The following is a 113,283-nucleotide window of genomic DNA, read 5'->3' as shown; positions in this document are numbered from 1 at the left end:
CGATGCAGGGCTGTCGCCAATTGCTGGAGAGTCCCGCGCCGAGCGTCGCACTGAAGAACTCCAACAGCGCCGGCGCCGAATATGAAATCAGCGGGTTCGTCGCCTCGATGAGTGAAAAGCGCGTGGTGCGCAATCAGCTGTTCGACCTGGCGTACCGGCACCTGCAAGCGTCCGGGGTCACTCTGCTGTCGAGCGATGAGCCTGGCGTGCCGAGCAATCTCTCGCGCCCTCGGGCGTTGCTCGACAGCTCGCCGATTTTCTCCACCCTGCGTCAGGAAGAGAAAGAAACCTTCAGCCAGAACATGACCCTGCAAACCTTCCGCGCCGGCGAGACGATCCTCGCGGGCGGCGAGGTCAGCGATCACCTGTTCATCATCGAATCCGGCGTGGTCTCGGTGACGCTCAAGCGCCATGGCACGCCGTTCGAGTCTGGACGGATGGGGCCGGGTGAGGTGATCGGCGAGGCGGGGATTCTGTCCGATACGTCGTTGCCGGCCGACTTCTCCGCCAAGACCTTCTGCGCGCTGTACCGCATCGAGAAGTCTTATCTCAAGCCGTGCCTGGACGCTCGTCACGACATCAACGACGCGATGCAGGCGCTGCTCGATTTCCGCCTGCACAAGGCGCAATCCCTGACGGAAGAAACGCCGGTGCTGGCGCCGAAAAAAGGGTTCCTGCAATGGCTGCGCAATCGCGTCTGAGCCTTCAGCGCAGGCCGTAATCCGCCAGTTTGCGTTCCAGGTTCAGGCGCACCTGCGGCCATTCGTCATCGATGATGCTGAAGCGCACCGAGTTGCGCTTGCGGCCGTCCGGCATGATGCGTTCGTGGCGGACGATGCCTTCCTGTTGCGCGCCGAGCCGCAGGATCGCGTTGCGCGATTTCTGGTTGTTTTCGTCAGTGGTGAACTGCACCCGCACGCAGTCGAGCACCTCGAACGCGTGGCGCAGCATCAGGTACTTGGCCTCGGTGTTGACGAAGGTCTTCTGAAAACGTGCCGAAATCCAACTGCTGCCGATCTCCAGCTTGCGGTTGAACGGGTCGATTTTCCAGAACCGGGTCGAGCCGATCACTTCGCCGGTTTCCTTCAACACGATGACAAACGGCATGACCGTGCCTGCCTCACGGCCGTCGAGGGCCTTTTTCAGGTAAGCGTCGACGGTGGTCGCCGACGGCACCACGGTGACCGTGAGGTTCCACAGTTCACCGTCGGCGGCAGCGCGGAGCAGGGCATCGGCGTCGGCGTATTGAAGCGGGCGCAGGATGATTCCCTGGCCTTGCAGCGTGGTTTGCATGAGCGGGTTCTCGGCGAATCGGGCGAGGGCCCATTACGCCGCACGGGAAGGATCCGACGCAACCGTCGCAGTGGGCGGATGTCAGAGTTTTTATCGGTCAATGGCAGGAACCCCGACGATGAAAAAAATGCGCATTGCCACGTTCAACGTCAACGGCCTGCGGGCCCGACTGCCAAACCTGCTGGAATGGCTCAGGCGCGAGCAGCCGGACATCGCCTGTTTGCAGGAGCTGAAACTGGTGGACAGCGCGTTTCCCGCCGCCGATCTGGAGGCCGCCGGCTACGGCGCCATCTGGCACGGTCAGGCTTCATGGAACGGCGTGGCGATTCTTGCCCGCGATGCGCAACCGCTGGAGAGCCGGCGCGGTTTGCCCGGCGATCCCGACGATAAACACAGCCGCTACCTCGAAGCGGCGGTGCACGGGGTGTTGGTGGGATGCCTGTACCTGCCCAATGGCAATCCGCAACCGGGGCCGAAGTTCGACTACAAACTGGCCTGGTTCGAGCGCCTGATCAAATACGCCAAGGATCTGCAAAGCAGCGATCACCCGGTGGTGCTGGCCGGCGATTACAACGTGGTGCCCACCGATCTGGATATCTACAACACCCGTTCCTGGCTCAAGGATGCGTTGTTGCAACCGGAGAGCCGCGAGTGCTATCAGCGTCTGCTGGATCAGGGCTGGACGGACTCTTTGCGGCATCTGTATCCCGAAGATCGGCTGTACACCTTCTGGGACTATTTCCGCCAGCACTGGCAGAAGAACTCCGGGCTGCGGATCGACCATCTGCTGCTCAATCCAAAGCTGAGCCCTTATCTGCACGAGGCCGGTGTGGATGCCTGGGTGCGCAACGAACCGCATGCCAGTGATCACGCACCGACGTGGATTCGCATCGATTCGCGTAAAAGACGCTAGCCGGTGATTGGTTAATTCAATTGTCGATTCGAGGCCCGGATCCCGTATACATGGCGACCATCGGCGGAACGATCCGCGCCCCATGCAAAAGGACCCAGCCATGAGCGAGCCACGCCTGACGAATCTGAAACAGTATCTGCAACGCCTGGGATTCGATACGCCCCCGACACCGACCCTCGAAACCCTGCGCCTGTTGCAACTGCGCCATACCGGCGCCTTTGCTTTCGAAAACTTGTCGACGCTGAGTGGCGAACCTGTGCTGATCGATCTGCCCTCCATTGAGCGCAAGGTCCTGAACGACGCCCGTGGCGGTTACTGCTACGAGCTGAACAACCTGTTTCTGGCCTTGTTGCTGGAGCTGGGGTTCGATGCGCGGGGCATCAGCGGGCGAGTGGTCATGAATCAGCCCGAGGGCAGCTGGACGGCGCGCACCCACCGCTTGAGCCTGGTGACCATTGACGACGTGCGCTACATCACCGACGTCGGCTTCGGCGGCATGGTGCCGACCGCGCCGCTGGTGCTGGATACCGACGCCGAGCAATCCACGCCTCACGAACCGTATCGCATCGAAGTGCAGGCCGATGGCTACATGCTACGGGCCAAAGTCGCCGGCGAATGGCGGCCGATGTACCTGTTCGACCTGCAACGCCAGGAAGACATCGATTACACCCTCGGCAACTGGTACGTGTCGACCCACCCGGACTCACCATTCGCCCAGCGCCTGATGGTGGCGCGTACCGGCGACGGCTGGCGGCGTACGCTGAATAACGGCAGTTTCGCCATTCACCGCATCGGCGCCGAGAGCGAGCGGCGCGAAGTGACAGATGTCGATGAACTGATCGAATTGCTGGAACGGGAATTTGGCCTGCACTTGCCGCACCAGCCCGGTGCACGAGAGGCTCTGGCGCGCTTGATTCAGCCAGTTTGAACGCTACGGTTTGACGTCCGGTTCCAGCACCCGCCGGATCTCGTTCACGGCCGCCGACAGTTTTTTCTCAAGGCTCTTGAGGTCGGTGGCGGTGATGCCTTGCTTGAATTGCCCGCTGGAATGTTCGAGTTCATCGGTTGCGTCTCGGCTGTTAAGCAATGCGTGGCGCAGGGTGTTGTTGATTACCGTCTGATAGCCAAACCCTTCCTCTTCGGCGACCGCACGTGCCGCTTCGATGACCGCATCATCAAGCATGATGGTGATGCGCGTTTTGCCCTTGGTGGGCGCCAATGCGCCGCGTTTGCCCTGAGAGAAGTCGTACTCGTCTTTCATCGGTCAGCCTCCAGAAAATATTCGCGACGTTCACTCGGTGTAGCGACACGTGCGGAAATGATTCGAACGAAATTCGGTTCGCGGTAACTGTACGCAACAACCAACAAACGTCCTTTGCCGTCGTTGCCGAGTGTGATCCAGCGTTGCTCGTCATGGTCGTTGTCTTCAATGGTCAGTGCTCGGTCGTCGTAGAAGACCGGTTCGGCCTCGGCGAGGCTGATCCCTCTGTGCTTGAGTTTGTTGGCAGCATTCTTGCTTTTGTCGAACTGAATCTTGAATGACTTCATTATGCATACTTTATATGTATAAAAAAGAGTGCGGCCGCGCCGTCGGTCGCCGTGAACACTTCAGCCTAGGCGGATAAAGCGTGGACTCGATTGGGGATGTGTTGCCGAATTTGTGGGATGAAAGCAGCGGGATAGAAGGTTGGGTGGCTAGCTAACCATTATGTGACTGACAAGTTGTATACAAGTCTATGGACATTTGTCCTGACTCTTGCATACAGTGTGTGCATAACAAAAACCAGGGAACTCCCCCACCATGAAAACGCCCCATGTTTCACACCAACGGCCCGAGGACGAGAATCTCGGGGTCGGCGCGAATATGGCTTACGGCCTGCAACACGTTCTGACCATGTATGGCGGTATCGTCGCGGTGCCACTGATCATCGGTCAGGCCGCCGGGCTTTCGCCGGCGGACATCGGTCTGTTGATTGCTGCTTCATTGTTTGCGGGGGGACTGGCCACGTTGCTGCAAACCCTGGGTTTACCGTTTTTCGGCTGTCAGTTGCCGCTGGTGCAGGGCGTGTCGTTCTCTGGCGTTGCCACCATGGTGGCGATTGTCAGCAGTGGCGGGGAGGGCGGCTTCCAGTCGGTGCTCGGCGCGGTGATAGCCGCGTCGTTGATCGGTTTGCTGATCACGCCGGTGTTCTCGCGAATCACCAAGTTCTTCCCGCCGCTGGTAACCGGCATTGTGATCACCACCATCGGCCTGACGCTGATGCCAGTGGCCGCACGTTGGGCCATGGGCGGCAACAGTCACGCCCCTGATTTCGGCAGCATGCAGAACATCGGTCTGGCGGCGGTCACGCTGGTGCTGGTGTTGCTGCTGAGCAAGGTCGGCAGCTCGACCATCTCGCGTCTGTCGATCCTGTTGGCCATGGTGATCGGCACGGTGCTGGCGGTGTTCCTCGGCATGGCGGACTTCTCCAGCGTCACCCAGGGCCCGATGTTCGGCTTCCCGACGCCGTTCCATTTCGGCATGCCGACCTTCCACTTCGCTGCGATCCTGTCGATGTGCATCGTGGTCATGGTGACTCTGGTGGAAACCTCGGCGGACATCCTGGCGGTCGGTGAAATCATCGGCACCAAGGTCGACTCCAAGCGTCTGGGCAACGGCCTGCGGGCGGACATGCTATCGAGCATGTTTGCACCGATCTTCGGCTCGTTCACCCAAAGCGCCTTCGCCCAGAACGTCGGGCTGGTGGCGGTGACCGGGATCAAGAGCCGCTATGTGGTGGCGACCGGCGGTATCTTCCTGGTGGTCCTCGGCCTGCTGCCGTTCATGGGCCGGGTCATCGCAGCCGTGCCGACCTCGGTACTCGGCGGCGCCGGTATCGTGCTGTTCGGCACCGTGGCGGCGAGTGGCATCCGCACGCTGTCCAAGGTCGATTACCGCAACAACGTCAACCTGATCATCGTCGCCACCTCGATCGGTTTCGGCATGATCCCGATTGCCGCACCGAACTTCTATGATCACTTCCCGAGTTGGTTCGCGACCATTTTCCATTCGGGCATCAGCTCGTCGGCGATCATGGCGATCCTGCTGAACCTGGCGTTCAACCACTTCACAGCGGGTAACTCGGATCAGCAGTCGGTGTTTGCGGCGGCAGAAGAGCGGACCCTGCGTTATCGCGATCTGGCAGCGCTGCGTGAAGGCGACTACTTCAGCGACGGCAAGCTGCATGACTGCGACGGCAATGAAGTGCCGGTGATCGATCCGGATGCGGATCACGGTCATGGCGTACCGAAGGCACATGCCAAGAGCAGCGAGCACGTCTGACCGTTGTAGTTGAATGAAAAGGGCCGATCAGCTGGAAAACTGATCGGCCCTTTTTCTATGTCGCCGTTTTTTTCAGCGCCCACTAAAAAGCCCCTGAATCTTTCGATTCAGGGGCTCTGTATTTGGCTCCACAACCTGGACTCGAACCAGGGACCCAGTGATTAACAGTCACTTGCTCTACCAACTGAGCTATTGCGGAATTGGTGCGTATGTTACTGATTTAAAAAGACTAGTCAAGCGCGAGATGTAAATTTGTTGGAAAGGTCAGGACGGGCGGCGGTTTATCGGCGATTGGCGGTTACCAGAACTCCACCAGAGGTCTACCATGGCCGCCCGGAAGTGGTCACACGCGCTGCCGGCCATTCGCCGAAAAGGTACGCGCCATGAATAGTCCCATCCTCACCCATTGTCCTGTCGAGGTGTTCGCATGAGCACCGCGCAAATCAGCCTGCCCAAAGGCGTTGGCCCACATGCCGAAAAGCTTTACGACGCGATCACTCAGGCCGGTACGGCTGAAGAGCTGAACCGCGCAGGCGGCAAGGCCGAAGGTTTTGTCCTCGGCCTGGAAAGCACCAAGGCCATCAAGAGCCAGATCGCCGAATCGCTCTACGTCGTTTATGACGATGCGGCGACTCAGCGTGCAGCGGAACTGGCTTAACCGCCGAACGTGAAGGTGCCGAGCATCAGTTTGGCGTACAGCATCGTCGCACCCAGTTGCACCAGCCACAGCGCCAGCCCGCCGAGAAACACCCCGGCCGCGACTTGCAGCACCAGGTTGTTGCCGCGTTTGGCCGGGGCGCGGGGGATGAAGTCATCCAGATCGTCGCGGTCAGCGCGCAGGTCATCGTTTTTCATGTCGTCTCTCTGAAATATCGTTTGGGTGCAGTCTAGAGGGTGTAGCGGCTTTTCTTCAGACAAATAAAAAACGGGAAGCGCGAAGGCTTCCCGTTTTCAGTGCGGCGCCGGATCAGATGACCTGAACGATGGCGTCCGTCACGGCTTCGATGTTGCTCTGGTTCAGCGCAGCGACGCAGATGCGGCCGGTGTCCAGGGCGTAGATGCCGAACTCGTTGCGCAGGCGATGAACCTGTTCGGTGGTCAGGCCGGAGTAAGAGAACATGCCGCGCTGACGACCGACGAAGCTGAAGTCACGCTGCGGGGCTTTCTTGGCCAGCAGAGCAACCATCTGCTCGCGCATGCCGCGAATGCGCAGGCGCATTTCAGCCAGTTCGGCTTCCCACTGAGCGCGCAGTTCCGGGCTGTTCAGCACCGCGGCAACGATGCTTGCGCCATGGGTCGGCGGGTTGGAGTAGTTGGTGCGGATCACGCGTTTGACTTGCGACAGGACGCGGGCGCTTTCTTCTTTCGATTCGCTGATGATCGACAGCGCACCGACGCGCTCGCCGTACAGCGAGAACGACTTGGAGAACGAGCTCGATACGAAGAAGGTCAGGCCGGATTCGGCAAACAGACGCACGGCAGCGGCGTCTTCGGCGATGCCGTCACCGAAACCCTGGTAAGCCATGTCGAGGAACGGCACGTGACCTTTGGCCTTGACCGCTTCCAGCACGTTGTTCCAGTCCGTCGGGCTCAGGTCGACGCCGGTCGGGTTGTGGCAGCAGGCGTGCAGCACGACGATCGAGCCATTCGGCAGGGCGTTGAGGTCTTCGAGCAGGCCGGCACGGTTCACGTCGTGGGTGGCGGCGTCGTAGTAGCGGTAGTTCTGCACCGGGAAACCAGCGGTTTCGAACAGCGCGCGGTGGTTTTCCCAGCTCGGGTCGCTGATGGCCACAACGGCATTTGGCAGCAGTTGCTTGAGGAAGTCGGCACCGATTTTCAGTGCACCGGTCCCGCCGACGGCCTGGGTGGTGACAACGCGGCCAGCCGCCAGCAGTGGCGAATCATTGCCGAACAGCAGCTTTTGCACGGCCTGGTCGTAGGCCGCGATGCCGTCGATCGGCAGGTAGCCGCGCGAGGCGTGCTGAGCGGCGCGAAGGGTTTCGGCTTCGATGACGGCGCGCAGGAGTGGAATTCGCCCCTCTTCGTTGCAGTACACACCCACCCCGAGGTTGACCTTATTGGTCCGGGTATCGGCGTTGAATGCTTCGTTGAGGCCCAGGATTGGATCGCGGGGTGCCATTTCGACAGCGGAGAACAGGCTCATTTTTACGGCAGCTCTAATGGAGAGTGGAGGGACGTGTGGCGCTCCAGCCGAATGCACTAGAGCGGTGCACAAACGGGGAGCTAGTATAGAGGCCATCATCGATCAATGGCGACAGGCGAATCGGCTTTTAAGGTAAGTTTTTCCGATTATTTCTCGACCGTTAGTCGAATGGATCTGTCGGAGACTTTACCGGATGTAGGACGTTTGCCTTGAAAGGCGAGGCAATCGGCTCCACATTCAGCACAATCTTCGTTTTTTCTTGCGCGACATCGGTCGTTTGCGGTCATTCTCGTGGTGCTGCGGTTTGCCAGCAGCGTCGCGATTCCAGAGGTGTTTATGTCTGAATTCCAGCTCGTCACCCGTTTCGACCCCGCCGGCGATCAACCCGAAGCCATTCGCCTGATGGTCGAAGGCATCGAAGCCGGGCTGTCGCACCAGACGCTGCTCGGGGTGACCGGGTCGGGCAAGACCTTCAGCATCGCCAACGTCATCGCCCAGGTGCAGCGCCCGACCCTGGTGCTGGCGCCGAACAAGACGCTGGCCGCGCAGTTGTACGGCGAGTTCAAGTCATTCTTCCCGAACAACGCCGTCGAGTACTTCGTTTCCTACTACGACTACTACCAGCCCGAAGCCTATGTTCCGTCGTCCGACACCTTCATCGAGAAGGATGCGTCGATCAACGACCACATCGAGCAGATGCGCCTGTCAGCGACCAAGGCGTTGCTGGAGCGCAAGGACGCGATCATCGTCACCACGGTCTCGTGCATCTACGGTCTGGGCAGTCCGGAAACCTATTTGAAAATGGTCTTGCACGTCGATCGCGGCGACAAGCTCGACCAGCGTGCGCTGGTGCGGCGGCTGGCCGACCTGCAATACACCCGCAACGACATGGATTTCGCCCGGGCGACTTTCCGGGTGCGCGGCGATGTGATCGACATCTACCCGGCGGAATCCGACCTCGAAGCGATCCGCATCGAGTTGTTCGATGACGAAGTGGAGAGCATTTCCGCGTTCGACCCGCTGACCGGCGAGGTCATCCGCAAGCTGCCGCGCTTCACCTTCTATCCGAAAAGCCACTACGTGACGCCTCGGGAAACCCTGCTCGACGCCATCGAGGGGATCAAGGTCGAGTTGCAGGAGCGCCTGGAGTATCTGCGCAACAACAACAAACTGGTGGAAGCCCAGCGCCTGGAACAGCGCACCCGATTCGACCTGGAGATGATCCTCGAACTCGGTTATTGCAACGGCATCGAAAACTACTCGCGCTATCTGTCGGGGCGTCCGGCCGGTGCGGCGCCGCCGACGCTCTACGATTACCTGCCGGCCGACGCCTTGCTGGTGATCGACGAATCCCACGTCAGCGTGCCGCAGGTCGGCGCGATGTATAAGGGCGACCGCTCGCGTAAAGAGACCCTGGTGGAATACGGCTTCCGCCTGCCATCGGCGCTGGACAACCGGCCGATGCGCTTCGACGAGTGGGAAGGGGTCAGCCCGCAGACGATTTTCGTCTCGGCCACGCCCGGCAACTACGAAGCCGAACACGCCGGCCGGGTGATCGAACAGGTTGTGCGCCCGACCGGTCTGGTCGACCCGCAGGTTGAAGTGCGCCCGGCGCTGACACAGGTCGACGATCTGCTCTCGGAAATCACCAAGCGCGTCGCGGTAGAGGAGCGAGTGCTGGTCACCACGCTGACCAAGCGCATGGCCGAAGATCTGACCGATTACCTGGCCGATCACGGTGTGCGTGTGCGTTATCTGCACTCGGACATCGACACCGTCGAGCGGGTGGAAATCATCCGCGACCTGCGTCTGGGTACTTTTGATGTGCTGGTGGGGATCAACCTGCTGCGTGAAGGTCTGGACATGCCGGAAGTGTCGCTGGTGGCGATTCTCGACGCGGACAAGGAAGGTTTCCTGCGTTCCGAGCGGTCGCTGATCCAGACCATCGGCCGGGCGGCGCGTAACCTCAATGGCCGGGCGATTCTCTACGCGGATCGCATCACCGGTTCGATGGAGCGGGCCATCGGCGAAACCGAGCGCCGTCGCGACAAGCAGATTGCCTTCAACCTGGCCAACGGCATCACGCCGAAGGGCGTGTTCAAGGACGTCGCCGACATCATGGAAGGCGCCACCGTGCCCGGTTCGCGCAGCAAGAAGCGCAAAGGCATGGCCAAGGCCGCCGAAGAAAACGCCAAGTACGAAGCCGAACTGCGCTCACCGAGCGAGATCACCAAGCGCATCCGTCAACTGGAAGAGAAGATGTATCAGCTGGCCCGCGACCTGGAATTCGAAGCCGCGGCGCAGATGCGCGACGAAATCGCCAAGCTGCGTGAGCGGCTGTTGGCCGTTTAACGGATCGTTCCCACGCTCTGCGTGGGAATGCAGCCCTGGACGCTCTGCGTCCGCTCAAGGTTAATGTGCCTCGCCGGCCTTCAGTCCGGCAGGCAGTTTCTTGGTCAGCAAAATCGCCAACATGCTGATCCCCAGCGCAATCCCGACAAAATGAAACGCATCGTTGTAGGCCATGATCAGCGCCTGCTGATGCACGATCTCGCTCAACTTGCCCAGCGCCGCCGTGTCACTGCCGAACCGATCAGTCATCGACGCCAGGCGTTCGGCCACCTGCGGATTGGTCGGCACCACCGCTTCACGCAGGTAATCGAAGTAGGTCTTGGTGCGCGCATCCAGCAGGGTGGCGAGCAGAGCGATGCCGATGGCGCCGCCGAGGTTGCGCAAAATGTTGAACAGGCTCGATGCCGAGCCCGCGTCCTGCGGCAGGATGTACGCCGTGGCGATCAGCGAAATGGTCACCATGATCAGCGGCTGGCCCAGTGCGCGGATGATCTGGATCTGGTTGAACTGCGGCCCGGCGAAATCCGGGTTGAGCACGCCGGAGGAAAAACTCGCCAGCCCGAACAGGCCGAATCCGATCGTGCACAGCCATTTCGGCGAGACGAATTTCATCAGTTTCGGCACCAGCGGAATCAGAAACAGCTGCGGCACGCCCATCCACATGATCACTTCGCCGATCTGCAGGGCGTTGTAGTTCTGGATCTGCGCCAAATAGAGCGGCAGCAGATAGATCGAACCGTACAGCCCAACGCCCATGCCGAGGCTGGAAATACTCGACAGCCCGAAATTGCGGTTGCGCAGGATACCCAGGTTGATCAGCGGATTGGGCTTGGAAATCTGCACGATCACAAAGGTGATCAGGCTCAGCAGGGCGATGCTGCCCAACGTCACGATCAGGCTCGACTCGAGCCAGTCCTTGCGATGGCCTTCCTCAAGAAAAACCTGCAGGCAACCGAGGCCGATACCCAGGGTGAGAATGCCGGTGTAATCGGTGCTTTTCAGCAGCTCCCAGTGCGCTTCTTTCTTCTCCAGCCCGTACATCAGCCCGGCGATCATGATCAGCCCCGGCGGGATGTTGATATAGAAGATGTATTCCCAGCCCCAGTTCTCCGTGAGCCAGCCGCCGAGGGTCGGTCCGATGGACGGGGCGAAGGTAGCGGTCATGGCAAACATCGCCATGCCTTTGGCGCGGTGATGTTCGGGGAGTTTGATCAGGGTCAGGGTGAATGCCAGCGGGATCAGCGCGCCGCCGGTGAAGCCCTGCATGGCGCGAAACACGATCATGCTCTCCAGGCTCCAGGCCATTGAGCACAGCAGCGACGAAATCAGAAACCCCAGCGACACCCACACCGCCAGCCGCCGTGCCGACAGCAACTGCACCAGCCAGGCGGTCAGCGGGATCATGATGATTTCCGCCACCAGATAAGACGTCGAAATCCACGAGCCTTCTTCCAGCGTCGCCGACAGGGCGCCCTGAATATCCTTGAGCGAGGAGTTGGTGATCTGGATGTCGAGCACCGCCATGAAGGCGCCGAGCATTACGCTCATCACCGCGATCCAGTCCCGCCGGGTCGGTTCGCCGACCGGGCGGATCAGTGAATCACCGGCCATTGTCCGGGGCGTCTTTGATGTTCACGGTGGCGGTGACGGACATGCCCGGACGGATCTTGCCGTGCAGCGGGTTATCGGCCTTGAAGGTCAGCTTGACCGGAATCCGCTGCACGACCTTGGTGAAGTTGCCGGTGGCGTTGTCCGGCGGCAACAGGCTGAACTGCGCGCCGGAGGCGGCGAACAGGCTGTCGACCCGGGCCTCGATCGGCGTATCGCCGTAGGCATCGAAAAGCAGCTCGGCTTTCTGGCCCGGCTGCATGTGACCGATCTGGGTTTCCTTGAAATTGGCCTGCACCCAGATGTCTTCGTCCGGAACGATTGAAAGCAGATAGGCGCCGGCCTGCACCACCTGACCATTGCGCGCGGCACGCTGGCCGATCAGGCCGCTGATCGGTGCGTGGATTTCGCTGCGGGTCAGGTTCAGTTCGGCTTGGGCGAGGTCGGCGCGGGCGTTGGCAATCTGCGCATCGAGGCGTTTGATCTCGGCGGTCAGCGCGTTGACCTGCTGGCGCTGGCTCTGGGCATCGGCCTGGGCCTTGGCCACTTGCGAACGGGCGATGTGGGCGTCGGCGGAGAGGGTGGTGACCCGCTCCTCGGAGACGTAGCCGGGTTTACGCAGGGTTTCTGCCCGCGACAAATCCATCTGCGAGCGCCCGAGGGTGGCTTGTGTGGTTGCCACTTGTGCATCGCTGGCGGCGATCAGGCTCGATTGCTGAGTTAATTTGCTCTGGGCCTGCAGGCGTTCGGCTTCGCGGGTGGCGAGGGCGGCATTGGCGCGATCGACGGCGAGGCGGAAATCATTCGGTTCGAGACGAATCAGCAACTGGCCTTTTTCCACATGCTGGTTGTCCTGCACCAGCACTTCCTCGATGCGTGCGCTCAACTGGCTCGACACGCGGGTGATTTCACCCTGGACATAGGCGTTGTCGGTGCTTTCATAAAAGCGTCCCTTGAAAAACCAATGGGCCAAAAAGCCCCCGGCAATCAGCAGGACCAGCAACAGGAAAATGAACAGACGACGCTTGAGTTGGGCAGGCATGGGCAAACTGTAGTCGAGGAATTGTAAGGAAAGTTATCAGCAGGCGAATCTGGCACACAGCCGATGAGCGGTAAATGCCGTCTGTTGATATTCGGCCATTCACCACGGCCAACGGGCGTTCCAGACGCAACCTTGGCTTAAATGCCCTGCCCGCTGGAGCGGGGCGGGTGTCGCCTGTTACCATTCGCCGCTTGATCGTTCTTTGCTTTTCATTCTTTTCGAGACATGCCATGACCACCGTCCGCACTCGCATCGCGCCATCGCCTACCGGGGATCCCCACGTAGGTACCGCTTACATCGCACTGTTCAACTACTGCTTTGCCAAGCAGCACGGCGGTGAGTTCATCCTGCGGATCGAAGACACCGATCAGTTGCGTTCGACCCGCGAGTCCGAACAGCAGATCTTCGACGCCCTGCGCTGGCTGGGTATCGACTGGAGCGAAGGCCCGGACGTCGGCGGTCCGCACGGTCCTTACCGTCAGAGCGAGCGCGGCGATATCTACCAGAAGTACTGCCAGCAGCTGGTCGACATGGGCCACGCCTTCCCGTGCTTCTGCACCGCTGAAGAACTGGACCAGATGCGCGCCGAGCAAATGGCTCGCGGCGAAACCCCGCGTTACGACGGCCGCGCGCTGCTGCTGTCCAAGGAAGAAGTCGCCCGTCGCCTGGCTGCCGGCGAGCCGCACGTGATCCGCATGAAGGTGCCGAGTGAAGGCGTCTGCGTGGTGCCGGACATGCTGCGTGGCGATGTCGAGATCCCGTGGGATCGCATGGACATGCAAGTGCTGATGAAGACCGACGGCCTGCCGACGTACTTCCTGGCCAACGTAGTCGACGATCACCTGATGGGCATCACCCACGTGCTGCGCGGCGAAGAATGGCTGCCGTCGGCGCCGAAACTGATCCTGCTTTACGAATACTTCGGCTGGGAACAGCCGGAGCTGTGCTACATGCCGCTGCTGCGTAACCCGGACAAGAGCAAGTTGTCCAAGCGCAAGAACCCGACTTCGGTGACATTCTACGAGCGCATGGGTTTCATGCCTGAGGCGATGCTCAACTACCTGGGCCGCATGGGCTGGTCGATGCCGGACGAGCGCGAGAAGTTCTCGCTGCAGGAAATGGTCGACAACTTCGACCTCAAGCGCGTGTCGCTGGGCGGGCCGATTTTCGACATCGAGAAACTGTCGTGGCTCAACGGCCAGTGGCTGCGTGATCTGCCGGTGGAAGAGTTCGCCGCTCGCGTACAGAAGTGGGCGTTCAATTCCGAATACATGATGAAGATCGCGCCGCACGTTCAGGGCCGTGTCGAAACCTTCAGCCAGGTTGCACCGCTGGCCGGATTCTTCTTCGCCGGTGGCGTGAACCCGGATGCCAAGCTGTTCGAATCGAAAAAGCTGTCGGGCGATCAGGTTCGTCAGTTGATGCAGTTGATCCTGTGGAAGCTGGAAAGCCTGCGTCAGTGGGAGAAGGACAGCATCACCGCGACGATTCAGGCGGTGGTCGAATCCCTCGAGCTCAAGCTGCGTGATGCGATGCCGCTGATGTTTGCTGCGATCACAGGGCAGGCGAGTTCGGTGTCGGTGCTCGATGCGATGGAAATCCTCGGGCCGGACCTGACCCGTTTCCGTCTGCGCCAGGCGATTGACCTGCTGGGCGGCGTGTCGAAGAAAGAAAACAAAGAGTGGGAAAAGCTGTTGGGCGCCATCGCCTGATTGCGTTTGACTCTGCAGGACGCGCCGAAGGTCAGGATCTTTTGATCCTGTCCTTCGGTGTTTTCCCCCGAATTTACGGGGGGAGGGCGGTAAGTGATTGTAATGCCGACAAAAAATTTTGAATTTTTTCAAAAATAAGTTTGACAGCCTTTCGATACGCCCTTAAGATTCGCCCCGTCCTCAGCGATGACATCAACGATGAGGGGCTATAGCTCAGCTGGGAGAGCGCTTGCATGGCATGCAAGAGGTCGACGGTTCGATCCCGTCTAGCTCCACCAATTTACACTTCGAAGCCTGGCCACACCGGCTTCGAAGCGATCAACACTCAGCGTTGATCAGTTGTATAGAAGGGTTTGCGTCCCCTTCGTCTAGTGGCCTAGGACACCGCCCTTTCACGGCGGTAACAGGGGTTCGAGTCCCCTAGGGGACGCCAGTTTTACAGAAGCGATGTTGCAAGATGTCGCTCCGCCGAGAGGCGAAAAATCCGGGGCTATAGCTCAGCTGGGAGAGCGCCTGCATGGCATGCAGGAGGTCAGCGGTTCGATCCCGCTTAGCTCCACCAATTTACAGTTCAAGGTCTGGCCACACCGGCCTTGAATCGATCAGTACTCAGCGCTGATCAGTTGTATAGAAGGTTTGTGTCCCCTTCGTCTAGTGGCCTAGGACACCGCCCTTTCACGGCGGTAACAGGGGTTCGAGTCCCCTAGGGGACGCCACGATTACCCGCTCTGCGGGATTTTATAAGGGTCATTCAATTATTGAATGGCCCTTTTGTTTGTCTGGCGTTTGGCCAAATCCTCTTTTTCCTTAACACTGTGCTTCAGACCAGCGGTCACGCGTGTGACTTGCGGAATATTATTATGAGAATAATATTGCTATCGTAATATTCGGAGGCGACGATGAACGACAAGAAAGCTCAAACCCGCGAACGCATTCTCAAGGCCGCCAGTGCTGCACTGATCCAGCGCGGTCCGGCTGAACCGAGCGTGGGCGAAGTGATGGGTGCGGCCGGCCTGACCGTCGGCGGCTTCTATGCCCACTTCGAAAGCAAGGACGCCATGATGCTTGAGGCGTTCAAGCAATTGCTCGGTCGCCGTCGCGACCTGATTGCCGACATGGATAGCGAGCTGACCGGTGAAGAGCGCCGCGCTCTGGTAGCCGCGTTCTATCTGTCGCGCAAGCATCGCGATTCCAGCGATTCGGCCTGCCCGATTCCGGCCTCCATTGGTGAGCTGGGCCGTCTGCCGGAGGCCTTTCGGATCGCGTTGAACGAACACTTGGAATTGATGATTGCGCAGTTGGCCGCAGCGCCGGAAGACACCGACAAAGCGTTAGCCGACGTGGCCTTGATGGTGGGTGGCCTGGCGCTCGCGAGGGCGTTGGGTCCTGGGGATTTATCCGATCGATTGCTGCGCGCCGCCAAGTCGGCGGTGCGTTGACCTGAAGGCTACAAGCCCGGGGAGAGAGCGATGAGCACGTTGAAGTGGGTTCGCGGCGTTAATGGCACCTTGGGCTGGTTCGCACCGAAACTGGTGGCGAGCAAAATGCGGTTGGCGTTCATGACGCCGCGCGTGAATAAACCGAGGGACTGGGAATTGCCGCTGCTGGCGAAATCCGAACGCATCACCTTGCGCTTCGGTCTTTCGGCCCTGCGCTGGGGGCAAGGCCCGACTGTTTTGCTGATGCACGGCTGGGAAGGGCGGCCCACCCAGTTTGCCGCGTTGATCACCGCGCTGGTTGAAGCGGGTTACACCGTTGTCGCGCTTGATGGCCCGGCTCACGGTCGCTCGCCGGGGCGTGAAGCCAACGTGGTCCTGTTCGCTCGAGCGATGCTTGAAGCCGCTGCCGAATTGCCTCCGTTGCAGGCTGTCATCGGTCACTCCATGGGCGGCGCCAGCGCCATGCTGGCGGTGCAATTAGGATTGCGCACCGAAACCCTCGTGAGCATTGCCGCTCCGGCGCGGATTCTCGGGGTGTTGCGCGGGTTTGCCCGTTATGTCGGCATGCCGCCCAGGGCTCGCTCGGCGTTCATTCGTCAGGTCGAACAGGACGTCGGCATGCGCGCCGCCACCCTTGATGTCGCGCACTATCAACTGGATATGCCAGGCCTGATCGTGCATGCCGAGGACGACACCTTCGTCTCGGTCAAGGAATCCCAATTGATCCACGAATCCTGGTTCGACAGTCGCCTGCTGCGCCTGGAAGCCGGCGGCCATCAGCGCGTGCTGGCCGACCCCCGAGTGATTGATGGCGTGTTATCACTGCTGGCCGGGCGCAGCCTTCAGGCGCGGCAATCGGCGTAGTCATCCGTTACACTGCCCCGGTTGAATCATCTGACCGGGAGTAGGGCATGGGCTGGGATCGGGCAACGCCATTTACCATTGATCTGCAAGTGGGCGCCGAGGACATCGACGGGCTGGGCCACGCCAACAACGCGGTCTACGTGACCTGGCTCGAGCGTTGTGCCTGGCGCCACTCGCAGCGCCTGGGCCTGGATCTGGTCGAGTACCGGCGTCTGGATCGGGCGATGGCCGTGGTGCGACATGAAATCGATTACCTGGCCGCTGCCTACGAAGGCGATGAACTGCAACTGGCGACCTGGATCGTCGATTGGGATCAGCGCCTGAAAATGACCCGTCACTTCCAGCTGATCCGCCCCAGCGACAACGCCACGCTGCTGCGCGCCCAGACCACCTTCGTCTGCATCGAGCTGTCCACCGGCAGGCCCAAGCGCATGCCTGCCGAGTTCATCGAAGGCTACGGCCCGGCCATACAGACGGCGGACATGGGTTTAACCCGCGAAACCCAGTAAACTGCCGCACGTTTTTCCTTGAGTGTGTGTTTCCCATGCAAATTGCTCTGGCGCCGATGGAAGGGTTGGTCGATGACATCCTGCGCGATGTCCTGACCCGTGTCGGCGGTATTGACTGGTGCGTGACCGAGTTCATTCGGGTCAACGACCAGTTGCTGACCCCGGCCTATTTCCACAAGTTCGGCCCTGAACTGCTCAACGGTGCCCGCACCGCTTCCGGCGTGCCACTGCGCGTGCAGCTGCTGGGTTCCGATCCGGTGTGCCTGGCGGAAAACGCGGCGCTGGCCTGTGAGTTGGGTTCTGAGGTGATCGACCTGAACTTCGGCTGCCCGGCCAAGACCGTCAACAAATCGCGCGGCGGTGCGGTGCTGCTCAAGGAGCCGGAGCTGCTCAACCGGATCGTCGAGCACGTCCGTCGCGCCGTGCCCGCACACATTCCCGTCACCGCCAAGATGCGCCTGGGGTTCGACAGCACGGACGGCGCGCTGGTGTGCGCCACGGCGTTGGCCGAAGGTGGCGCCGAGCACATCGTGGTTCACGCCCGCACCAAGGTCGACGGCTACAAGCCGCCGGCGCATTGGGAGTGGATCCCGCGCGTGCAGGACGTGGTCAAGGTGCCGGTGTTCGCCAACGGCGATATCTGGAGCGTCGAAGACTGGCGCCGCTGCCGGGAAATCAGCGGCGTCGAAGACATCATGCTCGGTCGTGGTCTGGTGTCGCGCCCGGATCTGGCCCGTCAGATCGCCGCCGCCCGTGCTGGCGAGGAAGTCGTCGAGATGACCTGGACCGAACTGATGCCACTGATCCAGGACTTCTGGCTGCAAGCCAAAGCGCAAATGACCGCGCGCCAGTCGCCGGGCCGTTTGAAGCAGTGGCTGGCCATGCTGACCCGCAATTACCCTGAGGCCGTCGAGCTGTTTACCGTGCTTCGGCGTGAAACCGAGCCGGATCAAGTCTCGCGTTTACTGGGTTTGCCGGTCGCTGAAGCGGCCTGAAAAAAATCTGCAAATACGCTCTTGAAAACAAAACGCAGGTCCCTATCTAAGGGTTACGCGATGCCGAATTCGGGTCGCGGAGACAAAAAAACTTGCTGATTGTTTTCAGGAGATTTGAACCATGAGTACTGCATTTTCCCTCGCTCCACTGTTCCGTTCCTCGGTGGGTTTCGACCGTTTCAACGACCTGTTCGAAACCGCCCTGCGCAACGAGCCAGGCAGCACCTATCCGCCTTACAACGTGGAAAAACACGGTGACGATCAATACCGCATTGTCGTAGCGGCGGCCGGTTTCCAGGAAGAAGACCTGGAACTGCAAGTCGAAAAAGGCGTGCTGACCATCAGTGGCGGCAAGCGTGATGCCAACGAAGGCGTCACGTTCCTGCACCAGGGCATTGCCCAGCGTGCATTCAAGCTGTCCTTCCGCCTGGCCGATCACATCGAGATCAAGGCTGCCGGTCTGAGCAACGGTCTGTTGAGCATCGACCTGTTGCGCGTGATCCCGGAAGAGGCGAAAGCCAAGCGCATCCCGATCAACGGGGCGCAGAAGCCGGCTCTGCAACACTGAGTCACTTGCAGAAACAAAATCGTCTGAACGGACGATAAGCCGCTGAATGAAGGCCCCGATACGTCGGGGCCTTTTTTTGTGGGCGCAGGAAAATCGTCGCGGGGTTTGCCGCTGGTTTCCCGGCTCTTTACAATCCGCGCCGACAAGGCCGGCACTTCCTATCTTCCACCGGCCCCGGAGCCTTTCTTCATGGACGAAATAGAACAGCGCTGGTTGTATGCGCTTTCTGCGCCTTTGGTCGCCCTGAATCCCGATGCCGATTACACCGCGCCCACCTATTGCTTCGACCTCAAGCACGTCGATGTCGAAGGCGGGTGGGGCATTACCACGCGCCCGCAACTGTTGGACATGTTGCGCACGGCTGACAACGGGCACGCCACACAGTTGAACGAAGCCTATCGTCAATGGGAACGCTGCCTGCCTTCCGAGTGGCAAGCGCTGATCGAAACACTCGACAGCCGGCAACGGGCTTTTTACGAATTGGCCAGCCGTACGTTCGGAGAGTGCGGCTCCGGCGGCATTCGCGCCTGGGATATCGGGCGTATGGGGTTTCTGCTGCGCTCCGCAGTGCTGCACGGCTGGATCGACCTGACCGAAAGCCTCTGGTTGCACGGTCGCATGGCGGCGCGTGCGCGGTATTACTACGACAGTTGGACCAGTTATCTGAACGGTTTTGTCATCGGCAAAGCCTTTTGGCATTGCCTCGGCAACAAGGATGAGGAACTGGCTCACGAGTACGACCGGCAGGGTGATTACATCGGCACGACGGTGGTGATCAGGAAGCTGGATCGCGACGCTCGCGATTTTTTTGCACAATTGCCTTGGGACATGCCCCTGCATCTGCCGGAACGCCCTGAGTCTCTAGGGGAGTTCGACTGGTCATGAGCTGCTGGATTCGCTTGGGTATCGAGCCCACCAAAGACAATGAAGCCATTCGTGGCGCCTATCGCGCGCGTTTGCCACAGCACCATCCGGAAACGGACCCTGAAGGTTTCCAGGCATTGCGCGAGGCCTATGAAATCGCCTTGCGCTTTGCCCGAGAAGATGAGCCCGAGGCAGATGCACCGGCTGCCGCCGAGCTGACTGCCGGCGATCAGCTGTTGAGCGGCTTTGATGCGTTGCTCAATGATTCTGCGCGCCGATTCGCTCCTGCGGCGTGGCAGGTCTTCATTTTTGAGCTGGATCAAGTGCCGCTTGAGGTTTTGGATGAGGTTTGCTGGCCTTTGCTGCGCGAGTTGCTCGATGCAGGGCCTATTTCCCACGTCTGCGCACGCTTGCTCGCCCAACGCATGGGCTGGGCGAGTCGGATGCTCGATCTGGATTTCGAAAATGCCCGGCATGTCGACGAATTTTTGCAGCGTATCGAGGCGGCGGATCCTTTCGATACATCGTTGATGAGCGAATGGCCAGTCGTCGCGCAACTGGAAACGCTATGGTTTTTGCGTACGCTGAATCATCTGCACCGTAATGCGTCACTGGATGATTACCGTCATTTCGCCAACCTTCACACCTGCGTACCGCTACCGCCGGACGACGGTTTGCTGCAGCGTCTGGCCATCCAGTTCAGTCAGGCCGGCATTGCCAGCAAAGGCTTTCTCGAAATCATCAACGAGCAGCATCGGCTTGCGCCGATGGATGTTGACTGGCTCTATCTGCTGGCGTGCCAGCGCAGCGCCTTGGGCATGGAAGAATTGGCGCTGCAGGCTTGGGTGCGTCTCTGGCGAGAGCATCAGCACCCGAAAGCCGCAGACTGGCTCCTGGCCCTGTGCGCGCGTCATCAACCCCAGCGTTTGCCGTTGTTGATTCAGGCCTTTGATCGCCTCGAGAATTTCCGCGACTGGTCCGATGACCTGGGTGATGTCACCCAGGAATACGGCAGCCCTTCGCAGCGTCCGGAAACACTGGGTCGCTGGTTTCGCGCCCGACAGCTTGAGCTGCATGACATTGCCGATGCCTTCGTCGAATGGCGCATCAGTGGTGATGAATTACCGTTACTGGCATCTCTGATCGTCGCCAGCGATGACCCGCGACTGCAGACGCTGTACCAGTACGCCTGGGCGCTGCACCGGGGTGACGTTCCATTGCTGCAACAAATCATGGAGGCGCCGCAGGCTTCGGACATTCTTGAGCAACTGGTGTTGGAAGGCTTCAAGTATCAGGCCGACCAGCAAATCTGCTGGTTGACCCAGGCACCGATTCCGCTGGCACTGAAAGCATTTCTGGCGAGCAATTCAGCGCAACCGGTACTTGAGCCGGTGTTGCAGAAGGGCGAACCGCTGGCGCTTTGTCTGCTGTGGATGCGTCGCCTGCGAGCCTACGACGCTCGTTCGTTGGCCCGACTGGATGAGGCATTCGGCCTCGGCAAGCAAGGCGCGCTGCTCGACGGACTGAAGTTGCAGGCACAACTCGCCGGGCAGGGCATGTTGCTTCCCGCTATCGATGGTCGTTGCGATGTGTGGGAATGGCATCGTCAGGCCCTGTATCTGCTGGCGACGCTCGACCAGCCGGTGCGCTGGCTGGGCGCGCAGTCGGCGCATTGCGTCGACTCGATGAATATAGAGCGGGAGCATCCTCTGGCCCGTTTGCAACCGTTGCTCTGCCGGTTGAATCGCGAACAGGGCAGTGCCAGCGGTCTGCTCGGGTGGTTGCAAGCGGCAGATCCGGTGCATGCCATGCTTGCCCGTCAGCTGTTGAGCGCTCAAGAGGCGCTCGACAGTGCGCGGTTGCTGAGCAACGACCGCTTGTTCGAGTGCATGCGCAGCGATATCAAGGCGTTCGATGACGATTTGCTCGGGCGCATGCTGCTGGGGGGCGTGCTGTATCACGATCCTCTGCTGGATGCCCAACAGCGAAAATACCTGCTCGACAGGATTACCGAGGTCGTCAATCCACAGGACTGGTTCGATGGTTTCCGCCACGGTTTGATCAAGGGTGAGCCGCCGCATCCACCTTCAGCGCTTCTGGAGGAAGAAGGGATCAACAGTGATGCTTTCGGCCTGGCCGTGGATGTGCTCAAGGGATTGGTGCGTTACGGCAGTGCCGGTGTGCCGCGGCAGAAAATGCTGCTGCGCATGCAACGAGCCAAGGACAATCCCGAGAATGGCCTCGGTCTGCGTTTTGCCTTCAGCGCACTGTTGTCGTGGAGTGAGCGTTTGTTGCAGGCCAAAAGCGACACCCGCCCGACGCCGGCTTCAGCGTTCTGGCGTTTGGGCTCGCGGTTGGGGCGAGGCGCATTCATCTGGCAGGTCATTGGCGCTGTGTTGATCACACCTTTGGCGGCGTTGCTCAGCGGTACGCCGCTGGCCGGAATCATCGTGATGTTGTTGGGCGCAACGTTCCTGCTCGGCGCGATTTTGCGTCGTCTGCATGATATGGGGCGAGGGATTCCCACCTTGCTGATCATCGCAGTGTTGTCGCCGGTACTGCCTTTCTTGCCGCTGATATTGTTCGGATTTCCCGGTGACACTTTGCCCAATCGGTACGGCGTGCCACCGGACAGCGTCGGTGAAGACACACTGCCCGGCGGTTTGCAGGCCACGCTGCGACGGCTGAACGGTTAGAGGCGAAGTTGATCCAGAGCCTTGTTGAGTTGTGACCGGTGGCTGGCAATCTCTTCCGATTGCTGGCTGCCGAGCACGGTGGTGAACGTGTCCAGCCAGTCGGCAATGCGTTCGCGTTCGTCCCCCAGGCTTTGCGTCCACGCACGCTCCAGCCGGGCCAGTAGCGTCCGGTTTGGAAGGGCGTCTCGGGGGTGGATTTTCAGGGTGGCGAGTCGCTCGTGACTGTTTTGTCGCGATTGTTCGTCGAGCCCGGTCGGGCTTCGATCAATGCTGTGGCTGTGACGTTCACCGCTGTCCAGCAAGTTGACGTCAACCTCGAGCAATCCGTTGATGTCGTAGCTGAAACGCACATCCAGAGCCTGGATCTGTTCGCTCGCCGTTACCGGTACGTCGAAAGCATCAATGAAAATGTTATCGCGCACCCAAGGGCGTTCGCCCTGGTAGACCGCGATGCGAATGGTCTCCTGCTGTGGATGCGTGGTGTAAAAGCGTTGCACCCTGGATGTTGGAATAATGGTATTACGCTCGATGATCGGTGAAAAAGCGCCGCTGATACCTTCACCACGGTTGGTCGAAATTCCCAGTGTGTAAGGGCAGACATCGGTCAGGATCAGTTCTTCAACCGCACCGTCCCGCGCCTTGCACGCCGCTTGCGTCGCCGCACCCAGTGCGACAATCGTGTCCGGATCGAGGTGTCGATAAGGCAGGCGTCCGAACAGCGTGGCCACCATTTGCTGCACCGCTGGCATCCGGGTGGCACCGCCTACCAACACCAGGCTGTCGAGATCTCGGGGTTTGAGGCGGGCATCACGCAGGGCTTGCTCGATCGGTGCGCGCAAACGGGCCAGAAGTGGTTCCCAGATCTTTACGGCGCCGCTTTCGTCCAGCGACCATTCATACGAACTGTCCCCATTGCGCCAGTTCAGGCTTTGAGTACCTTCGGAGAGCTTGCACTTGAGCTGTTCAAGGTTGTCGCAAAGGCTGGCGAGATTCTGGGCTTCAATGTGCGCCGGGGTGAGCTGCCACGCCTTGAGGCATGCCTGCAGCAAGGCCTCGGTAAAGTCCTCCCCACCCAAAAAGTTGTCGCCGGTGGACGCATGCACTTCAATCAGCGGCAACGCATATTCCAGCACAGTGACATCGAACGTCCCGCCGCCCAGATCGAATATCAGCGTGCGTTCGAATTTCTGCTCGTGCAGCCCATACGCCATCGCGGCGGCGGTTGGCTCGTTGATCAGTCGGGAAACCTTCAGGCCTGCCAGTTCGGCGGCAAACAGGGTGCGTTTGCGTTGTTCGTCACTGAAATACGCCGGCACGGAAATCACCGCTTCAGCCACCGGGTGGCCGAGAAAGGCTTCGGCGTCCTGCTTGAGTGAGCCCAGCACCAGTGCCGATAACTCTTCGGGGCTGAAGGTTTTGGTGCCGAGTTCGATCTGCCGGTCGCTGCCCATGAATCGCTTGAACGCGGCGGCTGTTCGTTCCGGGTGGGTCGTCAGGCGTGCACGTGCGGCTTTGCCGACCAAAATGGTCTCATCTTCATCGAGGCTGACCACCGAAGGGGTCAGTACCTCGCCGAGGGCGTTGGGGATCAATCGGGCCTGACCGTCCTGCCAGACGGCGATCAAACTGTTGGTGGTGCCAAGGTCAATGCCCAGCAGGGCCGGGCGGAGGAGGGTTGCATCCTGCATGATCGATCTCGAAACAGCGCGAAAAAACGCGACCCTACAGGTTGCCGCCAACCCTGGCAATTACCGGCCTGGCGACAATGCCTGTGGTAAGCGACTGCAGGTGTCTGGTCATTCCAGCAATCCTTTTAACCCTTCCAGCGGCAACGGCCGACTGTGCAAATATCCTTGATACAAATGGCAGCCTAACCCTTGCAGGAACGCCAGCTGTTCCGGGGTTTCCACACCTTCGGCGATCACTTCCAGTTCCAGGCTGCGGGCCATGGCGACGATGGCGCGGATGATTTCGGCGTCGTTGGGGTCGGTGGTGGCGTCGCGGATGAACGACTGATCGATCTTCAGCGTGTCCACCGGCAATCGTTTCAGGTACGTCAGCGATGAATAGCCGGTGCCGAAATCGTCCATGGCAAAACTCACGCCGAGTTTTTTCAGGCGGCGCATTTTGCTGATGGTGTCTTCCAGGTTCTGGATGACGATGCCTTCGGTGATTTCCAGTTTCAACAGCGAGCAAGGCAGGCCGTGGCTGCTCATGCTGTGTTCGATGCGCTCGACGAAGTCGTTCTGGCGGAACTGCCGGGGGCTGATGTTCACACACAGGCTGAAGGCCAGAGGATCGATCAGCTTTTCGGCGATCAATTGCTTGAAGGCTTCGCACGCCTCGTCGAGGATCCAGGTGCCGACCTCCAGAATCAGCCCGCTGTCCTCCAGCACCTTGATGAATTCGGTGGGTGATTGCGCGCCGAGTTCCGGGTGATTCCAGCGTACCAGGGCTTCGGCGCCGATGATGCGGTTGTCCTGGGCGTCGATCTGCGGTTGGTAATGCACGTCGAATTCCCCCCGGGCCAGCGCCAGACGCAGGTCGGTCTCCATGCGCAGCCGTTCGCTGGCCGCTTTCTGCATGGTGTTGTGATACATCTGCGTGGTGTTGCGCCCCGAATCCTTGGCGCGGTACAGCGCAATGTCGGCGCGCTTGAGCAGGTCGGTCGGGGTCGAGCCGTGATCGGGAATCAGCGCCACGCCGATGCTCGGCGTCACTTGCAGACGCTGGCCGTCGAGGAACATCGGCTCCGACAGCAACTCGCGAATGGTGTCGGCCAGCTCGCGCACCTGAACGCTGACGTCATTGCGCGTGCCCTCCAGGCCACTGAGCAGCACTACGAATTCATCGCCACCGAGCCGCGCCACGGTGTCTTCCATGCGCACACTGGCCTCAAGCCGCGCAGTGATGATTTTCAGCACCGTGTCGCCGACCGGGTGACCCAGCGAGTCGTTGATGTGCTTGAAGTGATCCAGGTCGAGAAACAGCAGCGCCCCGCGCAGGTTGTGGCGCTTGAGCAGGGCGATCTGCTGGCTGAGGCGATCCATCAGCAGTGCGCGGTTAGGCAGGTTGGTCAGCGGATCGTGATACGCCAGATGGCGGATCTGCGCTTCGGCGTTCTTCAGCAGGCTGACGTCCCGTGCGGTCAACAGCAGACAGGCGGTTTCGTTGAGAGTGATCGGTTCGACCGAGACTTCCACCGTCAGGATCTCGCCGCGCTTGTTGCGCCCGAGCATTTCCTGATGGTGCACACGGCCCTTGATCTGTAGCTCGGCCAGCAGTGCCGAACGCTGTTTTTCCTCGGCCCAGATACCGACCTGATACACGGTTTTGCCCACCACTTCGTCGGCGCGATAGCCGGTGAGGCGGCAGAAGCCGTCGTTGACCTCCAGATAGCGCCCGGTGTCGCGTTCGGTGATGGTGATCGCGTCGGGACTGGAGTGAAACGCCTTGGCGAATTTCTCTTCGCTGGCTTTGAGCGCCGCTTCCGAGCGCTGTTGCTGGGTAATGTCGCGCAGCGTGGTGACGATGCACGGCTGGTTGCCGACGCTGATCTGGCGGCTGGAAATCACGCAGGTCAGCGACTGGCCGTCCTTGTGCTGGACGATGATCGCGACGTTGCTCAGGCCCTGTTCGCGGATCACCCGTTCGATGCGTTGCAGGCTTTTCGCCGAGGCGTCCCACAGGCCGATTTCTTCGGCGGTGTGGCCGATCACATCGCTGGCACTCCAGCCGAAGGTCTGGGAAAAGCTGGAGTTGATCTCGATGAATTCCCCGGTTTCCTGGCGCGTGACGCAGATCGGGTCGGGGCTGACCTGGAACAGCGTGGCGAATTTCTCTTCCGAAGCCACCAACCGTTGTTCGCGCTCGACCTGATCGGTGATGTCCAGCAGGGTGCCGGCCATCCGCAGCGGTACGCCGTTGTCGTCGCGATAGAGGCGGGCGCGGCTTTCCAGATAACGCGAGCTGCCGTCCGGCAGTTGCACGCGGTAAGTCAGCTGATAATTTCCCGCCGGGCCTTCGCGCAGGCTGCGATAGGCATCGCGCATGCTGTCGCGCTCTTCGCCGGGGACGCCTTCGAAGAATTCTTCGAAGGATTCATGGAACGGTTTCGGCTCCAGGCCGTGCAATTGCGCCGCCCGGGCCGAGCCGTAGAGCATGCCGCTGGGAATGTGCCAGTCCCAGGTGCCGAGTTGCGCCGAATCCAGCGCCAGGTCGAGGCGTTCCTGGCTGTCTTTCAGGGCATGTTCGGCGGCTTTTCGTTCGGTAGTGTCGAGAAAAGTGCTGAGCAGGTAAGGCTGGCCTTCGAGTTCGACCTTTTGCGCGCTGAGGATGCCGTCGTGGATCTGGCCATTGCTGGCGCGGAACTGCACCTCCATGCTGACCAGTTCGCCCTTGGCCTTGGTCTTCTTGACCAGCTCCGCCCGCTGCTCGGGATGCACCCACAGGCCCAGTTCCAGGGTGGTACGGCCGATGGCGCTCTGCACCGGCCAGCCGAACAGGCTTTCGAAATACTGGTTGGCCTCGCTGATCAGGCCGTCTTCCTGGCGGGTCAGCAGCACCATGTTCGGGCACAGATGAAACAGTGTGGCAAAACGTTTCTCCGAACTGCTGAGCGCCTGTTCCCGTTGCCGCTGGTGGGTGATTTCGCGGATCACCCCGATCATTCGGGGTCGACCGTGTTTGTCCGGCAATAGGCTGCCGTTGATCTCCAGCCAGTGCAGGCTGCCGTCGGGCCAGCGGATGCGGTGGTGCATCGCCTGTTCCAGCGGTGCGCCGGCAATCACCGCGTGGAAGGCGCGGATGGTTTTCGCCCGGTCTTCCGGCGGCAGCAGATCGAGGTATTCCAAGTCTTCGGGCAGCGGTTGCCGCGGGTCGAAGCCGAACAAGGCCTGGGTGCCCCGCGACCAACTGATCTGCCCGCGCTCGATGTCCCAGTACCAGGCGCCGAGCCGGGCACCGTTGAGCGCCGCGAGCAATTGCGGCGCGCTCTCCCAGCTCTGCTCGGATCGCCGTGGATCAATGGCCTGGATACGCGGCATCGGCGGAATACGGTCAACAGATTTCGGCATTGTTAAGGGGCCTTGAGCTGATTTGGGCGTTTGGCACAGGGGCGGCAGCTCTATAGGAGTAGCACAAGTTAGCCGAGAGTCCCTGGCAGATCGATTTGAGCGTCCAGCAGGGCCATAAACGCCCGTGCAGCATTCGACAGCGTCCTTTCAGTGTGCAGGATATAGCCTAGCTGGCGACTGAGCTGTATGCCCGGTAAAGGTATGCGCGCCACCTGTTCATCGAGCATCGTGCGCGGCAAAACGCTCCAGGCCAGGCCGATCGACACCATCATCTTGATGGTTTCCAGGTAGTTGGTGCTCATGGCGATGTTCGGCGTCAGCCCCTGAGCCTCGAACAGCCGTTGGACAATATGGTGGGTAAAGGTGTTGCCGCCGGGGAAAACCGCCGGATGGCCGGCAATGTCCGCCAATGTGACGGCGCCGTTGCTGATCAATGAATGCTCCGGGGCGACCACGAAATCCAGCGGGTCATCCCAGACTGGCGTGGCCTTGACCAGCGTGTGCGGCTCCGGCGCCAGGGTGATGACCGCCAGCTCTGCGCGACCGTGGAGGATTTCCTCGTAGGCCACTTCCGAATCGAGGAACTGAATATCCAGCGCCACCTGTGGGTAGCGGCGGGTGTATTCCCTCAATAAGGGCGGCAGACGGTGCAGGCCGATGTGGTGACTGGTGGCCAGGGTCAGGCGGCCGGTGACTTCGCCGGTCAGGTTGGTCAGGGCGCGGCGCGTGTCGTCGAGCACGTTGAGAATCTGATAGGCCCGTGGCAGCAAGGCCCGGCCGGCCTCGGTCAGGCCCACTTCACGACCGAGGCGGTCGAACAGCCGCACATTCAATTGCTGCTCCAATCCGGCGATGCGTTTGCTGATCGCCGGTTGTGTCAGGTGCAGCCGTTCGCCGGCACCGGAGAAGCTTCCGGTCTCGGCAATCGCGATAAAAGCATTGAGGTTGGCCAAGTCCATGTTCGCATTCCAGTTGGTTATCCAAAGCATAAAAAATATGAATTTGAGTTATTTAATCTAACCCCATAGGATCGGCCTCACAAGCCAAAGGGTTATTGATAAGCCCAGGGCATAGAAACAAGCTGATGAGGAACCGTCTGATGGCCGGCAAAACGCTCTACGACAAGCTCTGGGATTCGCATTTGGTCAAACAGCGCGACGATGGCTCGGCGCTGATCTATATCGATCGTCACATCATCCACGAAGTGACCTCGCCGCAAGCCTTCGAAGGCCTGCGTCTGGCCGGGCGCAAGCCGTGGCGCATCGATGCCAACATTGCCACCCCGGACCACAACGTACCGACCACCCCGGAGCGCAAGGGCGGCATCGAAGCCATTGCCGACCAGGTCTCGCGTTTGCAGGTTCAGACCCTCGACGACAACTGCGATGAATACGGCATCGTGGAATTCAAGATGAACGACGTGCGCCAGGGCATCGTTCACGTGATCAGCCCGGAGCAGGGCGCGACCTTGCCGGGCATGACCGTGGTCTGCGGCGACTCGCATACCTCGACCCACGGCGCGTTCGGCGCTTTGGCTCACGGGATCGGCACTTCCGAGGTCGAGCACGTGCTCGCCACCCAGTGCCTGGTCGCCAAGAAAATGAAGAACATGCTGGTGCGCGTCGAAGGCCAGTTGCCATTCGGCGTGACCGCCAAGGACATCGTCCTCGCGGTGATCGGCAAGATCGGCACCGCCGGCGGTAACGGCCATGCCATCGAATTCGCCGGCAGCGCGATTCGCGACCTGTCCATCGAAGGCCGCATGACCATCTGCAACATGTCCATCGAAGCCGGAGCCCGTGTGGGTCTGGTGGCGGCGGACCAGAAGACCGTGGATTACGTCAAGGGTCGTCCGTTCGCACCGAAAGGCGCCGAGTGGGATCTGGCGGTCGAGTCCTGGAAAGACCTGGTGTCCGACGCCGACGCGCATTTCGACACCGTGGTCGAACTCGACGCCACACAGATCAAGCCGCAAGTCAGCTGGGGCACATCGCCGGAAATGGTGCTGGCCGTTGATCAGAACGTGCCGGACCCGGCTGAAGAGATGGATCTGGTCAAACGCGACTCGATCGTCCGTGCCTTGAAATACATGGGTTTGACCGCCAATCAGGCGATCACTGACATTCAGCTCGACCGCGTATTCATCGGGTCCTGCACCAACTCGCGGATCGAAGACTTGCGCGCTGCGGCGGTGATCGCCAAGGGCCGCAAGGTTGCGTCGACCATCAAGCAGGCCATCGTGGTGCCGGGCTCGGGTCTGGTGAAGGCGCAGGCCGAGGCCGAAGGTCTGGACAAGATCTTCCTCGAAGCCGGTTTCGAATGGCGTGAGCCGGGTTGCTCGATGTGCCTGGCGATGAACCCGGACCGTCTGGAGTCCGGCGAGCATTGCGCCTCGACCTCCAACCGTAACTTCGAAGGCCGTCAAGGCGCTGGTGGCCGTACCCACCTCGTCAGTCCGGCCATGGCCGCTGCGGCGGCGGTGAACGGTCGTTTCATCGACGTTCGTGAATTGATCTAAAGGAGCGCAGCATGAAAGCTTTTACCCAGCACACTGGTCTCGTCGCGCCTCTGGATCGTGCCAACGTCGACACCGATCAGATCATTCCGAAGCAGTTTCTGAAGTCGATCAAACGCACCGGTTTCGGCCCGAACCTGTTCGACGAGTGGCGTTACCTCGATGTGGGTCAGCCGTATCAGGACAACTCCAAGCGTCCGCTGAACAAGGAGTTCGTGCTCAACGCGGAGCGCTATCAAGGCGCCAGCGTGTTGCTGGCCCGCGAAAACTTCGGTTGCGGTTCCAGCCGTGAACACGCGCCGTGGGCGCTGGAAGAGTACGGTTTCCGCAGCATCATCGCACCGAGCTATGCCGACATCTTCTTCAACAACAGCTTCAAGAACGGCTTGCTGCCGATCATCCTGAGCGACGCCGAAGTCGACGAGCTGTTCAAGCAGGTCGAAGCCGCGCCGGGCTATCAGTTGCAGATCGATCTGCACGAGCAGACCGTGACCAGCCCGAACGGCAAGGTCTACCGCTTCGAGATCGACGCCTTCCGCAAACACTGCCTGCTCAATGGCCTGGACGACATCGGCCTGACCTTGCAGGACGGCGATGCGATTGCTGCGTTTGAAGCCAAGCATCGCGCGAGCCAGCCATGGTTGTTCCGCGACGCGTGAATCTGAAAGGTTGAAACCCAGAAAAGGACGTACCCATGACCAGCACCGCCCACAGTCAGGTTGTACAGAAGCAATTCGGTGAACAGGCCGCCGCCTACCTGAGTAGCGCCGTTCACGCTCAAGGCACTGAATTTGCGCTGCTGCAGGCTGAGCTGGCGGGGCAGGGCGAGGCGCGGGTGCTGGACCTGGGTTGCGGCGCCGGGCACGTGAGTTTTCACGTCGCCCCGTTGGTGAAGGAAGTGGTGGCCTACGACCTGTCGCAGCAGATGCTCGACGTGGTCGCCGCCGCTGCGGTTGATCGCGGCTTGAGCAATGTGTCCACGGTCAACGGCGCCGCCGAGCGCCTGCCGTTCGCCGATGGCGAGTTCGACTTCGTGTTCAGCCGTTATTCGGCGCACCATTGGAGCGATCTCGGCGTGGCCTTGCGCGAAGTGCGCCGGGTGCTGAAACCGAGCGGCGTGGCGGCGTTCATCGATGTGCTGTCGCCGGGCAGCCCGCTGTTCGACACCTATTTGCAGAGCGTCGAAGTGCTGCGCGACACCAGCCATGTGCGCGATTATTCGGCCGGTGAGTGGTTGCGCCAGGTCAGCGAGGCCGGTCTGCACACCCGCAGCACTACGCGCCAGCGCCTGCGTCTGGAGTACAACAGCTGGGTCGAGCGTATGCGCACACCCGAAGTGATGCGCGCCGCGATCCGCCAGTTGCAGCAGTCGATGGGCAACGAAGTGCGCGAATATTTTGAGATTGAGGCCGATGGTTCGTTCAGTACAGATGTACTGGTGCTCTGGGCTGAAAAGTAAGTTTCGAACGACAAGCATTTTTCCCGGCGCGCCCGTCGACGGTGCACCGACTGAAGACACGAGGAAAGCATGAGCAAGCAGATTCTGATTCTCCCAGGCGACGGTATTGGTCCGGAAATCATGGCCGAAGCGGTCAAGGTGCTGGAGCTGGCCAACGACAAGTACAGCCTGGGCTTCGAGCTGAGCCATGACGTGATCGGTGGCGCCGCCATCGACAAGCACGGCGTGCCGCTGGCCGATGAAACCCTCGATCGCGCCCGTGCCGCCGACGCCGTGCTGCTGGGCGCCGTCGGCGGCCCGAAATGGGACACCATCGAGCGTGACATCCGCCCTGAGCGCGGTCTGCTGAAAATCCGTGCGCAACTGGGCCTGTTCGGCAACCTGCGCCCGGCGATCCTGTACCCGCAACTGGCCGAGGCTTCGAGCCTGAAGCCGGAAATCGTTGCCGGCCTGGACATCCTGATCGTCCGTGAGCTGACCGGCGGCATCTACTTCGGCGCACCACGTGGCACCCGTACTCTGGAAAACGGCGAGCGCCAGTCCTACGACACCCTGCCGTACAGCGAAAGCGAAATCCGCCGCATCGCCCGCGTCGGTTTCGACATGGCCCGCGTGCGTGGCAAGAAGCTGTGCTCGGTGGACAAGGCCAACGTGCTGGCGTCCAGCCAACTGTGGCGTGAAGTGGTCGAGCAGGTGGCCAAGGATTACCCGGACGTTGAACTGAGCCACATGTACGTCGACAACGCCGCCATGCAACTGGTGCGTGCACCGAAGCAGTTCGACGTGATCGTCACCGACAACATGTTCGGCGACATCCTGTCCGATGAAGCGTCGATGCTCACCGGCTCCATCGGCATGCTGCCGTCGGCCTCGCTGGACGCCAACAACAAGGGCATGTACGAGCCTTGCCACGGCTCGGCACCGGACATCGCCGGCAAAGGCATTGCCAACCCGCTGGCGACCATCCTGTCGGTGTCGATGATGCTGCGTTACAGCTTCAATCTGCACGAAGCCGCCGACGCCATCGAGAAAGCGGTCAGCGTGGTGCTGGATCAAGGTCTGCGCACCGGCGACATCTTTTCGACCGGTTGCACTAAAGTCGGTACGCAGGAAATGGGTGACGCAGTAGTCGCCGCGCTGCGGAATCTGTAATCTCTCGGGCCCGCTGCGAAATTCAATACAAAGCAGCGGCCCACTTTTCAAGAAGGTGTAGTTGCGATGAAACGTGTAGGTCTGATCGGTTGGCGCGGCATGGTCGGTTCCGTGCTCATGCAGCGGATGCTGGAAGAGCAGGATTTCGATCTTATCGAGCCGGTGTTTTTCACCACTTCCAATGTCGGTGGCCAAGGCCCGTCCGTGGGCAAGGACATTGCTCCGCTCAAGGACGCTTACAGCATTGAAGAGCTGAAAACCCTCGACGTGATCCTGACCTGCCAGGGCGGCGACTACACCAGCGAAGTATTCCCGAAGCTGCGCGAAGCCGGCTGGCAGGGTTACTGGATCGACGCGGCCTCGAGCCTGCGGATGAACGACGACGCCGTTATCATCCTCGATCCGGTCAACCGCAAGGTCATCGACCAGCAGCTCGACGCAGGCACCAAGAACTACATCGGCGGCAACTGCACCGTCAGCCTGATGCTGATGGGCCTGGGTGGTCTGTTCGAGGCCGGTCTGGTCGAGTGGATGAGCGCCATGACCTATCAGGCGGCGTCTGGTGCCGGTGCACAGAACATGCGTGAACTGATCAAGCAGATGGGCGCGACCCACGCCGCTGTCGCCGATCAACTGGCCGATCCTGCCAGCGCGATCCTCGACATCGACCGCCGTGTGGCCGAAGCCATGCGCAGCGACGCATACCCGACCGAAAACTTCGGCGTACCGCTGGCCGGCAGCCTGATCCCGTGGATCGACAAGGAACTGCCGAACGGCCAGAGCCGCGAAGAGTGGAAGGCCCAGGCCGAGACCAACAAGATCCTCGGTCGCTTCAAGAGCCCGATCCCGGTCGACGGCATCTGCGTGCGCATCGGCGCCATGCGTTGCCACAGCCAGGCGCTGACCATCAAGCTGAACAAGGACGTGCCGATCGCCGATATCGAAGGACTGATCAGCCAGCACAACCCTTGGGTCAAACTGGTGCCGAACAACCGTGAAATCAGCATGCAGGAGCTGAGCCCGACGAAAGTCACCGGCACCCTGAACGTACCGGTCGGTCGTCTGCGCAAGCTGAACATGGGTTCGCAGTTCGTCGGTGCCTTCACCGTCGGCGACCAACTGCTGTGGGGCGCGGCCGAACCGCTGCGTCGCATGCTGCGGATTTTGCTTGAGCGTTGATCGCTTGATGCAATGAAAGAACCCGCGCCTTGCAAGAGGCGCGGGTTTTTTTGTACCTGTTGATCGTTCCCATGCTCTGCGTGGGAATGCAGCCATGGACGCTCCGCGTCCGCTCTTCGCGGCGGGCGCGAATTGCCTGCGTGCGACTCACCCGGTAAAGTGCCGCTCCCCCCGTTTCGCCAGAGGTAGCAACATGACCCAGACCCTTGATATTGCCGTGATCGGCGCCACCGGTACTGTCGGCGAAACCCTTGTGCAGATCCTCGAAGAACGCGACTTCCCGGTCGGCACGCTGCACCTGTTGGCCAGCAGCGAATCCGCCGGCAGCTCGGTGCTGTTTCGCAACAAGAACGTGCGCGTGCGTGAAGTCGACGAGTTCGATTTCAGCAAGGTCAAACTGGCGTTCTTCGCCGCCGGCCCGGCCATCACCCTGAGTTACGCCACCCGCGCTCACGCGGCGGGTTGCTCGCTGGTCGATCTGTCCGGCGCCTTGCCGGCGGATCAGGCGCCGCAAGTGGTGCCGGAAGCCAATGCCGATGTGCTGGCCGGTTTGAAAGTGCCGTTCCAGGTCAGCAGTCCAAGCCCGTCGGCCACTACTTTGGCCGTGGTGTTGGCGCCGCTGCTCGATCTGATCGAACTGCAATACGTGCATGTCACCGCCAATCTGGCGGTTTCCGCCCAGGGCCGCGAAGCCGTGACCGAGCTGGCGCGCCAGACCGCCGAGCTGCTGAACATGCGTCCGCTGGAGCCGACATTCTTCGACCGGCAGATGGCTTTCAACCTGCTGGCCCAGGTCGGCACACCGGATGCGCAAGGTCATACGCTGCTGGAAAAGCGCCTGGTGCGCGAGCTGCGTCAGGTGCTGACCAAGCCTTTATTAAAGATTTCCGCAACTTGTGTTCAAGCCCCGGTGTTTTTTGGCGATAGCTTTAGCGTGACCTTGCAGTCAGCGAGCGCGGTCGACCTGGAAAAGGTCAACGCCGCGCTTGAAGAGGCCGAGGGCATCGAGCTGGTCGAAGCCGGTGATTATCCGACCGCCGTCGGTGACGCGGTGGGGCAGGACGTGGTCTACGTCGGGCGGGTACGTGCCGGTGTCGACGAACCGTCGGAACTTAATCTGTGGCTGACGTCAGATAACGTACGCAAAGGTGCGGCCCTCAACGCCGTGCAGGTCGCCGAGTTGTTGATAAAAGACCTGCTGTAAAAGATACTTGGCAACAATTTGTCGACTGATTCTAGCCGGGCGCTATGCTTGGCCGGAGCAGTTGGCAACGTGTCACCCTCCGGGACTTTCCGGGGCATCAAAGAAATGATCGCGCGCGGCATGCTGTCGTCGTCGCGCGCAATGCCTTACGGCAGCGACTATCAACATCTTCTCGCTGGCCGAGGAACGTTCAAACAAAGGAAGAGGCTATGGTTCAAGTTCGCAAACTGGTGTTAGCAATAGCGGCCGCCTCGGCGCTGTCCTCCGGTATGGCGCATGCCCTCGGGCTCGGGGAGCTGACCCTGAAGTCGACCCTGAACCAGCCGCTGGTAGCGGAAATCGAGCTGCTCGATGTCAAGGATCTGACCGCTGCCGAAGTGGTGCCGAGCCTGGCCTCGCCGGAAGATTTCGCCAAGGCCGGGGTCGATCGCCAGGCCTTCCTCAATGATCTGACGTTCACCCCGGTGCTTAACGCCAGCGGCAAAAGTGTGCTGCGCGTTACCTCGAGCAAACCGCTGTCGGAACCGATGGTGAAATTCCTCGTGCAGGTAATGTGGCCGAACGGCCGCCTGCTGCGTGACTACAGCGTGCTGCTGGATCCGTCGAAGTTTTCGCCGCAGACCGCCGATGCCGCCGCTCAACCCGCGCCAGCGCAAACCATTACCGCACCGACCACCGGCGCCACCCATTCGACCCACACCACCACGCCGCGCGACACCCTATGGGAAATCGCCGCGAAGGCGCGCACCGGCGGTTCGGTGCAGCAGACCATGCTGGCGATCCAGGCCTTGAACCCGGACGCGTTCATCGGTGGCAACATCAACCGCCTGAAAACCGGTCAGGTGCTGCGTCTGCCGGACCAAGTGCAAAGCACCGCACTGCCGCAGTCCAAAGCGATTGCCGAAGTGGCCGCGCAGAACGAAGCCTGGCGTCAGGGCCGTCGTTATGTGGCCAAGCCGGGCACCGGTCAGCAGCAACTCGATGCGACCAATCGTGGCCGCGCCAATACCGGCGCTGCGCAAAACGCCAAGGACAACCTGAGCCTGGTGTCCGCCGAAAGCGCCAAGGCGCGTGGCAAGGGCCCCGCGGGCGATGCCAAGGCCCTGAGCAACAAACTGGCGGTCACTCAGGAAAGTCTCGACACCACCCGTCGTGACAACGAAGAACTGAAAAGCCGCATGGCCGATCTGCAAAGTCAGCTGGACAAGCTGCAACGCTTGATCGAACTGAAAAACAATCAACTGGCGAAGATGCAGGCCGAAGGTTCGGGTGCTGCTCCCGCGACCGCCGCCACTGCGCCAGTGGTGCCGGCGATCACCGCGGAACTGGCGGCCACGCCGCCGGCCACTCCGGCAGAGGCTGCTCCGGGCGCACCTGCGCCTGAAGCCGCCGCTCCGGCACCAGTCGAGCCTGTTGTCGAGCCTGTGGTTGAAACCACGCCCGCCGCCAATGACGAGAAAACCTTCAACGAACTGCTGACCAATCCGATCCTGCTGGGTCTGGTCGGTGGCGGTGCGGTGGTTCTGCTGCTCCTGCTGTTGCTGCTGGCCCGCCGCCGCAAGGCGCAGCAGGAAGCCGAAAAACACCTGCGCATGGCCCGTGCCCTGGAGGAGCAATCCTTCTCCCAGGATCTCGATCTGCCTGAAAGCAGCTTCGAAGGTCTGGAAGTACCAGCCGCCAGCGTCAAGCTGAACCCAGCCCCAGCCCCAGCCCCAGCCCCAGCCGCTGCTGCTGTAGTGGCGCCAGTCGTGATGGCCGAGCCGATCGCCGCGCCGTTGGTGGCGCCGGCCGCCGAGCGTTCCGACGACGTGCTGGACAAGGCGCAGTCGCACATCGACGGCGGTCGTCTGAATCAAGCCGCCGCGTTGCTGGAGGAGGGCGTGAGCCTGGAGCCGCAGCGCAGCGATCTGCGTCTGAAACTGATGGAAGTCTACGGTCGTCAGGGTGATCGCGATGCGTTCGTCGGTCAGGAGCGCCAACTGGTCGCCAATGGCGACAACTTCGCCAAGGTCGAAGAGCTGAAAAGCCGCTTCCCGGCCATGGCGGTCGTTGCGGCCAGCGGTCTGGCGGCTGCGGCCATGGCTGCCGAGCTGGACGCGGAATACGTCAAGGAGCTGCTGCTCGACGAGCCTGAAGCGCCTGCCGCGGCAGATGCTGAACTGGACAGCGCTTTCGACCTGAGCCTCGACGATCTGGATAACATCACGCCAGTAGAGCCTCTGGCGACTGTCGAGCCGGAAGCGCCAGTCGAGCTGGATGCGTTCCCGACTGACGACGACCTGAGCTTCGAGTCCGTGCTGCAACAGCAGACCGACATCAAGGAAAACCTCGACGACCTGTCGGATTTCGACCTGGATATGGATCTCGGTGCCGACCCTGCGCCTACGCCGGTCGAGCTGGCAGACGATGATTTCCTGCTGGATCTGGACGAAGGCGTGAAGGATCTGCCGCTGGTCGAAACTCCAACCGTGGCCGACGTGCCGCAGGACGATCTGGAGCTGCCAGCCGATTTCGACCTGTCCCTGGCTGACGAAATGGACGCGGCGCCAGCCGAGCCGGATGCGTTCGCCGCCGAACTGGACGACGTCAACGCCGAGCTGGATCGCTTGTCGGGCAGCATCAACGAGCCAAGCTTCACCGAAGCCGATGCGGCGCTGGGTGATGATCTGGGGGAGGATGACTTCGACTTCCTGTCCGGTACTGACGAAGCCGCGACCAAGCTCGATCTGGCTCAGGCCTATATCGACATGGGCGACAACGACGGTGCGCGCGACATCCTCAATGAGGTCATCAGTGAGGGCAACGACAAGCAGAAAAGCGAAGCGAGCGAAATGCTGTCGCATCTGGCCTGAGTCGGCATTCAGCGGTAAACAAAACGGCAGCCCATGAGGCTGCCGTTTTTGTTTGGGTCTGGTTTCCCCGTCCCGCCGCCTTATAATGCCCGCCTTTGTAGATCAGCAGGCTGTACCGACTTGGCAAACATAGATAACCCGGCCGCCGAAATGGCACCCGAAGGCTTTTTCCGCGTCGCGCTGGGCGTTGAATACAAGGGCTCGCGCTACAGCGGCTGGCAGCGCCAGTCCACCGGTGTGCTCACCGTGCAGGAAACCCTGGAAAAAGCCCTGTCGAAGGTCGCCGACTCGCCGATCTCGCTGCAATGTGCCGGGCGCACCGACGCCGGTGTGCATGCCTGCGGGCAAGTGGTGCATTTCGACACCCAGGTCGACCGTTCGCTGAAAGCCTGGGTCATGGGCGCCAACATCAATCTGCCCCACGACATCAGCGTCAGTTGGGCGAAGGTCATGCCGGCGCATTTCCATGCGCGATTCAAGGCGATTGCCCGGCGCTATCGCTACGTGATCTACAACGATCAGATCCGCCCGGCGCATCTCAACGAAGAAATCACCTGGAATCACCGTCCTCTGGACGTCGAGCGCATGGCCGAAGCCGCGCAGTACCTGATCGGTACCCATGATTTCAGTGCGTTCCGTGCCGGCCAGTGCCAGGCCAAGTCGCCGATCAAGAAGATGCATCACCTGCGCGTGACCCGTCACGGCAAAATGATCGTTCTGGACATCCGCGCCAACGCGTTCCTGCATCACATGGTGCGCAACATCGCCGGCGTGCTGATGACCATCGGTGCCGGCGAGCGGCCGGTAGAGTGGATGAAAGAAGTGCTGGAGAGCCGCGAGCGGCGTTCCGGCGGGGTCACGGCGCATCCGTTCGGCCTGTATCTGGTGCAGGTCGAGTACCACGACGAGTTTCCGTTGCCCGAGCGTTTCATCGGGCCACATTTCCTTACGGGTTTCGCGGAACTTGACGGCTGACGCCCTCGAACGCATTTGTTACCATCCGGGACTTTCTCGGATTTGCCTTGGGGTTTTTATCGACATGTCAGCCGTTCGCAGCAAGATTTGCGGGATTACCCGCATAGAAGATGCGTTGGCAGCCGTCGAGGCCGGGGCCGACGCCATCGGTTTTGTGTTCTACGCTAAAAGTCCCCGGGCCGTGACCGTGCAGCAGGCGCGGGCGATCATCGCTGCATTGCCGCCGTTCGTGACCACGGTCGGGTTGTTCGTCAATGCCAGCCGCTGCGAGCTCGGGGAAATCCTCGATGCCGTGCCGCTGGATCTGTTGCAGTTCCATGGCGACGAGACCGCCGCCGAGTGTGAAGGCTGGCACCGGCCGTACATCAAGGCCTTGCGGGTCAAGGCGGGCGATGACATTGCCGCTGCCTGCGATGCCTACCCGAGCGCCAGCGGCGTGCTGCTCGACACTTATGTCGAAGGCGTGCCCGGCGGAACCGGCGAGGCGTTCGACTGGTCATTGATTCCGCAAGGCTTGAGCAAGCCGTTGATTCTGGCCGGCGGCCTGACGCCGGAGAACGTCGCCGATGCGGTCGCCCGGGTGCGGCCGTATGCCGTGGATGTCAGCGGCGGGGTAGAGGCGAGCAAGGGCATCAAGGATCACGCAAAGATTCGTGCATTCATCAACGCCGTACGCTGATGTGACGGCTGGCAGACTGCCGCCGTCCACAGCTCTGTAGAAAAGAGGCTGAGGGTCTTTTCGGGGTGTACGCAGGTCAGTTCCGCTGACCCGGCAGCCCGGACGATCATCGCCACACATGAATTTAGCTGAAGGGCATACGCGGGGCCGCGAACCAGAGCGTTCGGGCCGCCGGTACTGGAGAAAGAAAGCATGAGCAACTGGTTGGTAGACAAGCTGATCCCTTCGATCATGCGTTCCGAGGTCAAGAAGAGCTCGGTCCCTGAGGGTCTGTGGCACAAATGCCCGTCCTGCGAGGCTGTGCTGTATCGTCCGGAGCTGGAAAAGACCCTGGACGTTTGCCCTAAATGCAACCACCACATGCGCATCGGCGCACGTGCGCGCATCGACATCTTCCTGGACGCCGAAGGCCGTGCCGAACTGGGCGCCGACCTGGAGCCGGTTGACCGTCTGAAATTCCGTGACGGCAAGAAGTACAAGGACCGTCTGGTCGCTGCCCAGAAGCAGACCGGCGAGAAGGACGCACTGGTTTCCATGAGCGGCACCCTGCTGGGCATGCCTGTCGTGGTTTCGGCGTTCGAGTTCAGCTTCATGGGCGGTTCCATGGGCGCCATCGTCGGTGAGCGCTTCGTGCGCGCCGCCAACTATGCACTGGAAAACCGTTGCCCGATGGTCTGCTTCTCCGCCTCCGGTGGTGCGCGGATGCAGGAAGCCCTGATCTCTCTGATGCAGATGGCCAAGACTTCGGCCGTGCTGGCGCGCCTGCGCGAAGAAGGCATTCCGTTCATCTCTGTGCTGACCGATCCGGTCTACGGCGGCGTTTCCGCCAGTCTGGCGATGCTGGGCGACGTGATCGTCGGCGAGCCAAAAGCCCTGATCGGCTTCGCCGGCCCGCGCGTGATCGAGCAGACCGTGCGTGAAAAACTGCCGGAAGGCTTCCAGCGCAGCGAGTTCCTGCTGGAGCACGGCGCCATCGATTTGATCATCGACCGTCGCGAACTGCGCCCGCGTCTGGGTAACCTGCTGGCGCAACTGACCGGCAAGCCGACGCCTAAATTCGTTGCTGCGCCGATCGAGCCGATCGTCGTTCCGCCGGTGCCTGCCAACGTATGACCGAGCGCACCCTTGGCGAGTGGCTCGCCTACCTTGAACAGTTGCATCCATCGGCCATCGACATGGGGCTGGAGCGTTCGCAACAGGTAGCGTCCCGCATGGGACTGGGCCAGCCGGCGCCACGGGTGATTACGGTCACCGGCACCAACGGCAAGGGTTCGACCTGCGCTTTCGTGGCTTCCTTGCTGCGGGCGCAGGGCCTGAACGTCGGTGTCTACAATTCTCCGCACCTGCTGCGTTACAACGAGCGGGTGCAGCTCAATGGCGTCGAAGCCACTGATGCGCAGCTGTGCGAAGCCTTCGCGGCGGTCGAAGCGGGGCGCGGCGACACTTCCCTGACTTACTTCGAAATGGGCACCCTGGCGGCGTTCTGGCTGTTTCAACGGGCTGGGCTCGATGCGGTGGTGCTGGAAGTCGGGTTGGGCGGGCGTCTTGACACGGTCAACGTGGTCGATGCCGATATCGCGCTGGTCACCAGCATTGGTGTCGATCATGCCGACTATCTCGGCAATACCCGTGAATCCGTGGCCTTCGAGAAGGCCGGGATTTTCCGCCAGGGCAAACCTGCGCTGTGCGGCGATCTGAATCCTCCACAACCCTTGCTGGACAAGGCGCGCGAGCTTGCTTGCCCGTTCTTCCTGCGCGGGCGGGATTTCGACCTGGGTATCACGGATCAGTTCTGGCAGTGGCGTGGCACCGATGCTGACGGTCAGGTCGTCGAACTGCGTGATTTACCGCTGCTCGACCTGCCGATGGAGAACGCCGCGTTGGCGTTGCAGGCTTATCTGCTGCTCGGTTTGCCATGGGAGGCCGGGCAGATTGTTGCGGCGCTGCAGGCAACTCGCGTGGTCGGTCGCCTCGATCGTCGCTCCTTCGAATGGAACGGCAAACGTCTGAACCTGCTGCTGGACGTTGGCCACAACCCGCATGCGGCGGAGTATCTGGCCCGGCGTCTGGCTGCTCGTCCACCGGTCGGCAAGCGTCTGGCGGTGTTCGGCCTGCTGGCGGACAAGGATCTGGACGGTGTCATCGGTGAGTTGAATGCCAGCGTCCAGCACTGGGCGGTGGCGCCACTGGATTCGCCACGTGCGCGTCCGGTGGATGAATTGAATCAGGCATTGCAGAACCTTGGCGCCTCGGTCACGTCTTATGACAGCGTGGCGGCCGCTCTGGAAGGGCAGTGTGCAGTGGCCACCAGCGACGACGAGATCTTGCTGTTCGGATCATTTTATTGTGTCGCCGAGGCCCTCGAATGGCTGTCTCGGCGCTCCACGGAGGAAGCGGCAAATGGCTTTGCTGGATAAAGCGTACAAGCAGCGCATGGTCGGTGCCCTGGTGCTGGTGGCGCTGGCGGTGATTTTCTTGCCGATGCTGTTTTCCCGTCAGGATGAGCAGCGTCAGGTGACCGTCGAGGCGCCGGCTGCGCCGCAAGCGCCCGCCGTGGCGCAGATCCAGATGGAAACCGTGGCCGTGCCTGAGCCTCAGGTTCTGCCGCAAGAGCCAGTGCCAAGCGATGACGAAGTCGCCGAGCAGGCTGTGCCAACGGCGCCGATTGCTTCCGCCGCGCCAGCCCCGGCTCCGGCGCCGGTAGCCAAACCGGTTGCGCCGGCTCCCGCTCCCGTGGCCAAGCCAACCACGGCTCCGGCGCAGCCGATCGCTGCGCTGTCTGCCAAACCGGATACCACTCAAAGCCGCGTCGATGCCAATGGCCTGTCGGTGAGTTGGTCGGTGCAACTGGCCAGCCTGTCGAGCCGTGCCAGCGCCGAAAGCCTGCAGAAAACCCTGCGCAGCCAGGGTTACAACGCTTACATCCGTTCGGCCGATGGCAAGAACCGGGTGTTCGTCGGCCCGCTGATCGAGCGCGCCGAAGCCGATCGTCTGCGCGATCTGTTGAGCCGCCAGCAGAACCTCAAGGGGTTTGTGGTGCGCTTCCAGCCTGAGCGCGGCTGATATCTATCACTTCGATAGAAATGCACTGAAAATCGCAGCTTACCGACAGCCATGCGCTCTGCTAAAATGCGCCGCCTTATCCGTCTGTAGGCTGCACTGTGCCATTTACCTGGGTTGACTGGGCGATCGTTGCAATCATCGCCATCTCCGCTTTGATCAGTTTGAGCCGCGGCTTCGTCAAAGAAGCATTGTCGCTGGTGACCTGGATCATCGCAGGAGCTGTTGCCTGGATGTTCGGTGGCTCACTGTCCGAGTACCTCGCCGGATACATCGAAACACCGTCGGCTCGCGTGATCGCGGGCTGTGCCATCATGTTTGTCGCCACACTGATCGTGGGCGCAATGATCAATTATCTTATCGGCGAGTTGGTTCGCGTCACCGGGTTGTCCGGGACCGATCGATTCCTCGGCATGGCCTTCGGCGCTGCGCGTGGCGTGTTGCTGGTGGTCGTGGCGGTCGGGCTGTTGAGCCTGGGGCCGGTACAGCAGGACGGGTGGTGGAAAGAATCACAGCTCGTGCCAAAGTTTCTATTGGTCGCAGACTGGTCCAAGAACCTGATTCTCGGGTGGAGCAGTCAGTGGCTTGCCAGCGGAATCAGCGTACCCGCTGATATTCCGTTCAAGGAGCAACTCTTGCCGTCGGCCAAAACGCCTCAGTGAGTGTTGTTCAGTTCAGATCCATTAAGTAGGGGTTGCGTCGCATGTGTGGCATCGTCGGTATCGTCGGTAAGTCGAACGTCAATCAGGCGCTGTATGACGCGCTAACCGTGCTCCAGCACCGCGGCCAGGACGCTGCCGGTATCGTGACCAGCCATGATGGCCGGTTGTTCTTGCGCAAGGACAATGGCCTGGTGCGTGACGTGTTTCAACAGCGTCACATGCAGCGCCTGGTCGGCCACATGGGTATCGGCCACGTCCGTTACCCGACTGCCGGCAGCTCGACGTCGGCCGAGGCTCAGCCGTTCTACGTCAACTCGCCGTACGGCATCACCCTGGCGCACAACGGTAACCTGACCAACGTTGAACAGTTGGCCAAAGAGATCTACGAATCCGATCTGCGTCACGTCAACACCAGCTCCGACTCGGAAGTGCTGCTCAACGTGTTCGCTCACGAGCTGGCCCAGCGCGGCAAGCTGCAACCGACCGAAGAAGACGTGTTTGCCGCCGTGACCGACGTACATAACCGTTGCGTCGGTGGCTACGCTGTCGTGGCGATGGTGACCGGTTACGGCATCGTCGGCTTCCGTGACCCGCACGGCATCCGCCCGATCGTGTTCGGCCAGCGTCACACCGACGAAGGCGTCGAGTACATGATCGCCTCCGAAAGTGTTTCGCTGGATGTGCTCGGCTTCACCCTGATCCGCGACCTGGCGCCGGGCGAAGCGGTCTACATCACTGAAGACGGCAAGCTGCACACCCGTCAGTGTGCGACCAACCCATCCCTGACCCCGTGCATCTTCGAACACGTCTATCTGGCGCGTCCGGATTCGATCATCGACGGCGTGTCGGTCTACAAGGCCCGTCTGCGCATGGGTGAGAAGCTGGCCGAGAAGATCCTGCGCGAGCGTCCAGAGCACGACATCGACGTGGTCATCCCGATTCCGGACACCAGCCGCACTGCCGCGCTGGAGCTGGCCAACCATTTGGGCGTGAAATTCCGCGAAGGTTTCGTCAAGAACCGTTACATCGGCCGTACCTTCATCATGCCTGGCCAGGCCGCGCGCAAGAAGTCGGTACGCCAGAAGCTCAACGCCATCGAGCTGGAATTCCGCGGCAAGAACGTGATGCTGGTCGACGACTCGATCGTTCGTGGCACTACCTGCAAGCAGATCATCCAGATGGCCCGCGAAGCCGGCGCGAAAAACGTCTACTTCTGCTCGGCGGCTCCGGCTGTGCGCTTCCCGAACGTGTACGGCATCGACATGCCAAGCGCTCACGAGCTGATCGCGCACAACCGTTCGACCCAGGACGTGGCTGACCTGATCGGCGCTGACTGGCTGATCTATCAGGACCTGCCTGACTTGATCGAAGCGGTCGGCGGCGGCAAGATCAAGATCGAAAACTTCGATTGCGCAGTGTTTGACGGCAAGTACGTCACCGGCGACGTCGACGAGGCTTACCTGAACAAGATCGAACAGGCACGCAACGATGCCTCGAAGGTCAAGACCCAGGCGGTCAGTGCGATCATCGATCTGTACAACAACTGAGTTTCAACCGGCCCCTAGGGGCCGGTTTTGTATCTGGCAAAAGACTTTTATTTATCGAGAACAGGGCAAGGAGTGACAGCATGAGTCAGGAATGGGATGCCGGTCGGCTGGACAGCGACCTCGAAGGCGTAGCGTTCGATACCCTGGCCGTACGTGCCGGTCAGCACCGTACGCCGGAAGGCGAGCACGGTGATCCGATGTTCTTCACTTCCAGCTACGTGTTCCGTACCGCCGCCGATGCGGCTGCACGGTTTGCCGGGGAAGTGCCGGGCAACGTCTACTCGCGTTACACCAACCCGACCGTTCGCGCCTTCGAAGAGCGCATCGCCGCGCTGGAAAGCGCCGAGCAGGCGGTGGCCACGGCCACCGGTATGGCCGCGATCATGGCGGTGGTGATGAGTCTGTGCAGCGCCGGCGATCATGTGCTGGTGTCGCGCAGCGTGTTCGGCTCGACCATCAGTCTGTTCGAGAAGTACTTCAAGCGTTTTGGCGTGGAAGTCGATTACGTGCCGCTGGCCGATCTGTCGGCCTGGGACGCAGCGATCAAGTCCAACACCAAATTGCTGTTCGTCGAGTCGCCGTCCAATCCGTTGGCTGAGCTGGTAGATATCACCGCGCTGTCGGAAATCGCGCACGCCAAGGGTGCGATGCTGGTAGTCGACAACTGCTTCTGCACGCCGGCGTTGCAGCAGCCGCTGAAATTAGGCGCAGACATCGTTGTGCATTCGGCCACCAAGTTCATCGATGGTCAGGGCCGTTGCATGGGCGGTGTGGTTGCCGGTCGCAGCGAACAGATGAAAGAAATCGTCGGTTTCCTGCGTACCGCCGGGCCGACCCTGAGCCCGTTCAACGCCTGGATCTTCCTCAAGGGTCTGGAAACCCTGAACCTGCGGATGAAGGCGCATTGCGCCAACGCCCAGCAACTGGCCGAATGGCTGGAGCAGCAGGACGGCATCGAGAAGGTGCATTACGCCGGTCTCAAGAGCCATCCGCAGCACGAGCTGGCTCAGCGTCAGCAGAAAGGCTTCGGCGCGGTGGTGAGCTTTGAGGTGAAGGGCGGAAAAGAGGGCGCCTGGCGCTTCATCGATGCGACCCGTTTGATCTCGATCACCGCTAATCTGGGTGACAGCAAAACCACCATCACCCACCCGAGCACTACGTCCCACGGCCGTCTGGCGCCGCAGGAGCGCGAGGCTGCCGGCATTCGTGACAGCCTGATCCGCATCGCGGTCGGTCTGGAAGACGTGGCTGACCTGCAAGCCGATCTGTCGCGCGGTCTGGCGGCGTTGTGATCGAGTTGTCTACGCCGAAGATCGGCACCCATGGCCGCGTTGCATTGGTCACGGGTGCTGCGCGCGGGATCGGTCTGGGCATCGCTGCGTGGTTGATCAGCGAAGGCTGGCAGGTGGTATTGACCGACCTTGATCGTGTCCGTGGTTCGAAAGTGGCGAAGGTGCTGGGCGAGAACGCCTGGTTCATCGCCATGGACGTCGCGGACGAAAGCCAGGTGGCGCTCGGTGTCGCTGAGGTGCTGGGACAATTCGGTCGTCTGGATGCGCTGGTGTGCAACGCTGCCGTGGCCGATCCGCACAACATCACGCTGGAAAGTCTCGATCTGGCTTACTGGAATCGGGTGTTGGCGGTGAACCTCGGTGGGCCGATGTTGCTGGCCAAGCACTGCGCGCCGTATCTGCGTGCGCACAACGGGGCAATCGTCAATCTGGCCTCGACCCGTGCGGCGCAGTCGGAACCTGATACGGAGGCGTACGCGGCGAGCAAGGGTGGCTTGCTGGCTTTGACTCACGCACTGGCGATCAGTCTCGGGCCGGAGATTCGCGTCAATGCGGTCAGTCCGGGCTGGATCGATGCGCGGGATCCATCCGCCCGGCGCGCGGAACCGCTGACCGATACCGATCATGCCCAGCATCCTGCGGGCAGGGTAGGGACGGTCGAGGATGTGGCAGCGATGGTGGCGTGGTTGCTGTCGAAGAATGCAGGGTTTGTGACGGGGCAGGAATTCGTGGTCGATGGCGGTATGACCAAGAAGATGATTTATACGGAATGAAGCAATTTCGTCTTTGTTAGAAAAACTTCAATCCTGCTATTGACTTAGGTTCGCTACCTGCGTAAATTTCGCGGCCTCGGAGATGCAAACGGGTGATTAGCTCAGCTGGGAGAGCGTCTGCCTTACAAGCAGAATGTCGGCGGTTCGATCCCGTCATCACCCACCACTCCCGAGAGACTTGCGTAAGCAAGAACGTAGGCTGAAAGTGCCTGCACCGACGCGCAGCGGTAGTTCAGTCGGTTAGAATACCGGCCTGTCACGCCGGGGGTCGCGGGTTCGAGTCCCGTCCGCTGCGCCATATTCAACGAGTCAGACACTGTCTGGTTCGCGATTGAAAAGCACCGAAGCTTTCAGTCAAACGAGTTACTTGAGCGTCAGCTCAAAGCGATACGCAGCGGTAGTTCAGTCGGTTAGAATACCGGCCTGTCACGCCGGGGGTCGCGGGTTCGAGTCCCGTCCGCTGCGCCATATCTGTTTCAAGGACCACTGAACGCCTTGAAACACCGAAAGCAACCTCTGGTTGATTCGGAATCGATAGCAAAGACCCTGGTCGAAAGACCGGGGTTTTTTGTGTCTGAAATTTGACCTCTCCCAAATTCCTCCCTTGTAGCCGGCGACGAACCCTAGCCGTGGCTCGTTCGATGCTGCCGGGCAATCTACCTGCGTCTCCGAGTCGCTGCGATGCAATGCCGCATTGATTTTTTGATTCTTTAGTCAAATTTTTGTAACTGGTTGTTTGCTGCGAGCTCAGAAACCTATAAAGTTAACCTTTCGGTCAGCTTTGCACTGTCATCACGCCCTTTGCTTCGTCAAAAAGGGCTTCTGCAAGACTCGAGATTCCCAGTAGATAACCAGAAGGGCGGATCCATAACCGCCCAGAGGATGATCCATGTCCAACCGTGAAATATCCCGGCGCTCGTTCCTTCAGGGCGGGCTGGTGGCGGGTGTGAGCGTTACGCTCACGCCGCTCAGCAGTCAGGCGCTCGGTGCCTTGATGGAAAACAGCGTCACCGTGCCGTCCGAGCAGTGGCTCGGCAACAACGGCAAGGCGCGCCAGCGTAACGATGCCTTGTCCAAGGTCTGCGGCAGCAAAGTGTTTGCCCGCGACATCCGTTCCAAGGACATGCCGGGCTGGCCCCAGCAGCAAGGCCACGCCATGTTGCTGAAAACCATCAAGGCCGACCGCATCTACGACGGCTACGACCTGTCGTGGCTCGGCGCTGATCTGCAGCCTGATCGCATCGTCACCGCTGCCGACCTGGACAAGGACGGCATTGTATTCCCTGAAGAGCACGCGCCGGATCCTCTGCTGCCGGAAGGCAAAGTACCGATGTTCATCGGCCACCCGGTTGCGATCCTGATCTGGAACGACTTCGAGCGTTTCCGCCAGGCCAAGAACAAACTCAAATTCAATGACAAAGCGATTCGTTACGGTGCGCAAGTACCGTTCTACGAAGGCGATCCCTATGGCAGTTTCCGTTACGTGCGCGTCGGTGGCCCGACGTCGGCGGACGAAGACGAGTTCGCCAGCCTCAAGGATTCGATCCTGTTCCCGATGCTGAAGAACCGTCGTCCGGTGTGGAATTCCCAACCGAACCTGCACGGCAACCTGACCGAGCGCGGCCTGTTCTACGCCGACCGCATGAAAAAAGAGATCGACACCCCGCCGGACAACTGGCTGGTGTTCGACGAACGCTACAAAACCCCGTCGATCGAGCCGGCCGCGATGGAACCGGACAATGGCAACGGCTGGTACGACCCGGCGACCAAGACCCTGCATTTCGTCGTCGCCACTCAGTGCCCGCTGGAAACCGCCACCGAGACCGCGAAGATGATCGGGCCGTCGCGTTTCGGCCTGGCGAACCTGAACATGCACCCGGGTTATACCGTCGGTTACGGTTCCAAGGACCACAATATTTTCGTCTACTACGCGGCCCTGGCGGCGTTGTACGGCGCAGGTGTGCCGATTCGCCTGGCCAACGACCGTTACGAGCAATTCCAGAGCGGCATCAAGCGCCACCCGTTCGACATCCGCTATCAGTTGGCGGTGGACAAGACCGATCACAGCTTCAAGATTTTCCGTGCCGAGATGAGCGTCGACGGTGGCGGTCGGATCAACTACAGCCCGTCGGTGGCCGCCGTTGGCGCTACTGCGGCGCAGTCGATCTACTACATGCCGCAGAACGACCTGCAGGTCACCGCTTACCATTCCCGAGCGGTTGAAGCGGGTTCGATGCGTGGCTACGGCACGCTGCAGAGCATGGCCTCCACCGAGATGATGGTCGACGAAATCGCCGATCGCCTTGGTGTCGATGCCATCGATCTGCGACGCAAGAACGCGCTGCGCTCGGGGATGAAAAACACCCAGGGCGCGATCCCGGCCGGTGCGTTGCGCCTGCACGAGATTCTCGACAAGGCTTCGCTGCACGAAGTCTGGAAAAACCGCGACGCGATCAAGAAGCAGCGCGAAGCGGCGGATCCGGACAACTGGTATGGCGTGGGTTTCGCCATTTGCCAGAAAGACTTCGGCACCGGTTCCGAAGCGCCGATGGCCAGCATCGAGTTCACCGCTGACGGGCGCATTTCCCTGCGTCACATCGGTATCGAGATCGGCACCGGCATGTCCACCTCGCAAGCGTTAGTGGTGGCTGATTTCCTCGGCAGCGCGGCTCACGACGTGAAGACCGGCGAAACCGAGTGGGATGAAATGCAGCTGGTCACCGCCGGCAACCCTTACATCATGAGCCAGGCCGAACAGGACAACTTCCTGCGCAACCCGCGCTGGGTCGGCAAGCTGGCATCGGCCTCGTCCGCGACCAACTCCGCCTACTACTTCAGCCACGCCACCCGTGAAGCGGCGCGCGTGCTATTCAACCACGGTCTGTGGCCGGCGGCGCTGGAGATCTGGCGTCAGGGCCCTTACGGCGGCCAGGCCAACCCTTACGTGGTGCGTCGCGAAGATGCGCATTGGGTCGACGGCAAACTGACCGCCAACGGCATGCAGCCACTGACCTTCGAAGAGCTGGCCAAGCGTGCTCACGAGCGCGGTCTGGTCACTGGCGCCACGGTTCACGGTTTCAACCGCTGGAGCTGGGCCGAGGCCGAATACAGCATCGATGGCGTGCGCGAGCGTCTGCCGCTCGACGGTCTGGCGGTGAAGTACGGCGACGGCGCCCCGAAAGCGAAAAAGGCGCAAATGACCAGCGCCGGTTTCCATCTGCTGGATCGGCAGAACATCGCCTATCCGGTCGTCCAGTTGAACAACGCCGCCGTGACCTACTACAGCCCGGTCGCAACGCTGGTCGAGTTGAAGGTCAACAAAGGTTCGGCAGAAGTCGAAGTGCTCAACCATCACTCGTGGCTGGAATGCGGACGGGTGCTGGTCGAAGAACTGGTTCGTGGTCAGCTCGAAGGCGGGATCGCCATGGGCATCGGTCACGCCTTGATGGAAGAGATGCCGTTGTACGAAGGCGGGCCAGGGGAGGGTGACTGGAACTTCAACCGTTATCGCCTGCCGATGGCGCGCCATGTGGCGGTGTGGAAGCAGACGTCGGAAATCCTGCCGCCGCTGTCCCCAAGCGACCCGTCCAAAGGCATCGCCGAAGTGGTGATGATTCCGGTGGTCGGTGCCATCGGTAACGCCGTGGCCCACGCCATCGGTAAACGTGTTCGCGATCTGCCAATCACTGCTGCGCGCATCAAGGAGGCCCTCAATGGCTAACCGTCCGCTTCAACTGACCCTCAACGGTCAATCCGTCGGCCCGGTGGACATCCCTGATGACCTGCCGATGATCGATTACCTGCACGAATACAAGAACCTCACCGGTTCGCGCCTGGGCTGCGGTCAGGGCATCTGCCACGCCTGCGTGGTGATCGTCGACAACCCGGACGGCACCAGCGAAGAAGTGCGCACATGCATCACTGGCGCGCATTACTTCGAGGGCAAGAAAGTCCGCACCATCGAAGGCCACGCCAAGCGTGACGAGCAAGGCCAGGTCACCGAGCTGAACCCGATCCAGCAGCGTTTTGTCGACGAATTCGCCTTCCAGTGCAGCTACTGCGCGCCGGGTTTCGTCAACGCCGCGACCGTGCTGGTGGAAAAGCTGCAACGCCAGCCAATCGTCAAAAGCAAACTGGAGCAAGTCATCGAGGACAGCCTCGGCCATCACGTCTGCCGTTGCACCGGGTACGTGCGTTACTACAACGCCACCCGCAACGTGCTGACTGATCTCGGCCTGGTCAAGGAGGGTTAAGCATGAAGCAATTATTGACCCGCCTGGCCCTGGCGGTCGGGCTGGCTGCACCTGTGTTGGCGGCGCATGCGGATGAACAGGTCAAGCGCGGTGAATACCTTGCCCGCGCCGCTGACTGCATGGCCTGCCACACGGCGCCGGGTGGCGCGCCGTATGCGGGCGGGCTGCCGATCGTGTCGCCGTTCGGCACGATCTACGGTACCAACATCACGCCGAGCAAGGAGCACGGCATCGGTCTCTACACCGATGACGAGTTCTTCGCCGCGCTCACCGAAGGCAAGCGTCGTGACGGCGCCAACCTGTATCCGGCGATGCCGTACACCTCGTATCACTTGATGCCGCGTGCGGATTCGGATGCGATTCACGCGTATCTGAAAACCGTCGAGCCGATCGAGCGCGCCGCGCCGGTGACCAGTCTGAGCTTCCCGTTCAACGTGCGTCCGGGCTTGATTGGCTGGAACATGATGTACGGTAAAGCGTTGAAGCTGGAGCCTTCCGAAGGCAAAAGCGACGCCTGGAAACGCGGCCAGTACATGGTCGAAGTGCTCGGCCATTGCGGCGAATGCCATACGCCACGCGGCCTGCCGGGCGCGATGCAGTTGGATAAGCGCCTGACCGGCGGCATCCTTAACGGCTATCTGGCGCCGAGCCTGCTGGCAACCGACTTGGCGGCACGCGGCTGGAACCATCAGGACCTGAGCACGTTCCTCAAGCACGGCATGAGCGCCCAGGGCACGATGTTCAACGAGATGTTCCCGGTGTTCCACAACAGCGCTCAGGGTCTGAATGATCCGGATCTGGCGGCGATGGCGACTTTCCTGCTGGGCGACAAGCCTCCGGCGGCGAAAGAACTGACCGAGGTGCCGGTGGAAAAACTCAGTGTCAGCGCCCAGCGCGGCCGTCAGGAATACTTGAACGTCTGCGCCGGCTGTCACGCGGCCGGTGGCGAGGGCAAACCGCACATAGCGGTGGCCATGCGCGGCAACACCACGTTGCGTCTGGAAGACCCGCGCAACCTGTTGCGCGTGATCGAGGATGGCATCGGCGAACAGAAATTCGCCGGGTTCGAACACATGCAGCCGATGCCGGGTTTTGCCGACAAGCTCAGTGCCGAACAACTGACCGATCTGCTGAACTACCTGCGTCAGGGTTGGGGTGGTCAGTCTGCTGAGTTGGCGGTGGGCGATGTGCAGAAGCTTCAGGCTGACGCCCCGTCCATCGAGCACAAGGCGCACTGATCATGCAGCATCTCGATCTGCAGGTTGTGCGTCGGGCGCTGGAGTGGTCGACGGCGGGGCAACGCATCTGGCTCTGCACCGTGCTGACCACCTATGGTTCGGCGCCACGCGCGCCAGGTTCGCTGCTGGCGGTGAACGACGGCGGGCAGTGGATCGGGTCGCTGTCCGGTGGTTGTGTCGAGGAAGACTTTCTCGAGCGCGTCGCCGAAGGTGTGTTTCTCGATGCGATCAACGTCGTGCGTTATGGCGAAGGTGACGATCCGCGTTCGCGGGTCAGCCTGCCGTGCGGCGGCATACTCGATGTGCTGGTAGAGAAATTTGACGCCGGCTGCGATGTGCAGGCGCACCTGCGTGAGCTCGAATCGGCGTTGCTCGGGCAGCGCCGGGTGATTCGCGAAGTCGATCTGACTACTGGTGCGCGTAGCCTGTTTACCGATCACGAGCAGGGCGCGCGAATCGAGCGTGAAATCGACCGGGTACGGATCCGCATCGGGGCTGCTCAGCGCTTGCTGCTGGCGGGGTATTCCAGCGTGGCGCAGGCGTGTGCGGAGTTCGCGGTTGGTCTCGGCTTCGAAGTGATTCTCTGCGACCCGCGTGAAGAAGTGCTGAAAGACGTGGTGCTCAATGGCGTGGAGATTCGCCGGCAATTGCCGTCGGTGTTCATCGCCGATGGCGGTTGCCACCGTGATACCGCGGTGGTGGCCTTGACCCATGATCCGCGCATCGACGATCTGGCGATGATGGAAGCTGTGCGCACCGAGGCGTTTTACATCGGCGTAATGGGTTCGTTGCAGACTTCACAAAAGCGCTTCGAGCGTTTGCGTAGGGTTGGCGGTCTGGGGGAGAGCGAGCTGGCGCGAATTCATGCGCCGATCGGCCTCAACCTAGGCAGCAAGACACCGGCGGAAATTGCTTTGGCAGTGCTCGCGGATATCCTGCGGATTCGCAGCGGGATTGGGCGGGATCAGTTGTGATTGAGGCTGGATGTAAAAGGGGCCGCTGTTCAGCGGCCCTTTTTTTCGCTCATCAGAAACCGAGCTTGTCGCGCAATCCGTAGTACCACGCGCCCAGCGCGGCAAACGGTGTGCGCAGCAGTTGCCCGCCGGGGAAAGGGTAGTGCGGCAGATCAGCAAAGGCATCGAAACGCTCGGCTTGTCCGCGCAGTGCCTCGGCCAACACCTTGCCGGCCAGGTGCGTGTAGGTCACGCCGTGGCCACTGCAGCCTTGGGAGTAATAGATGTTGTCGCCCAGGCGTCCGACCTGAGGCAGGCGCGACAGGGTCAGCAGGAAGTTGCCGGTCCAGGCGTAGTCGATTTTCACGTCCTTGAGTTGCGGGAAGACCTTGAGCATTTTCGGGCGGATGATCGCCTCGATGTTTGCCGGATCCCGCGCGCCATACACCACACCGCCGCCGAAGATCAGGCGCTTGTCGCCGGTAAGGCGGTAGTAGTCGAGCAGGTAGTTGCAGTCTTCGACGCAGTAGTCCTGCGGCAGCAGGGATTTCGCCAGATCATCGCCCAGTGGTTCGGTGGTGATGACCTGAGTGCCGCATGGCATCGATTTGGCCGCCAGCTCCGGCACCAGATTGCCGAGGTAGGCGTTGCCGGCGACGATGATGAATTTGGCTCTGACCTTGCCTTGCGGTGTATGTACGACCGGGTTGGCACCGCGTTCGATGCGCACGGCCGGCGACTGTTCGTAAATGGCGCCGCCCAGGGATTCAACGGCGGCTGCTTCACCGAGGGCCAGGTTGAGCGGGTGGATGTGGCCGCCGCTCATGTCGAGCATGCCGCCGACGTATTGATCGCAAGCCACCACTTCGCGAATGCGGCGTTGATCGAGCAGTTCCAGTTGCGTGTGGCCGAAGCGTTCCCACAAGCGTTTCTGCGATTCCAGGTGACCCATCTGCTTGGCGGTGAGGGCGGCGAATACGCCGCCGTCCTTGAGGTCGCACTGGATGTTGTATTTGCTGACACGCTCACGAATGATCCGGCCGCCTTCGAAGGCCATCTGCCCGAGCAGTTGCGCCTGTTTCGGGCCGACGCTGCGTTCGATCACATCAATGTCACGGCTGTAGCTATTGACGATTTGCCCGCCATTGCGCCCCGAGGCGCCGAAGCCGACCTTGGCGGCTTCCAGCACGGTCACGCGAAACCCGTTCTCCAGCAGGAACAGCGCCGAGGAAAGTCCCGTATAACCAGCGCCGATCACACAGACATCCGTCTCCACGTCATCCTGCAGGGCAGGACGTGGTGGTGCGGCGTTGGCCGATGCCGCGTAGTAAGACTCTGGGTAAGGGGTGTTCGCCATCCTGCAGCCTCTGTTTAATATATTTTACGAGTGCAGCGATCCTACCCCAGTTGAAAAACCTCCGCCAGCCACCGGGAAATCTTCTTGCGGCGGGTCGAAATTAAATATTTTGCATATTCATAGGGTTAGGTGAAAAAAAGGTGTTGACACCCCTCCGGAATTCCGTAGAATGCCGCCTCACAGCAGGCACGTAGCTCAGTTGGTTAGAGCACCACCTTGACATGGTGGGGGTCGTTGGTTCGAGTCCAATCGCGCCTACCAAACAAAATCCGCTCTGCTGGGCGGTCTGAAAGGGCTCACCGAAAGGTGGGCCTTTTTTGTTGTCTGCGATTTTCAGAACCTTTGCAAATTTCCGTTTGGTCGACCGCAGCTACACTTCGGCACATTTGCAGGGGTGTATTCATGAGTCGCCAATTCAGGCGCGCCAGTTCAGGCGATATCGAAAGCCTGTTGAAGATTGATCCTGTCGCTGAAACAGATAGCCGTCGTCGAGCGTGCATCGCGAGAGCAGTTGGGGCGCATGAGTGCTGGGTTGTCTGCGAGACTGACAATCCTGGCGTTCTTCTCGGCTACGGCTGTTTGGATCGAAGCTTTTTCGGTGAATGGTTCATATCCCTCGTGGTCGTCTCCAGTGCGAGCAGGCGTTCCGGCGTGGGTCGGCAAATCGTGAGTGGTCTGGAGCATCACGCTGTTGCAGGCAAGATCTTCACGTCGACCAATGCGTCCAACTTGCCGATGCGGCAGCTGCTGACAAATCTTGGATATCAGCATAGCGGAACGGTGGAGAACCTTGACCCGGGGGATCCTGAACTCATTTTTGTAAAATTCTTGAGCCGTGCGCGTATTGACTGCGATGGATTTTGATCCATTCGTCGCCGACTTTTGTGAGCGACCTTTTAAATAGTGTGGATATTTAAGGAGTTACGGATTTTATTAACCATTCGGTTATCAAAAATACGTTGTTACAAGACGAATAAATCAGTAATATCCGCCCCGCGTTCACCACCACGGTTTATGCATTTTTAAATCCCAAGCTTCCATCAGCTGCTTGGGATTTTTTTTGCCCGCGATTTGCCTTTCCCGCGCCTCTGCCAGTCTCTCGTCTCGCCCGCTTCCGTTTTTCCGGGAGGGGTGACAGGCAAGTCCTCATTTTTTCGACTACTACTGTCAGGCTGATTTCGCCTCTGCAGTACAGGAGTTCATCAATGCTGGTTCACTGGTTTCTTGCAGCGATTCATCTATTGGCATTTGCCATGGGCTTCTGGGCGGTGTTGACGCGTGGGACGGCCTTCAGTCGCCTGGCGTCCGGCTCGGGTGAGGTCGGGCGCGTATTGCTTGCCGACAATGTCTGGGGGCTCTCGGCGCTGGTGCTGCTCATCTCCGGCGGCATGCGCGCCTTTGCCGGTTATGAGAAGGGAACCGACTACTACCTGCATCAGCCGCTGTTCCATCTGAAGATGACGTTGTTTGTGCTGATTCTGCTTCTGGAACTGGTGCCGATGATCACTCTGATCAAGTGGCGCGTGGCCAAGGCGCGCGGCGCTATCCCTGACACGGGGCGTGCCAAGGTGTTCGCGCGGATCAGTCATGCGGAAGCGCTTCTATTGATATTGATGGTCGTGGCGGCCACGGGAATGGCGCGTGGCGTTACATTCGGCTAGGCGGGCGAGATTCCCATTCGCTATTCGGAAATATCCGACAGCCAACCCTTTGAATGACAGTTAGTATCGGTCGCGAGAAGGGTGAGGCGGGAAGGGGCGTGGCACGCGCCGTCACCAGGGAGGTGGGGGAATGGCAATACGGCGCTTGAATCTTTAGCCAGTCATTGCGCGCAGGCAAACGAACTGGCTACTGACTGCGGTAGGGCTCAGGGCGTTTGTGGCTTGTCCGGAGCGGTCAGGCCAGCCTGGATGCGCTGGTAGATCTCTTCCCGGTGCACTGCAACGTTCTTCGGAGCATTGATGCCGATTCGAACTTGCTGGCCGCTGACGCCGAGAATGGTGATCGTGATGTCATCACCAATGTTTATGCTTTCACCGACTTTGCGGGTGAGTATCAGCATGGTCTTCTCCTTGATTGCTTTGTAGGGCACCTGATTCAGACAGTGCAGAGGTCGGTGGTACGTATAGATTAGTGCGAAGTCTTAAAGTCTGGGTGCCTCTTTCTGACGCGCAGCAGCGGCATTAATTCCCAGCGCGTAACTATACAGGGGCTGTCAGCATCAATCTCGTCCTTTTGTGCCCATTTTGCGGGGCTCCGAAAGTATTCTCGAATGTTAAGATCGCCGCTTTGAAAAATCAGAGGGAAGCGTTGTGCGCAAATTGGTCTGGGTAGTCGCGGCACTGGCATTGGCAGGATGTGGCGAAGGCAAGAGTGTGGATGCGCAAAAAGCGAAACCGGCGGTGGTAGCGGCGCCTGTTGCGGTGGGGCCGCAGTGGGATCTGGAAGTGCGCGGTGAAACTCCCCAAGCCGTAAGCGACCTCAGCGGCTGGCTGATCGAGCATGCCTTTGTGGCCAGCGTCATCAAGGACGCCAGCGGCAAGACCCGGATCCTGCTTGGCCCTTTCAATTCGAAGGCTGACGCCGAGGCACGGCAGGCGGATGTGAACGCCGCGCTGATCAAGGCGAAGAAGCAGAACATCGAAACACTGGTGATCGAGCGCACGGTCGCTCAATAAGCGATCCATTCGGCGGAGCTGACTAAAGGGTGTCCCCCGTGATTCGTTTTTAAAGCAATCACTGAAGATACCCAGAAGGAGCTCCGCATGGCCTCCGCCAATCCTTACAAGTTGTTCGACGTTGTTTTGCGTCACAAGCATCAACTGAGTCCGCATCTGATGCGGATCACCCTCGCAAGCTCGGCGGTCACCGAGATGGCTGCGTGGGCGCCGGATCAGCGAGTGAAGCTGTTTTTCCCTGCAGCAGATGGCTCACCCGCCAGGCTTTCTCAGGGGGAGGGGTGGTACGCCCGTTTCCGCTCGATGCTGGTTGATCGTCGCCCGGCGATGCGCACCTACACCATCCGCCACTTGCGTGCCGAAGCAGGCGAAGTGGATATCGATTTCGTACTGCACGGCGAGACCGGTCCTGCCTCCCGTTGGGCCTTGCGAGCACAGCCTGGCGAGTCGATGCAGATTCTCGCCCCCGACAGCCGATTCACGGCACAAGAGGCGGGGGGATTTGAATGGAAACCTCCGCAAACGCTCAAGCAACTTCTGCTGGTCGCCGATTCCACAGCGTTGCCGGCCGCCATGGGGATTCTGGAAGAACTGGCGACACTGGCTGAACCGCCGCAGACCCAGGCGTTTTTTGAGGTCGACAGTCGTGAAGACATGTTGGCGGTTCCTGACTGGCCCGGGCTTTTGGTGCAATGGCTGATTCGCGATCAGGCAGCTGCTGGTACGTTGATGGTGGAAGCCGTGCGGCAGGCGACGTTGCCTGTTGATGCATCGCCGGTTGGGCAGGCGGTCGAGCTGGCGGATGTCGACATCGAAGAAGAGATTCTTTGGGAGGTCGCCGAAACGGCCAGCGAGGGATTCTATGGCTGGATCGCCGGAGAATCAGCAGCGGTCATGAGTCTGCGCAAATACCTGATCAAGGAGCGTGGCATCCCTCGCGAATCACTCAATCTGATGGGCTACTGGCGCTACAACAAGTCCGGCGGTTGAGCACAAAAAAGGCCTTGAGTTTGTCGCTCAAGGCCTTTTCTTTTGATCAGGATATCAACCGCAGGCTTTCAGGTTCACCGGGCCGACAAATTCATTGCCGCGTCCCATCACGCACGCCACGCTCTGATTACGCTGGCGCTCCCAGTCTTGCACCGGGTAAGTCTTGTCCCAGGCTTCGTACAGTTGCCGATCCTGCTTCGACAAGCGCAAGCCGTATTGTTTGCTCATGTAAAAGTAGGTGCGGGCGATCATGCCGCGAATCGAAGGGCGGGGCATGACCTTCTTCGCCTTGAAGTCGACCTGAGTCAGGCATGAGCCGTACTGACCCTTTTCGACCGGCAACCAACCGTAGCTGAAATTGCTGCGGTCGCCATTCACCTCGCCGATGCTCGGCACCAGGTTGTGCAGGTCGGCTTCGGCTTTCTGATAGCTTGGGTCATAGCGGGTGCAATTCTTGCGACCGCCTTCCTGCCAGCATTGACGTTGATGGCCGAACTGCCACGCGGGAACGATGTGCTCCCATTCGATGCGGGATGCACGTTTGGCGTTCTTGCGTGGGACATAGCCACAGGCGGCCAGATCAACCTTGTTGCCGGTGTATTTGCACCCGCAATAGAACTCGGTGGATTGTGGAGCGTACAGCTTCCAGGCGACCTTCTTGGCTTCGGTGAACGTACGCGGCGCGCCAGCTTGCGCACCCAGGGAAATGAACAGCAACAGCACAGCAGCAAAACGCAGAATCATTGAATCAATCTTCCTTCGGCACAACCCAGAAAATCTGTACGCCGCCATCGTCGCGGTAGGCGAGGGTGACGTTGTCGTTCTCGTCGATCTCTTCCAGCAAGCGCTCCCAGTCATCCACCGGCTCGTCTGGAAGTCGGAAGATCAGCGCGGCTTTGGCTTTTTGTGCGGTGGGGGAGTTGATGATTTTTTGAACGCGCATGCCCATGCGTTCGTAAGCGTCAGGAGCATCAGGGGAAGTGGCCACGAGGTTATCCTTATTAAGCTGTACGTGCATACAGTATTTAACTGTAGGCATTTTCGCAACTGCTTAAAATTCAAGAAAATCCTCTGACAGCGGTTTTCCGGTTTTGGTGTCGCGCAGGTGTAATTTTTCTTTGGCGGAGGCGCAAGCTTCACCCTCCGTCAGGTTGACGAAGGGTGAAATCAGTGTCCGATCAGGAATGGATCGGGCGAAGGCAGATCAGTATTCCCAGAACATCCGTTGCAGCTCTTTGCTGTCGTTGGTCTTGGTCAAGGCAACCATGGCCAGGATGCGGGCTTTCTGTGGGTTCAGGTCGTGAGCAACCACCCAGTCGTATTTGTCGTCAGGTTGCTCGGCGTTGCGCAGAACGAAACCACCGGCATTGACGTGAGACGAGCGAATGATCTGCACACCGTCCTTGCGCAGTGCTTGCAAGGTCGGAACCACGCGGGAGGAAACCGAGCCGTTGCCGGTACCGGCATGGATGATCGCCTTGGCGCCGGACTGGGCGAGGGCCTTGTAGGCTGTGTCGCTGACATTGCCGTAGGAATAGGCGATTTCTACGTCAGGAAGGCTCTTGATGTTTTTGATATCGAATTCCGAATCCATGGTGTGGCGCTTGGCTGGCAGGCGGAACCAGTAGGATTTCCCTTCAACTACCATGCCGAGCGGACCCCAAGCGCTTTTGAACGCTTCTGTCTTGATGTTGATCATCTTGCTGACATCGCGACCCGACTGGATTTCATCGTTCATTGTCACCAGTACGCCTTTGCCGCGAGCTTCTTTGCTACTGGCGACGGCCACGGCGTTGTACAGGTTCAGCATGCCGTCCGCCGACATGGCGGTGCCCGGGCGCATGGAGCCGACGACGATGATCGGCTTGTCGGTTTTTTCCACCAGGTTCAGGAAGTAAGCGGTCTCTTCCAGGGTGTCGGTGCCGTGGGTGATGACGATGCCATCGACGTCTTTGCTGTCGGCCAGTTCGGAAACGCGACGACCCAGTTGCAGGAGGTTTTCGTTGGTGATGCTTTCCGACGCGATTTGCATGACCTGTTCGCCACGCACATTGGCCAGCTTGCTCAGTTCGGGAATGCCGGCGATCAATTGTTCGACGCCTACCTTCGCGGCTTGATAGGTCGCGCTGTTGGCCGCGCTGGCGCCCGCGCCGGCAATGGTGCCGCCGGTGGCCAGTACCACTACATTGGCCAGCTTGGTCTGAGTTTCGGCTTCTTTTGCCTGGAGGGCGGTTGGCAGGAGCAGGAGGAGGGCCAAAGCGCCCGGAACGAAATTCTTCAAAGCAGATGTCATTATTTTTCTCTCTAGTAGTGAGACGGTGCTGATGCAGGTTCATCTAGATGCGCCCCGGGCCGATCTGAATGCCAGGGGTGCAGGGAGGGAGCAGGATCTGTACCAGTCGTACTGTGCTTGAGAGAAATGTTTAACCTCATGATTTAAATCAAGATTTATTCGATGATTGGTTTTGATCCTCCCTCGCTCATCCGGGTTTCCGAACGCGGGCTGTTTTCTCGTTCGGCTCACCGAAAAGGACTACGAGCTCCGTCCGCAGGGTGAGCTGGCCAGTTTTCGGATCTGTGCTAAAGAAAACGGCGCACTGGCCGATGCGCCTTTATAGGGATCCAATTTTTCAGGAGTTCAAATGTCATTGACTATCGGTTTGCCAAACCCCGGCGCGGTTACCATCGGCGGAAAAACAGCCGCTACGATCAATGCCCTGAGCGAGGCCAACGAGCAAGCGGCGGCCGAAGCGCTGGGCAAAGACGCTGGCGATACGAAGCAAGTCAGAACCGGTGGCGGCCCAGTGCAGGAGGAGGCGCCGGCCGAAAGCGGTGGCAATCAAAGCATCACGATCAAGATACTGCTCAAGCGCATGAAGGAGTTGCAGCAGCAATTGCAGGAGCAGCAACAGCAATTGGCCGCGGCGCAGGCGGCCAGCTATCCGACCGAAGAAGCCAAGACGACAGTCGTCATGTCGATCCAGGGGCAGATTGCAGACACCAACGCTGCACTCATGGAAGTGGCCGGCAATCTGGTTCGTGAGATGGCCAAGGGGTCCGGCAGCGGCGGTGTGATCAACACGACCGCCTAGGAGAAGGGGGTGGTGACGGTGATTCGCCCTACAAAAAATGCAGATTTTCAGTCGTTGACAAATGTCGGCAGGATTCGCATAGTTCGGTCTACGCAAACGTTTGCGCGGTCTTCGCGGTGAATTGATTTCGTCGTGGGGTGCAGCGAGCTTACGCCAGCGCAAGCGTTGCTCACAATAATCATAAGATCGGAGTGAACCCATGAAGCTGCCATTCGCTGGACGTCTTCTTGCTGTCGCCATGCTGGCTGCCGCATCCGCCGCACTGCCTGTCTCTTCGGCTTTCGCCGAGTCCCCTGAAAAACCCAAAGTCGCTCTGGTCATGAAATCTCTGGCCAACGAATTCTTCCTGACCATGGAAGACGGCGCCAAGGCCTACCAGAAAGAACATTCCGCCGATTTCGACCTGATCTCCAACGGCATCAAGGACGAAACCGATACGGCGGGGCAGACGCGCATCGTCGAGCAGATGATTCTGGCGAAGGTCAACGCGCTGGTTATCGCACCGTCTGATTCCAAAGCGATGGTGCCGGTGATCAAGAAGGCCGTCGATGCCGGTATCACCGTGATCAACATCGATAACCAGCTCGATCCGGCTGTGATCAAAAGCAAGAACATCAGCGTTCCGTTCGTAGGCCCGGACAACCGCAAAGGTGCGCGTCTGGTGGGTGAGTACCTGGCCAAGCAACTGAAGGCCGGTGATGAAGTGGGCATCATTGAAGGCGTCTCCACGACGACCAACGCCCAGCAGCGTACCGCTGGCTTCAAGGATGCGATGGAGGCTGCGCAGATCAAGGTTGTTTCCCTGCAGTCCGGCGACTGGGAAATCGACAAGGGCAACAAGGTGGCCGCTTCGATTCTCAGCGAGTACCCGGACGTCAAGGCGCTGCTGGCCGGCAACGACAGCATGGCCGTGGGCGCCGTTTCCGCCGTGCGCGCTGCCGGCAAGGCCGGTCAGGTGCAGGTTGTCGGTTACGACAATATCAATGCCATCAAGCCCATGCTGAAGGACGGTCGCGTTCTGGCGACTGCCGACCAGTACGCTGCGAAGCAAGCGGTGTTCGGTATCGAGACCGCGCTGAAAATCATCAAGGGCGAGAAAGTCGACAGTGGTGCAAATGGCGTGATCGAAACGCCTGTCGAGCTGGTCACCAAGTAAGTCCTTTGGCGACACAATGGCGCTCGTCCGTCCGGGCGAGCGCATGGAGATTTTTATGTCAGTTTCCGCTCCGATCGCTGTCCTCTCGGTCAGCGGTATCGGCAAGACCTATGCGCAACCGGTACTGACCGGCATCGATCTGACGTTGATGCGCGGTGAAGTGCTGGCACTGACCGGTGAGAACGGTGCCGGCAAAAGCACCCTGTCGAAGATCATCGGTGGCCTGGTCACCCCTACCACCGGCCAGATGCAGTTCCAGGGCAAGGATTATCGCCCTGGCAGTCGCACGCAGGCTGAAGAACTGGGTGTGCGCATGGTCATGCAAGAGCTCAATCTGCTGCCGACGCTTTCGGTGGCGGAGAACCTGTTCCTCGACAACCTGCCGAGCAATGGTGGCTGGATCAGTCGCAAGCAACTGCGCAAAGCCGCTATCGAAGCCATGGCTCAAGTCGGCCTCGACGCCATCGACCCGGACACACTGGTCGGCGAGCTCGGGATCGGTCACCAGCAAATGGTCGAAATCGCCCGTAACCTGATCGGCGATTGTCACGTGCTGATCCTTGATGAACCGACCGCGATGCTGACCGCGCGCGAAGTCGAGATGCTGTTCGAGCAGATCACCCGGTTGCAGGCGCGTGGCGTCTCGATCATCTACATCTCCCACCGCCTCGAAGAACTGGCCAGGGTCGCTCAGCGCATTGCTGTGTTGCGTGACGGCAACCTGGTGTGCGTCGAGCCGATGGCCAATTACAACAGTGAGCAACTGGTTACCCTGATGGTTGGTCGCGAGCTGGGCGAGCATATCGATCTTGGGGCTCGCAATATCGGCGCGCCGGCCCTGACGGTCAAAGGCCTGACCCGCTCCGACAAAGTTCGCGACGTTTCCTTTGAGGTTCGCGCCGGCGAGATTTTTGGCATTTCGGGGCTGATCGGGGCTGGGCGCACCGAACTTTTGCGGTTGATCTTCGGCGCTGATGTCGCGGACAGCGGCACGGTGGCACTGGGTTCGCCAGCGAAAACGGTGAGCATTCGTTCGCCTGTGGATGCGGTGCGCAACGGCATCGCCTTGATCACGGAGGATCGCAAGGGCGAAGGCCTGCTGCTGAGCCAATCGATCAGCGCCAACATTGCCTTGGGCAACATGCCGGAAATTTCCAGCGGCGGGTTCGTCAACAACGGCGATGAAACGAAGCTCGCGCAGCGGCAGATCGACGCCATGCGCATCCGCAGTTCCAGTCCGACGCAACTGGTGTCCGAGCTGTCCGGCGGCAATCAGCAAAAGGTGGTGATCGGGCGCTGGCTCGAACGCGACTGTTCGGTGCTGCTGTTCGACGAGCCGACTCGCGGTATCGATGTCGGCGCCAAGTTCGATATTTATGCCTTGCTCGGCGAACTGACCCGTCAGGGCAAGGCGCTGGTGGTGGTATCCAGCGACTTGCGTGAGCTGATGCTGATCTGCGACCGCATCGGCGTGTTGTCGGCGGGACGTCTGATCGACACCTTCGAGCGCGACAGCTGGACCCAGGATGACTTGCTTGCCGCCGCATTCGCCGGCTACCAGAAACGTGATGCGTTGCTCAACGAAGCAGCGCCTAGGGATCTCCCATGAAAACTGCATCTTCCGCCGGCAAATCCAGTGGCAATTTCTACGGCCTCGGGACTTATCTGGGGCTCGCCGGCGCGTTGCTGGCAATGATTGCGCTGTTCTCGGTCATGAGCAGCCATTTCCTGTCGTACAACACCTTCAGCACCCTGGCCAACCAGATTCCCGACCTGATGGTTCTGGCGGTGGGCATGACGTTCGTTCTGATCATCGGCGGGATCGACCTGTCGGTAGGCTCGGTACTGGCACTTGCGGCCTCCACTGTCAGCGTGGCGATTCTTGGCTGGGGCTGGAGCGTGTTGCCGGCTGCCTTGTTGGGTATGGCTGTCGCGGCGTTGGCCGGCACGGTTACCGGCTCGATTACCGTGGCGTGGCGAATTCCGTCATTTATCGTGTCGCTGGGTGTGCTGGAGATGGCCCGTGGCCTGGCCTATCAGATGACCGGTTCGCGCACGGCCTACATCGGTGACTCCTTTGCGTGGCTGTCGAACCCGATCGCCTTTGGCATTTCACCCTCGTTCATCATTGCCTTGCTGGTCATTTTCGTTGCCCAGGCCGTTCTGACCCGTACCGTGTTCGGTCGCTATCTGATCGGCATTGGCACCAACGAGGAAGCGGTACGTCTGGCGGGGATCAATCCAAAACCCTACAAGATCCTGGTGTTCAGTCTGATGGGCCTGCTCGCCGGTATTGCGGCGCTGTTCCAGATTTCCCGGCTGGAAGCGGCCGACCCGAACGCCGGTTCTGGCCTTGAGCTGCAAGTCATCGCTGCGGTGGTGATCGGCGGTACCAGCCTGATGGGTGGGCGTGGTTCGGTGATCAGTACCTTTTTCGGCGTGTTGATCATCTCCGTGCTGGCGGCCGGCCTGGCGCAGATTGGCGCGACCGAACCGACCAAGCGCATCATCACCGGTGCGGTGATCGTGATCGCCGTGGTGCTTGACACCTATCGCAGTCAACGCGCAAGTCGACGGGGCTGATAAATGGCAACGATCAAGGATGTGGCGGCACTTGCAGGAATTTCCTACACGACCGTGTCCCACGTAGTAAACAAGACCCGACCGGTGAGCGAAGAGGTGCGGCTCAAGGTCGAGGCGGCGATCAAGAGTCTCGACTATGTGCCGAGCGCCGTGGCCCGATCGCTGAAAGCGAAAACCACCGCCACCATCGGTTTGCTGGTGCCCAACAGCCTCAACCCGTACTTCGCCGAACTGGCGCGCGGAATCGAGGATTGCTGCGAGCGTAACGGCTACTGCGTGATTCTCTGCAACTCCGACGACAACCCGGACAAGCAGCGCAGCTACCTGCGGGTGCTGCTCGAAAAGCGCATCGACGGCTTGATCGTCGCGTCTGCGGGGGGCGACAGCGGTCTGGCGCAAGGACTGGCCGGCGTGAAGACGCCGATGGTGATCGTCGACCGTGGACTCGAAGGCGTGGACGCCGACCTGGTGCGCATCGATCACGAATATGGCGCGTACCTTGCGACGCGGCATCTGCTTGAGCTCGGTCATCGCGATATCGCCACGATCGGTGGTCCGGCCAGTACCAGTGTTGCGCAAATGCGTCAGGCCGGTTTTTGTCGCGCGCTGAAAGAGGCCGGTGTTGAGGTGTCCCCGTCGCGCATGCTGGAAAGCGACTTCACCAGCACTGGCGGTTACAACGCGGCTTCCGTTCTGCTTGAGCGCAATCCGCCGAGCGCGATCTTCGCCGGTAACGACATGATCGGCATCGGTGTACTGCGAGCGGCGGCGGAGCGCAACGTGCGCGTGCCTGCCGAACTGTCGGTGATCGGATTCGACGATATCCAGATGAGCCGTTACGTGTATCCCGCGCTGACGACTGTGGGCCAGTCGATCCTGCAACTGGGCGAGATGGCCGCGGAAGTTTTGTTGCGAAGAATTGCCACCCCGGGTCTGGCGACGGATCAGCGGATCGTGACCCCGAGTATTGTCCTGCGCGAATCGACTGCACCGCTGTCCGGCGTGTTCACCGAATACCGCTGAAACGAATTGAAGAGTAGTGATGTATGTCCGCAAATGTAGTGGTAATAGGCAGCCTGAACATGGACTTGGTCACCCGGGCGCCGCGCTTGCCCCGGGGCGGTGAGACGCTGATCGGTCATTCCTTCGCTACCGTGTCCGGTGGCAAGGGCGCCAACCAGGCCGTAGCTGCCGCGCGCCTGGGTGCACAGGTGTCGATGGTCGGCTGTGTCGGCAACGATGACTATGGTGTGCAATTGCGCGACGCGTTGCTGGCCGAGCAGATCGATTGTCAGGCGGTCAGCGTGGTCGAGGATTCCAGTGGTGTGGCGCTGATCGTGGTCGATGACAACAGTCAAAATGCGATTGTCATCGTGGCCGGTGCCAATGGCTCGATGACCCCGGCGGTTATCGACCGGTTTGACGCCGTGCTGCAGGCTGCCGACGTGATCATTTGCCAGCTGGAAATCCCCGATGCCACGGTAGGCCACGCGCTGAAGCGCGGACGTGAACTGGGCAAGACGGTCATCCTTAACCCGGCGCCGGCCAGTCGCCCGCTGCCAGCGGACTGGTTTGCTGCAATCGATTACCTTATTCCCAACGAGAGCGAGGCCGCCGCCCTCAGCGGTTTGCCGGTGGACTCGCTGGAGACCGCTGAGAAAGCCGCCGCGCACCTGATTTCGCTGGGGGCCGGCAAGGTCATCATCACGCTGGGGGCTCAAGGCTCTTTGTTCGCCAACGGTACGGGTTACCAGCATTTTCCTGCACCCAAAGTGAAGGCTGTCGATACCACTGCCGCCGGGGATACCTTTGTCGGCGGATTTGCCGCTGCACTGGCGGCCGGCAAAACCGAGGACGAGGCCATTCGTTTCGGGCAAGTCGCTGCAGCCCTGTCGGTCACCCGGGCAGGTGCCCAGCCCTCCATTCCTACCACCTCCGACGTACAGGCATTCAAACCCGCATGAAAAAGACTCCTTTGCTGAATGTCGCCCTGTCGCGGCTGATTGCTTCCCTTGGGCACGGCGACATGGTGGTGATCGGCGATGCCGGCCTGCCGGTACCGCCGGGTGTCGAGTTGATCGACCTGGCGTTGACGCACGGCGTGCCGGATTTCGTCAGCACCCTGAAAGTCGTGCTCAGCGAGATGCAGGTGGAAAGCCACGCACTGGCCAAGGAGATTTTCGACAAGCAACCGACTGCGCTGCCCACGCTGGACGAGCTGAGTGACGAAGGCTCGCTGGGGCGGCGTGACCTGCTCAGTCACGAGCAGTTCAAGGTACTCAGCCGACAGGCACGAGCGATTGTTCGCACGGGCGAATGCCAGCCGTACTGCAACATCGTGCTGGTAGCCGGGGTTACGTTCTAACAGGGTTCGACCCTATTGATTTCATCTGCACAAGGAATGCGCCATGCACCGCTATGCTCAAAAAATGCACCAATTGATTCGGAGTCTGCTGCTTTTGTCCGTGATAACCGCGACCGGCGCCCAGGCGGCGGAAAAGATCGACCTGATCATTGACACCGACCCCGGCGCCGACGACGTGGTCGCCTTGTTGTTTGCTCTGGCCTCCCCGGAGGAGCTGAACATTCGTGCGTTGACCACCGTGGCCGGAAACGTGCGTCTGGACAAGACTTCGCGCAATGCGCGATTGGCCCGTGAGTGGGCAGGGCGGGAAGAGATTCCGGTGTACGCCGGCGCGCCAAAACCGTTGATGCGCACGCCGATCTACGCCGAAAACATCCATGGCAAGGAAGGCTTGTCGGGTGTCACCGTGCACGAACCGAAAAAAGGCCTGGCCGAGGGCAATGCGGTCAACTACCTGATCGACACCCTGAAAAAAGCCAAGCCGCACAGCATCACTATTGCGATGCTCGGCCCGCAGACCAACCTGGCCCTGGCGCTGATCCAGGAGCCGGAGATTGTTCAGGGAATCAAGGAAGTAGTGATCATGGGGGGCGCCCACTTCAATGGCGGCAACATCACGCCAGTGGCCGAGTTCAATCTGTACGCCGACCCGCAAGCCGCGGAGGTGGTGCTCAAAAGCGGTGTGAAACTGACTTACCTGCCGCTGGACGTGACCCACAAGATCCTGACCAGTGACGCGCGCCTGAAGCAGATCGCGGCGCTGAACAACAATGCGAGCAAGATTGTTGGCGACATCCTCAACGAGTACATCAAAGGGGATATGGAGCACTACGGCATTCCGGGTGGCCCGGTGCATGACGCCACTGTCGTGGCTTACCTGCTCAAGCCTGAGCTGTTCACGGGGCGTTCGGTGAATGTGGTGGTCGACAGCCGTGAAGGCCCGACCTTCGGCCAGACCATTGTCGACTGGTATGACGGCCTGAAGGCGCCGAAGAATGCTTTCTGGGTGGAGAACGGCGACGCCCAGGGCTTCTTCGACCTGCTGACCGAGCGTCTGAAACGTCTGAAGTAAGGCATGCGCCCGCAGGTGCCAGCTTGCGGGCTTCTACTCCCTCTCGGTGTCCGGTGTCCCTTTGAAGTCATCGGGATACTTCTCGAACAGTTGGGCGATGAAGGTTTGTGCGCCTTGCGTCCCCAGTGTCTTCACCAGCAGGTCGATGCTGATCAATGCCAATTCCTCCGGACTACCCGGGCTGTAGGAACTATGCCCTTGTCGCCAAGTGGCCTTAATGTCGGCGGTAATGCTTACGGTGGTCATGGCAAGGCTCGGTCGCGGGATCGGAGTTCTGAGTTAACCACTAAGCCGAGCGTTTGGCACTGCGACTTAGGCATGAGCGCGGGGCTGTGCGACACTTGGTCGTTCCGCAAAAAACAAGGATTGAGCTGTGCAGATCGATTTGAATAGCCCCGACGGCCTGACCCTTGATGCCGTCCGCCAAATGCTCGCGTCGGCCAGTGATGACGAACACACCCAGCTGCGCGTGACCAAGGGCGGGATCGCCTACATCTCTTCGGGTGTCACTGGCGGTCAAGACATCGATGGCCTGCTGTTTCGCTTGGAGACCTGGGCAAAAGGCTCGGGGTATGTGGGAAATGTCGCGGCCAGCGACGAAGTCTGGGTCATGCAGATTTTCAATGCGCTCAAAGACAATTGGCCGAATCCGCCTTACGACTACATTGATGTCTATTGAGCGTTATTAATATTCAGTGACGTTTTACGGGGTGAGATTTCAGGCGTTGCTCAGGCACACTCGGCGTTTTTCCGATCGTGGGGCAGGGGGATGGCTCTCACCGTGAAACCAAACGCCTTATTGGCGGTCGCACGATCTCTGCTCAAATTGAAATAAGGAGGCTTCATGCCTTGGAAGTTCGCGTCACTGGGTGCACTGATGGCCGTTGCTGTGTTGGCGGGTTGCAGCACAACCTCCAGTGAGTCGCAGAAGGATCCCGTGACGACTGAGACCGGCCTTGGTCGTTGTGAGGCGTCAGCAGCGGAGTTCGCTCTCGGCAAGAAAGCTTCGCCGGAGCTGTTGGAGCAGGCACGCAAAAAAGCCGGTGCGCAGAATGCCCGGTTCCTCAAGCCCAATGACATGATTACTTTGGAGTACCGCTCTGATCGCCTCAACCTGAATACCGATCAGAACCTGGTGGTCACCCGCGTCAACTGCGGCTGAACCTGTCGGGCTTTCGTATCACCCATAAAAAACCCCGTCACATGGACGGGGTTTTTTTAGTGCGCCGGGAAATTACTCTGGGCGAACTTGTGCAGCTTGCATACCCTTTTGGCCTTTCTCAGCCACGAAGGAGACGGTCTGGCCTTCTTTCAGGCTTTTGAAACCGTCAGTTTCGATAGCTTTGAAGTGTACGAACAGGTCGTCACCGCCACCTTGAGGAGTGATGAAGCCGAAGCCTTTTTCATCGTTGAACCATTTAACGGTGCCGGTTTGGCGATTAGACATGGTGTATCTCCAAGAAACATATATTTTCAGTAGTACTGTGCTGCTCAGGCCAACTGGGCACACCGGGGTATCATAGTCGAAATGTTCGCTTTGGTAGCCCCCCGGACGTGCTGTTTGCCAATCAGTCGTGTTTTCTTTACTGCCTGTTTCGGCTGGAGGCCCCGGTTTAAAAGGCTTTTCGCGAAAAGTAAAGACAATAAAAAAACCTGTAAAACCTGCATAAATCGTACGAAAAGGCCTGAATCAGATGCCTTTCAGCGGGGCTGGGGGCAGTGAAAAGGCCTGTTTCATCATTTTTTCGCCGGGACGTTGGCCTTGCATTTGGCAATTTGCCCCAGAGCTTTTTGTTGCAGCTCAGGCGTGGCCTTGTTGTCCATCAATGCCTGAATGTCGCTGGCCGGATAAGACTTGATGGCATCGGCACCGCACGCGCAGTGGGATTTTGCGGCAGCTGCACCGATTTGCGGAGTGGCCGCCTGGGTGCACTGAGCCATGTATTTCTCACGCTCGCCCTTTGGCCAGTCAGCGTGGGCGCTCAGCGGCAGCAGCAAAACGAGGGGGGCGACTGCAGCAAGCAGGGTATTAAGACGCATGCGAGGATGCTCCTTGTGGGTCAATGTCTTGTTATCTGAGGGCCCAAAGGCCGATCAAGTTCAGCACTCTGGCATAAAACAGACGATTTGCCTCTCGGTAAAAACCAGAGTGCATCGGCGACCGTTCATCTGTGCTAGCATGCCTGGCTCGGGCGTTCGCAGGCTCCGGATGACCTTCAGTCCCGGTTGCGGCCGTGCACGAATTTTCTGATTTGAATCCCAGTCACTCTGGTTCGGTTTTCCGGTTGGCCGCAAGGCTCCTGCCGCTGTAAGGCAGGCGTTCGTCATTGAATGGCCTGGATCGGATCTTGTACTGGCTCATCCCAACCCACGTGACCTTTGGTAGGGGTCACCACTAGGAGAGGAGGCGCCATGCCAACTATTACTCTTCCCGACGGCAGTCAACGTTCATTCGATCACCCGGTTTCCGTAGCCGAGGTCGCCGCATCCATCGGTGCAGGTCTGGCCAAGGCCACCCTGGCCGGCAAGGTGAACGGCAAGCTGGTTGACGCTAGCGACATCATCGACAGCGACGCAACGCTGCAAATCATCACGCCAAAGGATGAAGAGGGGCTGGAGATCATTCGCCACTCTTGCGCCCACCTGGTCGGCCATGCGGTCAAGCAGTTGTACCCGACTGCAAAAATGGTCATCGGGCCGGTCATTGATGAGGGTTTCTATTACGACATCGCCTTCGAGCGTCCTTTTACTCCGGACGACATGGCGGCCATCGAACAGCGCATGCAGCAGCTGATCGATACCGAATATGACGTCATCAAGAAAGTCACTCCACGTGCCGAAGTGATCGAAGTGTTCAAGGCCCGTGGCGAAGACTACAAGCTGCGCCTGGTCGAAGACATGCCGAACGAGCAGGCAATGGGCCTGTACTATCACGAAGAATACGTCGACATGTGCCGCGGTCCGCACGTGCCGAACACTCGCTTCCTGAAATCCTTCAAGCTGACCAAGCTGTCCGGCGCCTACTGGCGCGGTGATGCCAAGAACGAGCAATTGCAGCGCGTGTACGGCACCGCATGGGCTGACAAGAAGCAGTTGGCGGCTTACATCCAGCGTATCGAAGAAGCTGAAAAGCGCGATCACCGCAAGATCGGCAAGCGCCTGGGCCTGTTCCACACTCAGGAAGAAGCGCCGGGCATGGTGTTCTGGCACCCGAATGGCTGGACGTTGTACCAGGTACTCGAGCAGTACATGCGCAAGGTGCAGCGCGACAACGGCTATCTTGAAATCAAGACGCCGCAAGTCGTTGATCGTAGCCTGTGGGAAAAGTCCGGGCACTGGGCTAACTACGCCGACAACATGTTCACTACCGAGTCGGAAAGCCGCGACTACGCCATCAAACCGATGAACTGCCCGTGCCACGTGCAGGTGTTCAATCAGGGCCTGAAGAGCTACCGCGAGTTGCCGATGCGCTTGGCCGAATTCGGTGCCTGCCACCGTAACGAGCCATCGGGTGCGCTGCACGGCATCATGCGTGTGCGTGCGTTTACCCAGGATGACGCCCACATCTTCTGCACCGAAGAGCAGATGCAGGCTGAATCCGCTGCGTTCATCAAGCTGACCATGGATGTTTACCGTGACTTCGGCTTCACCGATGTCGAGATGAAGCTGTCCACTCGTCCGGAAAAGCGCGTTGGTTCCGACGAGCTGTGGGATCGCGCCGAAGCAGCCCTGGCCGCAGCCCTTGATAGCGCTGGTCTGCCGTATGATCTGCAGCCGGGTGAGGGCGCATTCTATGGTCCGAAAATCGAATTCTCGCTGAAAGATTGCCTCGGCCGCGTGTGGCAGTGTGGTACCTTGCAGCTCGATTTCAACCTGCCTGTGCGTCTGGGAGCCGAATACGTCTCCGAAGACAACAGTCGCAAGCATCCGGTGATGTTGCACCGTGCGATCCTCGGTTCGTTCGAGCGTTTCGTCGGGATTCTGATCGAGCACTACGAAGGTGCATTCCCTGCGTGGCTGGCGCCAACCCAGGCAGTGATCATGAATATCACTGATAAACAGGCAGATTTCGTCGCTCAGGTCGAAAAAACTCTCAACGAAAGCGGGTTTCGTGCCAAGTCCGACTTGAGAAATGAAAAGATCGGCTTTAAAATCCGCGAGCATACTTTGCTCAAGGTTCCATATCTCTTGGTTATTGGGGATAAGGAAGTCGAGATGCAGACTGTCGCTGTGCGTACTCGTGAAGGTGCTGACCTGGGCTCGATGCCCGTCGCCCAGTTCGCTGAGTTTCTCGCGCAAGCGGTTTCCCGGCGTGGTCGCCCAGATTCGGAGTAATTATTATTAAGCGTGAAATGAGACAAGATAAACGAGCTGCACCGAAAGCCCCGATCAACGAGAATATCTCGGCACGCGAGGTTCGGTTAATTGGCGCTGATGGCGAGCAGATTGGCATCGTCTCGATTGATGAAGCGCTTCGTATTGCTGAAGAAGCCAAGCTTGATCTGGTAGAAATCTCTGCCGACGCAGTCCCACCGGTTTGCCGGGTGATGGACTACGGCAAATCGATCTTCGAAAAGAAGAAGCAGATTGCTGCGGCGAAGAAGAACCAGAAGCAGATTCAGGTAAAAGAAATCAAGTTTCGTCCAGGGACGGAGGAAGGGGATTACCAGGTAAAACTGCGCAACCTGGTACGTTTCCTGAGTGACGGGGACAGGGCCAAGGTATCCTTGCGATTCCGCGGCCGTGAGATGGCCCACCAGGAGCTGGGGATGGAACTCCTCAAGCGGGTTGAACAAGACCTGCTCGAGTACGGTTCGGTCGAACAGCATCCTAAGATGGAAGGACGCCAGCTGATCATGGTCATCGCCCCGAAAAAGAAGAAGTAATCAACAGGGCACGGCAGGCCTTCTGATTATGTTTATCAACTGAATGCGGAGTATCCGAACATGCCAAAGATGAAAACCAAAAGTGGTGCTGCTAAGCGGTTTCTGAAAACTGCTAACGGTATCAAGCACAAGCACGCTTTCAAGAGCCACATCCTGACCAAAATGTCGACCAAGCGTAAGCGTCAACTGCGCGGTAGCAGCTTGCTGCATCCGTCTGACGTGGCAAAAGTCGAGCGCATGCTGCGCCTTCGTTAATTTTTGGATCAAGAATAGAGGAAGTAACTCATGGCTCGTGTAAAGCGTGGCGTCATTGCCCGTAAACGTCACAAAAAAATTCTGAAACTTGCTAAAGGCTACTACGGCGCACGCTCCCGCGTATTCCGTGTTGCCAAGCAAGCGGTAATCAAGGCAGGCCAATACGCCTACCGTGACCGTCGTCAGAAAAAACGTCAGTTCCGCGCTCTGTGGATCGCTCGTATCAACGCTGGTGCTCGTGTTAACGGTCTGTCTTACAGCCGTTTCATCGCTGGCCTGAAAAAAGCGTCCATCGAGATCGACCGTAAGGTTCTGGCTGATCTGGCAGTGAACGAAAAAGCGGCGTTTGCTGCGATTGTCGAGAAAGCTAAAGCCACCTTGGCTTAAGTACCCCCGACAGTCACCCGGCCTCACCTCTGTGGGGCCAGGTGTTAAACGTCATAAATAGGGGAAGAGCCTTCAAGCTCTTCCCCTATTTTGTATCTGGAGTCTGTACATGGAAAACCTGGATGCGCTGGTCTCTCAAGCACTAGAGGCTGTGCAAAGCGCTGAAGATATCAATGCCCTGGAGCAAATCCGGGTTCAATACCTTGGCAAAAAAGGTGAATTGACTCAGGTGATGAAGACCCTGGGGAATTTGCCGGCAGAAGAGCGTCCGCAGGTCGGCGCCCTGATCAACGTTGCCAAGGAACGTGTCACAGGCGTTCTCAATGCGCGCATGGCCTTGTTTGAGGAAGCCGAACTGGCTGCCAAACTGTCTGCCGAATCCATTGACGTGACCCTGCCGGGCCGCGGTCAGACCTCCGGTGGTCTGCATCCGGTAACCCGGACTCTGGAACGTATCGAACAGTTCTTCACCCATATCGGCTACGGCATCGCCGAAGGTCCTGAGGTCGAAGACGACTATCACAACTTCGAGGCGCTCAACATCCCAGGCCACCACCCGGCCCGGTCGATGCATGACACCTTCTATTTCAACGCCAACATGTTGCTGCGCACCCATACCTCGCCGGTACAGGTCCGCACCATGGAATCGAAAAAACCGCCGATCCGCATCGTCTGCCCAGGTCGTGTGTACCGCAGCGACTCCGATATCACCCACTCGCCGATGTTCCACCAGGTCGAAGGTTTGCTGGTCGATCGCGATATCAACTTCGCCGATCTCAAAGGCACGATTGAAGAGTTTCTGCGAGTGTTCTTCGAGAAAGAACTGGCTGTGCGTTTCCGTCCTTCGTACTTCCCGTTCACCGAGCCTTCTGCCGAAGTCGACATGGAGTGCGTGATGTGCAGCGGTAAAGGCTGCCGCGTCTGCAAGCAGACTGGCTGGCTGGAGGTGATGGGCTGCGGCATGGTTCACCCGAACGTGTTGCGCATGTCCGGGATCGATCCGGAAGAGTTCTCGGGCTTTGCCTTCGGCATGGGCGTTGAGCGTCTGGCCATGCTGCGTTACGGCGTGAACGACTTGCGTCTGTTCTTCGACAACGACTTGCGGTTCCTCGCGCAATTTCGCTAGTCGTAACGAATTCTTAGGAGAGCAGGATGAAATTCAGTGAACAATGGCTGCGTGGCTGGGTCAGCCCGCAGGTAGATCGCGACGCGCTGGTTGCCCGTCTGTCGATGGCCGGTCTTGAGGTCGATAGCGTTACGCCGGCCGCCGGTGTTTTCAGTGGCGTGGTGGTGGGCGAGGTGCTGAGCACCGAGCAGCATCCCGATGCCGACAAATTGCGCGTATGCCAGGTCAGCAATGGCGCGGAAACTTTCCAGGTCGTGTGCGGTGCGCCAAACGTGCGTCCGGGCCTGAAGATTCCGTTCGCGATGATCGGTGCCGAGCTGCCGGGCGACTTCAAGATCAAGAAGGCCAAGCTGCGCGGCGTCGAGTCCAACGGCATGCTGTGTTCGCAAGCCGAACTTCAGATCGGCGAAGGCAATGACGGTCTGATGGAGCTGCCGGCTGATGCGCCGGTGGGCGAAGATTTCCGTGTTTATCTGGACCTGGAAGACGCCAGCATCGAAGTCGACCTGACTCCAAACCGTGGCGACTGCCTGTCTCTGGCCGGTCTGGCTCGTGAAGTCGGAGCGCTGTACGACGCTCCGGTCACTCGCCCGGTGGTGATGACGGTTCCGGCGGTGCATGACGAAGTGCGCTCGGTAGAGGTCCTGGCACCTGCCGCGTGCCCGCGTTATCTGGGTCGTGTCATTCGCAACGTTGATCTGTCCAAGCCGACGCCGCTGTGGATGGTTGAGCGTCTGCGTCGCGCTGAAGTGCGCAGCATCGATGCCGCAGTCGACATCACCAACTACGTAATGCTTGAGCTGGGTCAGCCGCTGCACGCCTTCGATCTCGCCGAAATCAATGGCGGCATCCGGGTGCGCATGGCGGAAGAGGGTGAGAAGCTCGTGCTGCTCGACGGTCAGGAAGTCAGCCTGCGTAGCGATACGCTGGTGATCGCCGACCACAGTCGCGCTCTGGCCATTGCCGGCGTGATGGGTGGCGAGCACAGCGGCGTGTCCGCGACTACTCGCGACGTATTCCTTGAAAGTGCGTTCTTCGACCAGATCGCTGTGGCGGGCAAGGCTCGTTCCTACGGTCTGCACACCGACGCTTCGCATCGCTACGAGCGTGGTGTGGACTGGCAACTGGCCCGTGAAGCCATGGAGCGTGCCACTGGCCTGCTGCTGGAAATCACCGGTGGCGAAGCCGGCCCGATCATCGAGACCGTCAGCGAGCAGCATCTGCCGTCGATCGCGCCGATCACCCTGCGTGCGCAGCGCATCACCCAGATGCTGGGCATGGAAATGGATTCGGCCGAAGTCGAGCGTCTGCTCAGCGCTTTGGGTCTGAAGGTTTCCGCCGACGGAGCAGGGCAGTGGTGCGTAGAAGTGCCGAGCCATCGCTTCGATATCAGCCTGGAAGTCGATCTGATCGAAGAGCTGGCGCGTCTGTACGGTTACAACCGCCTGCCGGTTCGTTACCCGCAAGCTCGTCTGGCGCCACAAGCCAAGGCCGAAGCGCGCAGCGATCTGCCGGAACTGCGTCGTCTGCTGGTCGCTCGTGGTTATCAGGAAGCGATCACTTACAGTTTCATCGATCCGAAGCAGTTCGAGTTGTTCAACCCCGGCGTTGAGCCGCTGCTGTTGGCGAACCCGATCTCCAATGACATGGCCGCCATGCGTTCGTCGCTGTGGCCGGGTCTGGTCAAGGCGCTGCAGCACAACCTCAACCGCCAGCAGGATCGTGTTCGTCTGTTCGAGAGCGGTCTGCGCTTTGTCGGTCAACTGGAAGGTCTGAAGCAAGAGCCGATGATCGCCGGTGTGGTGTGCGGCAGCCGTCTGCCGGAAGGCTGGGCGCAAGGTCGCGATACCGTTGACTTCTTCGACGTCAAGGCTGACGTAGAAGCGCTGCTGGGTTTTGCCGGTGCGCTGGATCAGTTCACTTTTGCACCGGGCAAACACCCTGCGCTGCATCCGGGCCAGACTGCACGCATCGAGCGGGAAGGGCGTGAAGTCGGCTTTATCGGCGCGATTCACCCTGAGTTGTCGAAATCCCTGGGTCTCGACCGTCCGGTCTTCGTCTTCGAGCTGGTTCTGGCTGAAGTCGCTACGGGTAAAATGCCGAAATTCCACGAGTTGTCGCGCTTTCCTGAAGTTCGTCGTGACCTGGCACTGATTGCGCACAAAGACGTTGCAGCCTCGGCTGTACTGGACGTAATCCGTGAAAATGCAGGTGAATGGCTGACAGACCTCAGGCTATTTGACGTGTATCAGGGTAAAGGCATTGATCCTGATAGAAAAAGCCTTGCAGTCGGCTTGACCTGGCAGCATCCATCGCGCACTCTTAATGACGATGAGGTGAATTCGACGACGCAAAATATCCTCACCTCGCTCGAACAAAGGTTGAACGCCACGTTAAGGAAGTGACGTATGGGGGCTTTGACGAAAGCTGAGATGGCGGAACGTCTGTATGAAGAGCTGGGCCTGAACAAGCGGGAAGCCAAGGAATTGGTGGAGCTGTTTTTCGAGGAAATCAGGCACGCTCTCGAAGACAACGAGCAGGTCAAATTGTCGGGTTTCGGCAACTTCGACCTTCGGGACAAACGCCAGCGGCCTGGCCGCAACCCGAAAACGGGGGAAGAAATCCCGATCACGGCTCGCCGTGTGGTCACCTTTCGTCCAGGGCAGAAGTTGAAGGCCCGAGTTGAGGCTTATGCTGGAACCAAGTCATAACGACGAACTACCCGTCATCCCGGGCAAACGCTACTTCACCATTGGTGAAGTCAGCGAGCTGTGTGCAGTAAAACCACACGTGCTGCGCTATTGGGAGCAGGAGTTTCCTCAGCTCAACCCCGTCAAACGCCGCGGAAACCGCCGGTATTATCAGCGCCAGGACGTGCTGATGATCCGGCAGATCCGCGCGCTCCTCTACGATCAGGGGTTCACCATCGGCGGCGCACGTCTGCGTCTGTCCGGTGATGAGGCCAAAGACGACACCACCCAATACAAGCAAATGATCCGCCAGATGATCGCCGAGCTCGAAGACGTTCTGGTGGTTCTCAAGAAATAATTTCCTGCTTTTAAATACTTCCAGTTTTCAAAAGCTTGCGATATATTCTTGAGCGTTCTTCGAGATGGAGAACGAGTTTCACGCCTAGTCGGGGCGTAGCGCAGTCCGGTAGCGCACTAGCATGGGGTGCTAGGGGTCGAGTGTTCGAATCACTCCGTCCCGACCATTATTCCTGAGTAAAATCAGACACTTAAGCCGATCAGCTGGATCGGCTTTTTTGTGCCCGCGAAAAACTGCTGTCGCAGCAAAACCGTTCAAGGTTTCTTTTCTTCAACTCCATCCTTCGACCCGCTGGATGTTTGCGCATCCTTATCTGTCTCGTGGGACTCTGCACCGGAGTTCGACCCCGAGGCTTCTTCACCCTTTTTGTCGGCCTTGTCTTCCTTGGATTCGGTGCCTCCCTGATTGACCCCGGGAATACCCGTAGGCGGAACGGTGCTGCCCGCCATCGACAGCGGTGCGGTGGCAGATAAAAGACTTCCAAGCATGAGGGCTGCAATGGTTCTGTTCATCGTCGGGCTTCCGCGTCAGGTGGATAGACGTTGGAAGTTCTGACGCGGGGTAAAGTGCCGGTCAACTGACGGGCGGGTACCGTATCGCGGTGTGGCGCAGTTTATCTCAACGGTACAGATAATTACGGCCATGCTTCACTGCTCTCGCAACTGGCTCCACTCGATGCCGAACCGTCCGAGGTATTTTCTCAATCGGTCCGCATCATTGGGCTGCGCCTTGGCCTGTCGCGACACACCGAACAGTCGCCTGCCGGCATCCGACAAGCTGTCTGCCTGTCTGCAAACCTCGAGCACCGCCTTCAATTGCAGCCGATCGAACAGGTCCAGCGTCTGCGCATCGCCCGGCAGATCATTCGTCATCCCGGCCGGTTGCGCCAGGCCCCACGCATACCGCAGCCGATCAATTTCCTCCTCGACCTGCGCTTCATCGATTCGCCCGCTGTCGGCCAGCGTCGCCATGCGCGTGATCGAGGCCGAAAGCTCGCGGAAATTGCCCAGCCACGCAGCTTCCCGTGAGCTGGCGAAACTCAAGTAGCGCCGTCGGGCTTCAAGGTTGAAGCGCACCAGTTGGCCGTGTTCGCGCGCGTGGCGTTCAAGCTCGAAATCGATGTTGGGTTCGATGTCTTCGCGGCGACCCGCCAGGCCCGGCAGGTCGAACGTCCAGAGGTTGATCCGTGCGTAGAGATCTTCCCTGAACAGACCTTCGGCGACGCGACTGCGCAGGTCGCGGTGGGTGCCGGCGATGATCAGGAAGTCGCTGTCGACCTCCTTGTCCGAGCCCAGCGGGAAGAAGCGCTTCTCTTCGATGGCCTTGAGCAGCATGGCTTGTTCGTCCGCGCCCAGCTCGCCGATCTCGTCGAGAAACAACATGCCGCCGTCAGCGGCCCGCAGCAGACCATCGCGGGCGTTTTGCGCGCCGGTAAAGGCGCCTTTGGCGTGGCCGAACAGCGCGGACATTGCCCCATCGCCACGCAGGGTAGCGCAGTTCACTTCAACGAAGCGCCCCTGCATTTGATGGCGACTGCGTTTGAGCTCGTAGATGCGTCGGGCGAGAAAGGATTTGCCGGCGCCAGTCGGGCCGATCAGCAGCATCGGCGCTTTCGAGCGCACGGCCACGCGTTCGATCTGCTCGATCGAGCGGTTGAATGCGGTGTTGCGGGTGGCGATGCCGGACTTGAGAAACTCCAGGCCTTCCAGGCGTTTGTGGGTGAAGCGTGAAGCAATCCGGTCGTAGCGCGACAGATCAAGGTCGATCAGGGCGTGGGTGCCGGTGGCTGGTTCTTCTTCGCTCTGGCGGCGGGCGGGGGAGGTCTGGATCAGGCGCGCGGGCAGGTAGCGCGCCTCGGTCAGCAAGAACCAGCAGATCTGCGCGACGTGGGTCCCCGTGGTGATGTGCACCAGATAGTCCTCACGCTCGGTATCGAAGGTGTATTCGGAGGTGAAGTCGTGAAGTGCGCCGTAGACCTCCTCGAAATCCCAGGGGTTGCGCAACGCCATCGGGTGCAGGCGCACTTCCGTGCCCGGCGACACCTGACGGATGTCCTCGCGAATGCGTTCGGCCAGGCTCGCGTCCCGTGCATCTGTGCCGTGTATCAGTTCCAGGCGATGGATCAATACGTCCGGTTGCTGGCACAGGCCCACACTAGGCCGCCAATGGTTCCAGCGATTGGCGCCTTTGCCTACGCGATCGAGGGTGGCGCCGATGAAACCGATGGCGACAGTGCGCTTGCTGGACATTGATTATCCTGAAAGATAAATGACGATAGCCAATGATAGTCTTCGAGGGCGTTATCTGTCGTGACGAAAATTCAGGAATGCTCGTTCTTAAAATAAAGCTCTTTAAAATCAAATACATAAAAATAATTCACGAACGTTTTCAAAAACTGGCACAGCGGCTGCAATACCTCTCGCAACGAACAGGACAACACAGCGAGACGCCACGATGGCCAACTTCAACCTCTTCAATACGCAATCGAAAACCCTGCCGGCGTGCGACACCTTGAATGCTTCCGGAGCCGCGGCTTATGCCTATACGCCCAAGCATCAACTGGCACAGTTGGCAGTCACCGGTTGCCTGAATTCGACCTTTTACGCATCCGCGCAAAGTCAGTTGGATCAGGTGTTGAAGCTGGTGGCGGAGCTGGACAGCCGCTTCGTGGCGAATGCCGCTCTTTACGCCCGTCAAAAGGGTCATATGAAAGACATGCCGGCGTTGTTGTTGGCGGCGCTGACCGCTCAGCGCTCGGCTCTGGTGCCAGAGGTGTTCGGGCAGGTCGTGGACAGCGGCAAGATGCTGCGCAATTTCGTGCAGATCCTGCGCAGTGGCGCTACCGGTCGCCGCTCCATGGGTTCTCAACCCAAGCGTCTGGTGCAGAACTGGCTGAACAGTGCAACCGAGCGACAGTTGTTGCAGGCATCGATCGGCAATCAGCCTTCGCTGGCGGATGTGGTGAAGATGGTTCACCCAAAACCGTCCGAGGCCTGGCGCGAAGCGTTTTTTGCCTGGGTAATCGGTAAACCGGTGGATGCACAGGCGTTGCCCGCACTGACTCGCGATTTGCTGGCCTTTCGCAGCGGTGCGAGTGATCAAGTGCCTGAAGTGCCGTTTCAATTGCTCGGTAACGAAACCTTGAGCAAGGAACAATGGGCAGCTCAGGCGCGGAACATGGGCTGGCAGGGCCTGCGCATCAACCTCAATACGCTGGCGCGCCACGGCGCTTTTGAAGTACCGGGTTGCACCGAATATGTGGCCGCTCGGTTGGCGGATCCCGAAGCCGTTGCGAAGGCGCGGGTGTATCCGTACCAGTTGCTGGCGGCGTATCGGATGGTTGGCGATGACGTGCCGGCGCCGATTCGCGAGGCCTTGCAGGATGCGCTGGAGCTGTCGTTGACCAATGTGCCGAAGCTTCAGGGTGCGGTGGTAATTTGCCCGGATGTTTCCGGCTCGATGGGCAGCCCGCTGACCGGTTACCGTCAGGGCGCGACCACCGCGGTGCGCTGCATCGATGTGGCGGCGTTGATCACGGCGGCGGTGTTGCGTAAACAGCCGACGGCGCGGGTGATGCCGTTCGAATGGAAGGTGGTGGATATCACCCTCAACCCGCGCGACAGTGTGATCAGCAATGCCGAAAAGCTTGCGGGCATTTTCGGCGGCGGAACCTGCTGCTCGGCGCCGTTGAAGAAACTGGCGGACAGCAAGGCCAGGGTCGATACGCTGATCATGGTGTCGGACAACGAATCCTGGATCGATGCGCGACGCCAGGGCGCCAGCGAGACGATGCTGCAATGGGAACGGATCAAGCGGATCAACCCCCAGGCACGCCTGATTTGCATTGACCTGCAACCGGGTTGGGCGACACCAGCGGCGGATCGTGACGACATCCTGAATGTCGGCGGTTTCAGTGACGCGGTGTTCGATGTGATCGAGCAGTTCACTGCCGGCCTGTACGGACCGCAGCATTGGGTCGAGGCGATTGAAAGCATGGGATGAGGCGATGAGCCGCCCAATGAATTGATTTGTCACGGGCACTGAATGCCGGTGGGACTACATCCAAGACGTCTCACCAAACCCTTGTCAGGGCTCGTGACGGCACGAATGCCGATGGCTGTACATCTGAGGCCGGCTAACCCCGGTGCGCGGTAACGCGCAACAGTCATCAACCTTTGTCGTGCCACCTTTTTTGAATCTGCCGGCGAATGCCGGTGGAACTACCTGAAGAATCGAGATGATGAAAGAACACACTTACCAATTGCTGGAAGTCGCCAACGGCAAACCGATCAAACTCTGGACCGAAGGCGTCCCGGTGGAAAACGAAGCGCGCGAGCAGTTGATGAACACGGCGAAGATGCCCTTCATCTTCAAGCATCTGGCGGTCATGCCAGACGTCCATCTGGGCAAGGGCTCGACCATCGGCAGCGTGATTCCCACAGTCGGCGCGATCATCCCGGCAGCGGTCGGGGTGGACATCGGTTGCGGCATGATTGCCGCGCGAACTTCGCTGACCGCGGCCGACCTGCCGGACAATCTGCATGGCCTGCGCAGTGCCATCGAGCAAGCGGTGCCCCATGGCCGCAGTTCGACCCGGTCGCGCCGTGACAAAGGCGCCTGGGACGAGATTCCGCAACAGGCCGATCAGGCCTGGGCGGCGCTGAATCCACGGTTCAAGGCGATCACCGACAAGTACCCGAAACTGGCCAATACCAACAACCGCGGGCACCTCGGAACATTGGGCAGCGGTAACCACTTCATCGAAGTGTGCCTGGATGAGGCCAACCGGGTCTGGTTCATGTTGCACAGCGGCTCGCGCGGTGTCGGCAACGCCATCGGCAACCTGTTCATCCAGATGGCCCAGGCGGATATGCGTCAGCACATCGCCAACCTGCCGGATCGTGACCTGGCGTACTTCGAAGAAGGCAGCCGGCATTTTGATGATTACGTGGAGGCGGTGGGCTGGGCCCAGGATTTCGCCAAGCAGAACCGTGCGCTGATGATGCAAGCGGTAATTCAGGCCACGCGGCAGATCATCCGCAAGCCATTCGACGTCGCGCTGGAAGCGGTGAACTGCCACCACAACTACGTGCAGAAAGAGCGGCATTTCGGCGAGGACATTCTGGTCACCCGCAAAGGCGCGGTATCGGCGAAGAAGGGTGAGTTGGGGATCATCCCCGGTTCGATGGGCGCCAAGAGTTTCATCGTGCGCGGTCTGGGTAACGAGGAATCGTTTTGCTCCTGCAGCCACGGTGCCGGTCGGACCATGAGCCGTACCAAGGCCAAAAACACCTTCACCGTCGAAGATCAGATCCGTGCCACCGCGCACGTTGAATGCCGCAAGGACGCTGCGGTGATCGATGAAATTCCGATGGCCTACAAGGACATCGACAAAGTCATGCACGCCCAGCGTGAGCTGGTTGAGGTGTTGCATACCCTGCGTCAGGTGGTGTGCGTCAAGGGATAACGCGTGTCCGCAAGGCACGCCGGAACAAGGATTGATGAACATGAAATTCGAAGAACGTCACCCGCTGTGCAGCGTCATGCGCGGCCGGGTGCAGGAAGAACTGGCGCGCATAGAACGCGAACGCAATGTCACGGTGCTGTATGCCTGCGAATCGGGCAGCCGGGCCTGGGGTTTTGCCTCGCCGGACAGTGATTACGATGTGCGCTTCGTTTATGTGGAGAAACCAGAGTGGTTCGTCCAGGTCGATACGCCAAGTGATGTGATCGAGCGGCCGCTGGATGACGAGCTGGATGTCAGTGGCTGGGAGCTGCGCAAGACCCTCGGGCTGTTGCGCAAATCCAACCCGACCTTGCTCGAATGGCTCGACTCCCCGCTGGTTTATCGCAGCGAGACTGCAGCGGTTTCGCAACTGCGTGCACTGGCCGAGGCGTTCTACAGCCCGCCGGCCGCGCGCAATCATTATCTGTCGATGGCGAAGAAGAACTTCCGTGGTTATCTGCAGGGTGAAAGCGTGCGGTTCAAGAAGTATTTCTACGTACTGCGGCCGCTGTTGGCGGTGCGCTGGATCGATCAGGGGCGGGGTCGGCCACCGATGACGTTCAGCGATCTGCTGAGTACCGTCGATGACCGGGCCTTGCTAGATGAAGTCGATGAATTGCTCGCGCTCAAGCGCAATGCCGACGAAAGCGCTTACGGTCCTCGTCGTCCGGCGCTGCATGCGTTCATCGAGGCGGAACTTGAGCGAGCGGTACCGGCATTGCCCCGAACCCGGGAGGATTCGCGCCAGCTCGATCAATACCTGCGGGAAACCGTTGGTTTGTACGCCTAAGGAAAAAAATGAAACAGGACGTTATTGAACTGGACGGCGCCATCGGCGGTGGTCAGGTGTTGCGCAGTGCGCTGAGTCTGTCGATGGTGACGGGCCAGGCGTTTCGCATTGAGCGGATTCGGGCCCGGCGCAGTCGTCCGGGCCTGTTGCGCCAGCACCTGACCGCCGTGATGGCGGCAGCGCAGGTCTGCGGTGCAAAGATCCAGGGGGCGGAACTGGGCTCGCAGACATTGAGCTTCGAGCCGGGACCGATTCGCGGCGGCGATTATCGCTTTGCCATTGGAACCGCCGGCAGCAGCACGCTGGTGTTGCAGACCTTGCTGCCCGCGTTGTTGCTGGCGCCGCAAGCCAGCCGCGTGCGGATCAGCGGCGGCACGCATAATCCGCTGGCACCACCGACCGATTTTCTCAGCCGCAGCTGGTTGCCGTTGCTGCGACGCATGGGCGCGGAGGTTGAACTGACGTTGCTGCGCCACGGGTTCGTACCGGCAGGGGGCGGTGAAATCGACGTCAGGGTGCAACCATCGAAATTGTCAGCACTGCACTTGTGTGAGCGCGGCTTGCCGCTTTCGCAACAGGCGTTTGCGCTGACGGCGGGACTGGCGCCGAGTGTCGGTATCCGCGAGCTCGAAAGGGTGGCCCAGCGATTGAACATGGCATCAGCGGAGTTGAACGCGGTCATCGTTGATCCGGCCTGTGGACCGGGCAATGTGTTGCTGCTGGAGTATGCGTTTGAACACGTCACCGAGGTTTTCAGCGCTTTCGGTCAAGCCTCACTGCGTTCGGAGAAGGTGGCGGACGCCGCGATCGATCAGGCGACCGATTGGTTGCACAGCGGTGCGGCGGTAGCGGAGCATCTGGCCGACCAGTTGCTGCTGCCGATGGTGCTGGCCGGAGGTGGCTCGTTTACCACGCCCAGGATGACCGAGCATTTGCACAGCAACATTTCGGTGATCAAGCGTTTTGTACCGATCCACATCCAGTGCCAGGAAGAAGGCGCAGACCAGTTAAAGGTTGAAGTTCGCGCTCGGGAGCAATAGGCGGCAAATTGCTGGCCCCCGAAAGCCTTCAGTCCCGGCAAACTCGCCTTTTTTCAAAAGGTTAGGTGGGCTATATGCGGACGATTGTCATCACCGTAGCAACGCTTTCCCTCGCTCTGTTCGCGTTGGAGGCCCAGGCCAGGGAGCTGAGCAAGAGCCATCGTTTTGCGTGTACCTGGGGTTCGGAAATTGCCGCCGGTGCGCAACAATCGAAGCTTTCGGGCATTTCTCTTTATGGTGCGCGCAAGCGCTTGCAGGCGCGCAAGTTCCAGCAACCGTGGATGCGCATGACCGCCATGGGCATCACCGAGCAGACCTACGACAGCGCGTCGCGGCTCAAGCCGGCGGCCGTCAAGCAGACCTACTACGAACAGTGCGTTCGGCACGAGCTGGCCCAGCGTTGAATGAAAAAGCCCGACCTGAAGAGGTCGGGCTTTTTCATGTCCGGTGGAATGACAGCGTCACTTGTCAGTTTCGCAATTGACCATCCACGACACGCCAAAGCGATCCACCAGCATGCCAAAACGTGCGGCCCAAAAGGTGGCTTCCAATGGCATGTCGACGCGACCGTCCCTGGCCAAGGCGTTAAACACCCGTTCGGCCTCGGCGATGCTGTCGACATTCAGGGAAATCGAGCAACCGCTCATGCCTTGGGTCGGGCGATCGGGGGTGGTGTCCGACGCCATGAGCATCTGATCGCCGACTTTCAGGCAGGTGTGGATGATCAGGTTGTGGTGCTCTTTCGGTACATGTGCGGCGGCTGGCGTTTCGCCGAAGGTCATCATCGCTTCGAGCTTGCCTTGCAGGCATTGCTCGTAAAAGGTGAAGGCAGCCCGGCAGTCGCCGTTGAAGATCAGGTACGGGTTGATTTTCATGGTGGTGCTCCCGAATAGGCAGTGGAACGCTGCGCGGCCGGGTGTGCCGAAGCAGCGTCATGGATTGACTCCCTCCAGCAAAGCGTTAGAACGCCGGATTGCCAGCCAATGCTGCAACAATTTCCTTTCCGGGTGACCGATGGTCGGCGGGGAGGGCGTCAGGAGTCGCGCGGGTTCTTCTGCACCGCAGCGCCCGCCACCCGAGCGGCAGGTCGGGTTTGCATCAGCGCATCGATCGCCTTGCGATAGTTCTGTCCGCCCAGCGCCATGCTGTTGTTGTGGGTTGCGCCGGGCACCAGCAGCAGGCGTTTCGGTTGCCGGGCGGCGGCGAACAGTTGCTCGCTGAAGCGTGACGGCACGAATGCGTCGGCCAGTCCGTGCACCACCAGCAACGGCATATGGATTTCGGCAATCTTGTCGATGGAGTCGAATTTCTGCGACAGCAACCAGCGCACCGGAAGAGAGGTGTTGGCCACGGCTGCCGCAACATCCGCCAGGGAGGTGAATGTGGATTCGATGACCAGCCCGCGCACCGGCAGTGGGGTGTGATTTCTGGCGGCATCGCGACCGAGCTCGGCAGCCAGGTCAATGGCGACCGCGCCGCCCAGCGAGTGCCCGTAGATCAGGCGTTTGTTCGGGTCGGGCTGCAACAGCTGGAAGCGTTCCCACGCCACCCTGGCATCCTCGTACACCGTGCTTTCCGACGGCAGGTCGCCGTGGCTCTGGCCGAAGCCGCGATAGTCGATGGCCAGTACCGAATAACCTGCTGCGCGCAATTGTTCGATACGAAACAGTTGCCCGGTGAGGTTCCAGCGCACGCCGTGCAGATAGAGGATGGCCGGTGCATCGGCACGCTCCGCCGGCCACCACCAGGCGTGAATGTTCTGCCCGGCCTTGAAGCTTTTCGGTTGCAGGTCGAGTTCCTGCACGCTGCCGGGCAAGCCGTGATACCAGCCGGCGGTGCCCGGTTCGATGCGAAACAGCAGTTTGCGCTCGGTGTGTTCCAGCACGGCACAACTCGCCGGCACGCCGATGATCAGGGCGGCCATGCAGGCGAACGCCAGACGGCGGCGTCGAAGTCGGGTCATGAAGGCAAGGAACATTAAACGTTTCACCAAGGCGCGGACAAAGAACGCTTTTTACCAGATGCCTTGACCCGCGCGTGACATTTTCGACCACCGCACGCCTGCAACGATTACAAAATGCTGCAACGACTCAATCGATCTTCAGCACGATCTTGCCGATGTGGTCGCCCGCTTCCATGTGCGCATGGGCCAGGGCTGCGTCGGCGAGCGGGTAGACCTTGTCGATGATCGGCAGGCAACGCCCGGCAGCCAACACCGGCCAGACGTGTTCGCGCAATTGATCGGCGATGGCGGCTTTTTCCGCCGAGGTACGGGCACGCAGGAGGGAACCGGTGACCACCGCACGCTTGCCGAGGATGGCCAGCAGATCGATGTCGTTGGCCCGCGCGCCGCCGAGGAAGCCGATCATTACCAACCGCCCATCCATTCCCAAGGCGCTGATGTTCCCGTTGAGGTACGAGCCGCCCATGATGTCGAGGATCACATTGACGCCCTGGCCGGCGGTTTTCTCGGCGATGACCGCCGCGAAATCCTGTTCCCGGTAGTTGATCGCTTCACCGCCCAGGTTACGGATCGCCGCGCATTTGTCGGCGCTGCCGGCGGTGGCGAAAGCTTCAATGCCAAACTCGCGGCACAGCATCAACGCGGTGGTGCCGATGCCGCTGGTGCCGCCGTGGATCAAGGCGCGCTGGCCACGGCTGGCGCCGCCGAGGCCGAACAGGTTGGCCCATACGGTGAAAAAGGTTTCCGGAATGGCCGCTGCCTGGATCCAGTTCAGCCCATCGGGGATCGGCAAGACCTGGCCCGCCGGAACCGTGCAGTATTCGGCGTAACCGCCGCCATTGGTCAGCGCACACACCCGGTCACCGACCGCGAATGTGCTGACACCGCCGCCGATCGCCACGACCTCGCCGGCCACTTCAAGGCCCGGAATCGGGTTCATGCCGGGCTTCATCGGGTATTTGCCGGCGCGTTGCAGGGCGTCCGGGCGATTGACGCCGGCGGCGTGCACGCGGATCAGCACTTCGCCTTCTGCGACGACCGGCAGCGGCACGCGTCGGGATTGCAGAACCTCGGGCCCACCCGGTTCGGTGATTTCGATTCGGGTCATTTCAGTGGGCAACGTCATTTTCGATTCCTCTTGAAAAAGTGATCAGTAGATGGGAACGCAGTCAGGGCGCAATGATTCCCGTCATTCGGCGCAGCAGCGTTGTTCGACGGAGGAGGGCAGCCATTTCATGGCGTGCTCAAGTATCAGCGCGATCACGATGGCAGCGCCGGCAATCACGAAGAGCAGCGCATGTTGTCCGCCCGTGGCGTTGAACAGCGCCGAATAGGCGAAGCCCGCCAGCGCCTGAAACGTTGCGAACGACACCGTGGCCCGGCTCCACGCCACCTGTTGGCGATGGTGATCCGGCACCAGCTCATGCACCCGGGCCAATGCCAGCGGGACAATGCCCGGCGGAAATGAACCAAGGATCACCGCCAGCAGGGCCAACGCCAGGAACGAATGCGAAACCGCCAGCAAACCCAGGGTGATCGCCTGCACCACCAGCACCAGACGAATGCCGGTCCGCGCGCCGAGATGATCAGCGAGAAAGCCATAACTTACCGGGCCGACGATGGCACCCAGACCGTACATGACCCAGATCAGCGCGCCGACGTGCGACCCGGCGCCCAGGCCACGGGCGACGTAATCCACCAGAAAGACCATGGCCGGTACCAGCCCGGCGGCCATGAATGCGTACTGGGCAAACAGCAGATAAACAGCAGGCGGTGTCGGCTCGACCGGTTCCACCTGAGCCGTTGCGGTGGTTGCGTGGGGCAGCTCCGAAGGCCAGCCGAACCAGCTCAATGCCGTCAGTGCCAGCGACAAAGCGCCCAATCCCAGCCAGGTCGCCTGCAGGCCCAGCCCCAACAGCAACGGAACAATCGTTCCCGAGCCGGCGATGCCCAGACCGATGCCGAGGAAAATCGCCCCACTGGCCAGGCCCTTGCGTGCGGCGGGTACATGGGGCAGTACGGTCGCGGCTACCAGTACCATGATCGCGCCGCCGGCGATTCCCGACAGCAGGCGCCAGCCGAAATACCAGCTCACCGACACGGGGTACGCACAGGCAAAAAACGCCACGGTCACCGCCAGCATCATCAGGCGCAGAGCGTTTCTCTGGGTGAGCCGGCGTGCCAGCGGTCGGCCGAGGAGGGCGCCGATCAGGTAACCGACCAGGTTGGCCGCGCCGAGATAGACCACATCATGGGCGGAAAACCACTGCGCCTGAATCAGCGAAGGGATCAGCGGTGTGTAGGCGAAACGCGCCAGACCGATGCTGACCAGGCTGGCGCAGAGGCCGGCGAAGATCGCCAGCCAGACACTTGTGTCCGGACGTTCAGGCGAAGCAGTTGAAGTGTGCATGACGGCAATCCTTTGAAAGGTTTATGGCGCCCAGCATATCGGCTATCGTTGCTGCGTTAATGCAGCGAGTTTGCGTGATAGTGATGCGTTTATGCATCAATGGAGAACGCTATGAACTGGGATGATGCAAGGGTGTTTCTAGCGGTCTGCCGCGAGTCGACATTGCGCGGCGCCGCGCGTGTACTGGGCGTGGATCAGGCGACGGTCGGGCGCCGCATCACGGCACTGGAAAAGTCGCTGGGCGCGACCTTGTTCCTGCGCACCTCCGAGGGCTATGCACTGACGGCCGTCGGCGAAGCCGCGCTCAAGTCGGTGGAAAAAATGGAGTATTCGGCGCTGGAGCTGGAGCGGCGTATCCAGGGCCTGGACGATCGTCTGACCGGTAGCGTGCGGGTCAGCACCACCGATTCGCTGGCCATCGATTTTCTGATCCCGGCCATCGCGCAGTTGCACGAGCAGCATCCGGACGTGCGCGTGCAACTGGACGCCTCCACGCAAATCCTCAGCCTGGCTAAACGTGAGGCGGACATCGCTGTGCGCAACACCCGTCCGGACAATCCGGACCTGATCGCCCGGCGCATCGCGCGTTGGCCGGTGGGATTGTTTGCCTCGCAGGCCTATGTCGACAGCCATGGCGTGCCGGCGCCGGGCAGTGCGTTCGAGGGCCATGATCTGGTGGTGTACCAGCCGTATCTGCAGGGCAACAAGGATCTGACCCTCGTGTCGGAGCCCATGACTCGCGGGCGGATCGTCGCCGGTCTGAGCTCCAGCCTGTTGGTCCGCCGCTCGATTGCCGCCGGGTTGGGGGTAGGAGAAATCCCGGTCTACATGGGCGAGCGTGATGGTCTGGTCAGGTTGTGGCCGGAGCGCACGCGGCCGTTGCCTTATGAAGTGTGGCTGGTGACCCATGCGGATTTACGCCACACCGCGCGGGTCAGAGCGGTGATCGAACACATTGTCGAAGCGTTTGTGCTGGAAAACGAATAGTTGTTCTGCGAAAAAAAACGGCCTTCATTGAAGGCCGTTTTCTGTGAGCGTTGAAACCGCTGCCTCATGGCATTTCCGGCAGTTCCTGCGGGCGCAGATCAAACACCAGGACTTCGGCATCCTGGCCATTGCTCAGGGTCAGCGCCTGTTCTTCACGAACCCGCACGCCGTCGCCTTCCTTCAACTGCACGCCGTTCAGTTCAACGCTGCCGCGAGCAACGTGCACATAGGCGTAGCGGTTGGCGGGCAGTGCGAGTGTCGCACTCTCCTGGCCATCGAACAGTCCGGCATACACCCGCGCATCCTGGCGCACTTTCAGCGAGCCGTGGCTGCCTTCGGGCGAAATGATCAGTTGCAGGCGACCGCGTTTTTTCTGTTCGCTGAAGTGTTCTTGCTGGTAGCGCGGTTTGGCGCCGCTGACATCCGGCACGATCCAGATCTGCAGGAAGTGCACAGGCTTGCTCGCCGAGTGGTTGAACTCGCTGTGAGCCACGCCGCTGCCGGCGCTCATCAGTTGCACATCGCCTGGGCGGATCACCGAACCGGTGCCGAGGGTGTCCTTGTGTTCCAGAGCGCCTTCGAGCACATAGGAGAAAATCTCCATGTCACGGTGCGGGTGCTGGCCGAAGCCCTTGCCGGCGGCGACGCGGTCATCGTTGATCACCAGCAGGTCGGAGAAACCCTGTTCACGCGGGTCACGGTAGCTGGCGAAGGAAAAGGTGTGGAACGACTTCAACCAGCCATGATTGGCCAGACCACGGTCGGAAGCTTTACGAAGGGTCAGCATGATGAAATCTCCTTTCAGGACGTTGATTCGTCCGAGTGAGGAGAAGGTTACTGGTTACCCTGCGATGCAATAAGTAGATGAAAACTGAAATACTGTCCCGTTCTGGTTGACAGTTGTGTGCACTGGATCACGCATTCTTTTCCAACGTTTTCACCGTATCTGGCCATAATGCGCAGACTTATGACTTTGCTTGGATTTTGGTGATGCCCACATGAAGACCGTGGCAATGGTGCTGTTTCCGGATTTTCTGCTGCTCGACATGGCTGGGCCGCTGGAAGTCTTTTCGGTTGCCAACCGCTACCTGAAACCGCAAGACCACTATCACCTGACCACCCTGGGCACCGAGCGCGCGCCGTTGCGTGCGTCCAATGGTGTTCTCGTGCACACCGATCGGCATATCGACGACGCCGATGAGCGCTATGACTTGCTGCTGGTGCCGGGCGGCCCCGGCGCCTACAACGAAAAACACCCGCCGTTGCTCGCCTGGCTGCAAGGTGCGGTGACGCGTGCCGGGCAGTACGGTTCGATCTGTACCGGCGCTTTCGTGCTTGGCCATGCCGGGTTGCTCGATGGCTATCGTGTGACTACCCACTGGAATTACACCGAACGCTTGATCAAGGGCTTTCCGAAGGCAAACGTCGCGACCGACCAGATTTTTATTGAGGATCGCAACCTGATCACCTCCGGAGGTGTCACGGCCGGTATCGATATGGCATTGGCGGTGGTCGCTCGCGATCATGGCAAAAAGATTGCCCAGGACGTGGCCAAGGTGCTGCTGGTGGTCATGAAGCGCCAGGGCGGGCAAGCGCAGTTCAGCCCGTTGATGGCAGCGGTGGCGCCCCAGGAAACGCCGATTACCCGGGTGCAGAACCATGTTCTGGAACACCTGGAGGAAGCTTTCACCGTCGAGCGCATGGCAGGGCTTGCGAACATGAGTGCACGGCATTTTGCCCGGGTGTTCGCTCGCGAGGTCAACATGACGCCCATGGAGTTCCTGCAAAGCGCGCGCATCGATTGCGCGCGTAACCTGCTGGAAACCAGCGATCTGCCGCTGAAGACCGTGGCCTACAAAAGCGGTTTCGGCAGCGTGCGGCACATGCGGTTTCTGTTCGGCGAAAAGCTCGGGCTGACCCCCACGCAGTATCGCGAACAGTTCAGCTAGAGCGGTTCTGTCCGTTCCGGGCATCCGGATGTCCGTGCTGGACCCCGCGTGGTGGTTGTACCGTCATCGAGGCCTGCGAAGATAACGGACATGAACAGCCTCGACGAATTGAACTCGGCGTCGGTCCTGCGTTTCGGGCCGTACGCGTTCCATTTGCGCCAGCGGCTGATCCTCGAAGGGGATCGGCAATTGCGCATGGGCGGGCGTGCGCTGGACATTCTGCAAGTGCTGGTCGAGCGCGCCGGCCAAGTGGTCAGCAAAGAGCAATTGATCGCGCTGGTGTGGCCGACCTCGGTGGTCGAGGAGATCAACCTGCGGGTGCACATCGCCGCGCTGCGCCGGGCCCTTGGCGACGGCGAAAAAGGCCAGCGCTACATCGTCAATGTGCCGCAACGCGGGTACAGCTTCGTGGCACCGGTGCAGGGCGACAGCACCGCCCACGTGGTGTTCGAAACCCTGCAAGCGCCCCAACACAACTTGCCCGCACGACTGACGCCGGTCACCGGGCGCGATTCACTGGTCGGCGGTCTGGTGCGGCAACTGCCGCTGTCCCGGCTCCTGACGGTGACGGGGCCTGCCGGTGTCGGTAAAAGCACCGTGGCACTGCGCGCAGCGGAGCTGTTGCTGCAACATTTTCGCGACGGTGTGTGGCAGGTGGATCTGTCGCGGGTCGGCGATGACATCCCGCTCCTCGATCACCTGCTGAAAACCCTCGACACTGATTTCCCCACATTGGCGGCGCGCCACGCCTTGCTGGTGCTGGACAATTGCGAACACCTGCACGCAGCCTGCCGGAACCTGTTGCAAACATTGCTTGATGCTGCGCCCCGTCTGTCGATCCTGGCCACCAGCCGCGAGCCATTGCGTCTCGCTCTGGAGGTCCTGCAGCCACTGCCGCCCCTGACCCTTCCCAAAGCCTCGGCGCTCAACAGTGTCGATGAAGTCATGGGTTATTCGTCGGTGCAGCTGTTTGTCAGTCGCGCCCGCGCGCGTCAACACGGTTTCTGTCTGCGTGAGCTGGATCTGGAAACGCTGCGCGATATCTGTCGGCGGCTCGATGGTCTGCCATTGGCGATCGAACTGGCAGCCGCGCAGATCGATGCGCTGGCGCTGGTCGGCCTTCAGACGCAACTGGATCAAGGCCTGCAAGCCCTGAGTCACGGTCGCCGTACCGCCGTGCCACGCCATCAGTCGATGAAAGCCGCGCTGGACTGGAGCTATCAGCGCTTGAGCGAGCAGGAACAACGCGTGCTGCAACGCTTGTCGGTGTTCAAGATGGCATTCACTCTCGACGCCGCCATCGGCGTGATCAGTTGCGCGCAACTGCCACCCTCGACGCTGGTGGCAGTGGTTGAGCAATTGGCGGTCAAATCGTTACTGACATCGGACCGATCCAGCGGAACGCTGCGCTATCGAATGCTCAACACCACGCGCCGCTATGCCCGCGAACAGCTGGAGCAGGGCGGCGAACTGAGTGATGTCGAGCGTCGGCACGCGCGCTACCTGGGCCGTACCCGACCGGCCTCAAGCGGCCGACTGAGCGCGCAGTTCGTCGAGCAGTAGACGTACCTTGCGCAAGTCCGGGGTGGCATAACCTTCGGTGAAGCGCTGATAGATCGGTGTCAGCAATTGGAGCGCCTCGCGATAGCGCGACTGGTGCTGCCACAACCGAGCCAGCGACGTTGCGCTGCGCAATTCCCAGGCCAGCGCGCCTTGTGTCCGCGCAATCTCAAGCGATTGCTGCAAGGCGCTTTCGACCGTGTGATGGCAGGGCGATTCAGCCGCCAGCAATCGCTCGGCCCGAGCCCGCAAGATCTCCGCAGTACTCCAGCCCGCCGCACCACTTTGTGCTCGTTCGAGCAACGCATCATCAACGAAACCCGGATCCAGCGTGACCATGATTTCCCTGACCAGACCGCTGTCGGCCGGCGGGATGGCGGGGGCCTTGTCGGCGTCGATCACCTGCGCGTAGTGCCGCGCCCAGGTGTAGAACAGCAGCACCGAATGCTTCTGCGCCTGTTCGAGCAGCAGTTGCAGCAACGCGCGTGCGTTCTGCACGTCGCCGTTGTAATGGGCGATCAGGCACGAGGCGAGTGCCAGGGTGTAGCAGATCGAGGTGCCGTGGTTGATCTGCACCGCGATGTCCAGTGCCTGCCGCGCCGTGCGCCAGGCCCGCTCGGGAAAACCTTGCAACCACAACACCCGGGCGAGGACGGTCAGCGAGGCGACGCTCTGGTCGTATTGCACGCCGAAACCATGAGTGAAACGGTTGAGGTGGCCACTGTGGGCCATGCGTTGAATGACCTGTTCGGCATGGATTCGCGCCTGATGCTGATCGCCGGCGTAATGCAGCGCGAGCACCCGCAAGCGATGGGTACTCAAGGACAGCTGCGCATCGCCGTGCACCCCGAGGCTTTCGAATTGCTCGCTCTGCTCCAGCGCCATCTGGTAATGCCCGCAACTGAGATTGACCGCCATGTGCCCCGACACCGCGCGCAATTGCCCGGCCATGTCGTCGTGCCGTTGCGCCAGCAGACGGGCGCTGACGAAGGCTTCGATGGTTTCCGGCGTGCCGCCCCAGGTGTGGTAACAAGCGCTGCCGAGGGCCAGTTTCAAGGCGATTTCCAGTCGCGGGCAGGGCTCGTCGGATGACGCCAGCAACGCCAGTGCCCGACGCACATGGGCTCCGTACTCTTTGAGCAAGGACAGTTCTTGCCACAACGGCGCCGAGGTCGCCGTCAGTCGCACGCCGAGCGCACGCGAGCCTTCGTCATTCAGCGTCCAGTCCAGCGCCGCCCGCAGGTCTTCAAGGCCACGGGCGTAGCGCTCGATCCAGACTTCGGTCGCCGTGTTCTCCCAATCGGCCTGGGCCTGATGCATCAGCGCCAGACTGCGTTCGGCATGGCGCTCGCGGGTTTCGCCGAGTTCGGCGGCCTGGTCGAGTTTTTCCAGCGCATAGCGGCGAGTCGTGTCGAGCAGGCGATAGAACACCTCTTCATCGCCGACTTCGACGTTGAGCAGCGACTTGGCGACCAGTTGCGTGATCGAGGCAAACACTTCGTTCGATTCGATGTGCTGACCGACGATAACCGCCGCGGCAGATTCCAGCGTGAACGCGCCACGGAACACGCCGAGTCGGCGCAGCCCGGTCTGTTCGCAGGCGTTGAGCAGGTTGAAGCTCCAGTCCAGCGTAGCGCGCAGGGTTTCATGCCGGCCGAGGTGAGTCTGATGGCCCGCCGGCAAACGTCCCTGAAGCTGGCTCAGCAAACCCTCCAGCCCAAGACCCGCCACCTGCGCAGCGGCCAGTTCCAGTGCCAGGGGGATGCCGTCCAGCCGCCGACAGATGTCGATGATCAAGGGCAGGTCGGCGTTGCCCGGCTCAAAGTGTTCGTGGGCCGCCATCGCCCGTTCGACGAACAACTGCAGCGCCGAAAATCCCATCGCCTGATCGCGGTCGAGCACCGCAATCGGTGGCGGACAATCGAGAGATTCCAGACGTTTCACATACTCGCCCTCGGCGCGCAGGCTTTCGCGGCTGGTGGCCAGAATATGTACCTGCGGCGCGCCACGCAGAATGCTTTCACTGAGCAGCGCGACGGCGTCGATCAAGTGCTCGCAGTTATCGATCACCAGCAGCATCTGCCGCTCGCGCAGGCTGCTGATCAGGCACGCCATCGGCTCGCTGTCATGCAGCGAAAGATCCAGCAGGGTGGCGAGGTGCGAGCAGATCGAGCGGGGATCGTTGAGCGGTGCCAGATCCAGCAACCGAATACCGTCGCGATAACGGCCGATCAACTGTTCGGCGACACGCAGGGCCACGGTGGTCTTGCCGATGCCGCCGGGGCCGACCAGGGTGATGCAGCGCTGGCGCGGCAGTTGCGTCATCAGGCTGTCGACCACCGACTGGCGCCCGATCATCCGCGTGCGCCGCAATGGCAGGTTATGTCGACCGAGGTGGGCGGCGGGGCGTTGTTCGATGGATTGCAGCACGACCGGCGCGACGAAACTGTAACCACGCTGCGCCACGGTGACGATGTAGCGCTGCCCGGCCTGACCGTCACCGAGCGCCTTGCGCAGTGCGGCCATGTGCACCCGCAGGTTGATGTCTTCCACCACGCTGTCCGGCCAGACCCCGGCGATCAACTGCTGCTTGCTCACCACCTCGCCGGCATGGGCCAGCAGGATCAGCAGAATGTCCATGGCGCGGCGGCCCAGGCGCAAAGGCTGGTCGCCTTCAAGCACCAGCCGCTGGCCGGGGTGGATCCGATAGGGGCCGAAACCGATGGCCTGATTCGGGGAAAGACTCAACCGCTCACTCCTTCGACGTTTTTTATGATCCTGGTCCGCCTCGGTGAAGAGTCCGTGACGGGCAGGGCGGATGGCGACTTGAGGGGCATGCAAGCCGTCTGATCCGCAGTATCCGGGCATATTCCTCAGGATTTGGCGCCAGCGCAACTTGCGCGCAAGGCTTGGGCCTTCGCATCGCTCGGCATTCAGTACCGTCACCACTGTATTCAAGGGCCGGAACCCGTGGCGGTTTGCCCGACAGCCGGGAAAAATTAACAACGATTAACTCGTCCGCGCCCGCTTCAGAGCCAAAACTCCGGGGCAAAGGAATGCATACGTCCGGAGGACGCTGCGATGAGCAAGGTAGTGGTGGTCTATCACAGTGGCTACGGGCACACCCGCGTCATTGCGCAGGCAGTGGCCCAAGGTGTGGAACGCCATTTGGGCAGCACCTGCCTGTTGCTGGCGGTCGAAGACGTGGAAGCCCACTGGGATGAACTGCACCGCGCCGACGCCATCATTTTCGGCGCGCCGACCTACATGGGCAGCGCGTCGGCGGCGTTCAAGCAATTCATGGAGGCCACGGCCTCGTTCTATCTCGCCCGGCCGTGGCGCGACAAGCTCGCAGCGGGCTTCACCAATTCCGGCAGCCTGTGCGGCGACAAGCTCAATACTTTGCTGCAAATGGCGGTGTTTGCGGCTCAGCATTCGATGATCTGGGTCGGGCTCGATCTGTTGCCGGCGCGTGCGTGCGAAGGTGTGTTCGACGGCCAATTGAATCGCCTCGGCAGCTCCCTCGGCGCCATGTCCCAATCCTGTGTCGAACAACCGCCCGAACAGGCACCTCCCTTGGAAGACCAACAAACCGCCGCGCACCTGGGCGAACGGGTGGCGCGACTGGCGCAGCGGATGGCTCGCGAATGAAACCGCCTCAGCGGTTTTTCATGACCTGACAACGCCACGCAAACGGATTGATCCCTTCGCTGCGGGTGAAGATGTGGCAGAAGTGCGCCTGATCGCAGAAGCCGCATTCCAGGCTGATCTGCGTGAGGCTGTGGTTGGTCTGCTGGATCAACAGCTTGGCACGGGCAATGCGCTGGGTACGGATCCAGTCCTGCGGCGAGTACCCGGTACTGCATTTGAACGCCCGGGAAAAATGACTGCGTGACAGTGAGCAGGCGCTGGCCAGCTCGGTGACTTCAAGGCTGTCGCCGAGGCGTTCGAGGATCAGTTGTTTCACCAGGCGTTCCCGTTGCGGACTGAGGCCGCCGGTGCTGGATTTGCGGTGTTCGCTGGCAGGGGCGAGGGCGACGGTTTGCTGTAAGTGAGCCATGGCCTAGGTCCGTGTCGGGGGGGGGAACGCACGGTCAGCGCCTTCCCTCAGGTCAAAAAAACAACGCTGCGCAGAGGGATTCATTGTTTGGTGAAGGGCGAGTGCTGACGAGTTAAACGTTGTTAATTCCGCTGTCGGCTGCAACTCAGCACACCGTTGCAAGTCGCCATGAGGGGAACCGGGCAGGATGGCGAAGATTGGGGGCGGGCCATAAGGGGCCGCAGAATCGGGCTCGGGCGAGAGGATGCATATGAAAGGTTTTTTCAACGGCGTAATCGGCATGGCGGTGGTCGGTGTGATGTCCAGCGCCATGGCGCAGGCACCGCAGGTCGGCACGCAGGCGCCGGGTTATTTCCGGCTGGCGCTGGGCGATTACGAGGTGACGGCGCTGTTCGACGGCTACAACGATTTGTCGCCGAAGCTGTTGCAGGGCATGAGTCAGAGCCAGATTCGCGCGCTGCTGGCCCGTCGCTCGATTGAAACGCCGGGCGTGCAGACTGCGTTCAATGCGTTCCTGGTCAATACCGGCAAACAACTGATTCTGGTGGATACCGGCGCGGGCCAGTGCATCGGCGCCACTGCCGGCCAGCTCTCGGCGAACATGCAGGCAGCGGGTTACAAACCTGAGCAGGTCGACGCGATTCTGCTGACGCACCTGCACCTGGATCACGTCTGTGGGCTGGTTGACGGCCAGCAACGGCCGATCTTTGCCAATGCCACGGTTTACGCCGCCAAGGCCGAAGCCGATTATTGGCTCGATCCGCAGGCCGAGGCCAAGGCGCCAGCCGGTGCCCGGGAGTTTTTCAAGATCGCCCAGGACTCCACTGCGCCTTACGTGGCGGCCGGGCGCTTCAAAACGTTCGCAGAGGGCCAGTCGCCTTTGCCGGGTGTGGTCGAAGCGACACTGGAAGCCGGGCACACGCCGGGCAGCACCACCTACCGCTTCACTTCGCAGAACCAGAGCATCGTGTTCATGGGCGACCTGGTGCACAACCTGGCGGTGCAGTTCGATCATCCGGAGGTGTCGATCCGCTTCGACGTCAACGGTCAGCAGGCGATCAAGAGTCGTAACGCCGTGTTCAGTGCAGCGGCGGCCAGCAAAACCTGGGTCACGGCTGCGCACTTGCCGTTCCCGGGCATCGGCCACATCACGGCAGTCGACAAGCACTTCCAGTGGGTACCGGTTGAATATGGCCCCTACAAACGCGCGGCCAAAGTGCCGCTGATCGAGTAAAGTGCGCAGCTCCCACGTCAGGCTCAAACAAGGAAAACGTGCCCCATGAACCGTAACGATCTGCGCCGCGTCGACATGAACCTGCTGGTGATTTTCGAAGCGCTGATGTTCGAAAAGAACCTGACCCGCGTCGCTGAAAAACTGTTCATGGGCCAGCCTGCGGTGAGCGCCGCGCTGGGGCGTCTGCGCGATCTGTTCGATGATCCGCTGTTGCTGCGCAATGGCCGGGGCATGGAGCCGACGGCGCGGGCGCTGGCGATTCTCCAGGAACTGCAACCGGCGATGGACGTGATTTCCGGCGCGGTCAGCCGGGCCAAGGAGTTCGATCCGGCGACCAGTTGCGACGTGTTTCGCATCGGCTTGTCGGACGATGCCGAATTCGGTCTGTTTCCACCGCTGCTGCGCCAGTTGCAGGAAGAGGCGCCGGGGATTGTCGTGGTGGTACGTCGCGCCAATTACCTGCTGATGCCGGGGTTGCTGGCATCGGGAGAAATTTCTGTCGGCGTGAGCTACACCACCGATCTGCCGGCCAACGCCAAGCGCAAGAAACTGCGCGACATTCCCTGCAAGGTCCTGCGTGGCGACAATCGTCCGGGCCCGCTCACGCTTGACGAGTATTGCGAGCGCCCGCACGCGATGGTGTCGTTCTCCGGAGACCTGAGTGGCAATATCGATATGGACCTGGCCAAGGTCGGCCGCAGCCGCCGCGTGGTGCTCGGTGTGCCGCAGTTCAGCGGCTTGCGCGCGCTGCTGGCCGGCACCGAGATGATCGCGACCGTGCCGGATTATGCTGCGTGTGCGTTGGTCGAAGGGTGTGCGTTGCGGGCTGAGGATCCGCCGTTTCCGATTGATGCGGCGCAACTGTCGATGGCGTGGAGCGGGGTGCATGACAACGATCCGGCGGAGAAATGGCTGCGTTCGCGGATCAGTCAGTTCATGTCGGTGTCGCTGGATATTCCGGCGGTTTAGCGCGGTGTTGAAAGGTGTTTAGCGTTACTTCCGGTAAGCCACAACGCCTTGCGCCTTTGCCTACGTGTACGCCAGAATCCGCCGGCTTGTGCGCTCTTGGGGTGGGTCTTATCGTTTCCGGGTCGCTGACGAATCAGCGATCGGGTCTCGCAGCCCGCGATCTCTGGACGCACAACATCCTCCGGTTTTATGGCGGCTGTACGTGGGAGACCTTCGGGTCTGCCGGTTCTAGAGTCCCGGTCTGCGACCCGCGTATGGCTGCCACCCCTTCGTATCGCAGCGAATCGTGGCAGCTCAATGACTCTGGAGATGCAACCATGATCAAACCCACGCCAAACCCGCCTGAAACCGACACAACCTCGCCCTACGAAACCCTCGACTCCAAGAAATTCCACGAAGCCGCCGAACGCGCCCTCGACCATTACCTCAACCCGCTGCTCCCCAGAAAACCGCTGCTCAAACCCAACCCCCGCTACCTCATCGCTCCCGGCATCGACAGCGAAGAACTGCTGGCCGACGCCTGCGAAACCCTGACCTCGGCCAAAATCATGGCGACCGACTTCGCCGGGCTGGTGGACGGCTCGCATCGGCATGTGCTGCTGGGGATTGCGCAGTTGATCATGCTGGGTGAACTGGCGGTGAATCGGGTGCTGGATACCCTTGAGGTGGCGGCTGATCCGGCTGCCTGATCTGTACTGATAAAACGGCCTGCGGGCCGTTTTTTTGCGACTGGTCAAAACCTTCCACCTCGGCAAACCACCGCATCGACCACTCGTCGCTACTGTCAAAGTTGACAGTAGCGACACTCCTTTCGATTGGCGTTCGATGGTACGTGCCCGCTGCACTTGAAGCAGCACAGGCTTAGCCATTGAAGGAGCAAGTGCCATGATCAACATCTACCACTGCACAACACCTGGCGGAACTGAAATCGGGAATGGTAAGGACACTACGTCCAGAGAAGTATTGTTGAGCGTCAAGGACGGGCCGGCCAATAGCTGGCAGGAAATGGTCCACAACATCAACCATGTAAAGCCTTTCCAGCTCAACTCCAGCGGTGCGGCAACAGTGCCTTTGGATAACCTGGTTCCTGGAATGAATCTTTTCGAGATATTTGATGGTTCCAGTACGTTGCCGATATCGCGGTGGTTGGTGAACGTAAAGGAGGTGACTGACAAGCTGACTATTGATCAGAAGGCCATGCGTCTGGATGGTGTCATGGTCAGGAGTTATGTCTCTGGGCCTCTCAATGGTGTCGATGCCATTGGAAATACCGAGGTACGAGTGGCGTCCGGTGGTCATCCTCCCTACACCTATCGGTCCAACAGCAATATTGCCACGGTAGATGCATACGGCAAGGTAACCGGGATGAGCAATGGTTCAGCCACCATCACGGTTACCGATTCTCAGGGCGCATGGGTCGAATACATTGTTCTCATTACCAATGTCTACGGCCTGTGGGTTTACCACACCGGTTATCCATTTACGTATGCCAAATACCTGGCTCACCAGAACCAGGTTGGATACAGCGGTCTTACGCCCGCTTTGCGTGCAGTCATGCAGCGTTGTTATACAGCACCATGGTTGGTCTGGGGGGCAGAGGACCCGAATGCCTGGACCGGGGCTGTGGCAGGGGAGGTCTATAACAGCCCCACAGGCAATTTTTTCATGGCTGATGTGAACTCCAGTCAAAACTATGGCCTGGGCTTTTACCTGTATCCCGCAGTTATCAATGGTGCGGGTTCAATGTCGTCCACCATGGACGACACGATGGTCGTTGTCCCGCCGCCCAACGCAACGGGAGGTTTGTCAAGTGCATCCTTTCCTGTTCTCCCACTGACAGATCCCGGTTCAATGTCTTATGGCGTGCTCGCCACAAATACTCAGGATCCCTCTTTTATCTATTGCACGACTCTGGGCGGGACCGATATCCCCAATCCAGGTAACGCTCCCGCCGCAGGCTTTGAGTTGGGCGCGATGGGGCCAGTGGGAGAGTCGTTGGAAATTACCGATACAGTGGACGGCTCCCTCAAGGTCGTGAGTCCGCTCGGCAGCGTATTCAATGCCAGTGGCAGGTTTACCCAAAAGGTGCACAGCCCGGCCGCCGGAGCGCACATCATGGGGTTGCGCAAAAATGCCAGTTCGTCGTCGACCTCCAATTGGGTGCTGACGGTAGGCAGCAGCAGTCCCCTGACAATCGATTTATCTCCCCTGATGCTTAACAAATATTCATTCTTTAATAACAAAGGCTGGCCCTACCTCCCCCTGAACGAAAGCAGCGCGACTCGTGCCGCGATCGGTGGTGTACCTCCCTACGTTTACAGATCGGCGAATCAGAATATCGCCACCGTCGACTTCAACGGGAAAGTGATAGCCAGCAGGAACGGTGCGACAACCATCACCGTGACAGACGCTGCGGGCAGCAGTCTTTCCTACACTGTTCGGGTATCCAACGTTTATGAAACGAAGACAAATGAAGGGTTTTTGACAGCCGACGAGGCAAGGGCCTGGGTGATCAGTGTAGGTGGCAATGTCGATGCCAACGTCGAGTTTCTGCAGATCACTCATACCTCCAATTGGGCTCAATATGTTTTCGATAATGGAATCTATCCAGATCCGCTCTGTGAGCGATTTACGCAGATCCAGTCACTGGGCATGGGATTCCGGCGATGGAGTGGCACGAGTCTGGGAGGCGCTTATTGGCCTTGGGGCAGCCCCAATCGCATGAGAGTCATCACTTCAGTCCCTACCTAGCGGTCTTGTCCAATGACGGAAAAGGAGACGGAAAAGGGGACGCATTTATTTGACGAAGGAGCGCACGAACGCAGTAGTGCTGGCCGACGCCTGCGAAACCCTGACCTCGGCCAAGGTCATGGCCAATGACTTCGCCGGGCTGGTGGACGGCTCGCATCGGCATGTGCTGCTGGGGATTGCGCAGTTGATCATGCTCGGTGAGCTGGCGGTGAATCGGGTGCTGGATACCCTTGAGGTGGCGGCTGATCCGGCTGCCTGATCTTTACTGATAAGACGACCCGCGGGCCGTTTTTTACGACTGGTCAAAACCTGCGACTTCGGCAAACCACGGCATTGACCACTCGTCGCTACTGTCAAAGTTGACAGTAGCGACACTCCTCTCGATTGGCGTTCGATGGCACATCCACCGGTCAAGCAGTTGCCGCGAACCCCACGAAGGAGACTTTTCCATGGACATCCAGTCACCAAGCTTTGGCGCCACGAGTTTTCCCGGCGGAACCCCCGTCAACGATGGCGATAACATTCAATTCACGGACATTGAACTGTTCAGCAGCGATGGAACGGCTTTTCGCACCTACCAGATACTCGATAACGGTGTCGTTGTACGCGGAGGCGGATTTAATGGCTCTGGTGCATTTCGCGAGCTGTTCTTGAGCCTGGCTTCGGGACCACATCACTTCGAATTGCGCGAGCACGCCAGTGCGTTACCTACTTCCGAATTGCGGTTCACCGTCAACGGTGTATTGAAGTCGCCACAAGTCGATGAGGCTGAGGCGAACAACAACGTGCTGGACTTGGTTGCGTTGGGTTCGAATGACGCAACGCTTCGTGCGGGGGACTGGCCGGGAATCGAAGTGGGGCAACAAGTCTGGCTGAACTTTACGGGCTTCAAATCAGACGGAACGATGCATAACCTGACGTTCTGGAAGGGTGGAACTCACAAGACCAATGCGACGTGGATCAGTCAGGGTTACTGGATCAAGCCACTCAGTAACGGCTATCTGGCAGATCTTGGTAATGGCACCACGCTGACACTCACATTCAAGGTATCAATGGACAAGAGTGGCGAGGAAAGTACCGCCACACTGTTCCCTGAAACGGTTTATACGATCAGGACCGAAAGGCTGGAGATTGATCGCACGCCCATGATCCTCAACGGTATGGCCGTTTTTTCAAGGTACGGATGGGCGGACAGCCATCGGGATTTTCCCGGCAACACACAGAGCCGGTTGCCGAGCAATGGCACTGCGCCTTACACCTTTGTTTCAAAAAACACTGCCATTGCGACGGTCGATAGTTCAGGCAAGGTTCAGGGCAAGGCAAACGGCGTGACCATGATTGAAATCCAGGACGCGACAGGCGCTACGGCCAGCTATCCCGTCGAAGTCAGTCAAGTCTTTGAACTGGTCCACAATGGCGCGACAGTTTCAGTACCTGCGGCGGTCGCCTGGATGTCCTCGATAGGCGGATCACCACTGACTTCGGCAGTCTGGAACCTTATGGTCTTCAAATACCCCAACTATCAAAGTTACTGCCCGCTGTTTTACCACGTAAGCAACATCATCAGTTGGGCAAAAGGTTGGGGCTGGTGGTCATGTCAGCCACAAGGCAGCGGGCAGGAAATCGCCGGGTATGCGCAAAGTAGTCATGGCGGGAATCAAGGGCCGGGGTTGTACGCCCAAGTGGGCGCTGCTACAGCCACGGCAATGTGTATTCGGCCATTGAACGGTTAGGGCGCTCGAACGGAGCAGGCACTCTTGTTGAATAGTGTTTAAGGCTATGTCCGCAAAGCCACGCAACCTTGCGCCTTTGCCTACGTGTACGCCAGAATCCGCCGGCTTGTGCGCCTTGTAGCCGGGTCTTATCGTTTCCGGGTCACTGATGAATCAGCGACCGGATTTGACCGTCCGACTCAATCAAGGCGCGCCAGTACCCCCAGACCAGACTCAGATTTTTTCTGAATCCCGGTTTCGCGGTGGCTGTGCGTGGGAACGATCACGGTTCCGGCCCTGAACACGCCAAAGAGAGCACACCCATCCAATTTCCCCCCGGTCAATCGTTGCACCATTGCCTGCAATGATTGATCAAGGGTGGGCCCATGAACGCTGTACAACGCAATGACCAGGCGCAAGATCTCGGCCTGCTGTTCCTGCGGGTCGCCAGCGGACTGTTTCTGCTGTTCGTCCACGGCTTGCCCAAGCTGCTGGACTTCACCGCACAGCTGCAACTGATCGAAGATCCGTTCCACCTCGGTACCCACCTCACTTTGATTCTGGCGATCTTCGCCGAAGTCCTCTGTCCGCTGCTGATCGTCGCCGGGGTGCTGGCGCGTCTGGCGTGCTTGCCTATTCTCTTTGTGCTGCTAGTGGCGCTGCTGCTTGTGCATCCGCAATGGAGTGTGGCCGAAGGGCAGTTCGGCTGGTTGCTGTTGATCCTCTTCACCACTGTTCTGATCGCCGGGCCCGGACGGCTGGCGCTCAATGTTCGTTTGCCCGGAGTACTCCGTTATGCCTGATGCCCAGACCCTGAAAAAACCGGGACCCGAAGAAACCGTGACGCTGATCGTCAAGCACCGGGTCAAGGCCGGATTTGAAGCGCCTTACGAAGCCTGGCTGCGCAACATCGTCAGCGTGGCGGGGCGCGAAGAAGGGCACTTGGGCGTGGACGTGATGCGCAGCCAGCAGGGCGGGCTCGCACTGTTCACCTGCGTGCTGCGTTATTGCTCGACCGAGGCGATGCAGCGCTGGCTGGACTCACCGCAGCGTCAGAAACTGATCGACGAAGCCGCGCCGATGCTCGCCGACGGCGACCAGACCGAAGTCAATGCGGCCAACGAATTCTGGTTCACGCCGCTGGCCGAGGCCGGCTCACCGCCACCGCGCTGGAAGCAGGCTGTAGTGACGCTGCTGGTGATCCTGCCGCACACCTTGCTGGTGCCGCTGATCTGGGGGCCGCTGCTGCAACTCAATGCCTTTCTCTCCAACTACGTGGTCGCCACGTTCCTGATCACCCTGACCATCGTGGTGTCGGTGGTCTACGTGTTCATGCCGCCCGTGACCCGTCTGTTCGCGCCGTGGCTGGAAGCCGGTCAGTCACACAAACACCTCGAATCCAACGCCAACCCGCCGCGCTGAGCCGGCGGGTTCGCTCCGTTTCACTTATCTCGAAGGAACTGCGATGAACGCCGATCTGATTCTGTTCAATGGCCAATTTCATACGGTAGACCGCGAAAAACCCCTCGCCAGTGCCGTGGCGATCAAGGACGGTCGTTTCGTCGCCGTCGGTAACGATGCCGAGGCGATGGCCCTCAAGGGCGCCGGCACTCAAGTGGTCGACCTCAAGGGCCGCTGCGTGATTCCCGGCCTCAACGACTCGCACTTGCACCTGATCCGTGGTGGCTTGAACTACAACCTCGAACTGCGCTGGGAAGGTGTGCCGTCGCTGGCCGATGCGCTGCGCATGCTCAAGGATCAGGCCGACCGCACGCCAACGCCGCAATGGGTGCGCGTGGTCGGTGGCTGGAACGAATTCCAGTTCGCCGAAAAACGCATGCCGACCCTCGAAGAAATCAACCAGGCCGCACCGGACACCCCGGTGTTCATCCTGCACCTGTATGACCGTGCGTTGCTCAACCGCGCCGCGTTGCGCGTGGCCGGCTACACCCGCGACACGCCGAACCCGCCGGGCGGCGAGATCGTGCGCGATGCCAACGGCAACCCGACCGGCATGCTGGTGGCGCGGCCGAACGCGATGATTCTGTACTCGACGCTGGCCAAGGGGCCGAAGCTGCCGCTGGAATATCAGGTCAACTCGACCCGCCAGTTCATGCGCGAACTCAATCGCCTCGGCCTGACCAGCGCCATCGATGCCGGCGGCGGTTTCCAGAACTACCCGGACGATTATCAGGTGATCGAACAACTGGCCAAAGACGACCAGCTGACCGTGCGCATCGCCTACAACCTGTTCACCCAGAAGCCGAAAGAAGAGCTGACCGACTTCCAGAACTGGACCGGCAGCGTCAAGTTGCATCAGGGTGATGACTTCCTGCGTCACAACGGCGCCGGCGAGATGCTGGTGTTTTCGGCAGCCGACTTCGAAGACTTCCTCGAACCGCGCCCGGACCTGCCGCAGACCATGGAACAGGAACTGGAGCCGGTGGTGCGCCACCTGGTCGAACAGCGCTGGCCGTTCCGTCTGCACGCCACTTACAACGAATCGATCAGCCGCATGCTCGACGTGTTCGAGAAGGTCAACCGCGACATTCCGTTCAACGGTCTGCCGTGGTTCTTCGATCACGCTGAAACCATCACCCCGCAGAACATCGAGCGGGTGAAAGCGCTGGGCGGCGGCATCGCGATTCAGGATCGCATGGCGTTCCAGGGCGAATACTTCGTTGACCGTTACGGCAAACAAGCCGCCGAAGCCACGCCGCCGATCAAACGCATGCTCGCCGAAGGCGTGCCGGTCGGCGCGGGCACCGATGCCACCCGCGTGTCGAGCTACAACCCGTGGACTTCGCTGTACTGGATGGTCAGCGGTCGCACCGTTGGCGGTCTGGCGCTGTACGAAGAAGGGTTGCCACGCAGCACCGCGCTGGAACTGTTCACCCATGGCAGTGCCTGGTTCTCGTCCGAACAGGGCAAGAAGGGCCAGATCAAGGTCGGGCAACTGGCGGACCTGGCAGCGCTGAGCGCGGACTTCTTCAGTGTCGAGGAAGAAGCGATCAAGTGGATCGAGTCGGTCATGACCGTGGTTGGCGGCAAGATTGTGTACGCCGCTGGCGACTTCGAAGACCTCGGCCCACGTTCACTGCCGGTGCTGCCGGACTGGTCGCCGGTGGTGAAAGTCCCTGGCCACTGGCGCCCGAACTCGCCATTGCAGGCCCAGGTGCACCAGTGCAGCGGCCCGTGCGCGGTGCATACCCACAGCCATGAAAAAGCACGGATGTCGAATGCGCCGGTCAGCGATTTCCCCGGTTTCTGGGGCGCGTTCGGCTGCTCCTGCTTCGCGTTCTGATCCTTTTGAAAAAGCGCCGCTCTGTGTGAGTGGCGCTCCCCGCAACAACCATCCATCGAGGAGTTTCACATGAGCAACGTTCCTTACAGCCGCCTGAACAAAGACGATGCCGTTGTGCTGTTGGTCGACCACCAGACCGGTCTGATCTCGCTGGTACAGGATTTCTCGCCGAACGAGTTCAAGAACAACGTGCTGGCACTGGGCGACATCGCCAAGTTTTTCAACCTGCCAACCATCCTCACCACCAGCTTCGATTCCGGCCCGAACGGCCCGATCGTGCCTGAGCTGAAAGAGCAATTCCCGGACGCGCCGTTCATTGCCCGTCCTGGCCAGATCAACGCCTGGGACAACGAAGATTTCGTCAAGGCCATCAAGGCTACCGGCCGCAAGCAACTGATCATCGCCGGTGTGGTGACTGACGTCTGCGTGGCGTTCCCGACCCTGTCGGCCATTGCCGAAGGTTTTGAAGTGTTCGTGGTCACCGACGCTTCCGGCACCTTCAACACCACCGTGCAACAAGCAGCGTGGGCGCGCATGTCGGCTGCCGGTGCACACCTGCTGAACTGGTTCGCTGTGGCTTGTGAGCTGCAAGTCGACTGGCGCAATGACATGGAAGGCCTGGCGAATCTGCTGTCGCAGCGTCTGCCTAACTACCGCAACCTGATCAACAGCTATACCAAGTTCACTGCCAAGTAATTGGTAGAAAGAGAGATGCCCGCTGAAGAGCGGGCATTTTTTCGTCTGTAGCAAAGGGCTCAGCGCTTCTGCAACCACCCCAAAAACCCACCCTTGCGAACCGGCACAGGCTTGGCCATCAACGCCAGCCGACTGTTTTGCTGCCGTACCGCCTGCAACTTGTTCAACGCCTGACCCACTTCACTGCGCTGCTCCATGCACTGGCGGGTCAGGTTCTTGTCGAGGCGATAAATGATCGAAGATGTCAGCGCGGTAAACGTCGCCTGCGAAGGCGTGTCGGCCAGAATGCTCTGCTCGCCCATGACCTCGCTCGGCCCCATGCGCCCGGCCTCGGTGAAGCCGTTGCCGTCCGGCACGCTAGCGCTGACCACGCCGGTGGCGATGACGAACAGGCTGTCCGGGACTTCCTCCAGATTGAGCACTACCTGCCCGGCGCTGTACTGCTGCGCGACCATCGATTCGGCGAGGCGATCGCGTTCCTCATGGCTCAGCGAGCGGAAGATTTTCACTTCATCGAGCAACGCGCGAGCGCGGGTCGAAGGTTCGATCACGCCGTCCGGGTGCCGCGAAATGCCAGCGGCTTCGAGGTGGCGGTGGGCGAGGTCGAACAGTTGATTGCGCACGTCGCTTTTCTTGCCCAGTTCGGCGATGAAACCGCTGGCCACGTATTCCGACATTTCTTCGCCGGCCTCTTTCAGTACGGCTTTCGGCGCAGGCGACAGCAACAGGCTGCTGCTGCCTTGCAGCGTGCGGTCGAGGGCGTCGAGCACCCGGCGCGGGCGGATGTGGTTCGGCACCTTGATGCTGATCGACACGCCGTGCAGGTTGTTCGGCCGGCTGAGGTTGACGATCTTGGCCTTGGCCGCCACCGAGTTCGGCACCACGGCCAGAGTGCCGCTGCTGGACAGCAGGTGCGTGGCGCGCCAGTTGATGTCGAGCACCTTGCCCTCGACGCCGTCGATGACCACCAGATCATCCACCTGATACGGCTTGGTGGTGTTGAGCACGATGCCGGAAAACACGTCGGCCAAGGTGCTTTGCAGCGCCAGACCGATGACGATCGCCACCACGCCGGAGGTGGCGAGCAAGCCTTTGACCGGCAGATCCAGCACATAACCGGCCGCCGCGACGATGGCCGCCAGAAACACCAGCGCACCGATCACGTCCTGCAACAGCCGACCGCTGTGGCCGATGCGGCGCATCAGGATCAGACCGATGACTTCGGTCAGCACCCGCGCGGCGTACAGCCACCAGAGAATCCCCAGCGCTGTCGCCCCGAGTTGCGCCACCGGGTCATCGGCGAACAACGGCGCCTGCAACGGGCTGACGCCGGCGTTGATGGCCAGCGCGCTGAATGCCAGAAACAGCACCAGCCGCACACCGACCCGCGGGGCACGGTGTTTGAACGGCGCCAGATGCCAGAGCAAGGCGTCGAGCGCCAGCAGCAGGGCGCTCCAGGACAGCAGATGGGCAGAAAAAAGGCTCATGAGTCGAACTCCGGCGGGCACAAAAGAAAACGCCACACCCGAAGGTGTGGCGAGGGGTTGCACTCAGTTCAGATGAGTCTTGAGTTCTGCCGCTGCCTGGCGCACGGCGGCTTTGACTTCAGGAATCCCGTTCAGCGGGTTGAGCAGACCGAAGTCATGAATCATCCCGTTGTAACGCACCGAGGTCACCGGCACGCCGGCCGCGTCGAGGTGGCGGGCGTAGCCTTCGCCTTCGTCACGCAGCACGTCGAACTCGGCGGTCTGCACCAGCGCGGCGGGCAGGCCCTTGAGCTGTTCGGTGCTGGCGTTGAGCGGCGAGGCATGGATCTGTGCACGCTCGGCCGGGTTGGTGGTGTAGTTGTCCCAGAACCACTGCATCATGCCCTTGGTCAGGAAGTGGCCCTCGGCGAATTGCTGGTACGAGCCGTTATCGAACCCGGCGTTGGTCACCGGCCACATCAGCAACTGGAAGCGCAGGGCCGGGGTCTTCTGTTCCTTGGCCATCAACGCCACGACCGCAGCCATGTTGCCGCCGACGCTGTTGCCGGCCACCGCCAGACGCTTGCCGTCGACACCGATTTGCTTGCCGTGCTCGGCCACCCATTTGGTTGCCGCGTAAGCCTGATTGATCGCAGTCGGGTACTGCGCTTCCGGCGACGGCGTGTAGTCGACATACACCGCGACCGCGCCAGAACCCACCACCAGATCACGAATCAGGCGTTGGTGCGTCGGGAAGTCGCCCAGCACCCAGCCGCCACCGTGGAAGAACATGAACACCGGCAACTCGCCTTTGACCTTGGCCGGACGCACCACTTTCAGATTGATCGTCTGGCCGTCGACCTTGATCGCCTTGTCGCTGACTTCAACGCCGGACAGATCAACCTTCACCGAAGCCTGGGCGCCGGTCAGCACCGCACGGGCGTCTTTCGGGCTCAATTGCTCGAGCGGTTTGCCACCGCCGGCGGCGAGGGCGTCGAGGAAGGCCTGGGTGGTGTGTTCGACGCCAGTGCTTTCAGCGGCGAAGGCGTTGCCGATGGACAGGGCGAGGAGGGAAGTGGCGAGGGTTTTCTTGATGTTCATGTGCAATTCCTTTTTAAGTCGTTTGAGTTTTTGTATGCCTTGGGATCGGGCTGCTGTGGCGCTGGGCTTCAGGCCTCAGCAACACCGTGAGCACAGATTAATGAGGTGCCGGGAAGTGAAAAAGCGGCTATAAAGCGTTTAACTGTCCACCAGAGAGTGACAATGAACCCGTTCGAAGACATGCGTATTTTTTGCCAGGTGATGGACTCCGGCAGCTTCACGGCGGCGGCCGATCAGTTGGGCCTGTCCAAGCAGTTCGTCAGCCGTCGTCTGATGCAACTGGAAGAGCGCCTCGGCGTACGATTGCTCAACCGTTCGACCCGGCGTCTGGACGTGACGCCGCTGGGCCAGAGCTATTACGAATCGGCGCTGCGTTTGCTCGGTGAAGTGGAGTCGGTGGAGCAGGGCATCGCCGGGCAGACCGCCGAGCCGCGCGGGGCGATTCGCGTGAGTGCGCCGCTGTCGTTTGCGCTGGCCCATCTGGGCTGTTTGCTGCCGCCGTTTCTGCAGCGTTATCGCGAGGTCACGGTGGAAGTGGACCTGAGTGATCGGCCGGTGGATCTACTGGGCGAGGGGTACGACCTGGCGCTGCGCATCGGTGTGCTGGAGGACTCGACCCTGATCGCCCGACGCATCGCATCAATCGAACGGGTGTATTGCGCCAGTCCCGGGTATCTGGCCGAACGCGGTACGCCGGTCAAACCGGAAGACCTGCTCAGTCACGACTGCCTGCCTTACGGCCACGGACGTTCGGTGCAGTGGCGGTTCAATGCGGGGCAGGGCAAGCCGCTGCTGGTGAATGTCACCGGGCGGATGCGCGTCAACAACGGTGAGTTGCTGCGGGATGCGGCGGTGGCGGGGATGGGGATTACCTATCTGCCGACGTTCATCGTTGGCGCGGCGTTGAAGGATGGGCGGCTGGTGCCGGTGCTGGACGAGTTTCGGCCGGAGCCGCTGACGTTGTCGGCGGTGTACCCGCAGCATCGCCAGGCGTCGCGGCCGGTGCAGGCGTTGATCGAGTTTTTGCGTGAGCGGCTGGATCAGACAAAAGGCGTTTTGTAGGCGCTACAAAACATTGTGGGAGCGGGCTTGCTCGCGAAAGCGGTGGGTCAGTCAATACAGGAGTGACGGACCTGACGTTTTCGCGAGCAAGCCCGCTCCCACAGGGGTAGGGCATTTCAAAGTGATTTAGTTGGCGCGCTTGTCATCGCCAGGCTCGCCACCGACGTGTACGCCGCGATCATCACCGATTTCACCGGCACGGTGTACGCCGTGGTCATCGCCGATTTCACCGGCGCGATGCACACCGTGGTCATCCCCGATCTCTCCGGACCGATGCACACCATGGTCGTCGCCAGGTTCAGAATGCGTGCCGCTGCGACCGGATGACGCCGTGTTGCCGGAATGGCCCGAGCCGTGGTCACTGCCGCTGTGGCCACTGTTGCCACCGCCGCCACTGCCACTGTTGCCGCCACTGCCGCTGCCGCCGTGTGGGATTGAGGCTGTCATAGAAAAGTACTCCACCGCTTTTATGACGTGCGCGACGGGGAGGCGGCGCACGGTTCTTATTGGGGCGGATAG

General features: G+C 60.2%; 104 protein-coding genes, 10 tRNA genes and 2 pseudogenes (1 of these 116 only partly in view). 85 read left to right on the top strand and 31 right to left on the bottom strand.

What is annotated here, in order from left to right; translation table 11 throughout:
- Positions 1-701, top strand: the 3' portion of a protein-coding gene (locus CAG25_RS21645; RefSeq protein WP_085612844.1) for a mechanosensitive ion channel family protein. The gene continues 742 nt to the left of window position 1, outside the view; only the last 701 of its 1,443 coding nucleotides appear in the window; the start codon falls outside the window, past its left edge; its stop codon occupies positions 699-701.
- Positions 702-705: 4 nt separating this feature from the next.
- Here CAG25_RS21645 and CAG25_RS21640 read toward each other — a convergent pair whose 3' ends face one another.
- Positions 706-1,293: a GNAT family N-acetyltransferase gene (locus CAG25_RS21640; RefSeq protein ID WP_085612842.1), complete on the bottom strand. Its 588-nt coding sequence runs from the start codon at positions 1,291-1,293 to the stop codon at positions 706-708.
- Positions 1,294-1,411: 118 nt separating this feature from the next.
- Between CAG25_RS21640 and xth the strand changes: the two genes are divergently transcribed.
- The gene (xth, locus tag CAG25_RS21635; RefSeq protein WP_085612840.1) at positions 1,412-2,206 is read left to right on the top strand and encodes an exodeoxyribonuclease III; all 795 of its coding nucleotides are present in this window, start codon (positions 1,412-1,414) and stop codon (positions 2,204-2,206) included.
- A 100-nt stretch (positions 2,207-2,306) separates the two neighbouring features.
- A complete protein-coding gene (locus CAG25_RS21630; RefSeq protein ID WP_085612838.1) occupies positions 2,307-3,134 on the top strand; it encodes an arylamine N-acetyltransferase in 828 nt (275 codons plus the stop codon).
- 3 nt (positions 3,135-3,137) lie between these two features.
- On the opposite strand, the gene CAG25_RS21625 is transcribed toward CAG25_RS21630, so the two are convergent.
- Entirely contained in the window at positions 3,138-3,467 is a 330-nt protein-coding gene (locus CAG25_RS21625; protein WP_085612837.1) for a BrnA antitoxin family protein, read from the bottom strand.
- Positions 3,464-3,754 (bottom strand): BrnT family toxin, encoded by a 291-nt coding sequence (locus tag CAG25_RS21620; RefSeq protein ID WP_085612835.1) that lies wholly within the window; start codon positions 3,752-3,754, stop codon positions 3,464-3,466. Before CAG25_RS21620 ends, CAG25_RS21625 begins: the two co-directional genes overlap by 4 nt.
- Positions 3,755-4,007: 253 nt before the next feature.
- Here CAG25_RS21620 and CAG25_RS21615 point away from each other — a divergent pair, with 253 nt between their 5' ends.
- Entirely contained in the window at positions 4,008-5,528 is a 1,521-nt protein-coding gene (locus CAG25_RS21615; protein WP_085612833.1) for a nucleobase:cation symporter-2 family protein, read from the top strand.
- A 123-nt stretch (positions 5,529-5,651) separates the two neighbouring features.
- Here the strand turns inward: CAG25_RS21615 and CAG25_RS21610 are convergent.
- A tRNA-Asn gene (locus CAG25_RS21610) sits at positions 5,652-5,727 on the bottom strand.
- Positions 5,728-5,955: 228 nt separating this feature from the next.
- Between CAG25_RS21610 and CAG25_RS21605 the strand changes: the two genes are divergently transcribed.
- The gene (locus CAG25_RS21605; protein WP_039770137.1) at positions 5,956-6,186 is read left to right on the top strand and encodes a hypothetical protein; all 231 of its coding nucleotides are present in this window, start codon (positions 5,956-5,958) and stop codon (positions 6,184-6,186) included.
- Here CAG25_RS21605 and CAG25_RS21600 read toward each other — a convergent pair.
- Entirely contained in the window at positions 6,183-6,383 is a 201-nt protein-coding gene (locus tag CAG25_RS21600; protein WP_007956421.1) for a hypothetical protein, read from the bottom strand. The two genes, CAG25_RS21605 and CAG25_RS21600, sit on opposite strands and share 4 nt — an antisense overlap.
- A 112-nt stretch (positions 6,384-6,495) precedes the next feature.
- Positions 6,496-7,692 (bottom strand): amino acid aminotransferase, encoded by a 1,197-nt coding sequence (locus tag CAG25_RS21595; RefSeq protein WP_085612831.1) that lies wholly within the window; start codon positions 7,690-7,692, stop codon positions 6,496-6,498.
- A 336-nt stretch (positions 7,693-8,028) separates the two neighbouring features.
- On the opposite strand from CAG25_RS21595, the gene uvrB reads away from it, so the two are divergent.
- Entirely contained in the window at positions 8,029-10,044 is a 2,016-nt protein-coding gene (gene uvrB, locus CAG25_RS21590) for an excinuclease ABC subunit UvrB (RefSeq protein WP_011333338.1), read from the top strand.
- Positions 10,045-10,104: 60 nt separating this feature from the next.
- Here the strand turns inward: uvrB and CAG25_RS21585 are convergent, their stop codons facing one another.
- On the bottom strand, positions 10,105-11,595 hold the full coding sequence (locus CAG25_RS21585) for an MDR family MFS transporter (RefSeq protein ID WP_170844900.1): 1,491 nt from the start codon (positions 11,593-11,595) through the stop codon (positions 10,105-10,107).
- 49 nt (positions 11,596-11,644) lie between these two features.
- Entirely contained in the window at positions 11,645-12,694 is a 1,050-nt protein-coding gene (locus CAG25_RS21580; protein ID WP_085612830.1) for an HlyD family secretion protein, read from the bottom strand.
- Between the two features lie 230 nt (positions 12,695-12,924).
- Here CAG25_RS21580 and gltX point away from each other — a divergent pair, with 230 nt between their 5' ends.
- The 12 genes from gltX (at position 12,925) to CAG25_RS21520 (ending at position 22,341) form a co-directional block, all read left to right on the top strand.
- Positions 12,925-14,406 (top strand): glutamate--tRNA ligase, encoded by a 1,482-nt coding sequence (gene gltX, locus CAG25_RS21575; protein ID WP_007956429.1) that lies wholly within the window; start codon positions 12,925-12,927, stop codon positions 14,404-14,406.
- A 202-nt stretch (positions 14,407-14,608) separates the two neighbouring features.
- Positions 14,609-14,684, top strand: a tRNA-Ala gene (locus tag CAG25_RS21570).
- 79 nt (positions 14,685-14,763) lie between these two features.
- A tRNA-Glu gene (locus CAG25_RS21565) sits at positions 14,764-14,839 on the top strand.
- Between the two features lie 53 nt (positions 14,840-14,892).
- Positions 14,893-14,968 (top strand) — tRNA-Ala (locus CAG25_RS21560).
- A gap of 78 nt (positions 14,969-15,046) precedes the next feature.
- A tRNA-Glu gene (locus CAG25_RS21555) sits at positions 15,047-15,122 on the top strand.
- Between the two features lie 183 nt (positions 15,123-15,305).
- On the top strand, positions 15,306-15,845 hold the full coding sequence (locus tag CAG25_RS21550) for a TetR/AcrR family transcriptional regulator (RefSeq protein WP_039770145.1): 540 nt from the start codon (positions 15,306-15,308) through the stop codon (positions 15,843-15,845).
- Between the two features lie 30 nt (positions 15,846-15,875).
- A complete protein-coding gene (locus CAG25_RS21545; RefSeq protein WP_085612829.1) occupies positions 15,876-16,709 on the top strand; it encodes an alpha/beta fold hydrolase in 834 nt (277 codons plus the stop codon).
- Positions 16,710-16,756: 47 nt separating this feature from the next.
- Positions 16,757-17,218, top strand: a complete 462-nt coding sequence (locus CAG25_RS21540; protein WP_011333342.1) for a thioesterase family protein — start codon at positions 16,757-16,759, stop codon at positions 17,216-17,218.
- 35 nt (positions 17,219-17,253) lie between these two features.
- Positions 17,254-18,213, top strand: a complete 960-nt coding sequence (locus CAG25_RS21535) for a tRNA-dihydrouridine synthase (RefSeq protein ID WP_085612827.1) — start codon at positions 17,254-17,256, stop codon at positions 18,211-18,213.
- A 121-nt stretch (positions 18,214-18,334) separates the two neighbouring features.
- Positions 18,335-18,781 (top strand): Hsp20 family protein, encoded by a 447-nt coding sequence (locus CAG25_RS21530; protein WP_063429319.1) that lies wholly within the window; start codon positions 18,335-18,337, stop codon positions 18,779-18,781.
- A 105-nt stretch (positions 18,782-18,886) separates the two neighbouring features.
- Entirely contained in the window at positions 18,887-19,666 is a 780-nt protein-coding gene (locus CAG25_RS21525; protein WP_309475020.1) for a DUF1266 domain-containing protein, read from the top strand.
- Positions 19,663-22,341 carry a DUF805 domain-containing protein gene (locus CAG25_RS21520; protein ID WP_085612823.1) on the top strand — a complete coding sequence of 893 codons (2,679 nt, stop codon included), beginning with the start codon at positions 19,663-19,665 and terminating at the stop codon, positions 22,339-22,341. Before CAG25_RS21525 ends, CAG25_RS21520 begins: the two co-directional genes overlap by 4 nt.
- Here the strand turns inward: CAG25_RS21520 and CAG25_RS21515 are convergent.
- From CAG25_RS21515 to CAG25_RS21505, 3 genes are all read right to left on the bottom strand, one after another.
- A complete protein-coding gene (locus tag CAG25_RS21515; RefSeq protein ID WP_085612821.1) occupies positions 22,338-24,029 on the bottom strand; it encodes a molecular chaperone HscC in 1,692 nt (563 codons plus the stop codon). The genes CAG25_RS21520 and CAG25_RS21515 overlap by 4 nt on opposite strands.
- 108 nt (positions 24,030-24,137) lie before the next feature.
- Positions 24,138-27,416, bottom strand: coding sequence for a bifunctional diguanylate cyclase/phosphodiesterase (locus tag CAG25_RS21510; RefSeq protein ID WP_085612820.1), 3,279 nt, complete (start codon positions 27,414-27,416; stop codon positions 24,138-24,140).
- A gap of 68 nt (positions 27,417-27,484) precedes the next feature.
- Positions 27,485-28,375 (bottom strand): LysR family transcriptional regulator, encoded by an 891-nt coding sequence (locus CAG25_RS21505; protein ID WP_007956444.1) that lies wholly within the window; start codon positions 28,373-28,375, stop codon positions 27,485-27,487.
- Positions 28,376-28,515: 140 nt separating this feature from the next.
- On the opposite strand from CAG25_RS21505, the gene leuC reads away from it, so the two are divergent.
- The 23 genes from leuC (at position 28,516) to CAG25_RS21390 (ending at position 53,230) form a co-directional block, all read left to right on the top strand.
- Positions 28,516-29,934: a 3-isopropylmalate dehydratase large subunit gene (gene leuC, locus CAG25_RS21500; RefSeq protein WP_085612819.1), complete on the top strand. Its 1,419-nt coding sequence runs from the start codon at positions 28,516-28,518 to the stop codon at positions 29,932-29,934.
- 11 nt (positions 29,935-29,945) lie between these two features.
- Entirely contained in the window at positions 29,946-30,590 is a 645-nt protein-coding gene (gene leuD / locus CAG25_RS21495) for a 3-isopropylmalate dehydratase small subunit (RefSeq protein WP_007956446.1), read from the top strand.
- A gap of 35 nt (positions 30,591-30,625) precedes the next feature.
- Positions 30,626-31,390, top strand: coding sequence for a class I SAM-dependent methyltransferase (locus tag CAG25_RS21490; protein WP_085612817.1), 765 nt, complete (start codon positions 30,626-30,628; stop codon positions 31,388-31,390).
- 69 nt (positions 31,391-31,459) lie between these two features.
- Positions 31,460-32,542, top strand: a complete 1,083-nt coding sequence (leuB, locus tag CAG25_RS21485; RefSeq protein WP_039770158.1) for a 3-isopropylmalate dehydrogenase — start codon at positions 31,460-31,462, stop codon at positions 32,540-32,542.
- A 66-nt stretch (positions 32,543-32,608) separates the two neighbouring features.
- Entirely contained in the window at positions 32,609-33,721 is a 1,113-nt protein-coding gene (gene asd, locus CAG25_RS21480; protein WP_011333354.1) for an aspartate-semialdehyde dehydrogenase, read from the top strand.
- A 193-nt stretch (positions 33,722-33,914) separates the two neighbouring features.
- Positions 33,915-34,925 (top strand): aspartate-semialdehyde dehydrogenase, encoded by a 1,011-nt coding sequence (locus CAG25_RS21475; protein WP_085612815.1) that lies wholly within the window; start codon positions 33,915-33,917, stop codon positions 34,923-34,925.
- A 209-nt stretch (positions 34,926-35,134) separates the two neighbouring features.
- Entirely contained in the window at positions 35,135-37,777 is a 2,643-nt protein-coding gene (locus tag CAG25_RS21470) for a FimV/HubP family polar landmark protein (RefSeq protein ID WP_085612813.1), read from the top strand.
- A 150-nt stretch (positions 37,778-37,927) separates the two neighbouring features.
- Positions 37,928-38,752: a tRNA pseudouridine(38-40) synthase TruA gene (truA, locus tag CAG25_RS21465; RefSeq protein WP_039771597.1), complete on the top strand. Its 825-nt coding sequence runs from the start codon at positions 37,928-37,930 to the stop codon at positions 38,750-38,752.
- A gap of 64 nt (positions 38,753-38,816) precedes the next feature.
- Positions 38,817-39,431: a phosphoribosylanthranilate isomerase gene (locus CAG25_RS21460; protein ID WP_039771595.1), complete on the top strand. Its 615-nt coding sequence runs from the start codon at positions 38,817-38,819 to the stop codon at positions 39,429-39,431.
- A 192-nt stretch (positions 39,432-39,623) separates the two neighbouring features.
- The gene (accD, locus tag CAG25_RS21455) at positions 39,624-40,544 is read left to right on the top strand and encodes an acetyl-CoA carboxylase, carboxyltransferase subunit beta (RefSeq protein WP_064378840.1); all 921 of its coding nucleotides are present in this window, start codon (positions 39,624-39,626) and stop codon (positions 40,542-40,544) included.
- A complete protein-coding gene (gene folC / locus CAG25_RS21450; RefSeq protein WP_085612811.1) occupies positions 40,541-41,848 on the top strand; it encodes a bifunctional tetrahydrofolate synthase/dihydrofolate synthase in 1,308 nt (435 codons plus the stop codon). Before accD ends, folC begins: the two co-directional genes overlap by 4 nt.
- Positions 41,832-42,494, top strand: coding sequence for an SPOR domain-containing protein (locus tag CAG25_RS21445; RefSeq protein WP_085612809.1), 663 nt, complete (start codon positions 41,832-41,834; stop codon positions 42,492-42,494). The genes folC and CAG25_RS21445 overlap by 17 nt, the downstream gene beginning before the upstream one ends.
- Before the next feature lie 98 nt (positions 42,495-42,592).
- Positions 42,593-43,153 carry a CvpA family protein gene (locus tag CAG25_RS21440; RefSeq protein WP_039771589.1) on the top strand — a complete coding sequence of 187 codons (561 nt, stop codon included), beginning with the start codon at positions 42,593-42,595 and terminating at the stop codon, positions 43,151-43,153.
- Positions 43,154-43,194: 41 nt separating this feature from the next.
- The gene (purF, locus tag CAG25_RS21435; protein ID WP_007956466.1) at positions 43,195-44,700 is read left to right on the top strand and encodes an amidophosphoribosyltransferase; all 1,506 of its coding nucleotides are present in this window, start codon (positions 43,195-43,197) and stop codon (positions 44,698-44,700) included.
- Between the two features lie 80 nt (positions 44,701-44,780).
- Complete coding sequence (locus CAG25_RS21430) at positions 44,781-45,992, top strand: O-succinylhomoserine sulfhydrylase (protein ID WP_064594841.1); 1,212 nt, start codon at positions 44,781-44,783, stop codon at positions 45,990-45,992.
- Entirely contained in the window at positions 45,989-46,765 is a 777-nt protein-coding gene (locus CAG25_RS21425) for an SDR family oxidoreductase (protein ID WP_041475192.1), read from the top strand. The genes CAG25_RS21430 and CAG25_RS21425 overlap by 4 nt, the downstream gene beginning before the upstream one ends.
- 90 nt (positions 46,766-46,855) lie before the next feature.
- Positions 46,856-46,931: transfer RNA gene (locus CAG25_RS21420), tRNA-Val, on the top strand.
- A 55-nt stretch (positions 46,932-46,986) separates the two neighbouring features.
- Positions 46,987-47,063: transfer RNA gene (locus CAG25_RS21415), tRNA-Asp, on the top strand.
- Positions 47,064-47,156: 93 nt separating this feature from the next.
- Positions 47,157-47,233, top strand: a tRNA-Asp gene (locus CAG25_RS21410).
- 421 nt (positions 47,234-47,654) lie between these two features.
- Entirely contained in the window at positions 47,655-50,486 is a 2,832-nt protein-coding gene (locus CAG25_RS21405) for a xanthine dehydrogenase family protein molybdopterin-binding subunit (RefSeq protein ID WP_085612807.1), read from the top strand.
- The gene (locus CAG25_RS21400; RefSeq protein ID WP_007956473.1) at positions 50,479-51,018 is read left to right on the top strand and encodes a (2Fe-2S)-binding protein; all 540 of its coding nucleotides are present in this window, start codon (positions 50,479-50,481) and stop codon (positions 51,016-51,018) included. The genes CAG25_RS21405 and CAG25_RS21400 overlap by 8 nt, the downstream gene beginning before the upstream one ends.
- Positions 51,019-51,020: 2 nt before the next feature.
- The gene (locus tag CAG25_RS21395; protein ID WP_085612806.1) at positions 51,021-52,256 is read left to right on the top strand and encodes a cytochrome c; all 1,236 of its coding nucleotides are present in this window, start codon (positions 51,021-51,023) and stop codon (positions 52,254-52,256) included.
- Positions 52,257-52,258: 2 nt separating this feature from the next.
- Positions 52,259-53,230: an XdhC family protein gene (locus tag CAG25_RS21390; protein ID WP_085612805.1), complete on the top strand. Its 972-nt coding sequence runs from the start codon at positions 52,259-52,261 to the stop codon at positions 53,228-53,230.
- 52 nt (positions 53,231-53,282) lie between these two features.
- On the opposite strand, the gene CAG25_RS21385 is transcribed toward CAG25_RS21390, so the two are convergent.
- Positions 53,283-54,566, bottom strand: coding sequence for an FAD-binding oxidoreductase (locus tag CAG25_RS21385; protein ID WP_085612804.1), 1,284 nt, complete (start codon positions 54,564-54,566; stop codon positions 53,283-53,285).
- A 184-nt stretch (positions 54,567-54,750) separates the two neighbouring features.
- On the opposite strand from CAG25_RS21385, the gene CAG25_RS21380 reads away from it, so the two are divergent.
- The 3 genes from CAG25_RS21380 to CAG25_RS21370 all read left to right on the top strand — a co-directional run bounded on the left by CAG25_RS21380 (position 54,751) and on the right by CAG25_RS21370 (position 56,227).
- Positions 54,751-54,827: transfer RNA gene (locus CAG25_RS21380), tRNA-Val, on the top strand.
- A 141-nt stretch (positions 54,828-54,968) separates the two neighbouring features.
- Positions 54,969-55,430, top strand: coding sequence for a GNAT family N-acetyltransferase (locus tag CAG25_RS21375; RefSeq protein ID WP_085612803.1), 462 nt, complete (start codon positions 54,969-54,971; stop codon positions 55,428-55,430).
- Between the two features lie 341 nt (positions 55,431-55,771).
- Positions 55,772-56,227, top strand: a complete 456-nt coding sequence (locus CAG25_RS21370) for a DUF2214 family protein (RefSeq protein ID WP_085612802.1) — start codon at positions 55,772-55,774, stop codon at positions 56,225-56,227.
- Positions 56,228-56,433: 206 nt separating this feature from the next.
- On the opposite strand, the gene csrA is transcribed toward CAG25_RS21370, so the two are convergent.
- Positions 56,434-56,628 (bottom strand): carbon storage regulator CsrA, encoded by a 195-nt coding sequence (gene csrA / locus CAG25_RS21365; RefSeq protein ID WP_003179932.1) that lies wholly within the window; start codon positions 56,626-56,628, stop codon positions 56,434-56,436.
- A 250-nt stretch (positions 56,629-56,878) separates the two neighbouring features.
- On the opposite strand from csrA, the gene CAG25_RS21360 reads away from it, so the two are divergent.
- Both CAG25_RS21360 and CAG25_RS21355 read left to right on the top strand, forming a co-directional pair.
- Entirely contained in the window at positions 56,879-57,244 is a 366-nt protein-coding gene (locus CAG25_RS21360; RefSeq protein ID WP_085612801.1) for an SPOR domain-containing protein, read from the top strand.
- An 87-nt stretch (positions 57,245-57,331) separates the two neighbouring features.
- Positions 57,332-58,234, top strand: a complete 903-nt coding sequence (locus CAG25_RS21355) for a siderophore-interacting protein (RefSeq protein WP_085612800.1) — start codon at positions 57,332-57,334, stop codon at positions 58,232-58,234.
- A 54-nt stretch (positions 58,235-58,288) separates the two neighbouring features.
- Here CAG25_RS21355 and CAG25_RS21350 read toward each other — a convergent pair whose 3' ends face one another.
- The 3 genes from CAG25_RS21350 to CAG25_RS21340 all read right to left on the bottom strand — a co-directional run bounded on the left by CAG25_RS21350 (position 58,289) and on the right by CAG25_RS21340 (position 60,527).
- A complete protein-coding gene (locus CAG25_RS21350) occupies positions 58,289-58,978 on the bottom strand; it encodes an endonuclease (RefSeq protein ID WP_085612799.1) in 690 nt (229 codons plus the stop codon).
- A 4-nt stretch (positions 58,979-58,982) separates the two neighbouring features.
- Positions 58,983-59,252 (bottom strand): DUF1654 domain-containing protein, encoded by a 270-nt coding sequence (locus CAG25_RS21345; protein ID WP_371857356.1) that lies wholly within the window; start codon positions 59,250-59,252, stop codon positions 58,983-58,985.
- Between the two features lie 186 nt (positions 59,253-59,438).
- The gene (locus tag CAG25_RS21340; RefSeq protein ID WP_085612798.1) at positions 59,439-60,527 is read right to left on the bottom strand and encodes an asparaginase; all 1,089 of its coding nucleotides are present in this window, start codon (positions 60,525-60,527) and stop codon (positions 59,439-59,441) included.
- Between the two features lie 349 nt (positions 60,528-60,876).
- On the opposite strand from CAG25_RS21340, the gene CAG25_RS21335 reads away from it, so the two are divergent.
- From CAG25_RS21335 to CAG25_RS21300, 8 genes are all read left to right on the top strand, one after another.
- On the top strand, positions 60,877-61,326 hold the full coding sequence (locus CAG25_RS21335) for a hypothetical protein (RefSeq protein WP_064594868.1): 450 nt from the start codon (positions 60,877-60,879) through the stop codon (positions 61,324-61,326).
- A gap of 199 nt (positions 61,327-61,525) precedes the next feature.
- Positions 61,526-62,482, top strand: a complete 957-nt coding sequence (locus CAG25_RS21330; protein ID WP_007956008.1) for a sugar ABC transporter substrate-binding protein — start codon at positions 61,526-61,528, stop codon at positions 62,480-62,482.
- Between the two features lie 55 nt (positions 62,483-62,537).
- A complete protein-coding gene (locus CAG25_RS21325) occupies positions 62,538-64,091 on the top strand; it encodes a sugar ABC transporter ATP-binding protein (protein ID WP_085612797.1) in 1,554 nt (517 codons plus the stop codon).
- Entirely contained in the window at positions 64,088-65,065 is a 978-nt protein-coding gene (locus CAG25_RS21320; protein WP_064594871.1) for an ABC transporter permease, read from the top strand. Before CAG25_RS21325 ends, CAG25_RS21320 begins: the two co-directional genes overlap by 4 nt.
- 3 nt (positions 65,066-65,068) lie before the next feature.
- On the top strand, positions 65,069-66,088 hold the full coding sequence (locus CAG25_RS21315) for a LacI family DNA-binding transcriptional regulator (protein ID WP_085612796.1): 1,020 nt from the start codon (positions 65,069-65,071) through the stop codon (positions 66,086-66,088).
- 23 nt (positions 66,089-66,111) lie between these two features.
- Positions 66,112-67,029, top strand: coding sequence for a ribokinase (gene rbsK, locus CAG25_RS21310; protein ID WP_085612795.1), 918 nt, complete (start codon positions 66,112-66,114; stop codon positions 67,027-67,029).
- On the top strand, positions 67,026-67,430 hold the full coding sequence (gene rbsD, locus CAG25_RS21305; protein WP_085612794.1) for a D-ribose pyranase: 405 nt from the start codon (positions 67,026-67,028) through the stop codon (positions 67,428-67,430). Before rbsK ends, rbsD begins: the two co-directional genes overlap by 4 nt.
- A 43-nt stretch (positions 67,431-67,473) precedes the next feature.
- Complete coding sequence (locus CAG25_RS21300; protein ID WP_085612793.1) at positions 67,474-68,502, top strand: nucleoside hydrolase; 1,029 nt, start codon at positions 67,474-67,476, stop codon at positions 68,500-68,502.
- A 33-nt stretch (positions 68,503-68,535) separates the two neighbouring features.
- On the opposite strand, the gene CAG25_RS21295 is transcribed toward CAG25_RS21300, so the two are convergent.
- Positions 68,536-68,748 carry a hypothetical protein gene (locus CAG25_RS21295; RefSeq protein ID WP_085612792.1) on the bottom strand — a complete coding sequence of 71 codons (213 nt, stop codon included), beginning with the start codon at positions 68,746-68,748 and terminating at the stop codon, positions 68,536-68,538.
- Between the two features lie 127 nt (positions 68,749-68,875).
- Between CAG25_RS21295 and CAG25_RS21290 the strand changes: the two genes are divergently transcribed.
- Together CAG25_RS21290 and CAG25_RS21285 are read left to right on the top strand one after the other, a co-directional pair.
- Positions 68,876-69,181 (top strand): hypothetical protein, encoded by a 306-nt coding sequence (locus tag CAG25_RS21290; RefSeq protein WP_064378869.1) that lies wholly within the window; start codon positions 68,876-68,878, stop codon positions 69,179-69,181.
- 165 nt (positions 69,182-69,346) lie between these two features.
- Positions 69,347-69,664 (top strand): I78 family peptidase inhibitor, encoded by a 318-nt coding sequence (locus CAG25_RS21285; RefSeq protein ID WP_085612791.1) that lies wholly within the window; start codon positions 69,347-69,349, stop codon positions 69,662-69,664.
- 72 nt (positions 69,665-69,736) lie between these two features.
- Here CAG25_RS21285 and CAG25_RS21280 read toward each other — a convergent pair whose 3' ends face one another.
- Complete coding sequence (locus tag CAG25_RS21280; RefSeq protein ID WP_007956027.1) at positions 69,737-69,949, bottom strand: cold-shock protein; 213 nt, start codon at positions 69,947-69,949, stop codon at positions 69,737-69,739.
- Between the two features lie 290 nt (positions 69,950-70,239).
- Positions 70,240-70,542 carry a hypothetical protein gene (locus tag CAG25_RS21275; RefSeq protein ID WP_064594887.1) on the bottom strand — a complete coding sequence of 101 codons (303 nt, stop codon included), beginning with the start codon at positions 70,540-70,542 and terminating at the stop codon, positions 70,240-70,242.
- 372 nt (positions 70,543-70,914) lie between these two features.
- Here CAG25_RS21275 and thrS point away from each other — a divergent pair, with 372 nt between their 5' ends.
- The 9 genes from thrS to CAG25_RS21230 all read left to right on the top strand — a co-directional run bounded on the left by thrS (position 70,915) and on the right by CAG25_RS21230 (position 78,370).
- A complete protein-coding gene (gene thrS, locus CAG25_RS21270; RefSeq protein ID WP_039771550.1) occupies positions 70,915-72,837 on the top strand; it encodes a threonine--tRNA ligase in 1,923 nt (640 codons plus the stop codon).
- On the top strand, positions 72,837-73,388 hold the full coding sequence (gene infC / locus CAG25_RS21265) for a translation initiation factor IF-3 (RefSeq protein ID WP_169432615.1): 552 nt from the start codon (positions 72,837-72,839) through the stop codon (positions 73,386-73,388). Before thrS ends, infC begins: the two co-directional genes overlap by 1 nt.
- Positions 73,389-73,448: 60 nt before the next feature.
- A complete protein-coding gene (rpmI, locus tag CAG25_RS21260; RefSeq protein WP_002553160.1) occupies positions 73,449-73,643 on the top strand; it encodes a 50S ribosomal protein L35 in 195 nt (64 codons plus the stop codon).
- 30 nt (positions 73,644-73,673) lie between these two features.
- Positions 73,674-74,030 (top strand): 50S ribosomal protein L20, encoded by a 357-nt coding sequence (rplT, locus tag CAG25_RS21255; RefSeq protein ID WP_002553161.1) that lies wholly within the window; start codon positions 73,674-73,676, stop codon positions 74,028-74,030.
- 109 nt (positions 74,031-74,139) lie between these two features.
- A complete protein-coding gene (gene pheS / locus CAG25_RS21250; RefSeq protein WP_011333387.1) occupies positions 74,140-75,156 on the top strand; it encodes a phenylalanine--tRNA ligase subunit alpha in 1,017 nt (338 codons plus the stop codon).
- Between the two features lie 26 nt (positions 75,157-75,182).
- On the top strand, positions 75,183-77,561 hold the full coding sequence (gene pheT, locus CAG25_RS21245; RefSeq protein ID WP_085612790.1) for a phenylalanine--tRNA ligase subunit beta: 2,379 nt from the start codon (positions 75,183-75,185) through the stop codon (positions 77,559-77,561).
- A 3-nt stretch (positions 77,562-77,564) separates the two neighbouring features.
- Positions 77,565-77,867, top strand: coding sequence for an integration host factor subunit alpha (gene ihfA, locus CAG25_RS21240; protein WP_002553164.1), 303 nt, complete (start codon positions 77,565-77,567; stop codon positions 77,865-77,867).
- A complete protein-coding gene (locus CAG25_RS21235; protein WP_003179985.1) occupies positions 77,848-78,204 on the top strand; it encodes a MerR family transcriptional regulator in 357 nt (118 codons plus the stop codon). The genes ihfA and CAG25_RS21235 overlap by 20 nt, the downstream gene beginning before the upstream one ends.
- Positions 78,205-78,293: 89 nt before the next feature.
- Positions 78,294-78,370, top strand: a tRNA-Pro gene (locus CAG25_RS21230).
- Between the two features lie 88 nt (positions 78,371-78,458).
- On the opposite strand, the gene CAG25_RS21225 is transcribed toward CAG25_RS21230, so the two are convergent.
- Both CAG25_RS21225 and rtcR read right to left on the bottom strand, forming a co-directional pair.
- Entirely contained in the window at positions 78,459-78,716 is a 258-nt protein-coding gene (locus CAG25_RS21225) for a hypothetical protein (RefSeq protein WP_085612789.1), read from the bottom strand.
- A 135-nt stretch (positions 78,717-78,851) separates the two neighbouring features.
- Positions 78,852-80,453, bottom strand: coding sequence for an RNA repair transcriptional activator RtcR (gene rtcR / locus CAG25_RS21220; protein WP_085612788.1), 1,602 nt, complete (start codon positions 80,451-80,453; stop codon positions 78,852-78,854).
- Between the two features lie 205 nt (positions 80,454-80,658).
- Here rtcR and CAG25_RS21215 point away from each other — a divergent pair, with 205 nt between their 5' ends.
- The 5 genes from CAG25_RS21215 to CAG25_RS21195 all read left to right on the top strand — a co-directional run bounded on the left by CAG25_RS21215 (position 80,659) and on the right by CAG25_RS21195 (position 85,944).
- Positions 80,659-82,206, top strand: coding sequence for a TROVE domain-containing protein (locus tag CAG25_RS21215; RefSeq protein ID WP_085612787.1), 1,548 nt, complete (start codon positions 80,659-80,661; stop codon positions 82,204-82,206).
- Between the two features lie 238 nt (positions 82,207-82,444).
- Positions 82,445-83,671, top strand: coding sequence for an RtcB family protein (locus CAG25_RS21210; protein WP_085612896.1), 1,227 nt, complete (start codon positions 82,445-82,447; stop codon positions 83,669-83,671).
- Positions 83,672-83,711: 40 nt separating this feature from the next.
- Entirely contained in the window at positions 83,712-84,500 is a 789-nt protein-coding gene (locus tag CAG25_RS21205) for a nucleotidyltransferase domain-containing protein (protein ID WP_085612786.1), read from the top strand.
- Positions 84,501-84,508: 8 nt separating this feature from the next.
- Positions 84,509-85,540: an RNA 3'-terminal phosphate cyclase gene (rtcA, locus tag CAG25_RS21200; protein WP_085612785.1), complete on the top strand. Its 1,032-nt coding sequence runs from the start codon at positions 84,509-84,511 to the stop codon at positions 85,538-85,540.
- A gap of 74 nt (positions 85,541-85,614) precedes the next feature.
- Positions 85,615-85,944: a hypothetical protein gene (locus tag CAG25_RS21195; protein WP_064595090.1), complete on the top strand. Its 330-nt coding sequence runs from the start codon at positions 85,615-85,617 to the stop codon at positions 85,942-85,944.
- Between the two features lie 57 nt (positions 85,945-86,001).
- Here the strand turns inward: CAG25_RS21195 and CAG25_RS21190 are convergent, their stop codons facing one another.
- From CAG25_RS21190 to CAG25_RS21175, 4 genes are all read right to left on the bottom strand, one after another.
- Positions 86,002-86,415: a VOC family protein gene (locus CAG25_RS21190; protein WP_085612784.1), complete on the bottom strand. Its 414-nt coding sequence runs from the start codon at positions 86,413-86,415 to the stop codon at positions 86,002-86,004.
- A gap of 158 nt (positions 86,416-86,573) precedes the next feature.
- A complete protein-coding gene (locus CAG25_RS21185; RefSeq protein ID WP_039771538.1) occupies positions 86,574-87,518 on the bottom strand; it encodes an alpha/beta hydrolase in 945 nt (314 codons plus the stop codon).
- A gap of 112 nt (positions 87,519-87,630) precedes the next feature.
- Positions 87,631-88,629 (bottom strand): NAD(P)H-quinone oxidoreductase, encoded by a 999-nt coding sequence (locus CAG25_RS21180; protein WP_085612783.1) that lies wholly within the window; start codon positions 88,627-88,629, stop codon positions 87,631-87,633.
- Between the two features lie 63 nt (positions 88,630-88,692).
- Positions 88,693-89,913 (bottom strand): YbfB/YjiJ family MFS transporter, encoded by a 1,221-nt coding sequence (locus CAG25_RS21175; RefSeq protein WP_085612782.1) that lies wholly within the window; start codon positions 89,911-89,913, stop codon positions 88,693-88,695.
- Positions 89,914-90,024: 111 nt separating this feature from the next.
- Between CAG25_RS21175 and CAG25_RS21170 the strand changes: the two genes are divergently transcribed.
- Positions 90,025-90,900, top strand: coding sequence for a LysR family transcriptional regulator (locus tag CAG25_RS21170; protein WP_064595100.1), 876 nt, complete (start codon positions 90,025-90,027; stop codon positions 90,898-90,900).
- Between the two features lie 64 nt (positions 90,901-90,964).
- Here CAG25_RS21170 and CAG25_RS21165 read toward each other — a convergent pair whose 3' ends face one another.
- The gene (locus CAG25_RS21165) at positions 90,965-91,687 is read right to left on the bottom strand and encodes a pirin family protein (RefSeq protein WP_085612781.1); all 723 of its coding nucleotides are present in this window, start codon (positions 91,685-91,687) and stop codon (positions 90,965-90,967) included.
- Between the two features lie 211 nt (positions 91,688-91,898).
- On the opposite strand from CAG25_RS21165, the gene CAG25_RS21160 reads away from it, so the two are divergent.
- Together CAG25_RS21160 and CAG25_RS21155 are read left to right on the top strand one after the other, a co-directional pair.
- Positions 91,899-92,849, top strand: a complete 951-nt coding sequence (locus CAG25_RS21160) for a GlxA family transcriptional regulator (RefSeq protein WP_085612780.1) — start codon at positions 91,899-91,901, stop codon at positions 92,847-92,849.
- A gap of 90 nt (positions 92,850-92,939) precedes the next feature.
- On the top strand, positions 92,940-94,412 hold the full coding sequence (locus CAG25_RS21155) for a winged helix-turn-helix domain-containing protein (RefSeq protein WP_085612779.1): 1,473 nt from the start codon (positions 92,940-92,942) through the stop codon (positions 94,410-94,412).
- Here CAG25_RS21155 and CAG25_RS21150 read toward each other — a convergent pair.
- Positions 94,374-97,157 (bottom strand): winged helix-turn-helix domain-containing protein, encoded by a 2,784-nt coding sequence (locus tag CAG25_RS21150; RefSeq protein WP_085612778.1) that lies wholly within the window; start codon positions 97,155-97,157, stop codon positions 94,374-94,376. The two genes, CAG25_RS21155 and CAG25_RS21150, sit on opposite strands and share 39 nt — an antisense overlap.
- Positions 97,158-97,490: 333 nt before the next feature.
- Between CAG25_RS21150 and CAG25_RS21145 the strand changes: the two genes are divergently transcribed.
- On the top strand, positions 97,491-98,060 hold the full coding sequence (locus CAG25_RS21145) for a flavodoxin family protein (protein WP_085612777.1): 570 nt from the start codon (positions 97,491-97,493) through the stop codon (positions 98,058-98,060).
- A 7-nt stretch (positions 98,061-98,067) separates the two neighbouring features.
- Here CAG25_RS21145 and CAG25_RS21140 read toward each other — a convergent pair whose 3' ends face one another.
- Positions 98,068-98,469, bottom strand: a complete 402-nt coding sequence (locus CAG25_RS21140) for a helix-turn-helix domain-containing protein (protein WP_039771519.1) — start codon at positions 98,467-98,469, stop codon at positions 98,068-98,070.
- Positions 98,470-98,719: 250 nt separating this feature from the next.
- Between CAG25_RS21140 and CAG25_RS21135 the strand changes: the two genes are divergently transcribed.
- The 10 genes and pseudogenes from CAG25_RS21135 (at position 98,720) to ycaC (ending at position 109,135) form a co-directional block, all read left to right on the top strand.
- Positions 98,720-99,703 (top strand): MBL fold metallo-hydrolase, encoded by a 984-nt coding sequence (locus tag CAG25_RS21135; protein ID WP_085612776.1) that lies wholly within the window; start codon positions 98,720-98,722, stop codon positions 99,701-99,703.
- Positions 99,704-99,748: 45 nt separating this feature from the next.
- On the top strand, positions 99,749-100,672 hold the full coding sequence (locus CAG25_RS21130) for a LysR family transcriptional regulator (RefSeq protein WP_085612775.1): 924 nt from the start codon (positions 99,749-99,751) through the stop codon (positions 100,670-100,672).
- Positions 100,673-100,989: 317 nt separating this feature from the next.
- Complete coding sequence (locus CAG25_RS21125; protein ID WP_085612774.1) at positions 100,990-101,361, top strand: DUF6124 family protein; 372 nt, start codon at positions 100,990-100,992, stop codon at positions 101,359-101,361.
- Positions 101,362-101,557: 196 nt separating this feature from the next.
- On the top strand, positions 101,558-103,423 hold the full coding sequence (locus CAG25_RS21120; protein WP_085612773.1) for an Ig-like domain-containing protein: 1,866 nt from the start codon (positions 101,558-101,560) through the stop codon (positions 103,421-103,423).
- 76 nt (positions 103,424-103,499) lie between these two features.
- Positions 103,500-103,682: pseudogene (locus CAG25_RS21115) on the top strand (DUF6124 family protein); the annotation flags it as partial.
- 190 nt (positions 103,683-103,872) lie between these two features.
- Positions 103,873-105,156 (top strand): hypothetical protein, encoded by a 1,284-nt coding sequence (locus tag CAG25_RS21110; protein ID WP_085612772.1) that lies wholly within the window; start codon positions 103,873-103,875, stop codon positions 105,154-105,156.
- A 365-nt stretch (positions 105,157-105,521) separates the two neighbouring features.
- Positions 105,522-105,938: a DoxX family protein gene (locus tag CAG25_RS21105; protein WP_085612771.1), complete on the top strand. Its 417-nt coding sequence runs from the start codon at positions 105,522-105,524 to the stop codon at positions 105,936-105,938.
- Positions 105,931-106,557 (top strand): antibiotic biosynthesis monooxygenase, encoded by a 627-nt coding sequence (locus tag CAG25_RS21100; protein WP_085612770.1) that lies wholly within the window; start codon positions 105,931-105,933, stop codon positions 106,555-106,557. Before CAG25_RS21105 ends, CAG25_RS21100 begins: the two co-directional genes overlap by 8 nt.
- 43 nt (positions 106,558-106,600) lie before the next feature.
- A complete protein-coding gene (locus CAG25_RS21095) occupies positions 106,601-108,439 on the top strand; it encodes an amidohydrolase (protein WP_085612769.1) in 1,839 nt (612 codons plus the stop codon).
- A 69-nt stretch (positions 108,440-108,508) separates the two neighbouring features.
- Positions 108,509-109,135: an isochorismate family cysteine hydrolase YcaC gene (gene ycaC / locus CAG25_RS21090; RefSeq protein ID WP_085612768.1), complete on the top strand. Its 627-nt coding sequence runs from the start codon at positions 108,509-108,511 to the stop codon at positions 109,133-109,135.
- Between the two features lie 59 nt (positions 109,136-109,194).
- Here ycaC and CAG25_RS21085 read toward each other — a convergent pair whose 3' ends face one another.
- Together CAG25_RS21085 and CAG25_RS21080 are read right to left on the bottom strand one after the other, a co-directional pair.
- The gene (locus tag CAG25_RS21085; protein ID WP_074687720.1) at positions 109,195-110,622 is read right to left on the bottom strand and encodes a mechanosensitive ion channel domain-containing protein; all 1,428 of its coding nucleotides are present in this window, start codon (positions 110,620-110,622) and stop codon (positions 109,195-109,197) included.
- 63 nt (positions 110,623-110,685) lie between these two features.
- Complete coding sequence (locus CAG25_RS21080; protein ID WP_085612767.1) at positions 110,686-111,702, bottom strand: alpha/beta hydrolase; 1,017 nt, start codon at positions 111,700-111,702, stop codon at positions 110,686-110,688.
- Positions 111,703-111,864: 162 nt separating this feature from the next.
- Between CAG25_RS21080 and CAG25_RS21075 the strand changes: the two genes are divergently transcribed.
- A complete protein-coding gene (locus CAG25_RS21075; RefSeq protein WP_085612766.1) occupies positions 111,865-112,764 on the top strand; it encodes a LysR family transcriptional regulator in 900 nt (299 codons plus the stop codon).
- A gap of 126 nt (positions 112,765-112,890) precedes the next feature.
- Here the strand turns inward: CAG25_RS21075 and CAG25_RS21070 are convergent.
- A pseudogene (locus CAG25_RS21070) lies at positions 112,891-113,193 on the bottom strand (hypothetical protein); the annotation flags it as partial.
- Positions 113,194-113,283: the final 90 nt, after the last annotated feature.

Source organism: Pseudomonas sp. B16(2017), assembly GCF_002113205.1.
GTDB lineage: Bacteria > Pseudomonadota > Gammaproteobacteria > Pseudomonadales > Pseudomonadaceae > Aquipseudomonas > Aquipseudomonas pharyngis.
This window is presented reverse-complemented; position numbering and strand designations above follow the sequence as displayed.

Coding starts and splice junctions, on each gene's coding strand:
- CAG25_RS21640 (WP_085612842.1), bottom strand. CDS start 1,293: ATGCAAACCACGCTGCAAGGCCAGGGAATCATCCTGCGCCCGCTTCAA.
- xth (WP_085612840.1), top strand. CDS start 1,412: ATGAAAAAAATGCGCATTGCCACGTTCAACGTCAACGGCCTGCGGGCC.
- CAG25_RS21630 (WP_085612838.1), top strand. CDS start 2,307: ATGAGCGAGCCACGCCTGACGAATCTGAAACAGTATCTGCAACGCCTG.
- CAG25_RS21625 (WP_085612837.1), bottom strand. CDS start 3,467: ATGAAAGACGAGTACGACTTCTCTCAGGGCAAACGCGGCGCATTGGCG.
- CAG25_RS21620 (WP_085612835.1), bottom strand. CDS start 3,754: ATGAAGTCATTCAAGATTCAGTTCGACAAAAGCAAGAATGCTGCCAAC.
- CAG25_RS21615 (WP_085612833.1), top strand. CDS start 4,008: ATGAAAACGCCCCATGTTTCACACCAACGGCCCGAGGACGAGAATCTC.
- CAG25_RS21605 (WP_039770137.1), top strand. CDS start 5,956: ATGAGCACCGCGCAAATCAGCCTGCCCAAAGGCGTTGGCCCACATGCC.
- CAG25_RS21600 (WP_007956421.1), bottom strand. CDS start 6,383: ATGAAAAACGATGACCTGCGCGCTGACCGCGACGATCTGGATGACTTC.
- CAG25_RS21595 (WP_085612831.1), bottom strand. CDS start 7,692: ATGAGCCTGTTCTCCGCTGTCGAAATGGCACCCCGCGATCCAATCCTG.
- uvrB (WP_011333338.1), top strand. CDS start 8,029: ATGTCTGAATTCCAGCTCGTCACCCGTTTCGACCCCGCCGGCGATCAA.
- CAG25_RS21580 (WP_085612830.1), bottom strand. CDS start 12,694: ATGCCTGCCCAACTCAAGCGTCGTCTGTTCATTTTCCTGTTGCTGGTC.
- gltX (WP_007956429.1), top strand. CDS start 12,925: ATGACCACCGTCCGCACTCGCATCGCGCCATCGCCTACCGGGGATCCC.
- CAG25_RS21550 (WP_039770145.1), top strand. CDS start 15,306: ATGAACGACAAGAAAGCTCAAACCCGCGAACGCATTCTCAAGGCCGCC.
- CAG25_RS21545 (WP_085612829.1), top strand. CDS start 15,876: ATGAGCACGTTGAAGTGGGTTCGCGGCGTTAATGGCACCTTGGGCTGG.
- CAG25_RS21540 (WP_011333342.1), top strand. CDS start 16,757: ATGGGCTGGGATCGGGCAACGCCATTTACCATTGATCTGCAAGTGGGC.
- CAG25_RS21535 (WP_085612827.1), top strand. CDS start 17,254: ATGCAAATTGCTCTGGCGCCGATGGAAGGGTTGGTCGATGACATCCTG.
- CAG25_RS21530 (WP_063429319.1), top strand. CDS start 18,335: ATGAGTACTGCATTTTCCCTCGCTCCACTGTTCCGTTCCTCGGTGGGT.
- CAG25_RS21520 (WP_085612823.1), top strand. CDS start 19,663: ATGAGCTGCTGGATTCGCTTGGGTATCGAGCCCACCAAAGACAATGAA.
- CAG25_RS21515 (WP_085612821.1), bottom strand. CDS start 24,029: ATGCAGGATGCAACCCTCCTCCGCCCGGCCCTGCTGGGCATTGACCTT.
- CAG25_RS21510 (WP_085612820.1), bottom strand. CDS start 27,416: ATGCCGAAATCTGTTGACCGTATTCCGCCGATGCCGCGTATCCAGGCC.
- CAG25_RS21505 (WP_007956444.1), bottom strand. CDS start 28,375: ATGGACTTGGCCAACCTCAATGCTTTTATCGCGATTGCCGAGACCGGA.
- leuC (WP_085612819.1), top strand. CDS start 28,516: ATGGCCGGCAAAACGCTCTACGACAAGCTCTGGGATTCGCATTTGGTC.
- leuD (WP_007956446.1), top strand. CDS start 29,946: ATGAAAGCTTTTACCCAGCACACTGGTCTCGTCGCGCCTCTGGATCGT.
- CAG25_RS21490 (WP_085612817.1), top strand. CDS start 30,626: ATGACCAGCACCGCCCACAGTCAGGTTGTACAGAAGCAATTCGGTGAA.
- leuB (WP_039770158.1), top strand. CDS start 31,460: ATGAGCAAGCAGATTCTGATTCTCCCAGGCGACGGTATTGGTCCGGAA.
- asd (WP_011333354.1), top strand. CDS start 32,609: ATGAAACGTGTAGGTCTGATCGGTTGGCGCGGCATGGTCGGTTCCGTG.
- CAG25_RS21475 (WP_085612815.1), top strand. CDS start 33,915: ATGACCCAGACCCTTGATATTGCCGTGATCGGCGCCACCGGTACTGTC.
- CAG25_RS21470 (WP_085612813.1), top strand. CDS start 35,135: ATGGTTCAAGTTCGCAAACTGGTGTTAGCAATAGCGGCCGCCTCGGCG.
- truA (WP_039771597.1), top strand. CDS start 37,928: ATGGCACCCGAAGGCTTTTTCCGCGTCGCGCTGGGCGTTGAATACAAG.
- CAG25_RS21460 (WP_039771595.1), top strand. CDS start 38,817: ATGTCAGCCGTTCGCAGCAAGATTTGCGGGATTACCCGCATAGAAGAT.
- accD (WP_064378840.1), top strand. CDS start 39,624: ATGAGCAACTGGTTGGTAGACAAGCTGATCCCTTCGATCATGCGTTCC.
- folC (WP_085612811.1), top strand. CDS start 40,541: ATGACCGAGCGCACCCTTGGCGAGTGGCTCGCCTACCTTGAACAGTTG.
- CAG25_RS21445 (WP_085612809.1), top strand. CDS start 41,832: ATGGCTTTGCTGGATAAAGCGTACAAGCAGCGCATGGTCGGTGCCCTG.
- purF (WP_007956466.1), top strand. CDS start 43,195: ATGTGTGGCATCGTCGGTATCGTCGGTAAGTCGAACGTCAATCAGGCG.
- CAG25_RS21430 (WP_064594841.1), top strand. CDS start 44,781: ATGAGTCAGGAATGGGATGCCGGTCGGCTGGACAGCGACCTCGAAGGC.
- CAG25_RS21405 (WP_085612807.1), top strand. CDS start 47,655: ATGTCCAACCGTGAAATATCCCGGCGCTCGTTCCTTCAGGGCGGGCTG.
- CAG25_RS21400 (WP_007956473.1), top strand. CDS start 50,479: ATGGCTAACCGTCCGCTTCAACTGACCCTCAACGGTCAATCCGTCGGC.
- CAG25_RS21395 (WP_085612806.1), top strand. CDS start 51,021: ATGAAGCAATTATTGACCCGCCTGGCCCTGGCGGTCGGGCTGGCTGCA.
- CAG25_RS21390 (WP_085612805.1), top strand. CDS start 52,259: ATGCAGCATCTCGATCTGCAGGTTGTGCGTCGGGCGCTGGAGTGGTCG.
- CAG25_RS21385 (WP_085612804.1), bottom strand. CDS start 54,566: ATGGCGAACACCCCTTACCCAGAGTCTTACTACGCGGCATCGGCCAAC.
- CAG25_RS21375 (WP_085612803.1), top strand. CDS start 54,969: ATGAGTCGCCAATTCAGGCGCGCCAGTTCAGGCGATATCGAAAGCCTG.
- CAG25_RS21370 (WP_085612802.1), top strand. CDS start 55,772: ATGCTGGTTCACTGGTTTCTTGCAGCGATTCATCTATTGGCATTTGCC.
- csrA (WP_003179932.1), bottom strand. CDS start 56,628: ATGCTGATACTCACCCGCAAAGTCGGTGAAAGCATAAACATTGGTGAT.
- CAG25_RS21355 (WP_085612800.1), top strand. CDS start 57,332: ATGGCCTCCGCCAATCCTTACAAGTTGTTCGACGTTGTTTTGCGTCAC.
- CAG25_RS21350 (WP_085612799.1), bottom strand. CDS start 58,978: ATGATTCTGCGTTTTGCTGCTGTGCTGTTGCTGTTCATTTCCCTGGGT.
- CAG25_RS21345 (WP_371857356.1), bottom strand. CDS start 59,252: ATGCACGTACAGCTTAATAAGGATAACCTCGTGGCCACTTCCCCTGAT.
- CAG25_RS21340 (WP_085612798.1), bottom strand. CDS start 60,527: ATGACATCTGCTTTGAAGAATTTCGTTCCGGGCGCTTTGGCCCTCCTC.
- CAG25_RS21335 (WP_064594868.1), top strand. CDS start 60,877: ATGTCATTGACTATCGGTTTGCCAAACCCCGGCGCGGTTACCATCGGC.
- CAG25_RS21330 (WP_007956008.1), top strand. CDS start 61,526: ATGAAGCTGCCATTCGCTGGACGTCTTCTTGCTGTCGCCATGCTGGCT.
- CAG25_RS21325 (WP_085612797.1), top strand. CDS start 62,538: ATGTCAGTTTCCGCTCCGATCGCTGTCCTCTCGGTCAGCGGTATCGGC.
- CAG25_RS21320 (WP_064594871.1), top strand. CDS start 64,088: ATGAAAACTGCATCTTCCGCCGGCAAATCCAGTGGCAATTTCTACGGC.
- CAG25_RS21315 (WP_085612796.1), top strand. CDS start 65,069: ATGGCAACGATCAAGGATGTGGCGGCACTTGCAGGAATTTCCTACACG.
- rbsK (WP_085612795.1), top strand. CDS start 66,112: ATGTCCGCAAATGTAGTGGTAATAGGCAGCCTGAACATGGACTTGGTC.
- rbsD (WP_085612794.1), top strand. CDS start 67,026: ATGAAAAAGACTCCTTTGCTGAATGTCGCCCTGTCGCGGCTGATTGCT.
- CAG25_RS21300 (WP_085612793.1), top strand. CDS start 67,474: ATGCACCGCTATGCTCAAAAAATGCACCAATTGATTCGGAGTCTGCTG.
- CAG25_RS21295 (WP_085612792.1), bottom strand. CDS start 68,748: ATGACCACCGTAAGCATTACCGCCGACATTAAGGCCACTTGGCGACAA.
- CAG25_RS21285 (WP_085612791.1), top strand. CDS start 69,347: ATGCCTTGGAAGTTCGCGTCACTGGGTGCACTGATGGCCGTTGCTGTG.
- CAG25_RS21280 (WP_007956027.1), bottom strand. CDS start 69,949: ATGTCTAATCGCCAAACCGGCACCGTTAAATGGTTCAACGATGAAAAA.
- CAG25_RS21275 (WP_064594887.1), bottom strand. CDS start 70,542: ATGCGTCTTAATACCCTGCTTGCTGCAGTCGCCCCCCTCGTTTTGCTG.
- thrS (WP_039771550.1), top strand. CDS start 70,915: ATGCCAACTATTACTCTTCCCGACGGCAGTCAACGTTCATTCGATCAC.
- rpmI (WP_002553160.1), top strand. CDS start 73,449: ATGCCAAAGATGAAAACCAAAAGTGGTGCTGCTAAGCGGTTTCTGAAA.
- rplT (WP_002553161.1), top strand. CDS start 73,674: ATGGCTCGTGTAAAGCGTGGCGTCATTGCCCGTAAACGTCACAAAAAA.
- pheS (WP_011333387.1), top strand. CDS start 74,140: ATGGAAAACCTGGATGCGCTGGTCTCTCAAGCACTAGAGGCTGTGCAA.
- pheT (WP_085612790.1), top strand. CDS start 75,183: ATGAAATTCAGTGAACAATGGCTGCGTGGCTGGGTCAGCCCGCAGGTA.
- ihfA (WP_002553164.1), top strand. CDS start 77,565: ATGGGGGCTTTGACGAAAGCTGAGATGGCGGAACGTCTGTATGAAGAG.
- CAG25_RS21235 (WP_003179985.1), top strand. CDS start 77,848: ATGCTGGAACCAAGTCATAACGACGAACTACCCGTCATCCCGGGCAAA.
- CAG25_RS21225 (WP_085612789.1), bottom strand. CDS start 78,716: ATGAACAGAACCATTGCAGCCCTCATGCTTGGAAGTCTTTTATCTGCC.
- rtcR (WP_085612788.1), bottom strand. CDS start 80,453: ATGTCCAGCAAGCGCACTGTCGCCATCGGTTTCATCGGCGCCACCCTC.
- CAG25_RS21215 (WP_085612787.1), top strand. CDS start 80,659: ATGGCCAACTTCAACCTCTTCAATACGCAATCGAAAACCCTGCCGGCG.
- CAG25_RS21210 (WP_085612896.1), top strand. CDS start 82,445: ATGAAAGAACACACTTACCAATTGCTGGAAGTCGCCAACGGCAAACCG.
- CAG25_RS21205 (WP_085612786.1), top strand. CDS start 83,712: ATGAAATTCGAAGAACGTCACCCGCTGTGCAGCGTCATGCGCGGCCGG.
- rtcA (WP_085612785.1), top strand. CDS start 84,509: ATGAAACAGGACGTTATTGAACTGGACGGCGCCATCGGCGGTGGTCAG.
- CAG25_RS21195 (WP_064595090.1), top strand. CDS start 85,615: ATGCGGACGATTGTCATCACCGTAGCAACGCTTTCCCTCGCTCTGTTC.
- CAG25_RS21190 (WP_085612784.1), bottom strand. CDS start 86,415: ATGAAAATCAACCCGTACCTGATCTTCAACGGCGACTGCCGGGCTGCC.
- CAG25_RS21185 (WP_039771538.1), bottom strand. CDS start 87,518: ATGTTCCTTGCCTTCATGACCCGACTTCGACGCCGCCGTCTGGCGTTC.
- CAG25_RS21180 (WP_085612783.1), bottom strand. CDS start 88,629: ATGACGTTGCCCACTGAAATGACCCGAATCGAAATCACCGAACCGGGT.
- CAG25_RS21175 (WP_085612782.1), bottom strand. CDS start 89,913: ATGCACACTTCAACTGCTTCGCCTGAACGTCCGGACACAAGTGTCTGG.
- CAG25_RS21170 (WP_064595100.1), top strand. CDS start 90,025: ATGAACTGGGATGATGCAAGGGTGTTTCTAGCGGTCTGCCGCGAGTCG.
- CAG25_RS21165 (WP_085612781.1), bottom strand. CDS start 91,687: ATGCTGACCCTTCGTAAAGCTTCCGACCGTGGTCTGGCCAATCATGGC.
- CAG25_RS21160 (WP_085612780.1), top strand. CDS start 91,899: ATGAAGACCGTGGCAATGGTGCTGTTTCCGGATTTTCTGCTGCTCGAC.
- CAG25_RS21155 (WP_085612779.1), top strand. CDS start 92,940: ATGAACAGCCTCGACGAATTGAACTCGGCGTCGGTCCTGCGTTTCGGG.
- CAG25_RS21145 (WP_085612777.1), top strand. CDS start 97,491: ATGAGCAAGGTAGTGGTGGTCTATCACAGTGGCTACGGGCACACCCGC.
- CAG25_RS21140 (WP_039771519.1), bottom strand. CDS start 98,469: ATGGCTCACTTACAGCAAACCGTCGCCCTCGCCCCTGCCAGCGAACAC.
- CAG25_RS21135 (WP_085612776.1), top strand. CDS start 98,720: ATGAAAGGTTTTTTCAACGGCGTAATCGGCATGGCGGTGGTCGGTGTG.
- CAG25_RS21130 (WP_085612775.1), top strand. CDS start 99,749: ATGAACCGTAACGATCTGCGCCGCGTCGACATGAACCTGCTGGTGATT.
- CAG25_RS21125 (WP_085612774.1), top strand. CDS start 100,990: ATGATCAAACCCACGCCAAACCCGCCTGAAACCGACACAACCTCGCCC.
- CAG25_RS21120 (WP_085612773.1), top strand. CDS start 101,558: ATGATCAACATCTACCACTGCACAACACCTGGCGGAACTGAAATCGGG.
- CAG25_RS21110 (WP_085612772.1), top strand. CDS start 103,873: ATGGACATCCAGTCACCAAGCTTTGGCGCCACGAGTTTTCCCGGCGGA.
- CAG25_RS21105 (WP_085612771.1), top strand. CDS start 105,522: ATGAACGCTGTACAACGCAATGACCAGGCGCAAGATCTCGGCCTGCTG.
- CAG25_RS21100 (WP_085612770.1), top strand. CDS start 105,931: ATGCCTGATGCCCAGACCCTGAAAAAACCGGGACCCGAAGAAACCGTG.
- CAG25_RS21095 (WP_085612769.1), top strand. CDS start 106,601: ATGAACGCCGATCTGATTCTGTTCAATGGCCAATTTCATACGGTAGAC.
- ycaC (WP_085612768.1), top strand. CDS start 108,509: ATGAGCAACGTTCCTTACAGCCGCCTGAACAAAGACGATGCCGTTGTG.
- CAG25_RS21085 (WP_074687720.1), bottom strand. CDS start 110,622: ATGAGCCTTTTTTCTGCCCATCTGCTGTCCTGGAGCGCCCTGCTGCTG.
- CAG25_RS21080 (WP_085612767.1), bottom strand. CDS start 111,702: ATGAACATCAAGAAAACCCTCGCCACTTCCCTCCTCGCCCTGTCCATC.
- CAG25_RS21075 (WP_085612766.1), top strand. CDS start 111,865: ATGAACCCGTTCGAAGACATGCGTATTTTTTGCCAGGTGATGGACTCC.